Origin of the sequence: Methanofollis ethanolicus (genome assembly GCF_001571385.1) — an archaeon.
Classification (GTDB): Archaea; Halobacteriota; Methanomicrobia; order Methanomicrobiales; family Methanofollaceae; genus Methanofollis; species Methanofollis ethanolicus.
In genome coordinates this window covers 497,633-609,349 of the sequence record NZ_BCNW01000001.1, presented here as the reverse complement: position 1 = coordinate 609,349, position 111,717 = coordinate 497,633, and the positions used below count along the sequence as shown (strand labels likewise).

The following is a 111,717-nucleotide window of genomic DNA, read 5'->3' as shown; positions in this document are numbered from 1 at the left end:
GTGTTCCAGGTGTAGTCCCAGGTGTCGTCGGACTCGACGGCTTCCTCAACAAAGCCGGCGATACCGGCGCTGGACTTCTTGCTGACGTCAATAAGGTTCACACCATTGCCGTCGCCCAGGTTGGGGCCGACGAGGAAGAGGTAGACCTTCTTGCCTTCGGTGTTGGTACCGGAGAGCTTGATCTCCTCACCGAAGTAGTAGGAGCCCGCACCCTCGGCGGTAATGGTGACTGCACCCTTCTCGACCTTCACCTTGACGTCGTCGTCCTTGGCGTTGGTCGTCTTGTTCTCCATCACCTTGAAGGTGTAGGTCTTGTCTTCAGTGCTGGCGGTGGTCCTGAACTCGACAGTCCGGGTGCCGTCAGCCTTGGTCGTGACAGACGCGTTGGTGCCCGGAGCGCTGGCCTTTTCAGTGGTCAGGGCAAGCATCGGAGCGCTAGCAGCGCCGACACCGGGCTGGTTAGCGGCGAGGAGCGGGTACTTGTTGTCCGCAACGCCGGCGTCCTTGATGTACAGGAAGTATTCCTTCTTGCTGTCACCGGTGACGGTCACGGTGAAGGACTTGCCCCTGACAACGCTTTCCTTGCTGGCAGCGAGGGAGAGCTTGTCGGTCGTGATGGTGAAGCTGACAGCCTTGGAGTCTTCTGCAAAGTTGTCAAAGCCGGTCGGCTTGGCCCACTTTGCCACTGCCGTGTAGGTACCGGACTCAAGGTCCTCTGCACCGAGATCGATAGCGCCGGTGTACTGGTTGGACGAGGTGAGGTTGATACCGGAGAGCTTAACACCGCCGAGCGTCTTGACGATACCGCCGCTCGGGGTGGTGATCTCGATGTTAACCGTGGCGTAGGTAGAGGGAGAGTTCACCAGGTTCCCACCGACATCGGGGGCAATCAGCTGGAAGGCGATCTTCGAGTTCGAGGTCACGGTCTTGCCCGCGATCGAGTCGGAGTGAGAGTCGGCAAGGACGGGCTTCAGCTCGACTGCCGGCTTCTCAATGTAGACGTACTTCCCGCTGTCCACATCGCTCACGAAGTAGCGACCGGTCTTGGTGCCGACCTTCGCCGCGACGTCCTCCATGAGACTGAAGGCACTCGAATTGGCGACGTTAAGGGTCACGTCGATACCGGTCGTGGTGTCGTCGTTCGTATAGTGAACAAGCTTCGAGAACGCTGTGCCATTAACTGGCGTCAGGTTCAGGCTTTCTTCATAGAGAAAGATGGTGTCACCGCTGTTGATCTGGTCCGCAGTCCTCGCGGCGGCCGGCATGACAAACATGGCGGCGGCTACAAGGAAGACGGCGGCAACGACCATCATCTTAGATGTACTCTTCATGCATTTCCTCCTTTAACGTAAACGTGGTGGGCACAACAAACCAGGTTCGACACATGTCGAATACGGGTTCACCATGTCCAATACTCCGATTGCCGGAATATACGACATTATTAGTGTAACACTTAATATATCCTTTGTGGTTGCACGGGACGGGTGACGCCTGTCAGACGCCTCAAGCAGGCCGTAATTTCAAATTCTTTGCGAATCCTCAGGAATCACATCATCGGGCCCGCAAAAGCCAACCGCTCCACACGCAATGCAGGCAGGTCAGGGAGCAAAGACACAATCTTCAGTAACCCTGCCTGCCTACTCTTCTCCATGAGAGTGATCAGGGCCCCCACCCTGGGGCGGGCGCATGAACTCGTAGTGAAGATGATCCTGGAAAAAGGGTACGTGCTTGAGACCGAGGACGGTGAGGCGACGGTGGAGTTCGAGGAGACGGCGGTCACCGTCGAGGACCCCTTCGCCGAACCGATGGCGAGCGGGCACTCGCGTTTTCAGCGCCGGTTCCTGGACTCCTATGCCGACGCCCTCCTCCATGGTTCGGACGCGGTCTTCGAGTACGACTACCACAGCAGACTCTGCGACTGGGGGCAGGGCCTCGCGAAGGAAGGTGCCGGCGTCCATGCCGACCAGGTCGGCTACATCATACGGAAACTGAAGGAGGCCCCGCAGAGCAGGCGTGCCGTCGCCGTCACCTGGAACCCGCCGGTGGACGAGGACTTGCACGACTGCCCCTGCCTCCAGCTGGTCCAGTGCGTGGTGCGGGACGGAAAACTCCTGATGAAGGTGGTCTTCAGGAGCAACGACATGCTCTCCGCGGCCGGGGCGAACATGTTCGCGCTCGCACACCTCCAGAAGATGATCGCGGACGCACTCGGCCTCCCCTGCGGGGCCTACACCCACATCTCCCTGGTGCCGCATATCTACTTTGTCAGGGACAGCAACGACATCACTCCGTTCTGCAATAAAGGCACGGAAATATCTCCGATACCCGAGGTCTGCCGGGCCTGCGGGAAGTGCCCGCGGGCACGGTCGGTCTGAACCGGACCGTCACCTTTTTCTATCCCGAAGAAAAACAGAATAAGGCGCATAGCCCGGTAGTGTAGCGGTCAATCATGGGGGACTCTGGATCCCCCGACAGCAGTTCGAATCTGCTCCGGGCTACTCCTTTTTCAAAACACTCATCCCTGAGCGGATGCCATGATCAGGCATGAAAAGGCTGTACCGCATCGGCGCCGGGGTACGCTCCGACGATCTAAAGACATTCTCCGCGCTTGCCGCGATGCATCGGGAGGGGCAGATCGACCATGTGCAGGTCCAGGTGATCCCGGCGGAGAGGGCGGCGTTCAGGCGCGACATGGAGAGGATCGCAGATGCCGGCGTCCCCATCGTCATCCACGCCCCCCACCACGGCCACGGGGTGAACCCCTGTGCACCGACGGCCTACGACGACCGCCCTCCCGCGGAGATCGAGAGGTGGACGGAGGAGGCCCTGGCCCTGACGGCGGAGGCGGCGGACGTCACCGGCGCCAGACAGATCGTCCTCCACGCGGGGCGGCACCTGCCCGGCCGGAGGGAGGAGGCGGAGGAGACCTTCGCCGCCTTTCTGGACGGCCACTTCGACCCGCGCTTCATCCTCGAAAACCTCCCCGCGGTCTATGCGGGCTACCCCCTCCTCGGGAACACGGCGGAGGAACTCCTCACCCTTGCCGGCGGCAGGGTGAGAGGGTTCTGCCTGGACTTCGCCCACCTCTTCTGCACGGCAAATTATCTCGGCATACCCTATGCCAACCTCCTCGCCCCCTTCGACGACCTCCCCCTCGGCCTCTTCCACCTCTCGAACAGCAGGAGGGGGTCGGTCACCGACGAGCACCTCCCCATCAACCACCCCGAAGGCGGACTGGACTTCGCCACCGTCATCCCCTTCATCTCGGCGCACCCGGCGGTCGAGACAAGTCTCGAATACAAGGAGAACGACCCGCGGCTCTATGCGGAGCAGGTGCCTGTCTTCGACGCACTGTTCCAGACGTACCGGCCGTGAAATATCGATCAGAAAAAAGGCTCTGGAGAGATCCCCATGCTCGGGCCGATGTACTCCCCTATCCGGAACGCAAAGTTCAGTGGCTGCGAACGAAGTGAGGTCAGGAAGGCCGTTAGGTCTTCGCTGTAGTCCCCCGGCACAGGCACTGCAGACCAGAGAATCTCCAGAGTTCTCTTCGTGAAGTGATCACTCAACGCGAGGGTTTCTAAAAAGCCAGAAAATAGAAAAAACCAATCCTCCTCATGCCAGGAAGGCCGCGAGCACTCCCGAGAGGAAGACGCCGTCGAAGGTGCCGGCGCCGCCGATGCTCACCATCGGTGCGCCCAGTTCGCCGAGGCGGCCGAGGTTGAGGAGGTCGGCGCCGAGGAGGGTGCCGAGGGTACCCGAGATATAGGCGATGACCGGGGCGGCGATCACCGCCGCCTCGGGACTCCCGGCAAAACCGGCAAGGACGAGGGCCGTCACGAGCGCGGCAAGGGGCGGGACGAAGAAGGGAGTGGCGATACCAAGGCCGGGGACGGGGCGAGCCACATGGTGCGTGACGGCAGTGACGACCGCAACCCCGATCAGGGCGAGGATGAGGACCGTGTAGCCCCCTGAGACGACCACCGACTCGTACATGAGATACAACGAGATCAGGAGGGGGATCAGGGCCCCGCCGACATTGATGGCGACGACCGTCTCCGGCGCCACCTCGGGGATGCGGTAGACCCAGCCGTAGAAGGGGCTGAACTCCTTCTCCATCCGCACCGGCCCGCCCTGCACCTTCGTCACCGGGATATTGACGAGGCTCCCGACAAGGGTGAGCAGGAGGAGCAGGATGACCGTTCCCGGCGGAAAACCGAGTTTTGCAAATGCCGAGCCGATGAGGCTCAGGAAGAGGAGGGGGATCAGCACCAGCAGGGCGACGAAGAGAAACGCCACCATGAGGATGCTGAAGGGGTTGAAGAGGTATCTGCCCATGAAGAAGAGAGGGGGAATATCTTATTTGATGGCTTCGCAGACGATAGCCGCGTGGTCGCGGTGATAGGGTTCGAGCCAGAGCACTTCGGCCACGCGCATCCCGCCCTCTTCAAGGGCCCTGACCGCCTCGTCGGCAACGTCCTGCGGGCTCAACCTCACGTCCACGCTCCGCGTCTTGAGCATCAGCATCAGAGTGCCGCCCGGCCTGAGCAGGGGGACATTCCGCAGGGCGATCGCCACCTGGTCGGGCTGGGCGACGTCCTGGTACAGGAGGTCGGCCTCCTCGACGATGCCGGCATAGAGTTCTGGCCGACCGGCGTCGGCCATGATCGGCACGATGTTTCGCCGGTGGCGGCAGACCTCGATGAGGTCCTGCATCGGCCGCGGCGCGAACTCCACCGCATAGACCACCTCGACATAGTCGGCGACATGGGAGACGGTGGTGCCGTTCGCCGCACCGAGATAGAGCACCCGCATCTCCGGGGCGAGGTCTCTCTCCCCGCCGAGGAGAGCATAGGCCGCAAACTTAGAACGGTACGGGTCCCAGACGCGGTAACCGTCGATCATCCTCTCGCCATAGACCCCGCCCTCGCCGGGCGAGACAAGGACGCCGCCGATCCGGATCATGCACTCACCCCTGCGGCGTCGATCCGCGTCTGCGCCCCTTCGACAAAAGCCGTATCGAGTTCGCCCCTGAAGTAGTCGATGCGTGCGGCAATGGCAAGTTTCGCCGCAAGCACCCGCGCCACCCGACCCCGCACCTCTTTCGGCGCATTGTGCACACGACGGTGCTGGAAGATGACGCCGTGCTTCGGGGAAGGGGCGTTGCCGCGGATATGGGAGAAGATGGCGGTCCGCGCCCCCAGCACCTGGATGGTCGCCGCGGGCATCCGGGCAAGAGGGGAGAGGCCGCCGGCCTCGGCCATGAGCCGCGCCGCCACGAGGCCGCCGACGAGGGCGCTCGTGTTCGGGAGGACGGCGTCGGCACGCCGGGAGACCTCGCGCATCAGGCGGTTCCGCAGTTCGCCGAGGTTCTCGATCTCACCCCCGACCGCCCTCAGGGCAGGCGAGGGACTCCTCTGTATCCGCCCGGCAAGGGCCTTGCCGCCCCTTTTGTACTTCCGGGTAAAGGCCGGGTCGAGAACGGCCTGCCAGTCGACGGCCCGCTCAAGCAGGAGGTTTGCGACATGATCGATCTCGTCGAGGGTCCGGACCATCTGGAGGAGTTCGACATCCTTGCCGGAGAGTTCGGCCGCCACCCGCGCCTGCGCCCTTTCCATGCATCCTGCCTGCAGGACGGCGATATACTCGGCACGGTCCCTGACCGCGCCGCAGGCCTGCGCCTGTCTCCAGTCGGGCCTCCCGAGTTCTGACCCGAACGTCTCTATTCGCCGGGCAAGGGCTGCAGGGCCGGTCTCAGCAGGGCGACAGACCCCTCCTTCGACGTCCCCAAACCAGTAGCGCTCCATCAGATATGGATGGGGATGCAGGGAGCATTAACATATGGCGCACCGCCCAGATCATACAGGCTGAATTCACCATGATCATAGAAGGTATCCTCTTTCTCGTCGGCATCGTCCTCCTTGTCAAGGGCGCGGACTTCTTTGTCGGCGGGGGGAGTGGGCTTGCAGCGCGTTTCGGGGTCTCGGCGGCGACGGTCGGGTTTACGGTCATCGCCTTCGGCACCTCTCTCCCCGAATTTGTGGTGAGCGTGAACGCCGTCGCGGCTGACGACGCCGGGATCGCCCTCGGGAATGTCCTCGGGAGCAACATCGCCAATATCGCCCTTGTCCTTGCACTCTGCGCATTTATAAGGCCCCAACTTGTCGGCAGAAACGGCGACGGCCACGACTCCACCCTCTGGGAGACCGGGCTGATGCTCGCGGCGACGGGGGTCTTCGTCCTCTTCGCCCTGCGGGGCACACTCGACCTTCTCGCCGGCGCCGGGATGCTGACCGCATTCGCCATCATCCTCGCCCTCCTCTGGAGGCACGGGAAGGGAGAGGAGGCGTCCGGGGTCGAGAGCCACGGGAACAGGGACGTGCTCCTCACCATCGCAGGACTTGCCGCCGTCATCATCGGCGCCCAGTTCGTCGTCGACGGGGCGGTGGCGATCGCCGGCGCGCTCGGCGTCCCGACCCTCGTGATCGGGCTCTCGATCGTGGCGGTGGGCACCTCCCTGCCCGAACTCGCGACCTCCCTCATGGCGATCGTCAGGGGCGAGGGCGGCATCTCGGTCGGGAACATCCTGGGGAGCAACATCTTCAACCTCCTCTTCGTGATGGGCATCGGCGCCCTCATCAGGCCGGTGCCGATCGGCAACCTCTCCAACACCCTGATCACCGCCGCATTCGCCCTCGCCGTCGTCCCCCTCTTCATGGGCGGCGACCGGTTCACGCGGGCGTGGTCGCTCCTCCTCATCGCTGCGTATGCGGGCTATATGGCCCTGATCTTCGGGATCGTGTGAGGAGGACAATTGGGACAGAGAAGATCAAAGATTTTCAAACAACGGCACCTGAATGGAGAGAAAAACCTTCCCCCCCCCCACATCGCTCCTCCAATGGGGCTTCACCCCACAAAACTCGAAAAATTTCGGTCTGTGACTCATTAAGGAGAGGCACACACAGGAAAATCTTCGATATTCTGGCTTTGTTGAATCGTGCATGAACTCCCGGGCTCAAGCATACCCCATGAAAATTGTTCTGGGGCGTTTTCTGATCGATGCGCCTTCCCGCACGCTCGCGCCGGGGGCGCTGCCCCCGGACCCCCGGGATTGCGATAGGGGCGGGAAGGCAGAATGCGGACCTCCCATCTCGAAAAGGGGATGCTCGATGAGAGTCAGAGTCTCGTGCAAACCAAAAGAACCGTTCTCCGGGATACATGGTAAATCCTCAGGTTCAGGTTGATGTCTCTCTCTTCCATGAGAGCAGACGCAGGTGCCTGCCGGGGGTTTCACTTCCGGACCCCCGGTTGCGATTGGCTTCGGGAAGAGGGAACAGGATATTTTGAGGAGGGAGATTGCCGTACCCCTGCCAATCCTGAGCGGGGAACGAGTGTCAGCGAGTTCGAGAAAATCGGCTCTGTAGAATTCCTCCTCCATAGGTTGATAGTGAGGTCATCCCAAAACTGATCTACTGTCTGTCCTGTCGATGGAATGATCGGTATGTGGTTCTGAAAAATCCTGTTCTCGTGTCTGTTCGGGGGGTTTCACCCCCCGGTCCCCCCCCTCATTGCGATCGGGGGCGGAGGGCAATTTCCTTCATCAGGACCTCTCTTCCCCGACCCTATCCTGTTTCGGGGGTCCGGGGGCGTCAGTCCCCCGGTAGAGAGGCGGGGGAAGGCGGTGGTTTCGCACGATTCTTCAGGGAATTCGGGAAGACATCGACCCGATCATGAAATTTTCTCCCGAGCCCCCATACAGAGATGGGGAGAGTGAACGAGAGTTTTGGGATATGCTCAGTGCGTGCTGATCCTCTGCCTTCCCGTTCTCCGGGGGACTTTTGCCCCCGGACCCCCGCGCGAGGATTGGTCCCAGGAAGAAAGGGTCGGAGTCCTGGAGGAGGAGGTCATCCCTGCCCCTATCGTAATGGCAGGGGGTATGAGGGGCGGCAGACCCCCGGACCAGGCACTTTTGAACAGAATTTTTTCCCCTATCACTTCAGGAAGTACTTTCCCGCAAGGGTTTCTACAGAGCCAGAAAATCTTTGATTTTCGAGGGCCGGGGGCGTAGTCCCCCTGAACAGGCACCAGATCAGGATTTTTACAGCGTTGGTTGCATGCGGGTTATTCCATCGACATGGAAAACGTCCTCAGGAGTTCTGGGATAGCCTCCTGATTTTTTGGGACGACCGAAGTGGGGTCGAGATGACCGCTACAAGACCGCCACGCCGAGGGACGAGAGGATCACCGGGACCATCACCGCCCCCATGCAGAAGACCCGGCGGACCTCGACAAGGGTCGGCACCCTCCCGACAAGGGTGGCGGCGAGGAGGACGAAGAGGCCGAAGGGGCCGCAGAGGAGGAAGGAGAGGAAGGCGACGAAGAGGATCACGGCGGCGTTCAGGGGGCGCAGGGGGACGCGGGAAAAAACGCCCGCCGTACCCGAGAGGAGGACGGTGGCGGCATATGCGAGGGCGGCAGCGAGTGCGGCGACGGAGATGAGGGCGGTGAAAGGCGGGATGTCGAGGGTGCCGAGGGCCACCATGACACCGTTTCTCGTCCGGCCAACCGCGTAGAGGGCGGCGAGGCCGAGAAAGGCGTTCGCCGTGTTGGCGGCGCTTGTGGCGACGATGTAGCCCCGCCGGTCCTCGCCGTAGTCGATCGCCGAGGCGAGGACGGCATTTGCGGTGGCATTCGAGAGGCCGGGAAGCCATCCGACGACGGCACCGGCCAGCGACCCGGCGCACGAGCACCTGAAGAGTTCTCTTCCGTCAGGATAGGTGACCGCAGCCGACTGCGGCGGCATCCTGCCGCCGGAGGCGGAGATGAGGACCGCAACCCCGAAAAGGCCGGAGAGGAGGGGCATCAGGACGCCGGTGCCGCCGTTCCAGGCAAGGAAGGAGTACCTGAAGGTGAAGAGGCCGAGGAAACCGGAGACGAGAAAGACCCCTGCCGCCCACTCGGGAGACTCGGAGAAGACGACGAGGTAACAGGCGACCGCAAGGAGCAGGACGCCGATCCAGAGGTCGATGAAGGACTGGAAAGCGGTGAGGAGAGTGAGAAAAAGGAAGGAGAAGGGCAGGGCCCAGACGACGGCGGCAGCGCTCCCGAGGGCCGAGAGGCGCACCGCCTCGCCACCTCTCCCCTCCAGGCAGAGGGCGTGGGCGGGGAGGACCATCACCGCAGTGTCGGCATCGGGCACGCCGAGAAAGGTGGATGGGACACAGTCCAGGAAGGTGTGGGTGACGAGGGCGGCGACAAGGGCCGCGGCCAGCACGGGAGTGCCGAGGCTCGCCACGAGGATCGGGGAGAGGGAGAGGAGAAGCCCTGCCATCGTGTTGACGTGCACGCCCGGCACCAGGCCGCTGACCGTGCCGAGGGCGACGCCGAGGAGGGTGCCGGCGACGAGGGCCACTATCACACCCGAGATTCTGAAACCGCCCCATATATATCATCCGGCCGGGTGGGGAAACCGTCATATCCCACCCGCACCGAACAATTGCACAATGTTGATTGCGATCACCCGCCTTGCTGAGAAGGCGGGAAGGGACGCCGCCCTCTGCGCCCAATACGGGCATACCTGCTACACGGTCTCGCCCCTGCGGGCCGAACTCCTGGAGGAGAACATCGACCGCTTCGTGGCCGAGGCGAATGCCGGAAACTTCGACGCCATCTTCTTCACGAGCGCCTTGCCCGCCGAGGTCATCGCCCCGCGGCTGCGCCCCGACACCGGCGCACGTATCGTCGCCATCGGCCCCCAGACGGCACGGACGCTGACGGCCTGCGGCCTCCAGCCCGAGACCCTCCCCTCCTATTACTCGGCAGACTTCGCACCCTATATGGGTGAGTGGCTGAAGGGCAGGAAGGTCGGCATCCCGCGGGCGGCGGTGCCGAACCCCGGCCTCCTCCAGGCGGTCAGGGACCGGGGCGCTGAGGTCTGCGAGTACCCCACCTATACCCTCGTCCCGACCGGGGAGGACCTCGACACGGTGCGTGCCGACGTCGTCCTCTTCACGAGCGCGTCGTCCTTTACCGAGGCGCACTGGACGCGGCGGGCAGGGCAGATCGTCGCCGCCATCGGCACGGTGACAGCGGCCGCAATGGAACGGGCCGGCGTCGCGCCCGAGGTCGTCGGGGACGGGTCCCTTGCCGGGACTCTCGACGCACTGAACAGCAGGGAGGAGAGGACCGGGGCCGATCGCCGGGTGCCGGGCGTCCCGCAGGCCGGCCTCATCGCCGTGGACAAACCAAGGGGGCCGTCGAGCCACCAGGTCGCCGCATGGGTCGGGGAGATGCTCGGTATGCCTATCGGGCATGCCGGCACCCTCGACCCCATGGTCACGGGTGTGCTCGTCATCATGATCGGCCCCGCGGTGCGTCTCGCCCCCGTCCTGCTGAAGGAAAGAAAAGAGTATGTCTGCCTGATGCGCCTCCACGGGGACGTCAGCAGAGAGGAGATCGAAGAGACGGCCAGGGAGTTCGCCGGCCGGATCTACCAGAGGCCGCCCCGCCGGAGCGCGGTGAAGCGGAACCTGCGGATCAGGCGCATCTACGACCTGGAGATACTGGACGTGGACGGGCGCCTCGTCCTCTTCAGGGCTGTCTGCGACGCGGGCACCTATATCAGGTCGCTCTGCCACCACCTCGGCCTCGCCCTCGGCGTCGGGGCCCACATGCAGGAACTCCGCCGGACCCGCTCGGGCGCTATCGGCGAGAACGACACTCACACCCTCCACGAGGTCAGGGACGCCGTCGTCGCCGCACGGGCGGGCGACACCGCGCCCCTCGCAGCCATCATCCTTCCGCCGGTCCAGGGCATCGGCGACCTCCCGCGGATCGTCGTGCGGGACACAGCGATCGACGCCCTCTGCCACGGCGCAGCGCTCGCGGGGGTCGGGGCCCTCTCGCGGACGAAGTACCAGAAAGGCGACCTTGTGGCCGTGCTCTCAGAAAAAGACGAACTCATCTGCCTCGGCGAAGCGCTCACCGATTCCTCGGCCTATGAGCCCGGGAAGACCGGACTTGTGCTCGCCCCGCGGGCGGTGATGATGGCCGCCGGGACCTATCCTCGGGTCTGGACGACGCACCCCCGCAGGCCGACCGAATAGATAGGATTAAAAAACGGGGGGGCCTATAGTATAAGGCGAGTGCTGAGGTAGTCTAGCGGTAGGGCGCGGGCCTGGAAAGCCCGTGAGGCGCAAGTCTCTCGGGAGTTCAAATCTCCCCCTCAGCGTTTTGAAATCAAGTTCGATTCTTCTACCCAATAGTTAAATACCGCCTTTCTGACCCCTCATCATGGGTTCAACTACCGCACCAACCCAAGAAGACCGGGCTTTCCATCTTGTCAAGCCTGTCTATGCGCACCGCTCCGTCGACCGCGCCCTCGCCGAGGGCCGTCTCACCGAAGACGACGCCACTCTCATCGCGGCCTTCATCACCGAACAACAGGCATCGTGCAGCCTCACCACCATCCGGGTGAACAAACTCGTCTACCTCCTCGTCAACTGGCGGCGCTTCGTCGGGCCGTACCGCACCAACGCCATCTTCGACCTCTACACCGGCATCAACAACCTGAAGGGAGGCACCAACCAGCGCGGCAAACCCTTCAAGCAGAACACCCTGCACGACCACATCATCCTCCTCAAACGCTTCTACCTCTGGCTCATCGAGAACGACATCTCCACGGTCCCGTCCAAGAAAGTGAAGGCCATCAAGGCCCCGAGCATGGACCGGAACACCAAACTCCCCGAGCAGATGCTCACCTCCGAGGAAATTCGCGCCCTCATCGCCGCAGGCGGAAACTCGCGGGACCGCGCCTTCGTCGCCGTGCTCTACGAGTCCGGGTGCAGGATCGGTGAGATCGGGCGGCTCAGTTGGGAGAGAGTCAGTTTTGACAAACACGGCGCCGTCCTCACCGTCGAGGACACCAAGTGCCACAAAAGCCGGCACGTCCGCTTGGTCATGTCACTTCCCTACCTCGTCGCGTGGCGCAACGACTACCCCTTCGAGCCAACAGGCCGGGCCCTCGTCTTCATCACCACTCGCAAGACCCCGCTCCAGTACGCAACCGCCGCCAAGATCCTCACCACCCTTGCCGAGCGGGCCGGTGTCAAAAAACGCGTCACGCCCCACCTCTTCCGCCACTCGCGCATCACCCACCTCATCACCCAGGGCGTCACCGAGTCGGTGATCAAACTCATGATGTGGGGCAACCTGAGCACCGATATGTTCCAGACGTACGCCCACCTGGCGGGGGCGGACATCGACCGCGAGATCCTCGGCCACTACGGCGTCACCGTCGCCGCCGAGGCGGCCGATCAGGGGCTCGAACCCCGCGAGTGTCCCGAGTGCCACACCATCAACGCCCCGACAGCCCGCTACTGCACCACCTGTTACCGCTCCCTCACCGGCGAGAGCACCGCAACCATCGCGGGAATGGAGGCCGACATCGTGGCCCACCCGCAGGCCATCAGGGCCATCGTCGAGGAGATGATCAACGAGAAGAAAAAAAGAGGTGAAATCTGAAAAAACACATTCAAAAACTCTACTTTTCTTTTATATCCCGCTGTCTGTCATCTCTTCTCCGAGGGTCGCCGGGCCGACGTCCCCCCGTCACCTGCCCCATTTAGGCGGCAGCATTTTTTTCCAGCGTTCCCGGTTCCGGCACCCCGCAGAGGAGGTAGACCTCCATGAACAAGGAACCGCGAAAAGTCACACAGGAAGACATCGACGCCTTTGAAGAGCGATCGCCGTTCTATCGGGGCATCGGGAAGAGGATGGTCGAATACGGTATCTGGGAGATCGTAGAAGAGGGGGAGAGGACATGCAGGGCGTAGATGGCAGCCAGGACGTACATGGTTACCGCACCAACCGCCGGGCCGCCATCACAGAGTCGGAGGAACTGGGACATAAGCATAGCGATGTGATCGAGCCGGTACCCTTCTACCTGGTGCCGCAGGCGATCGCTACGGAGATGCGGCGCTTGGGCGGCGGGGTCAGCGAGATCCACGCCCGCCGGACGGGCGGGCACAAGTATGCGATCACGATAGTGATGGAGGAGGAAGAGGAATGACCGAGGAAAACATCGGCATCCTCCGCCTGGGTTCGCACGGAGGCCTCCACCTCCTCGTCGGGAGGGAGCACTACCGGATCGCCGCGGAGGACCTGCGGCCCCTCCTCCTCCACGGCCACGCGGTGCCGGTGACGGCCTCCGTGACCGGGGAGAGGGAGGACGGGACCGTCGTCACCGAGACGGCAATCGTCGGCCACGCCGCGGTGAATGTCCCGGGGCGGGCGGTGAAGGTCTTCACGGTCTCCGGCCACTTCATCGTCCCGATCGTCAGCGTGCAGCGGGTGGCCCGCGGCGAGGCGGTCTCGGCGCCGCTGTTTCCCCTGGTGCCGGAGGGGTGGGGATGATCAAGGAGGCCCTCGCCGCCCTGTTCTCCGGCGGTGTGGTGGAGGTGCGGGCCCTCGGCGACTACGCCACGCACTCGGGCTACTTCGACGACTTCACGAAACTCGCCGCGTGTGCGGAGGCCCTGGACGCCGACCCTGAGGTCCGCGGGATCTATGTCACCCTGAACGAGGTGGACCCGGCCCTCCTCGCCCGCCGGGCGAACAGGGTGAAGATGCGCCTCTCGCGGAGCGACGCGACCACGAGCGACGCCGACATCGTGCGGCGCCGCTGGTTGCCCATCGACCTCGACCCTGTCCGGCCGAGCGGGGTGTCGTCGACGGAGGAGGAGCACGCCGCCGCTCTCAGGCGTGCGGACGCGATCGCCCTCTGGCTCGACGAACAGGGGTTTTCAAAACCAATCCGCGCCGACTCGGGGAACGGGGCGCACCTCCTCTACGCGATCGACCTCGCGAACGACGACGACGCGACGGCCCTCGTGAAGGGCGTGCTCGCCACCCTCGACGCCCTTTTCTCCGACGACGCCGTCACCGTGGACACGGCGAACTTCAACGCCGCCCGGATCTGGAAACTCTACGGGACGTGCTCGCGGAAGGGGGACAACACCCCCGAGCGGCCGCACAGGAGGGCGAAGGTCCTCTCGGTGCCTGAGGAGAGGACGGTCGTCACGGCAGAACGCATCCAGGCGATTGCTGCTCTCCTCCCGACCGAGGCCCCGGTGACGCCGGCGCTGGCCGGGTCGAAGATCGACCTTGCGGCCTGGCTTTCAGAGCACGGCCTCGCCGTCCGGAGCAAGCGGCCCTGGCAGGGCGGCACCCTCCACGTCCTCGAGGACTGTCCCTTCTCGACCGCCCACCATGACGGCGCCTTCGCCGTCCAGTTCCCGAGCGGCGCGGTCTATGCAGGGTGCCACCACGCCTCCTGCGGCGGCGGCGTGCAGCGCTGGCCAGAACTCAGGGACCGGTACGAGCCGCGGGAGAAGAGGGCGCAGAGGCGGAGGAGAGAGGAGGTGCCGCCACCTCCCCCGAAACCTCCTGCCCCCGATCCGGCGTACCGCGAGAAAGCCCTCGACATCCTCACCCGCGGCGACCCGCTCGCCTTCCTCCTCGATGCCTTCAACAGGGAGCACGTAGGCGACAGGACCGTTGCCGAGTGCCTTGTCATGTCCCTCGCCTCGCAGTCGGTCGAGAACACGAACGGGTTGCACGTCTCTGTCTCCGGCAACTCGGGCAAGGGCAAGAGCCACGCCTGCACCACCATGCTCCAACAGGTCCCCGAGGCGTACCGCCTCGCGGGGACCGTCTCGAACAAGGCCCTCTACTACCACGACGACCTCCGGCCGAGCACCGTCTTCCTCTTCGATGACGTCACCCTCTCCGAGGATCTCCAGGAGGTCCTCAAGGCCGCCACCGCGAACTTCAGGGAGAGGATCGAGCACCACACCGTCTCGCCAGACCGCAAAATCCAGGTCTGCCGGATACCAGAGAGGTGCGTCTGGTGGCTCGCCCGCGTCGAGGACCCGGGCGACGATCAGGTGATGAACCGCATGCTCACCGTCTGGATCGACGACTCGGCCGAGCAGGACGAGCGTGTCCTCAGGCACATGAAAGAGCAGGAGGCGTGGGAGGACGACGGCGACGACGAGGACCCGGACCTCCCGGTCTGCCGGGTCGTCTGGGAGGTGTTGAAGGAAGAAAGGCTCCACGTCTCCATCCCGTACGCCGAGAAGGTCCACTTCTCCGCCACGACGAACCGCCGGAACCCCGGCATGCTCTTCGACCTGATCAAGTGCCACGCCCTCCTCCACCGCTTCCAGAGGGAGGCATACGACGGCGGCATCAGGGCAAACCGCGACGACTTCGCCGCCGCCGCCAGGATCTACGCCGCCATCAACGGCGAGTCGGGCGGGCAGGAGACGAAACTCACGAAGAACGAGGCCGCCGCCATGGAAACCGTCGCCGCAATGGGGTGGGAACAGTTCACCGTCAAGACACTCCAGGACGCACTCGGGCTTTCGTACCAGCAGACCTATCGCATTCTCCACGGCTACGCAAGCCGGGGGATGACCTACTCCGGCCTTCTGGAGAAGTGTCCCGCGATCAGTTATCTCGACACCACGGTCACCGAGGACTGCGAGGGCTATGCGGTCCGCCGCCGCGAGCACCTCTTTCTCTTCGACCGCGAAACCTACCGGCGCTGGGCACGCGGCGGCGAGGTGTGGATCGATGACAGTGGCGGGGATACGGACCGGGACGACGGTCCTGGCCCCGACCGCGATGATACTTTCAGCATTTCAGCACGTTTTCAGCAGAATTTCAGCACCTGCCGCGAAGATCAAAGGACGAGGGACGGCCCGGAAACTGACAGTACTAGTACAGATAGAGAGACGCGTCTCTCTCTCAGTACTACCTTACAGCAAAACACACACCCACACAGTGCCCTCTCTCCTCCGGCGTCCGGGTGTGCGGGTGGGTGTGATATTCGCAATGCTGAAAACGATCCCGCGATGTTGCCGCATCGGGGCGATAATCCTGATCGGCCATCATCAACCCCACCGCTGAATTCCAGCACCTTCCGAAAGTTGCTGAAAACTGCTGAAAGAAAAGGACCGACGACACTCCCTGGCGTCTTGGACCACCGGGAGTTCACGCGGACGAAGACCGACCTCGGGCGGTGCAGTGTGTGCGACGAGGGGAGGGCGGTGTACCGCTCAGGCGACGGGCGGGCGAGACTCTGCGAGAGGTGTTATGGTCGGTTGGTGCAGGCGTGGAATGAGAGGAGGGGGATTGCGTGATCCCGCTCGACCCATACTATCCAATGTTAATATCTTCCTCAAATAAATCAGATATAAGACGGAACAGGTATATTCCGCAAAAAAGAGACATTATATCCAAAACAAACCCATAGAAATTATCACAAAGGAGTGTTCATGAGTATAGATCCACAAAAAATGAAGACAATTCTACAATCGCTCTTGTCATATGATTGGAACTTCCCAGATGCAGCAAATGGGAATGGTATTTTTAACTTACACCCATATCCTGCAAAGTTTATCCCCCAGATCCCTCGGGCGTTGATAAAAGAGCTAGGGGTACCAGAAGGTACTCTCGTGTGTGATCCGTTTTGTGGATCTGGCACTTCTCTGATCGAAGCACAGAACCAGGGATATCAGGCAATAGGCATCGACTTAAATCCCATTGCCTGTATGATATCACACGTTGCAACACACCCCTGTTCAGATGATTTACTGACTCACGCTCAGCGTTGTATCAGACAGGCAAAGTTAGAACAGGGCACCCATCCAGTCCCACCGATTCAAAATATTGATCATTGGTTTAAAAAACCCATACAGTTGGCGATCACCAGCATCTTAGTTCAAATTAATAATATCCAAGAAGACGATCTTCGCAAAGTTCTGCAGTTGGCCCTCTCAAGCATCATAGTTCGTGTTTCGAATCAAGATAGCGATACCCGATACGCCGCTGTTGAAAAAAATGTAACGGATCATGACGTATACACACTTTTCGAAAGGGCATGCATACGATATAGCCAAGTCCTTCGACACGCAGATACTCCAATACCTCAGGCAACGATACTTAACAAAGATATTCTCAGTGTTACACCAGATGATTTCCCCGCTCCGGTTGGCCTTGTAGTATGCTCTCCTCCATACCCAAATGCATATGAGTATTGGTTATACCACAAATATCGTATGTTTTGGCTTGGTTTCAACCCTCAGATCGTCAAAACACATGAAATAGGGGCTCGCCCACATTTCTTCAAAAAAAACCCACAAGGCCCAATGGACTTCAAAGAGCAAATGACACAAGTATTCAATCTACTCGCTCAGGTCTGTGTTCCAGAGGCGTTTGTGTGTTTCGTTCTAGGCGACTCTAAGATACGCGGTCAAATTATTGATAACTCAAAACTTCTATTGGATGCTGCATCCACTTGTGGGTTCGGGGTCCGTGCGGTTATCCCAAGATCGATACCCAACTCAAAAAAATCATTCAATCTATCACATGCAAGAATCCAGAATGAAAATATCATAATTCTCCAAAAAAAAAGTCAAATAGACGAGACTGTACCAATCAATTTAGACTGGCACAAGTATCACTACCTTCCCTATGAAAAAAAATTCGCTTTACGTGAGGTCGCCGCTTTACCTAGCCTTTCATCGATCGTACTCAACGACGATCATGTGACAGTAGGTTTGACAAATCCCACAGAGAAGGATCTCAAACAACTTGTATATTTCAAAACATATGATGCGCCAGGCCTGTATAAAGGGGAAACATACCAATCAACCCTAGAGAGAGGTATTAAAAGAAATGAGAATGGAAAAAAACAATCGACTCGGTATAGCGTTCATGGTTTACATGAATATAAAGGGAAATTCAATCCACAAGTAGTTAGGGGAATACTAAACTGGTTTAATCTACCCGAAAAAGCACAAATAATCGATCCTTTCTGTGGCAGCGGCACAACATTGGTCGAGGCCAGTTTTGCAGGATATCAAGCATACGGGTGGGATTTGAATCCTTTCGCTGTTTATCTCACAAACACAAAGTTGCTTGCATTAAAATCTCAGCCAGAATATTTAGAAAAAATAGCTGAAAAAATAATCAAAGGATCTCAAAATTCCATAAATAATCTACAAATAGAGGACGAAAGGGCAATATACCTAAAAAAGTGGTTCCCGTTAGATGTATTAAATCAGATAGAAAAATTGCGACTCACTATTGATTGTACGGCGGGAGAATATTCGCCAATTTTCAAAGTCGTTCTTAGTGATCTACTCCGCGATTACTCCTTTCAAGAACCTTCAGATTTACGTATCCGACGGCGCACAACCACCCCATTCCCAACAACACCAATACTTTCAGCATATAAAAAATCCCTATATCTATTTATCGAGGATTTGAAGCAAACTTTTTCGGTTTTCCCAGAACTAAATCCTGTTGCAAAGGCATTTGTTGCGGATGGGCGTTCAATAGAAAGCATCAAAGGTAAATCACCAGTAAAATTGAATGCAGATTTTGCTATCACAAGCCCCCCATATGCAACAGCCCTTCCATACATCGATACCCAGCGTCTTAGTCTGGTCTGGCTTGACCTAATACACCCAAAAGAGATCCTCAGCACGGAGAAGAGCCTTATTGGGAGCAGAGACATATCAAAAGGGGAGCAGGATATACTTAAAAATGAAATTAAATGCAATACAATGAATCTTCCACCATCTGCTCTTGACATATGTTCCCACCTCCAGCAATCACTAGCAAAGACAGATGGTTTCAGACGACAAGCAGTTCCTAGCTTGCTCTACCGTTATTTTGTTGATATGAAGTGTTCTTTTGCAAATGTGCTCAATTTAATGAAGCCAAACAGTTATTATACCCTAATTGTCGGCACAAACCGAACCGTTTTAGGAGGAGAAAAAGAAACCATAAACACACCTGAATTGCTTGTTGACATTGCGATATCAACGGGATGGCATCAGGTTGAGCAAATTAAAATGGACACATACAAACGCTATGGTTTGCACGCTACGAATGCTGTTCAAGACGAAGTATTACTGGTTCTTAAAAAATGAGTGAATTTCTTATTCAACCGGAAGTATATTCTACGGGCAGACATCAGAGTCTCATTGGTCTATTAGAGGACATATGGATCAAAAATAATGATTTAGGCAAAGGAACATATTACGTTTTATCGGGCTATGGAAATTATAATGGAGGAGTGAGATTTTTCTCTACCTTCCAGCGGCATATTGATGAGGGAGGCAGAGTAGTCAGCATCTTTGGTGCAAGTACTTCACAAAGACAGACGAGTAAACAACTCGTCGAACGCTTATTAGAATGTGGCTGTATAGTATATCTCGTCAATAGAAAGAATATTTTTCATTCAAAATGTTATGGATATGCATCTGAAAATGAAGACAAACTTATTGTAACCTCGGGTAATTTTACAAGCCGAGGGATATCCAATAATGTAGAAGCTGCAGTTTATCTTGATACCAACTTCACGCATCAGATCAAATTCCAATGGAACAATCTTGAAACTGCAGTTTTGACACAAAATTGGGACATATACACTCCTACGTTGACTGATCCAGAAAATCCAGCATGGCAACTCCTTTATGATGAACACGAATCGGGCATTGGCATAGAAGAGTCACAGACTGTAACAATGGTTATGACCCTGGGTCATGCTGACACTGTTAGAATAAATGCAGATCCTGGAACAAAAGAAGCAAGAGGATCACAATACTTTTGGTTAAGCAAAAACTGCTATGATTTCTTTCCACCCCTCACTATATTGAATTCAAGGGGATACAAAACCACCAATCAATGTTTAATCAACCTATATTATGTTGATTTGAAATATGTGGATAAAAAGACTCGTGTTACATTTGAAGCAGGAAACAATGTAGATTTCCGATTAGGCACGGCAAGATATAGAAACACAAAACTTGCTCAAGAAAACGACCTCATGGTTTTGAGTAGAATTTCAGAAAATAATTACGAAATTCGAATTATTCGAAAAAATTCCCCGAAATATAATGTTTTAAGACAACATGCAGTTGATTTTATAGGTCATCGAGGAAAGCGTATAGGGTACATACAGAATAAAAGACTCGAAGAAATCCTTGAAATCCAGCTGCTAAAAAAGAACGAATTTGAAAGATTATTGTCGAATCAAGAGCATTAAATACCACTAAAAAACAGAAATTAGCCAGTAACAACCTTCCTCCCACCACTAATTGACTCTGCATGGGGCATAGTTGAATAGACCCGTCACCCCCTAACACGGGGGCACCCCTCAAGGTGATCGCGATCGGCTTCCCGGTCTCGACCCCGCCAAATTCCTTCGAGAGATCGACCATGATCTCCATTCTGTCCCCTCCACCTTTCTTACCTACGTTTTTCATCATCCGCAACGCCGACAGGAGGAGCGATCACCTCCCCCACGCCGTCCCTCACCTCGATCACCCGCGTCCTCCCCTTCCCCTGCCGCACCGCGAGGTCCACGAGGCGCAGGTGCTCCAACTTCTTCAGCCTCTCGTGGAAGGTCGTGTAACTCGTCCGCCCGCCGGCGCAGACCCGTTCGTACGCCATCCCCGCCGTCACCGGCCCGCTTCCCTCCCGCTCCAGGGCGAGGACCGCGTCGAGCACCGCCCTCTCCCCCGCCGCGAGGGACCGCACCGCAATCGCCACATGCAGGTGCCGGGAGAGGGAGTACGCCGCGAGCACGTCCTCGACCGTCACCTCGGTCCTCGCCTCCTTCTCCGCAGCAAGCACCGCCCTCTTCACCAGGTCCAGACCGATCCGCAGGTCGCCGCAGGCCATCGTCCTCTCGACGACAAGGTCCATCGCCACCGGCGGCAGCACGCCCGGATACAGGCCGACAAGCACGCGCTCGCCGATGATGCCCCGCACCTCGTCGGCGGTGTAGGGCGGGAAGAGAACTTCGTTCGGGCAGAGCACGGAGAACGTCGGGCGGTCGAGGTCGCGGAGGAGGTCGAGGGCCGGGCACGAGACGGTCATCCACACCCCGGTCCGTGCGCCCGGATAACTCTCGTGGAGGCGGAGGATGGCGGCGAGTACCTCGTTCAACACGCCGTCGAGGAGGAGTGCGTCGGCGTCGTCGAGGCAGACGACGAGGACCGCGTCGCGGGTGGCCAGGAGGTGTCCCACCTCGTCGACGATCTTGGTGTAGGGCACGCCGACCGCCGGGGGTTTGTGGCCCGCGATCCCCTCGTAGATGCGGGCGAAGACCGCCGGCCTCGTCCGGTCCTTCTGGCAGGAGACGAGGACCGGCACCACCCGCTGCGTCGTCTCCTCAACCTCGGCGAAGATCCGGCGGACCGCCGTGGTCTTCCCGGTGCCGGGCGGTCCCCGGAGGACGGTGTTCAAGGGCCGGACGCCGCGGAGGGCGGGCCGCAGGGCGAAGGCGAGGTCCTTGATCTGGGTGTCGCGGTAATGGAACTGTTCGGGGAGGCGGTCGAACTCGAAGAGGTCGGGGTCGCGGAAGAGCGTCTGGTCGCTCATGAGGGGGCGGTGCGTCATGGGTGAGGGGTGGCGGCCCAGGTATATAGGGGTGGGCCGTGCGCGGTCTGGAAGTGAACAGGGTCACCCCCACCCGATCACCTTCACCACCACGGCGACGATCCCGCCGACGACCCCGCCCGCCCCGGCGGCGATCTGCCTCTCCTTCTTCTCCTCGCCGGCCGCCTCGCTCCGCCAGTTCTCGAGGGCGCGGAGGCGGCCCTCCATCTCCGCGTCCCTCTCCTCCATCCTCTGCAGGGTCCGGCAGATCCACTTCACGTCCCGATTCGTCTCGACGATCTTCTCCCGCAGGTTCTCGGCCATCGCCATCTCCTGATGACCGAATGGAAGTTAAGGCAGATTAATATTACTTATGGTAATACTATCTCTCAGCCTGCGATGGACCCGGGACCTCCAGGCAGGAGAAAAGAAACATGGCAGACTTTACCCTGTCTACCACGAACAAGACGTCGGTGCGGAAGCTGACCGTGCCGATCGCCGATGCTGCCACCTTCAACGGCATCATCGAGAATGTCCTGACGAACAACCCCTGGGGCTGCACGTCCTGGGAGGGAGCGGGCGTCTCTCACGACCCGGTCGAGAAGGCCAGCGAGGCCTACACGGCGCGGGTCATGTACGAGAACACCCTCGGCCGCGTCGTCGGCACGGCTGCGGCACGCGCCCCGAACCTCGCCGGTTTCAACGCGGCGAAGACCGAGATCCTCGGCAACGCCGCACTCGAGACCGCCATCGGCGGCTCCGCGGTCGCGGACCCGGACAGCGAGACCTATGCCTGCCGCCTCAAGTGCCACGCGGCGAACGGCGAGGTGTACTCCGTCGCCTTCACCCGCACCTCCGTGCGGGTCTCGTCCTATGAGGACGACAGCGTCCTCGCCACCATCGAGACCTGGGCCGACGGCGTCCCCGCCCTCGCCTGAGGGGAAAACACCGGGAGGGGGGACCACCCCCTCCCTGATCTCGCCGTTCTGACCTCCGTTTCGTCTCTTCTGCCCCAGAAAAAAGGCGGTATGGCCGCCTTTCGGGGGGACACCCTTTTTGAAGGTATTTTGTATATTCGACGGGAAATGGCGCCATTTCTGGAGGGCTGGAATGGTGGTTCGTGGGGAATGAGGGCCTGAGGGGGGATCGTGGCCGGGATCGAGGGGGAGAAGGGCGGGAAAAAGGGCGGAAATCGGTGCGAATTAGGGCGGTCGGGTGACGGGTGGGAAGAATGACTATTTCAAATAAAATCGGCGGATATATATGCCAAATCAATAAATTGAGGTATAAAGCGGTCGGAATGGAGGATTAGACGATAATGGGCAAGAGTGCAAAAAAATGGCATCGGGAAAGAAATGCATTACGTGATGAAAATCAGTATGAGAAAGCCATAGAGTGCTATGACCGGGTGATTGCGATCGACCCAAACGACTCTGAGGCATGGTTCGGCAAAGGAAACACCTTCAAGAAACTCGGACGATATGACGACGCTATTGAGTGTTATGACCATGTGATTGCAATCGATCCAGACGACTCGATGACATGGTACACCAAAGGATTCGTCCTCGGGAAACTCAGACAGTATGAGGGTGCCATTGAGTGCTATGACCGGGCGATCGCGATCGATCCAGACGACTCGGCAGCATGGCTCAGCAAAGGAGGCGCCCACCATGATCTCAGGCAGTATGAAAATGCCATTGAGTGCTATGATCGGGCGATTGAAATCGATCCAGATGACTCCGTCGCATGGTTCTGCAAAGGATTCGCCCTCCAGGAACTCAGACAATATGAGGATGCCATTGAGTGCTATGACCGGGCGATTGAAATCGATCCAGACAGCAGGGCGGTATGGCACAACAAAGGATTCGTCCTCAACGAACTCGGACAGTGTGCAGACGCCGTAGAGTGTTATGACCGAGCGATTGCGATCGATCCAGGCATCGGTGCGACATGGCACAGCAAAGGATTCGCTCTCAAGGAACTCGGACAGTATGAGGAGGCCATTATGTGTTATGATCTGGCGATTGCAATCGATCCCGACGACCAGGTGACATGGTACAACAAAGGGGGCGTTCTCCAGGTACTCAGGCAGTATGAGGGCGCTATAGAGTGCTATGACCGGGCGATTGAAATCGATCCGGACGACTCGATAGCATGGGTCAGCAAAGGATTCGCGCTCACGAAACTCGGGCGGTGGGAGGACGCCAGCGAATGCTATGACCGGGCGATTACGATCGATCCGAACGACTCTTTTTCATGGCTCATCAAAGGATTCGCCCATCAGGAACTCAGGCAGTATGAGAGTGCCAGAGAGTGTTATGAAAAGGTGATTGCACTCGATCCGGACAACCCTATGGCATGGTTCAGCAAAGGATTCGCCCTCCAGGAACTCGGACAGTATGAGGGCGCCATAGAGTGTTATGACCGGGCGATTGAAATCAATCCAGGCATCAGTGTGGCATGGCACAACAAAGGAGACACCCTTCGTGAACTCGGTCGATACGAGGACGCCGTTGAGTGTTATGACCGGACGATTGAAATCGATCCAAACATCAGTGTGGCATGGCACGGCAAAGGGATCGCTCTCAAGGAATGTGGGCAGTATGAGGATGCCCTCGCCTGCGTGGAGGAAGCCCTGACACTCAATCCCGACTTTCTTGAGGCCGTGGAGACAAAAAAGGATATTGTACACAAACAGGCGCTGTAGATCGCTCACACTTTGGACACCTCCGATCCCTCTGTGAGGAGGGATTTACCGCCTTTCCTCTTATCGAGCCTCGCGATCGCCATCGAAAGGCCGACGCACACGATGAACGTTCTCTACGCGTGCGGCTTTTCCGGGATCGTCGCGGCGGTGATGGGCTTTGCGGTCTTCCTCGTCGTCACCGCCCTTGCCACGATGTGCCGGGAGAGACGGGAGGAGGGCGAGGGGTGTGCGTGGCTGTACGGTGTTGGGATGGTCGCCTCCCTCGTTCCCCTCGCGCTCTGGGTTCTGCTTGCGGGATGGGATGTTCTGCCGGTGGCCATTCACTTCGGGGGGGTAATTCTTCGGGATGGTCGTGCCGCTCGTCCTCCTGTGGCTGGGCGGGACGACCGAGGGATGAACTGTTTCCCGGTTTCACTGACGGCCCGCCGTGTTTGCTCGCCCTGCTCGCCGCACACCGCGGGCCTCCTTCTGTACATTGTCCTGGTGCAGGAGGACGCGTGTGGCTGGTTTTTGGTGTCTGGGTGATCGTGAACCTCTTCAGGGTGGCGTACGGGATCGTGACGGGAACCCGTACGTCGTCTGATGTTTGCGTTCTACTGGGCGGCGGCGATCGTGGAGGATAAATGCAGGCTTGAGCAGATTAAAAAATAGATTCGGTTTAATTTTAGATGAAAGGGACTTTTTGAGAGCACTTCAAAAAATAGAATCCAATCTAACGAGTGCTCATAAAAGATCCACTAGGGCGAGGGATCTAAGATATTTCTAACATAGATCGACAAATGTCAAAAAGGAAATAATATCCTGCACGAGATCCAAAAATAAAGAAAAAAAGCGCTGGGATAAATAATGAAAACATTATGGAACAAGGAAACTGAGACAGAATTTTTCACAGAGTCGTTAAAGGAAATAGATCCTACAAGTCTTTTTTATACTTCTGATGACGGAAAGATGTACGCTTATTGGCCAAAAACCTACACGGGAAAAAAATCTACTTTACAAAGCCGGAATACGCACGTCGGGAATTTCACAGAAATGTGGACTAAACTCCTACTTGAGGGATATGCCCAATCAAAAGGATATTTTGCTGTTCAAGGGGCCATATGTAAAGAAATAGGATTACCTCGGGAATCTGCTGCCGATGTAGCGATTTGCAAATCTCCCTCCAAAGAACAGAATCCAAAAGATATTGTTGCAATTTTTGAAGTAAAAATGTCAATAGTATGGAATTGGGAACTAAAAAATGGGGAGATAATCGAACTCGGAGATTATTCTACGCATAAGGGTGAGCCCGGTTTACTACGATCAGATTCGATGCTAAAAGCGATCGGGAAAGGGATCAATGTTCGGATTTCGAGTCCAGACTCCAAAGATATCCCTATAATCATCCTGGGAAATACGCCAATTACACAGAGTTACGAAAGTAAAGTCGATAATTTGAAAACATCGGGGGTGGTCCAGGGATTCTGGTCTCTCAATCCAAATCCAAGGAATAATCAGAGTACACTAAAAAATACCCCCAAATATGGGTTTATACGGATGGATAACTACCAAGAACTCGTCAAAAATCTTGACAATCTACTATCAGAGGATCTAAATTATTTCTCCTCGATGAAATCACATTCGGAACTCGGCCGAATAATTGATATTTCCAGTCGTGAAAATATAATTGAGGACAAAGCGCTCAAGTTTTTGGAACTCATCGGGGATTGATATGCAGAAAAAAGAGAAAACAAAAACAAGCAGTTTTGGAATTTCAGGGAGATATAATCATGACTCCTCTGAATTTTATTCAAAAGCAATATACTCAAACCTTAACCATGATGAGCCTAAGAAAAGGTATTGCGAAAACACAGTTCCTGAAAATACCCTTAATAAGATTATTTGTTCATCCAGCGAAAATATGAAAGAACTTCCAGATTGTAGTGTGCATCTGATGGTAACATCGCCGCCCTACAATGTTGGAAAGGCATACGATGACGATCTTTCTTTGGAGGAATATTTTGGCCTCTTGAGGAACATATTCAAGGAAACATATCGTGTTTTAGTGCCAGGGGGTAGAGTAGCGATAAATATTGCAAATGTAGGAAGAAAACCATATATCCCCTTGAATTCAGCAGTTACATACATAATGCAAGATCTTGGTTTTTTAATGCGTGGGGAAATCATATGGCAGAAAGGGGCGAGTTCTGGGGGTTCTTGCGCTTGGGGAAGCTGGCAATCTGCATCAAACCCCGTCTTGAGAGATACTCATGAGTACATTACAATTTATTGCAAAGATATGTTTAAAAGAGAAAATCCAGCAAAAAAGAAGAGTACGATCTCAAGAGACGAGTTCCTTGAATATACCAAAAGTGTTTGGGAATTCAATACCGAATCTGCGAAGAAAGTAAAACATCCAGCACCTTTCCCCGTAGAACTTCCAAGAAGATTGATCCAACTCTACACGTTTGAAGGGGATATTGTTCTCGATCCGTTTATGGGATCGGGCAGTACCGCCATCGCAGCGATAATTTCAGATAGAAAATATGTTGGATATGATATCTCAGATGAATATTGCGCAGTTGCTAACGAGAGAATAGAAAAATGTATGCAACAAAGAAATCAACAAAAATTAGTGAATGATACGACTTTGTAAAAATCTCCAATATCCGATTATCTTCTTTTCTTTGGGAATTACCTCGCAATAGAAGAGGCAGATACACCCCCCCAGATCCGAACTACAGAACGCGTTCAACACGTCGTAATGGAGGAGAGTGTTGATATCATCCCAGCAGACGGCCCACCGTGCTCCCTCGCCTTGCTCGCGACGCACCGCGGGCTTCCTCCCAGATCTTTTCTTGGTGCAGGAGGACGCCCCCGCCTTCGTCGCTCCTACTCCTCGCCGGCGGCTGTGCCGATCTTCGCTCCGCACCGTGCTGATGCACCGTGCTCCGCTCAGGCCGACGTTCCCCCTCAGGGGACCGGCGAGGGTCCCCTTCGGGTGAAGTCGGCAAACCCGCCCGGCACCTGTCGGTGCCTCCTCCCCTCCGGGGCAGTCTGTTGCGATAGGGGAGGGTCCGGCGGTCGGTGCATCAGCACGGGCCGCCGGCGGGGGCGGGTGGCGGGATAGAGCATAACCGGGGCCGAAGCGCCCCGGTCATGGTGAGCACAGCGCAGGCGTCCCCTCATCGCCCGGCCCCGCTCAACACCTCCCGGCCGGCAGGACACCAGGACCAGAGGCCGGCGTCCCGAGGGAGGAGGCCGGGGCCGGTCCCCCGGTGATCCAGTCCGCCGCCTTCTGTGCATCGCTCGCCGCCCGCACCACGTCGGCGGCCGTCCCCTCCCTGATGTGCCGGAGCCACCCGGCGACATAGGCCGCCTGGTTCTCGGCCACCGGCGGCGTGTCGGTTCCGGTCGTCGCACACAGGAAGGCCGCGCCCATCTCCGCCGTCAACTCCTCCCGGCTGTACCGCTCGCTCCCGAACCGCACCGCTCCCGTGATCCCCTCGCGGTCCAGGCGGTGCGCCGCCCCGGTCCAGTGCGTCAACTCATGGAAGAAGGCGGCATAGTACGCCGCCATGCTCTCGAAGCGCGCCGGCGCCGGCATCGTGATCACATCCCGCGCCGGGTAGTAGGCAGGTTCGCCCGCCCTGACCCGCGGGGCGTTCCGCCTGATGATCTCGTCGCACGAGGCCACCGGCGCGGGGGCGGCGAGGTCCTCAGGCTCGATGCCGTCGCACTGGCCGAGGTGGAAGACCCGGTAGTACCGGACGATCGGCCGGTCCCTGAGGGCGACGACCCGCCGCACCTCGCCCGTCGCCGGGTCCCTCTCCTTCCTCTCCTCGTCGTACTTCCAGAGGACCACCAGGCCCGCCGCCTTCTCCCCCCGGCGGACCTGGCCGCCCGCCTGCTGGATCTGCCGGTACGTCCCCCACCAGGTAGCGCCGGCGAGGAGGACGCGGTTGATGCCCCGGTACGGCCGCTTGCTTGCGATGTTGCACGGCGTCATGCCCTGCCAGGTCTGCCGCCACGGCACCGTACCGGACTCCAGAGAGGAGATGATGCGGTCCCGCACCATCTCATACACCGACACCATCAGGGCACCTCGATGATCTCGGTCCTTGCACCGCGCCGGACATGGGCGACGCACTCCTTCAGGCCGAAGACCGCCGTCATCTGTTCATAGTACCGGCGGATACGCTGCGCCTCCTTCCAGCAGGCCCGCGCCTCGGCGATGAAGGGTGCTGCCTCTCGTTCACAGGCGGCGGCCCGCCTCTCCGGGTCGGCGAGCCTGTCGCGGTCCGCCGGCCGCATGGCGTCGAAAAGGGTGAGGGGCATCCTCACCACCCCCACCGGACGAGGTCGCCCTCGGCCGGGCAGCGGTAGTAGTCCACGCCCTCGATCCGGTCGGACGAACTGAACGAGAGGACCGCACCGCACACCGGGCACCGCGGCAGACGCCCGGCCCGACTCAGGTCGGCGAGGGTCCGGCACCCGGCGTTGAAGTCCGCCGCCGCCATCACTCGCACCTCCGCGGGACCACCGCGTACGCGGGGCCGGTCTCGTACGGCGAAGGCACGGTAACAAAAGAATGATAGAGGGGGAGGGTAAACTCTCCCTGCTCTTCACGAGCATTCGGGGTGGCGGTTGTGTCGCCAAACATCTCATGCCACCTCGAAGACTGCCGCTTTTCCGCCGTTCTGAACAATTCGCACGAGGTCGGCCCACACCGCCGTGAACATCCGCCCGTCGAGGCGCAGGTTCACCGCCCGCCCGCTCTTTGACTTCGCGACCTCGCCGACCATGCACCCGTCCTTCATGGACCGCAGCGCCTGGCCCTCGAAGTGGAACCCGCCGACGCCGTCGAGGACGCAGATCATCCGCCCATCGAACAGACCTATCCGGCCGATTTTTTGGAATCCCATTGTCTATACCTCCCGGAGCGGTTCCCCGCTCCTTACCCCCGTATAGGTGCCGATATTATTTAAATGTTGCTACAATGTATCAACATTACAAAAGTATAATGCGGTTTATGTGCAACATTGTATCAATGGAACCCTTCGACATGACGATCAAAAACTGCTATGAAGTAACGGAGAAAGTCGTCACTCCACACGGGAACGGTGCAAAGGTGCTCGTCCCCCGCGGATGGATCGGGAAGAAGGTGAAGGTGATCCTGATCGAGGCACCCGACGAGTGATCCTGATCAACTCCTGGGTTTCGATCACGATCGCTGTTCATATCATGGGGACGCTGGCGCTGTGCTCATCGTGACCGGGCGCTCCGCTCACGCTCCGGCCCGGTGACGATCTTCCCCGCCGCCCGCCCCCGCCGGCGGTCCGTGCTTGCTCGCCCTGCTCGCGGCGCACCGACCGCCGGGGCCCTCCGTCTCTCCCTATCCTACGTGACTGCCCCGGAGGGGAGGAGGCACCGATAGGTGCCGGGCGGGTTCGCCGACTTCACCCTCAGGGGATGCTCGCCCATCCCCTGAGGGTGAACGTCGGCCTGAGCGGAGCACGGTGCATCAGCACGGTGCGGAGCGAAGTTTTCAACAGCCGGCATGGACCGCACCTGAGTGCGGACCATGCGGGCGTCCTCCTGCACCGGAACAGCGTACGAAAGGAGGCCCGCGGTGCGTCGCGAGCAAGGCGAGGGAGCACGGCGGGCCGATCACCATGCACGCGATCTCTCGCGCGAGGCGCGCAGAAAATTAATGCCATAGAAGAGAGATCGGGATCTGAGGGGTCAGAGAGCAAAGGGGAAATTTTTCAAAGGGACCAATAATTCAACTCCGATTAGAAATTCTCCCCCTCAGCGTTTTTGTTTTCGGTGTTTTTCTCATCTTCAGGCATCAGGAGACGGCTCCGTCTCCCGTGCCAGGGCCGCCCCGATGACCCGGGCCGCCGCCTCCAGGGCTTCACGTTCATATCGGGACCACTCCGCTTCCGGGAAGGATGCTTCAAGGCCAAGAGAGCAGGAACGCCCATCACCCACCTGAAGAGGCAGAAGGATGCACGACCGTCTTTGACCGTCAGACCCACGGAACCTGGGGACACCGCCGTCGTCTGTGCCTTCAGGCACTATAACCGGGTGACACGGCAGGGAAAATCCGTTGTCCGCCCAGGCATGCATCACCTCCCACGCATCACTCTCCCCACCCTGCCTCTCCAGGACATAGACCCCTTCTGCTCCTGCCGACATTCCGATCTCCGCAAGGGCGGCGCGGATCCCACCGGCAGCACCGCGGTCCCGGAGGAGGAGGACGGCGGCGCTGACCACGGCGTCGAGGATGACGTCGCGACGCCTGAGGGCCGCCGCCATCTGTTTGCTCAGACTGATGTCGCGCACAATGGCCTGCCCTATACCCCGCTCCGGACAGGTGCTCTGAGATGTGATCTCGACATCGATCACCTGCCCATCGGACCGGACAAACTGCGTCCTGAAGGTCACATCGCCTTTCTCGACGACAGCCTTCATGGCTTCTCTACCCTTTTCCTTCTCTGTATCGACAGCAAAATCTCCTATTATCCTCCCGACAAGATCGTCGGGGGGATAACCGAGCAACTCGCACGTTGCGCTGTTGACCTTCAGGATCACCCCTTCGTTCGTCCTGACGATGATCGCGTCCTTCGAATGCTCGAAGAGGTGCCTGTACTGTCTTTCGCTCTCCTGAAGGGCGGCGACGGCTTCCTCTCTCCCGGTGACGTCCCGCAGGATGGCGATACTGTGCCACATGCCGCGGTATCGCACAGGGGAGAGGGTGCACTCGGCAACAAAGACCTCTCCCCCTTTCTTGACGACCTGCCCGGTGAACCGGCGCCCGGAGAGGATCCGCCTGATCACGCCCGTCATCCTGAACTCGCCCAGAGAGTCATGGACATGCTGGCGGGTCTTTTCGGGCAGGAGATAGTGGTAAAAGGGCCTTCCCAGGACCTCGTCGGGGCGGTACCCGAAGATCTCCTCCGCGGCCTTGTTCCAGAGGACGACATGGCACTCGTCGTCCGTCATCATGATCCCCTCGCTGGCATTCTCGACGACACTCCGGAAACGCTCGTCACTCTCCCTGAGGGCGACCTCGGCACGCCTGCGCCCGACGGCATGACGGATCTTGGAGACCAGTTCGGTGAACTGAGCGACTGCGGCACCTCCTTTCTGGATGTAGAAATCGGCGCCGCAGTTCAGCGCCTCGATGACGACGCTCTCCCGGCCCCTGCCTGTAAAGAGGATGAAGGGGAGGTCGGGATGCCCTGCCCTGACCGCCCGCAGAAGTTCGATGCCATTCATCGTGGGCATCTGGTAGTCAGAGATCACCACGTCATAGGGAGAGACACCAAGCAGGCCCAGTGCTTCTTCTGCCGATGCTACCGGCGTCACGGTGAAGTCTTTCTCCTCTTCGAGAAAGGCACAGGCCAGGTTCAGGAGGAGGGGTTCGTCGTCGACAAGGAGGATACGGATCATGGGGGTATGGAAGGATAGAGTGGCAAGCCCCTATAAAAATATGACCATATGAGTGGAGCGCCGGCAGACGCCAATCTCTTTGCCTCCCAGAGAGACACACGAGGCATGGGCATCAGGGTCAGACTGCCCGGGGGAGCGGGGGTACATGAAATCGCCCGCACCATCGCGGCCCTTGCAAACAGCGGCGGGGGAGAGGTAGCGCTCCGTGGCGACAAAGGGACGGACGATGTGTCCGGGGCCGTCGCAGCGGTCGTGCCGGTACCGGTCATGCGGACAGGACCGGAAGACGCGGCCGCAGAGAGATCGGTCAGGCAGAGTCTTGTCATCAGGCCGCCTGAAGTTGCGGTCAGGACAGGAGAGGGGGGCGTGGTCCTCGCGGTCACACCCGGCGACTCCCTCTGCACCGTCGGGGGAACAGTCTATGCCTTCGAAGAGGGGGAGGTCAGGCCCCTTTCGATCGCGGAGGTAGTAAAAAGGCTTGGTTCGGGGGGGTGACGGCCGGCGATATGCATAATAGGCGAGGAATCAGAGGAGGATATGTGTCTACACGATCCGGAACCACATGCAGGGAGCGCATCCTCGCCCTGACAGACAGGGAGGCCCCCGACCTCCTCGGCCTGTACAGGGCATTCCACGCCTCCCCCGAACTCTCCGGAACGGAGGAGGAGACGGCCGGGAGGCTTGCCGGTGCGCTGGAAGAGGCGGGGTGCACCGTCACCCGCGGCATCGGAGGCCACGGCCTCGTCGGCACCCTTGAAAACGGCGACGGGCCGGTGGTGATGCTCAGGGCAGACATGGACGCCCTGCCCATCCGCGAGGAGACCGGCCTCCCGTACGCAAGCCTGCGGCCGGGCGTCATGCATGCCTGCGGCCACGACCTGCACATGACATCTCTCGTCGGGGCGGCCCGCGTCCTTGCGGCCTCGCGGGAGTGCTGGCAGGGCACCGTCCTCTTCGTCGGCCAGCCCGCCGAGGAGATCGTCGCCGGGGCGAAAAGAATGATCGCCGACGGCCTTTTCGAGAGGTTCCCGAAACCCGACTGTGCGGTCGCCGTCCATGCAGGCCCTGACATCGGTGTCGGTCATGTCGGGACGCGGGCAGGCATCCTCTCGGCCGGCGGGGAGTCGGTAGACCTCCTTGTCCGGGGCGTCGGGGGCCATGCCGCCCATCCCGACCGGACCCGCGACCCTATCGTCCTCACGGCGGAGACGGTCCTCGCCCTCCAGACCATACGGAGCCGCGAGATCGACCCGAACGACTTCTTCGTCCTCTCTATCGGTGCTGTCCACGGAGGGATAAAGCACAACGCGATCCCTGACGAGGTGGCCTTGAAGGTGAACCTCAGGTACCACCGCCGTCGGGTGCGCGACCAGGGCCTGGCCGCGGTCAGGAGGATCGCGGCGGGGACGGCGCTGGCCGCCGGCGTGCCGACGGAGAGGATGCCGGTTGTCACGGTGATCGACGAGTCGGTCCCTCCCCTCATCACCGACGCCGCCCTCACTGAAAAGTGCAGTGCCGGTATAGAGGAGTGCCTCGGCACCGGTGCTGTCATCGAGATCCCGCCCCTCTCGGGGAGCGAGGACTTCGCCGTCTTCGGGGAGGTCGGCATTCCCCTCGCCTACTACAGGATAGGGACGAAGAGCGATGAGAGCGGGGACGCGTACCTCCATTCCTCGCACTTCGCCCCTGACCCTGCGCCCGCAATACGGACCGGGACCGTCGTCCTTGCCGCGTCGGTCATCGCCTGTGCACGGCACCCCTGATCCCCACCCCCCAACCCCGAGGAGACGATGCCTGTGTTCGAGATTGACCCCTGGATTTTTTCCACCGTTCTGCTGCCCGTCCTCATCTTCTTTGCGAGGATCGCCGACGTCACCCTCGGGACGATGCGGATCATCTTCGTCGCCCGCGGCATGAAGATCGTCGCCCCGGTCCTCGGCTTCTTCGAGATCCTCATCTGGCTCACGGCCATCGGGCAGATCTTCTCAAACATCACCAACTATGTCAACTACATCGCCTATGCCGCGGGTTTTGCTGCGGGCAACTACATCGGGATTCTTGTAGAGGAGAAGATCGCGATGGGGCTTGCGGTCATCAGGATCATCACCCAGAGGGATGCCACCGCCCTCATCGGCACCCTGCGGTCCGCGGGGTACGGGGTGACCGTGATGGAGGCGCAGGGGAAAGCCGGGCCGGGGAAGGTCATCTTCACCGTAGTGCGGCGGCGGAACATCCCGGACGTGATCGCAAAGGTGAGTGCGTATTCGCCGAAGGCCTTCTACTCGGTCGAAGACGTGCGGTACGCGGCGGAGGGGACTTTCCCGCAGGTGCGGGACAGGAAGGCCGAACTCAGGCTCTTCAAGTACTTCCGCAAAGGGAAGTGAGAAAGACTCTTCTGGATGCGGGCCCACCCGTGCCCATGCCATCGGTGACATGGTTCGAGATCCCTGCCGACGACACGGGCAGGGCAAAAGCATTTTATCGCGACCTCTTCGGCTGGGAGACCACGCCTTTCCCTGTTCCCTTCAAGGACGATTTCTGGATGGTCTCGACAGGCGGGGGGATCGGGGGCGACCTCTTCGGCCGCGAGTACGCGGGACAGCAGATGATGCTCTACATCGATGTCCCTTCCATCGAGGAATGCCTTGAACGGGTGACGGCGCTTGGTGGCCTGGTAGTCGCCGGGAAGACGCCGGTGCCGGGGATGGGGTACCTCGCGGTCTGCGAGGACACGGAGAAGAACCGCTTCGGCCTCTGGGAGAACGCACCGTGATCAGAGGCAGGACGCAAGGGCGGCAAGGTTCCTTCCGGCCGCGGCCACGACGGCGGCACGGTCCGGGGGGGTCTGAGGCAGGCAATCGCCGCTGCCGCAACGGGAAGGAGCGAGGCGAGGCCGATGCCGGGGACAGGGAAGAGAGGGAAGAGGAGGACAGAGACGATGGCGAGAAGGAGGGACGACCCGATGAGGACGAGGGCGATCCGCCGCGCCGCCGGTGCGAGGTCGGGCCTCTCCAGGAGGACGCCAAAAATAGAGAGGGAGGTCATCCCAAAACTGATCTGAACCCTCATGCACGCCGATGAAAGGACGCACATTCGGTTCTGAAAAATCCTGTTCTGGCGTCTTGTCCTGGGGGTTTCGCCCCCCGATCCCCCCATCATTGCGATAGGGGGCGGATGGCAATCTCCTTCATCGGGACCTCAGGTCTCTCTTCCCCGACCCCATCCTGTTTCGGGGGTCCGGGGGCGTCTGTCCCCCGGCAGAGAGGTCGGGGAAGGCGGTGGTTTCGCACTATGCTTCGGGGAATTCAGGAAGATATCGACCCGATCATGATATTCTCTCCCGATCCCTGCATGCAGAGATGGGGGGAATGAACGAGAGTTTTGGGATATGCTCAGGAAGAAGCCGCCAAGGAGAAAGCGGAAGCGGCCGAGGCGTACGAGTGCGAGGAGCGTCCCTGCCATGCACGAGCAGGTGCCGGGAGGGAGATAAGGATGGCGGTCCATCCCGCGGCGGCGTTCGAGGGGCTCAGGCAGGATCTATCTTGGGGAAGGCAGGGGATGACTATCTCCCTCCTCTGGATTCACCGGTTCGTGGTTCCTCACGAGTGCATGCAATACAGCATGCCGTCGGAGAGAAACCTCTATGTGGGGTGGCGTGCTCTTCATGGATCGGAGAGAGACGTGAGAGCTTTTGCACGGCCGCGGGTGGTTGTCAGCAGGTGCCTTGGCTTCGACCACTGCCGCTGGAACGGGGACATGATCACGAGCGAGGTCGTCCAGATGATCACGCCCCGTGTGGACTTTCTCCCGGTCTGCGCGGAGGTCGAGATCGGGCTTGGCGTGCCGAGAAAGCCGGTGCGGTTTGTCGAGGGGGAGAACGGCATCCGCCTTGTCCAGCACGAGACAGGGCTCGATGTCACCGGCAGGATGGAGAGGTTCGCCGCGTCTTTTGCCGGCACCCTCCGCGAGATCGACGGTTTTCTCCTCAAGTCCCGCTCCCCCTCCTGCGGGATCAGGGACGTGAAGGTCTACCGGGCAGGCGGGACAGGGGACACGGTGGGGAAGACGGCAGGGGCCTTTGCCGCTGCCATGGCCGCCCGCTTCCCCAACCTTCCTGCCGAGGACGAAGGAAGGTTGCGGAACAGGCGGATCAGGGAGCACTTCCTCACGCGCCTCTTCACCTTCGCCGCATTCAGGGAAGTGCGGGCAGGCGGCGACCTGCGGGAACTTGCCGCGTTCCACACCCGGAACAAACTTCTCCTGATGGCATACAGCCAGAAAGAAATGCGAGAGCTGGGGAGGATCGCCGCAAACCCCGACAAAAAAACATTTCCCGGGGTCGCGGGGGAGTACGGCGACCACCTGAACGCGGCCCTGTCGCGAGCGCCCCGTTACACCGCACACATCAACGTCCTCCTCCATGCCCTGGGCCGCTTCAAGGCCGGGATCTCCCCTGCGGAGAAGACCTTCTTCCTCGACACCCTGGAGCAGTACCGCCAGGATCGGGTCACCATCTGCCCGAACCTGATGATCCTCAGGGGCTGGATCGTGCGGTTCGGAGACGACTACCTGCGGGAGCAGACCTTCTTCTCCCCCTTTCCCGCCGAACTGATGGGGGTATCACAGGACCTCTCCCACAGTCAGAGGGACTACTGGGTAAAATGACGAGAACGTGGATCGCACTGGCCTGCCTGATCGTCCTTGGCATAGCCACGACCGCCGCCTGCTGTCTCGGCACGCCGGACGGCAATCTCCCGGAACCGATGACGTTCAGGGCCGAGGCGGCCCATACGGGGGGGACGCCCGACGAGGTCGTCTTCCTCTACTATCCCGACAGCGCCGAACCCGCCCCCTACTTCGTCACCTTCGAGATCAGGCAGGGCGAGACGGTGGCCGTCGCCGTGGCCGGGAGAGTCTACGACGATATCTCCGCGGACCGCCCCATCGAACTCCCGGCCGTGCCGGCAGAACCCGGCGTTACGGCGGTCGCGAAGACCGACATCATCGACAGGTACGGGAGGACCGTCCACAGCAGCGAGACCGCCCTCACCCCCGGACTCGTTCATACCACCGGATAGCCCGCCTCTCTCCACGCCGTGATCCCGCCCTCCATGGTGTAGACATCCGCGAAACCGTCCTTCGCCATCATCTCCGCGGTCCGGGCGCTCCTGTTGCCGAGACGGCAGTAGACAAGATAGGTCTTCCCGCGGTCGAGGGCCGATATCTCGCGGGGAAACGAGTCGTTGCGATAGTTGATCGTCACCGCACCCTCGATATACCCGGCCGCAACTTCACCGGGCGTCCTGACGTCGAGGACGACAAAGGCGGGGTCGCCTTCATGATCGGCGATCAGGGCGCGGGCCTCCTCCACATTCACATTCTTCACCCCAGATCCCTCGCCGGCGAGGGCCACCAGAGGGAGGTCCCCCATCACCAGTCTCCCGCTGCCTGCGAGTCCAGCGACCAGCGCCACGAGGAGAAGGGCGCAGCAGACGGCGGCCAGCATCATCTTCGCCATGCACAGATCTCGTCCCTCCAGAAAAAGATGGTGCCTGATCAGGCAGACTCTGTCCTTTCGAAGAACCAGGCGCCGAGGGCGAGGAGGACCAGAACAAAGGCAAAAAGGGCGGCGGCGTCAAAGAGAGGTGAAAAAGACGAGACGCCGGTCAGCACGCCCCGCAGACCGTCCACCCCGTAGGTGAGGGGGTCGGCATAGGCGAGGGGCAGAAGCCAGGCAGGGAGGTTTTCGATAGGGAAGAGGGCGCCCGAGAGGAAGAAGATCGGGAAGACGACGAAGTTCATGATGAGGGAGAAGCCGTGGATGTCCTTCATGTTCGAGGCGAAGATCAGGCCGAGGGAGATGAAGGCGGCGGCGATGAGGAGCATGAAGGCGACCGCCGCAAGGAAGGGGAGGACGCCGGGAAAGGGAAAACCCATCGGGACTGCAAGGAGGAGGATGAGCACACCCTGAATGAGGGAGGTCGTCGCCCCGCCCGCGATCCGCCCCAGAACGATAGCCGTCCTGCTGACAGGCGCCACCATGATCTCCTTGAGGAACCCGAACTCCCTGTCCCAGAGGACCGAGATCCCGGCAAAAGTCGAGGAGAAGAGGATCGTCATGCCAAGGATGCCGGGCACGAGATAGGTGACGTAGTCGATGCCCGGCGGTATGCCGGGGACGCTGCTTGTCCGGAATCCGAACCCGAGGAAGGCAAGGAAGAAGATGGGCATGCCGAGAGTCCCGACGACCCGCGACTTCGCCCTGAAGAAGCGGATCATCTCCCTGTGCCAGAGGACGGCGATCGCTGTGAGGTCTCTCATGCACCCTCCCGGATCGACCGCCCTGTCACCTGGATGAAGACGTCCTCCAGACTCGGTTTTCTCAGGTTCACCGCGGTGACCACGACCCCGGCCGCCTCGGCGGCGGCGATGAGGGCAGGGATATGCCGCTCGCCCTGCTCGACAGTGAGGGTGATGGCGCCGCCCGTCACTCCTGTCTGGCTGACCCAGGGAAGGCCGGCAAGGGATCTCAGGAGAGGTTCGGCGTCCCCTTCGATCGAGAGGGCGATCGCATCGCCGCCGAGTGATTCCTTCAGTCTCTCCGGCGTATCGAGGACAGCGATGCGGCCGCGGTCGATGATCGCCACCCTGTCGCAGAGGTGGTCGGCCTCCTCCATGTAATGGGTCGTCAGGATCACGGTCACGCCCCGGTCATGGTTGAGGGCCCTGATATACTCCCAGATGTGCCGCCGTGTCTGGGCGTCGAGACCGAGGGTCGGTTCGTCCAGGAAGAGGATGCGGGGGTGCTGGATGAGGCCGCGGGCGATCTCCAGGCGGCGTTTCATCCCGCCCGAGTATTCGGCGACGAGTGCGTCGGCCCGGTCGGAGAGTTCCACCAGGTCGAGGACCGCCCGGATCCGCTCCTCCCTCTCGGCGCGGCCGATCCCGTACATCCGGGCATGGAAGTCGAGGTTCTCCCGGCCGGTGAGGTTCGTGTCCAGCGCCGGTTCCTGGAAGACGACGCCGATCTGCTCCCTGACCCGGTCCCTCTCCCTGACGATGTCGGCGCCCGCGACCTCCGCAGTGCCCTCTGTCGGGGTGAGGAGGGTGGTGAGCATGCTGATCGTCGTGGTCTTCCCCGCACCGTTCGGCCCGAGGAGCCCGAATATCTCCCCGTCAGCCACCTCAAATGAGATATGGTCCACGGCGACGAGGCTGCCGAAGACTTTTGTCAGCCCTTCGACCCTGATAGCAGGCATGAGTGAGATCTCGTCCTCACGCATTCAAAACCTTTGGGATGGGGAAGGGGTTTTATGGCTTGACCGGAGAGTAGGCGCGAGGATCATGGCCGCAGTTCCTGCAAGTGTCTTTGTCCCCTTTCTCTCGACAGAGACCCTCATCCTCCTTGTTGTCCTGATGGTCCCGGTCCTCCTGCTGTACCTGTTCATCGTCGTCAGCGAGGAGGCGTTCGAACTCGCGGGGATGAAGGCGTCGCGGGCCCTGGTCATGACGGTCGGGGCGCTGATCGGGAGCCTGATCGACATCCCCTTCGCGGTCACCAACGGCGTGGTCCTTGCCGTGAATGTCGGCGGGTGCATCATCCCCCTCCTCCTCTCGGCCGAGGTGATCGCACGGCAGAGGGTGCGGGCCGGGCCGGCGGCCCTCGCCGTGATCTTCGTCGCCCTTGTCTCCTATTATTTTGCGACGCCGGTGCAGGGGGAAGGGATCCTGATGCCCTTTTATATCGCTCCTCTTGCCGGGGCCTTTGCCGGCATCCTCCTCACCGGGGCGGACATCACCTCGCCGGGCACGGCGTATGTGGGCGGTGCGGTGGGCACCCTCCTCGGCGCCGACATTTTCCTCCTTGCGACGCCGGGGACGATCGAGACGATCTCGGGCGGCGAACCGACCGTCCTCTCCATCGGCGGGGCCGGGGTCTTCGACGGTATCTTCCTCACCGGCATCCTCGCGGTCTTCCTTGCGGCCCTGGTCGCCCGGCGGATCAGGCGGGTGAACTCGGGGCTGTAGCGGGATCGCAACCGCCCTCCGCCGTGCGTTCCTTAGACCGAGAAGAGCGGCCAGGCCTCCCTGATAGGGATTGCCTGCATGCCGAGGCGCCGCGCCGGGATGATATCGTTCGTCATCGAGTCGCCGATGAAGAGGGCCTCCTCGGGTTCGACGCCGATACGCCTGAGGGCGACCTGAAAGATCCGGTTGTCGGGTTTCTTGCATCCGACATCGGAGGAGAAGACGACGGTCCTGAAGAAGGGGGAGAGGCCGAACATCCGGAGTTCGACCTCGGAAAAGACCCGTTGCCCGTTGGAGACGATACCCAGGGGATAGCCATACAGGGCGGAGAGGAGTCTCCGGCTCCGCGGGAAGGCACCCAGCCTCCTGACCGTCGAGGCCCGGAAGGACCGGGCGAAGAGAACCCCGAGGATGGTCTCGTCCAGCGGCCAGGCGGCGTAGTCCCGGCAGATCCCGGCAAAGATCTCCTCGACCCTCACCTCGGGATGGGCCTCCGTGCTCTGTGCCATCATCCCGGCGATCCGCTGCCGGTATTCGTCCCTCAGGTCTTCGGGGGCGATCCGCACCCCCTGGTAGGCCGCCCACGTGCTGAGGGTCTGGTAACCGCAGAGGCCCCTCTCGTCCGTGCTGATATCGAGCAGGGTGTCATAACAGTCGAAGAGTACGGCGCGGACCCGCGTGAAATCTACCGGTGCCTGAGACATGCAAACGCCTCCTTTTTCAGCCATTCCTTTTCATGGTTTCCGATCGAAAGGCGCGCCATACGGAGATAGCCGAGGGCCATGAAGAAGGGGACGCACCCGGTAACGTACCTGAACGCATCGTCCGAACCCGCATAGTGCCAGAGAAAGTGGCCGAGATAGGGTTCGGCCCTCCCGGCGTCGCCGTACCGCCGCCTGAAGGCGTACCTGATCTCGGCGCAGAGGATGCCGGGGTCGTGCGCCGGGTGGGCACCGGTCCAGGCGCTCTCGAAATCGACCGCTACGACCCCGTCCTCCCCGAAGAGATAGTTTGACGGCGTGGCGTCGCGGTGGATCATGCAGCCGCGGCGGCGTTCCAGGGTGCCCGCTGCCTGCCACCTGTCGAGGCGGCGGGTGAAACGATCCCTCTCCCCGGACGAAAGATCAACCTGGCCGAGGACGCCCTGAAAGGTGGCAAACTCTCTCTCCAGGTCGTACGCCGACACACCCCTGCCGTGGAGACGACGCAGGAGGCCGGCGACGTCTGTCAGGCGGCCGAAGAGGGAGGGGTCGTCCCTGAGGAAGTCGAGGAGCGGCCGTCCTCTCACGTATCCGGTGACGAGGGCGCAGTGATAGTCGGCACGGACGGCGATCGGTTCGGGGACCGCGATCCTCCGCCGCGCTTTCTTCAGCATCCTGTATTCGGTTTCCATCGCCTTCTCCGGGTCGAAGCGGTGGTTTGTCCCGGTCGGTTCGGCAAAGAACTTGCTGACGACGCTGACCCCCTCGCCGCGAAAGGCGTACCGGCAGACGGTGTGCGACGCCGGCCTGATCAGGTAGACCTCGGCCGGGGCGTCGGCGTGCCTGATCCGCCCATCGAGGACGGAGACCAGCCAGTCACGGAAGGGGTCGCCGGGGGAGAGGGTGTCGACATGCTGTTCACGCGTCATGGCGCACTCCCCCGCAGCACCTCGGCAACGCTCCACGCCTGCGCGATGCAGCCGCCTGGCCGGTGCGGCGGGTCGCCGTCGAAGCATTCGGAGACCGTGCCGAGGCCGGCGTCGGCGAGGTGGGCGCGGAGGGGGAGGATGAGAGGGCCGGGGTCGACGCCGGGTTCGTAGGCCCTGAGGGCGTCGATGAAGAATCCGAGGAGCCAGGGCCAGACAGTCCCGTTGTGGTACGCGGCGTCTCCGGTGAACCTGCCCGCATACCCGGCCTCGCGGGGCGAGAGGGTGCGCAGGCCGAAGGGCGTCAGCAGTTCGGACCTGACCACTGCGAGTGCCCTCGTCGCCCGGTCGGCCGGCGGGATGCCGAGGGCGAGGGCGACGACCTGGTTCGGCCTGACCGCGGGGTCGGGCGGGTCGATGAGGTCGAAGAAGCAGCCCCTCTCCCCGTTCCAGAAACTGCCGAAGGCCTCTCCGGCCTCGCGGGCCGTCACCGGGCCGTCGATGCCGAGGGACTCGGCGAACCTGAGGGCAGACACCCAGAGGGCATTAACCTCGACCGGTTTTCCGCCGCGGGGCGTGAAAGGGGTGTCCATCCAGGTGCTCCGCGGGGCGACCGAGATGAGGGCGCCGTCGAGGTGCGTCACCGCGCTGTCCTGATAGCCGTCGAGGACGGCCGTAACCGCGGGGCGCATGGAGCGGACGAAGGAGGTGTCGCCCGTTGCGGCCGCATACCGCGCCAGCGCGAGGACGAACCAGAGGGCAGCGTCGGACGACGAATAATCGTCGGGAGGTCTGTTCGGGAGGAGGCCTCCCCGGATCAACCCGGCCCAGCGGGTGAAGATGCGGCGGGCACGGGCGTACTCCCCGCGGGAGAGGAGGAGGCCGGGCAGGGAGACGAAGGTGTCCCGCCCCCACTCCTCCGCGAACCAGTGGTAGCCCGCGAGGATGCCGTCGCCGGCAAGGAAGGTGTCGGCGGCGCGGGAGAGCCAGTCACCCGACTTTTTTGGGGGAGACCATCCTCCGCCCGCGTCGGCAGTCAGCCAGAATGTCCGGTTCTCGCCCTCTCCCTCGAAGACGCCGGGGCAGAAGAGGTCCTCCTTGTGGGCATAGCCCCGCTCTCTGTCCACCTCGTAGAGGACGTCGCGGTAGACGGCCGGGGCCGGGGTGAAGGGGAGGTCAGACCTGACCGCGAGGGTACCGACCTGCACGCCGTCGGGGAGGGATGCGGCCAGAAGGCCGTCGCAGGTTGTCCTCACCTCATGGACGCCGCGGCAGGCGACGAGGGGCGCGATCCTGAGTGTCCCCTCGCCGACGAGGTCGTACCTGACCGAGAGAGCGCCGTCGAAGGAGAGCGTCTTCCGCAGGACCGCACCCCCGGCATGGTAGACGAAGACGGGTTCCGGCGAGAGGGAGACGGCGGCGAGGGCGGAAAGCCCGCGGTCGTCGTTCCTGCCCGCATACGCCGCCGGGGTGAGGGCGGTGCCGTTCAGGTACTCGTCGAGGCCGGAGAGGAGGACGCGGCCGTCCCTGACAAGGAGACCATGATACTTCCGGGTGTTCCCGGCGAGGGAGGAGGAAGCATAGGCGCCGTCCGCGACAAGGAGGTACTCCTTTGTCCGGGCGAACGCCCGGTCCTGAAGGCCGGCGGAGAAGGCGATCACGATCGTTTCCCTCCCCTGACGGCCTCCTCGTAGACCGCCGCCGTCTCCCGCGCCGCCCGATTCCAGGAGAAGAGGGAGACGGCCCGCGCCCTCCCGTTCCTCCCCATCTGGTCGCGCAGGGCGGGATCGCGGAGGACGAGAGAGAGGTAGGTGGCGATGTCGGCCGGGTCATGGGGGTTGATATGAAAACCGCAGATGCCCTCGCCCGCCGGCACGACCTGCTCCCGCATCCCGGAGGTGCCCCGCGCCCCGACGACGACAGGTTTTCCCATCGCCATCGCCTCGGTGCAGACGATGCCGAAGGGCTCGTAGGTCGAGGGGAAGACGCAGACGTCGGCCGCGGCATAGCGGAGGATACGCTCCTTTTCCGGGAGAAAAGAGAACTCCAGGTGGACCCGCCCCTCCCCGACCTCGTCGGCGAGACGCCTGATCTCCCCGTCCATCTCGCCGACGCCGAGGACGAGGAGATGCGCCGCGGGTACCTCCTGCAGGAGCATGCCGAAGGCCCGCAGAAGGATGTCGACCCCCTTCACCCGCGTCAGCCGGCCGATGAAGAGGACGAGGGGGTCGCACCCGATGCCGAGGCGGTCCCTGAAGGCCCGCACCTCCGGCGGGGGGATACGGGCGGGATCGTACTTCGCCGTATCGACGCCATTGTGGACGACCCGGATCTTTTCCGCGGGGACGCCGAGGGCGAGGAGTTCGTCCTCCATCGCATGGCTGACCGTGATGACGGCGGCGGCCTTTTCCAGGGCGCGGGCTTCGAGGGCCCGGACAGTCGGCGACCCTCCGCCCTCTGACCGTCCCCCTTCGGTCGAGTGGACATGGAAGACGAAGGGGATGCCGAGGGACGCGGCCGTCACCATCGCGGCCGGGGCGGCGAGCCAGTCGTGCGCCACCGCGAGGTCGGTCCCCTCGCCGCGGGCAAGGAGGTCGCCGGCGGAGACGATGTTGTAGAAGAGGTAGTCGGCGAAGAAGTGGGCGGCGTCGGGGGGCCAGGCCGCAACCTCGGAGGGCAGGACCACCGGGAGGAGAGGAGCGGGTTCGGGGAGGGGGAGGCGGCGGACACGGGCCCCGGCCCACTCCTCCTCCACGGCCGCGTCCCCCATTCTGAAGGCATAGACGGTGAGGTCGTGGCCTGCCGCCGCAAGGCGCGGGGCCATCTCCAGTGCATATGTCCCCAGGCCGCCCCGGAGAAAGGGAGGGAACTCGTCGAGAAAATAGGCGACCCGCATCAGAGCACCTTCTCGTAGACCTGTTCCATCGCCCGCGCCACCGCCTCCCACCGAAACTCCCTCTCCACCTTCTCCCGGCCGTGCAGGCCGAGGGTGGAGCAGAGTCTGCGGTCGCCGATGACCGTGTTGATCCCGCCCGCGATCCCCTCGGCCGAAACCGGCACCTTGACGCCGTTCACCAGGTGCTCGATGTTCTCGCCGAGGCCCCCGACGTCCGAGGCGACGACGCACCGGCTCGCACTCCAGGCCTCGGTGAGGATCAGGCCGAAAGGCTCGTTCCTGCTCGGGATGGCGACGATGTCCGCGGCATTGAGGAGGCTGACGAAGTCGGGTTCATTGAGATAGCCGAGCACCTGCGCCGGCACCCCCCGGGTATGGCGGGCGACCCAGTCCTGCATGTCGCCCTTGCCCGCGAAGATGAAGTTCGCGTCCCAGCGGTGCCGCAGTACGGACGGGATCGCCTTCACGAGGATGTCCGGCCCTTTCTGGTAGACGAGACGGCCGCCGAAGAAGACGAGAGGCGCATAGGGGTGGATGCCGTACCGGCGCTTCACCGCGCCCTGGTCGACCTGCATCGCAAAGGTTTCCGGGTCGATCCCGTTTGGGACGGCGTCGATCTTCCAGTCCGGGACAGCGTACAGGTCGATCACCTCCGCCCTCAGGGTCTTCGAGACGGCGACCACCCTCTTCGCGATATAGGCGCCGTACCACTCCTTCCCGGAGATCTCGCCGAACTCCCACCACCCGCCTTTCTGGTTGCCGTTCCGCCCGTACTCGGTGGAGTGGAAGGAGAGCACCGTCCGCCTCTCCCGCAGGCGGTGCATCGCCTCGACGAAGTGCCAGTCGTGGAAGTGGAGGACGTCGAAGGGCGGCGAGTCCTCCTCGCTGAACTGGTTGCAGGCCTTCAGGGCGAGGTCTTTGCAGAACTCGACGATGTTGCCGCCGTGCGGGTCGCAGTAGTGGTAGACGACGCCGTTTTTCTCGGGCGGCCCGGAACCGCGGGTGAAAAAGTGGACCTCGTGGTCGCGGGCGAGGGCCTCGGCGAGGCAGGTCGCCGCCGGGGCGAGGCCGCCGACCCTGATGCCATGGAGCGACTCCCAGCAGAAGAACGCGATTTTCAGTCTCCGCAGAGCAAACACCTCCGTGCACGCACCGCCTCCCGCACGTCGTCAGGGGTCGCGCAGGCCGAGACGGCCCGCGCCAGTCTCCGGTCGCCGACCGCACCCCCGATCCACCGTGAGTAGTCGCCGCGGTCGAGGTGCCACCAGACCGACTCGCGGGGCGCTCTTTCCAGGGCTTCCTCGAACTCCCGGAGGCTGTGCGCGGAGACGCCCGCGTACTGCCCGCCGGGGAAGCAGAAGTGGAAGGCGCGGTCGGGCGGAAGAGACGCAACCGCCCGTCTCCCCCTGCCGAGACACCTGCTCTCCAGGTGGGAGAGCACCCGCATGTAGGCGTCATGGGAACCGTCGTTCCCCTCGGGACAGAAGTAGCGGTGCACCTCGCCGCAGGACCCGTCCTTTCGTGCGAGGTAGTAGAAGTGGTCGCTCGTCCCGAGATAGCGCCAGAGGTCCGGGCGGGCCGACCTCGCGGGGGAGTGTTCGAGGGCGAAGAAGGCGCTCTGCTGAACGGGGTTCCCGAGCCATGCAGACGCGTCTTTCTCAAGGTCGGCCCAGGAGACCACGTCTTCGAGGGCTAACTCCCCGGCGGAGGGGGAGGCGGCCGCCTCCGAGGGGAGGAGGGTGGCGACGCCGGCGTCGGCGAAGGCCCCAGGTAGTGCGTCGAGGAAGTCCAGGATGCCGCTCTCCTCACGGTGGTGCTCGCCGAAGGTCTCGTAGTCGATGAAGACATGGGCGCACCTCCCCGGCGATCGGGCGACCCAGGAGGCATAGGTCTCCGCCGTCAGCGGGTGCTTGTCCCACCCGGCCCAGGAGAAGCGGAAGGCAATGTCGTCGGAGAGAGGGCAGTTGCGGAGGAGGAGGGGGAGGCCGTCGCAGGTGTAGGTCTCGTTCGGGTCCCGCCCGCCGAGCAGGCGGTCGGCCCCCTCGGTATAGACCGCGGAGAAACCGAGGTCCCGCACGACGGCGGCGATCCGGTCGTCCAGCGCGAACTCGGTGTTCTCGGCGACCGTCGGCACTCTCCCGAAGAGGTCGTGCATCAGGTCGGCGTGCATTCTCATCTGCAGGTTGAGTTCCTCCGTGTCGGCGAAGAAACCGGCAAGGCTGTGGTAGTAGGTCTGGGCGAGGAACTCGGCGTTTTTGTGGGCCGCCACCTCCGCAAAGAGGGCGAGGGCGTCCGGGCGCCACCTTTCGAGTTGCTCGACGAGCACACCGGAGAGGGAGAAGGCGCACTTCATCCCGCCGTCGAGGGCGTCGAGGACGATCTCCGTCGCCGGGATATAGCACCGGGCGGCGACGCGGTCCAGGATCTCCCGGTTCGACGGATCGAAGTAACACCCCTTCAGGTCACGCCGGCCTCTCGCCATCGCCGGTACAAAATCCCTGTTGAGCCTGAAGGGCTGATGCACTTCAAAGCCCATGCATAGTGATGCCATACATGTCCCCCCCACCTCGACGCGGCCTGACGCCTGTCACCCCTCCTATCCCCGGACGGAATATTAAATGGTATCTTCGGGGAGAGGCGGGGGGAGAGGGGTCTCTCTGAGGGAGGAACCGACACCCTGCCTTCCCCACTCTCTAGACCGGGGGTTTCTCGAAAATCAAAGATTTTCTCGACTCATTTCGGTCGCAGTTCTCTCCTGACTAGCCCCAGGAAGACAGAATGGAAAATCAGAAGGGGAGATTGCCATATCCCTGCCTATCTTAATGAAGGGGGGACCGGGGGGCGCCCCCCGGAGGAGGACGCCAATCAAACGCCTTCCCCACACTCTGGACCGGGGGTAAGCCCCCAGACCTCGAAAATCAAAGATTTTCTCGAATCCCTTCGGTCGTTCCATCTCAGGATAGGTCAGGGAAGGACAGAATAGATTATCCAGAAGGGAAGAGTGCCGGTCCCGTCCCAATCCGGACCTGAGACACACAACCAAAAAAAGCACGGAAAAAAAGGAGGAGCCCCCCGGCGCCTCACTCCGTTTTTCCGGAGTCCCCGTTCGTCCCCTGGATGTCGCAGGAGATGCAGGGCTCGGAGGCCTGCTCCTCGTCCATCACGCGATAGGCGTCGGCAAGGACGGAAGCGTTTGAAGCCAGGCCGGCGATGAGGATCGCCTCCAGGATCTCGTCGCGGGTGGCGCCCTTCGCCTTCGCCGACGCCATATGGTACTCCACGCAGTGGCGGCACTTGAGGGCGGCGCCGACGGCAAGGCTGATCAGCTCGATACACTTCGGGTCGAGATGACTGGTCTCGAAGACCGAGGACTTGTACAGCAGGTGGGAGATGAGCACCTCGGGCCGCTCGCCCATCCGCTTCAGGATCAGCGGCGCCCGCCCGTACTCCTCCTCGATCTCGGCAAGCCAGCGTGATGCGACCTCTGCCTTCCCGCCCTCCAGGACCGCGGCGAGTTTCTCTTCAAACTCCATCTTTACACCATGGTGTTCGTTTCGGAGAAGGGTTTTATCCGGATCCAGATGTAGTTTCTCATTTTCGACGGGAGGACGTCGGCGACATCGCCGACGGTGACGCCTTCCTCGATCTCCAGGGCACGGAGAGCCTTCGCGTAGGACTCATAGGGGAGTTTCACACGCAGACCCGCCATCTGGACGGTGACGGGCGTCGGGTGGGTGACGGCATGGACCTCGGGGACTTTCTCCAGGATCACGTCCATCAGGCGTGCCGGGGAGACGGAGAGGGGATCCTTCGCGATCGCCGCCCGCCTCTCGTCCAGGACGCGGGCCACCTCCTCGACCATCTCGTCCAGGACGGAGAGTTCTTCGGGCCTCTTCGTCCTGTGCATCAGGCGGCCCATCTCGCCGACATAGCCCTCCACGGGCGGGTCGATGACCGCCTTCAGGCGGTCTGTCGGCGGGGCGCCGGTGAGGACGATCGGCACGTGGATGCCCCGGCGGAGGTGGGGGAACTTCTCCTCGATACAGACCTCGAAGTTGCCGAGGACATAGATCGCAAGGTCGTGCTCGTTGATCGTGTCCCTCTCCTCCACATTGAGGTTCGCGATCCTCTTGCCGAAACCGCGGGCGAGGCCGACCATGTTCGTCTTCGCCCCGGCCCGCCGGAGGTACTCGGCGACGTCGCAGGACGAGTGGGGGAGGTGGTGGATCTCCAGGGACGGGGAGACGACGGCGATCTCCGTGCCGACGAGGGGCGCGACCGTCACCTCGCCGCCGAGAGGCCTGCCGACCGTCCGGATCAGGTCCACGTCCTCCTTCGGCACCAGGCACTGGAGGACGACCTCCTGGGCGATCATGTGCTTCTGCACGATGTAGCCGCCGAGGTCCTCGATGAGGTCGACGACCTCGTCGTGCCTGAAGACCCCCCCTTTGTAGGTGATGGGCACAAAGATCACAGACTCACCCCGATCAGTTTCATCTTCTCCGCGACCAGAGTCTCGACAATCTCCGGGTCGAGGGTGTTCTCGCTCGCCACATAGTAAAAGACCCCTTCTCTATGGTGCTCCCGGCGCACCTTGAACCCTTCCGGGGCGATGATCTGGAGGGCGTACACGAGGTCCTTATAGAGACCGTCCTCCGGGTGAGCGACGACGATCTCCTCGATCGCCCGCGGGTCCTCCCCTTCGGGCACCGTCACCACGACGGAGAAACGGTCGGGCTGCTCAACAAAGTCCTTGCCGAAACGGCTCCAGAGAGCCTGGAGCATCGGCGCAAGATAGGTCTCGTCCCCGATCGAGAGGACGGCCCGCCCTTCCTCGTCCACGTTCACGTCGGCGAAGTCACGCACCCGCACAGGGCCGCCGAGGGGGTGGGTCGCCCCGACCGCAACAAAGACCGGCACGTGCGGGTCGATGAAGATGTGGAGTTTCGAGACGACCCTGACAAGGTCGAGATCGAGGAGGACGTCGTTTGCGATCCTCTCGTACGCCTCCCTCCCCTTCTCCTCGGCGCATTCGACGACGAAGTATTCAAGCGCGGCCATTCTCCTACTCTCCCTTCACGAAACCCGAAGCCAGCAGGGCGCACCCCACCGCACCGATATACTGGGAATGGTGCGGGACGACGACCTCGGTCTGGAGGAGTTGGCCCATCGCGTACACCAGCCCCTGGATCAGGGAGGTGCCGCCGACCATGATCACCGGCTCCTTGATGTCCACCTCCTGGAGCTGCTGCTCGAAGACCTGCTCGGCCACCGAGTGGCAGGCCGCCGCGGCGACGTCCTCGCGGGCGCTCCCCTCGGCAAGGGCGTTCACCAGGCTCTGCGTCCCGAAGACGATACAGTACGAGTTCATCGGCACCTTATCGCCCATCCCCTTCATCGCGAGGGGGCCGAGTTCGGTGATGTCGATGCCGAGACGCTTCGCGGTCATCTCCAGGAACCGACCGCTCGCCCCGGCGCAGATCCCGCCCATCGTGAACATGCCGGGTATCCCGTCCTGGACCGTGATCGCCTTGTTGTCCATGCCGCCGATGTCGATGACCGTCGCGGGGCCGTGCTGCCTGTCGGCAAGGTAGACCGCACCCTTCGAGTTGACGGTCAGTTCCTCCTGGACGAGCTGCGCATTGAAGTGTTTGCCGACGAGGTACCGACCGTACCCGGTCGTCCCGATCGCCTGGATGTCGTTCAAGGCGAGGCCGGCCTCGGCCAGGGCGAGGTCGACAACCCCTTCGGCGCTCTTCAGCACCTCCGTCGTCGGGAGCCACCCGGTGCCGACGATCTCGTTGTCCTTCATGACCACCGCCTTCGTCGTCGACGAACCCGAGTCGATGCCCATGGTGATCCCTTCCTGCTCCTCCCGGGCAAGGAGGGCGCGACGCCGGGCGATGGTGGTCAGGGCCTCCATCCTGGTGAGGAGGGTGCCCGCGGTCGTCCTCTCGGTGAAGGAGTACGAGACGACCGGGAGGCTGGAGTTCTCGTGGATGTACCGGCGGAGTTCGTTTCTCACGATCGCCGCCTCGGCACACCTGAAGCAGGTGGCGATGAAGACGGCGTCGGCGTCGATCTTCCCGTCGACGAGGGCCTTCGCCCGCCCGATCGCAAGTTTCAGGTCAGGACTCCTGACGTCGAGGCCGAAGCTCTCGAAGCCCTCCCGCACGTCGTCGAGCATGATGTCGGGGAAGAAGACCTCGGCGTCGACCATCGCCGCGGCATCGTTGATCTCCTTCTGGACGCCCGAGTACTCGGGCCCGCAGGAGAGTTGCGCGATCCGCACCTTCTCAGTCATGGCGATCCCTCCTTCGGAAGACCGCCAAGGAACTCCCTGATCGCGGCGACGAAGGCGACGCCCTCGTTGTCCGAAGTGGGATAATCGAGTTCGAGGACAGGGAAACCCTTGTTCCGCAGGTGGAAGAGGATCAGTTCGTTCGTCCGGGCGCACCCCATGCACCCGAAGGCGAACTCCGGGTCCCTGACGATGACCGCGGCCTCTGCCGCCTCGATCAGGGGGCCGTACACGGCCATCCTCCCCCTGACCCCTGACGGCACCTCGACAGCCGCCCATTTCAGCCCCTTCTTCGGTTCCTCGGGGGTGATCTGGAGGGGCGGGCTCTCGAAGCCCGGAGTCTGGATACGTTCGCGTATGCCGATCGCCGATCCGAGAGGTTCGTGCCCGAACCTGGCGACCATATCTGAGAGGATGAGGCTCGTCGCCGGATAAATAAATACCTTCGCCATTTTTTACGGCTCCTCTGCGTCCATCATTTCTTTCAGTCTCCGTGCGTCCAGGGGTTTCGGTTTTTCAGGCAGGGGCGGGACCGTCGCCGCGGCCGCCTCCAGGCCCTTCGAGATGTACCGGACCTTCTTCATCTCGAACTCGTGGCCGAGGTAGCCGGGCCTCGCCCCGCCGAGGTTCGCCCGGCAGCGGCGTTCGTCGCCGGGGGGAAAGCCCCGGTCCTTCACGAAGATGTGGGACGGGTCGAACTCCCTGACCTTCGCCACCAGGGCCTCGACCTCGTCGGGCGTGCCTGTCACCTGGAGGCCGAAACAGGTCTCCTTGATCATGACGCCGCCCGAGATCTCGTAGGCCCTGACAGCAAGGTCCTTCGGAGTGAGGAGGGGCGACTCGACGAAGACGTACTTCGTCACGGTGCCGACATATTTCGGGACATACTCAGCCACGGCGCTTCACCTCCCGCACATAGACGGTCTCCCCTTCCTTGAAGCGGGCGACCTTCTCCAGGTCGAGCACCGTGCCGATGAGGTTCGTGCTCTCGAAGGGTTCCGACGTCGGGCCGAACTCGGAGTTGTCGGTCGCCCGGACGCCGACCATGCCGGCGCCGCGGCGCGACTCGTTCGTCATCGCGAGGGAGGCCGCGGGCACGTGGTCTTTCGGGACATTCTCAGGGAGGATGTTGACGCTCTTCTTGATCTTCGGCTGGAAGAGGGTGACGTCCTCGAAGGTGAAGAGGACAGGCATCGACCCGACCGCATGGGTCTTGAGGCCGGTCGCTCGCCTGAAGATGTCGCAGGTGGCCGGGGCGTGGGCGTCGTCGAGAGTGATGCCGACGACCTTCTCCGCCGGGAGGACGGAGAGGACGACCGACCCCTTCGCAAGGGCTTCGAGGGTCGTGCCCGGCGCCTGGCCGACGACGATGAGGTCGTCGCCCTCGCCCTTCAGTTCGACCCCGATGCCCCTCTCCTCCGCGATCGCCTGCGCCCCGGAGAGGGGGAGGCCCACCAGGTCGAACCTGGGCGGGTCGACAGAGACCCTGAAGCGCTGCCCGCTCTCCGCAAGTTTCACGACCTCGATGCCGTGGGCGACATGCCCGACGAGAGTGTGTGCCGGGTGGCTCGGGATCTCCTCGCGGTAGATATAGATCCCGCCGCGGGACCCTCCTGCCGCCCTGACCGTGACCGCGCCCTCTCGCCGCGGCTTTTTGAGGTCCATCGAGACGTCCATCGGGACCATGGACTCGTCCCTGATGAAAGTGGAGGCCGCCCTGCCGACCGAGAAGAACCCGTCCTCCAGGGAGAGGAGGAGGTGCTCGACGCTCCTCGCAGTCTTCGTCCCGACAATGTCGCCGCCGTAGCCCTCGGCCGTCACCTCGACGCGGGTGACGACCTCGCACCCCTCTTCGAGGGGCGTCGCCGGGTCGGCGGTCGTGAACGACGTGGACCTGTCGGCCCAGGAGACGACCCTCTCGACCGCGGTGACCGCGTCGCCCGCCGTCCAGCGGTCGATGACGCCCCGGCCGCTGACGATCGTTCCGACGACCCCGCCGTCCGCGCCGGCGCCGAAGTCGGCGCGGTGGTCGGCGCGGGCGAAGAGCAGGACGGAGCGTGCCGGGTCATAGCCCGCACACCCGAGAACGACGTCGCCGCGGCCATACCGGTGCGGCCTCCTGTCGGGCGAGACGCCCGAGGGGAAGGGCCCGAACGCGGCGGCGTACCGGTCGCTCCAGCGGAGGGTGAGAGTGTCGGGGATGGTTTCGTTGCCAAAATACGTCGAAAAGAGAGGTGTGGTCTCGATCACGACCTCGCCCGCCGTGGTCACAAGGCGGATATGTCCGGTCTGCGCCGCCTCCATCGCCTGCGGGCGGATCACCGCCACGACATACGACCCGTCCAGGTCGGGGAGGAGGTCGCCGAGAGTCGCCCCGGCACCGGCCTCCACAGGTTTCCCGTCAAGGAGGACGTGCATGACTCCACCTAGTCCTGGGCCTTCCCCATGATCTCGCGTTCTTCGTCGGTCAACCTGGCGAGGACCTCTTTCGGTTCGCCAAGGGCGATGATCTTCCCGCCCCGCATCAGGGCGATCCGGTCGCAGATGTCGCGCACGAATGCCATGTCATGGGAGACGACGATAAAGGTCTCGTCCATCTGCTCGCGGGCGTGCATGATCGAGTGCTTCACGTCGATCTTCGTGATCGGGTCCATCGTACCCGTCGGTTCGTCCAGGATCACGAGCCGCGGCTCCCTGATGAGCACCTGCGCAAGGGCGACCCGGTGCTTCTCGCCTTCGGAGAGTTCGCTCGGTTTGCGGTTGAGGATCTCGCGGCTCTTCTCCTCGGAGAAACCCGCCATCTTCAGGGTGATGACCGCTTTCCTGATCGCCAGTTCCTTCGGGAACTCGAGGCCGATCGCGTCGGTGAGGTTGTCGAGGACGGAACGGTGCGGGTAGAGGTCGTACTCCTGGTGGAGGAGGCCGATATAGCCCTTCGCACGGCCACGGTACTCGATGCCGGGCTTGGTCATGTCCACCCACTCGTCGCCGATCCTGATGTTCATCTCGCCGCTCGTCGGTTCGATGATCCCGGAGATCATGCGGGAGAGAGTCGTCTTGCCGGCGCCGCTCTTCCCGATGATCCCGAAGATCTCCTTCTCCTTCACCTCGAAAGAGACGCCGTCGACCGCCTTGACCATGCCCCTGTCCACGGAGAGGTACCTCTTGATCACGTCGCGCGCCTGGAGGACATCTGCACCGAGTTCTGCCCTCTCGTAGACCTCGGTATCGGTGTAGCCCTCCATGAAGTGGTGGATCACCTCTTCCGGCGAACCGATCAGGTCGATCTCGCCGTCCTTCAGCATGATCGCACGGTCAGCGACGTCCTCGATCACCTGGGAGAAGTGGGAGGTGACCATCATGCCCATGTCGTTCGTCTCCGCGGCGGCCTTGAGCATCTCGTGGACCAGGGTCGCAGTACCCGGGTCGAGGGTGCCGGTCGGTTCGTCGGCGAAGAGGAGACAGGGCTCCTTTGCCAGTTGCCGGGCCAGGACAACGCGCTGCTTCTCGCCGCCAGAGAGGTCGCGGGCGATGTGCATCATCCTGTGGGAGAGGCGGACCTCGTCCAGGAGGTCGGCCGCCCGGGTGACCGCCTTCGTCGAGGGGTACCCGATGTCCTCGAGGGCGTGGAGGACGTTCTCGATGACACGGTCGTTCCCGTACAGGGCGAAGGTCCGCTGGAACATGATCGCGGACCTGGCCATGACCCGGCGCTTCATCGGCTCTTCGGCCGGGTTCCAGAGGTCGACGTCGACGGCCTGGAGAGTATGGCCGCACTTCGGGCAGGTCTTCCCCGCGGCACCAGGCACGTCCACCCAGTCGCAGCCGTCGCAGGCGGCGACATGGTAGACCACCTTTCCACTCGTCGGTGGTTGGTCGACCCCCCGGACCAGGTGGAGGAGGACCGTCTTGCCGGCGCCGCTCCTGCCGATGATGCCGACGATCTCACCCTCCCCAACCTCGAAATTGATATTGTTGAGGGCCCTCTTGCCGTTGAAATCCATGCAGAGGTTCTCGATTGTGATCAATGCGGTCATACCTTACTCCTTTGATTCCTCAGGGGTACTGTAGAGGTCAGATCATATTATCCTTTATATCGAGACAATTCCGTCCCCGCAGAGGTCCCTGACAATGGGCACGACATCGCTCACGTTACCGATGATGAAGTCGGCCGCATCGCAGAGTTTTTTCGGTTTCTGCCGCGACTGTTGCTCGGAAAGGATGGCGACATCGGCCTTCTCGAAGGCCTGGAGGTCGTTGATGCCGTCGCCCACCATGACGACGGTGTCGTAGCAAGCTTTCAGGTCGGCGACGATCTGGGCCTTGATCGAGGGCGTGGCGATGCCGTGGACCTGGTCACGCGGGATGCCCAGGTGGTCGGCGATCTTTTCGAGTTTGGCAGCCCTGTCACCGGAGGCGATGTAGGTGGCGACGCCCATCGCGTGGAGGTCGGCCATCGTCTCCTTCGCCCCCTCGAAGGGTCGGCCCCCCGCGGTCACGGTGAACTCGATGCCGGGTCTGGAGAGGTTGAGGATGGCGCCCGAGTCCATCACGACGAGGGACTCCTCCTTCAGGATCCTCCAGACGTCCCTGATGCATGTCTGGAGGTCCTCGACCTGAGCGGTGTCGTCCTGGTACAGGATGCGGGCGAGGTGTTCCTGCGGGACGACCTGGCGGAGGCAGGAGACACCGAAGCCGACGTTCCTGTCGCAGAGATAGGCGGAGAGGAGTTGGTCGGGCGACGCCGCGATGACGTCCCGCGAGTGGGCGTTGAGGGCGATGAGCACCCGCGACCGGTCGAGGCAGGTGAGCACCGTCGTCTCGACGTCGGGGAGGAGTTCGCCGGTGACGACGTCCCGCGCTGTCCGGTAACTCCGCAAAAGTGTGCCCGCACTGTCGAATACTACTGCAACGGTCATGGATACTCACCGGTAATGCTTATGTGATGGAGTATTCATCTACTCCATTAAAGTATGTTGCTGAATCAGACCGCAGAAAAAATCCGGTCCATGGAGATCAGGGGTGCGGGCCGGATCGCGAGGGCGGCGGCCGAGGCCCTGAAGGACCGTGCCGGGCGCGTGGAGACGGACGACATCGACCTCTTCAGGCGGGAGATGGGGAGGGCGGCGGAGACGCTCGTCTCGACGAGACCGACGGCGGTCTCCCTGCCAAACGCGGTGAGGTTTGTGATGAGGGGGATGGACGGGGCGACGACGGTGCGCGAAGCGCGGGACGGGTTGACAGACGCGGCGGACTCTTTCGTCCTCGCATCCGAACACGCGGTCGAGAGGATCGGGGAGATCGGCGCCCGCCACATCGCGGACGGCGACGTGGTCCTCACCCACTGTAACTCGGAGGCGGCGCTCGCCTGCATCCTCGCCGCCCACCGGGAGGGGAAGGAGATCGAGGTCTTCGCCACCGAGGTGCGGCCGCGGAACCAGGGTCTCCTCACGATCCGGACGCTGAACGATGCCGGGATAAAGACGAACTTCATCGTGGACTCGGCGGTCAGGTCTTTCATCAACGACGTCGACCTGGTCGTCACCGGGGCCGACGCGGTCACGGTGAACGGGGCGGTGGTGAACAAGATCGGCACGGCCCAGATCGCCCTCGCGGCCCACGAGGCGCGGACGAATCTTGTGGTGGCCGCGGAGACGTACAAGTTCGCACCCCGCACAATTCTCGGGGAGAGGATCGCGATCGAGGAGAGGGACATAGCGGAGGTGCTCGACCCGGCGGTCGCGGCGTCTCTCCCCAACGTCCGGGTGCGGAATCCGGCCTTCGACGTGACGCCGGCGAAGTACGTAGACCTGATCGTGACGGAAATGGGGGCGATCCCGCCGCAGATGGCCTATTGCATCATCAGGGACTATCTGGGCTGGGATCTTACCGAGTTCCAGAAGGCATTTTGAGAGGGACGAGATAAAACAGGAGTGAACAGTATAGATCTGCTGATTGATCACCCGATTCCATGAGGGGAAGCGCGAAACCGCCGCCTTCCCCTTAGAGGTACCGGGGGACTACATCGAAGGTCTTCGACCTTCTCGTTGCCCCCGGACCCCCGACATTAGGATAGAACGGGGGAAGAACGAACAGGAGGTCCTGACGGGGATATTCCATCCCACCCCAATCCTGAGCGGGGTGTGAGAGGAGCGAACTCGAGACGGTCGAAGACCTTCGAAGTCCGGGGGTGTAGTCCCCCGGCGCAGGTACTCCAGAAAAGGAATTATCATGAATACGCAAGAAGTGGTTTTCAAAGAACCGCTTGAAACTTCGTTTTATGAGCGATTCTACAGAAACCAGGAGTGAAAAGATGACAGACGTTACGGCAACCTATTATTTCCGCCCGCGGGCCGACACGACGCCCGAAGCGGCGGCGCAGGCGATCGTCGAAGAGGAGACGACCGGCACCTGGACCGACATCACGACGACGACCGAGTATGTCCGCCGTCTGGACGGCGAGGTGCTCTCGGTGGAGGCGCACGGCAGCGGGTATGTGACGCGGGTGCGCTACCCGGCCGAGATCTTCGAGGCCGGGAACATCCCGCAGTACCTCTCCGTCGTGGCCGGGAACCTCTTCGGCCTCGGACGCCTGGAGGCGGTCCGCCTCCTGGACGTCGACTTCCCGGACGAACTCGTGCCCTTCAGGGGCCCGAAGTTCGGGATGGAAGGGGTGCGGCGGTTGATCGGGACGACGGACCGCCCCCATGTCGGCACGATCATCAAGCCGAAGGTGGGCCTGACCCCGAAGGACACGGCCGAGGTCGCCTACCACGCGGCTATCGGCGGGGTTGACCTGATCAAGGACGACGAGACCCTGACAGACCAGACATTCTGCCCGATGGACGAGCGTCTCCAGGCGGTGATGGCACGCCTGGACGATGCGAAGAGCGAGACCGGACGGCAGGTCCTGTACGCGGTGAACATCTCCGCCCGTGCCGACGAGATCGTGGAGAGGGCCGAGCACGCGATCGACCTCGGGGCGAACATGGTGATGATCGACGTGATCACCTGCGGTTTCACCGCGCTCCAGGCCCTGGGCGAGGCGTCGTCGGTGAAGGTGCCGGTCCACGTTCATCGGACGATGCACGGTGCGATCACGCGGAACCCCGAGCACGGGATCGCGATGCGGCCGATCGCACGGATCGTCCGGATGCTCGGCGGCGACCAGCTCCACACGGGCACGGTCTCCGGGAAGATGAGCCACGACGTCTCCGAACTGAAGGGGGACAACGCCGCCCTGACAGACCCGTACTTCGGCCTGAAGCCGACCTTCCCGGTGACGAGCGGCGGCCTCCACCCCGGCAAGGTGGCGGCTGAGTTGAAGAACCTGGGCACGAACATCGTCCTCCAGGCCGGCGGCGGCATCCACGGCCACCCTGACGGCACCGAAGCCGGGGCGAGGGCGATGCGCCAGGCGGTCGACGCCTTCATGGCCGGCGTCTCGGCGGAGGAGTACGCGAAGGACCACTACGAACTGGCGAAGGCGCTGGAGACGTGGGGGAACAGGTAAGGATCAGATTTTTTCTTTTTTTGTGAGGGCAGACCCCTTTTACAGGATCTCATAGGAATAAAGAGCACAATAATAACCCGAAAGATAAAAACCGGTGCCCTTCGCTCGAGATCGTCAGAGGAGGAACGGCGGCGGCCCTGCTCGTCTGGACTTTCCTGACCCGGAAAAATGATCGAGCGGCATCAGGGGAGTGAAGGGCGAAGGAGGCAAGAGACCATGCAGGCGCAGGCCGACGCGAAAATAGATGATTCAATCAGAACAGGGATATAAAAGAACGAAGACATTCAAGCGTTTGAAGATCGGTTTTACCGGCCCTCAGACAACTCAGGTGGTACTATCCCCATTCCTACGATCGGAAGGAATGCCCCGCACGACAGGGACACGGCCGCCCCCTACCATTGTAAGAGGAGAAGTATGCCAGACATCACATCACTCATACTCACCGACCCCCGCCATCTCTTCGAGCACCTGAAAGAGACGTCACTGAAGGAAGACCTCCGGGTCTACTTCACCCTGGTCCTCGCCACGTCGGTCCTCTTCCTGCTGCCGATGTACTTTCTCGGGTCGGAACCGGGGACGGAGTACTCCGTCATGGGCCTGCCCTACGTCGTCGGCATCGCCCTTGCCACCGTCGTCCAGCTGGCGTGGAGTCTGATAAACGGGGCGGTCATCCTCCTGGTCGTCAGCCTCGTCGAGCATTTTTTCCTCCTCTTCGTCGACGAGAACCGGGGGTTCGAGAGGACGATGAAGTCGGTGGTCTATGCCCTCGTGCCCGTCATCCTCTTCGGGTGGGCGGTCGCTGCCGTCCCGCACGCGGGCCTGCTCCTCCTCGCCTGCTTCAGCCTGATCACCTACGTCGGCACACGCGTCTTCCATGAAAAGTCGCGGGACAGGGCCGCATTCGTCGCCCTCGCAACAGGCGCGGCCCTCCTCGCACTCTGCGCCAGGTGGGTTCTATAAACGAGGGACGACATTGTGACGATTTCCCTCCTGCCAAAGCACATATCCCCCTCAAGAGAGCACCATCTACTATGACCCTCCACCCCGCCCCTCCCTTCGACCTCTTCAACGTCTATTTCGAGCGCATCTACGACCCGACAATGCACCTCCTCTTCGCGTTCGACGGCGAGGTCGACGAAGAGAGGCTGAAGGAGGCAACGCTCCGCCTCGTCGCCGCGAACCCCTATCTCGGGTGCCGGTTCACGGACCGGGACGGCATGCCCTGCTGGGAAGAGACCGCGAAGAGTGATCAGGCCTTCGTCGTCCTCCCGCGAGGAACAGAGATGCCGCCCGCACCCCTCGACGTCCGCACGGGGCCGCAGGTGCGGGTGAGTCTGCTGCGGGAGGACGGCGGCGACCGCGTCGTCGTCACCTGCCACCACGGTTTTTCCGACGCCCGCGGCCTGGTGGACCTGGCGCGAGACCTCTTCGCGACCTACAGGGGGACCGCACCGGCACCCGTCGGGTGGTACGACCGGGGGACAGACCAGGTCCTCGCACGCTTCTCCGCAGCGGAGATCGAACGGGCGCGTGAGGAGGAGGAAACCTTCGTCGACAGGTGGCGCTTCCCCGTCGAGAGAGAGGGACGGGGAACGCCCCGCGTCGCATACAGGACTCTCCCTCCCGACTACCTCCGGCGGGCGAAGGAGTTCGGCAGGAAACACGGCGCGACCGTGAACGACATCATGATCGCCGCCTTCTTCCTCGCGGTCCTGAAGAGCAGGGACGACCCCGCCGACCGCGGCGCACCCCGCTCCATTCTCACTTCGGCAGACCTCCGCCGCCACCTCGACCGCCCTGTCCCGCCCATGAACCTCTCCGTCGCCTACGACATCACCCTCACCGCAGGCGAGGGGGCGGGCCTGGAAGACGTCATCGACCAGGTCACCGCGGCGACGAGACGGCGCAAGGCGAACGGCCTTGGCCTCGGCTGCATCCTCTTCTACGACGAGATCTACGCGGGCGGCGTCCCAGCGGTCGACGGGTTCTTCGACGGCATGATACAGAGGTACGGGGAGGCAGGCCTCAAGAACCCGGTCTTCTCCAATATCGGGGTGCTCGACGAGGGGATCGTCCTCCCCCTCGAAGGGAGGGACGGGAGACCCCTCGACCTCCGCCGTGCCTGCATCCTTCCCTGCGTCTGCTGGCCGTACGGGTTTCTCATGTCCCTCTCCACCTTCCGCGAGTCCATGACGATCGTCTCGGCCTACGAGGAAGGGCCGTACTCGCGGGAGACCGTCGAAGAGTTCCTCGATTTTGTGGTGGAATATCTCCCCTGACCGGAAACCGGAAGGGAGATCTAACCCCGCGGCCGCCCCATATCTCCCCCTCCGGATCGTCCGCCTCCCGCGGAAACGGTATATAGCGCCGCGGGCATTCTAGAGATACACAGGAGAAATATGGACCCGTCATCAAAGGCACCGGCATTTCTTGTCGCGGCGCTCGCCGTGATACTGGTATCCATCGGCGCTGCATCGATCTATGCCGACCTGAACTCCGGCCGGGAGGGGGGAGAGGCCGGGGCGGCGATCAGAGAGGTGATCCCCGACATCGGCGACGCCGACCTGGAGAGGTTCCTCGCGTGCGATATCTGCGCCGCCTACGGGAGGGTTGGTGAGGGGCAGGACCTTCTCGCCGTCCTCCAGGCGGCCGGGCCGGAACTTGAGCCGTACCTCTACCCCAAAGGCCCGGTCTACTCTTACGGCATCACCTACCCGGGCTGCATCCAGATTTTTCTGGACGGAAAAACCCCGACCAACCACGCGACCACGGACACGATCTACCAGGTCATCGAACGCCACGGGAGAGGGGTGGGGGTGAAGAGCACGCCGGTGATCTTCGCCCGCACTCCCTTCGCAAACAGGACGGCGACTGAAGAGATGATGTCACCGCCCTGGATGAAAGGGAAGGAGGCATGACGTTCCGGGACAGGACCACGCACACAAAAAGTTCCTTGCGGCCAGAGAGAGATCGCCGCCGACAGGAATACCTGACCGGCAATGACAGATAGACGATCTGCACAGAAATGATATTATTCAAAGAAGGCACCATTTCCCATCACGGGTCTCTGAAAGAGGCTCTGCAGGACTTCACCCATTGCCAGGTGGGGGGATGGAACACCCAATTGCCGTCCTCCCCAATCCTGCATACCCATCACGCGGGTGTCCCGAGCACCCGCACCATCGTCTCCGCTCTTTTGTTCCCTTCGAGCAGACTAACCAGCGAAGTGATATAGCGTGGACAGGGAAAACATAGAGGTATGGAGATCCGGTTCACCAAACTGCACGGCAATGGCAACGACTTCGTCCTGATCGACGAGATGGAGGGCACGGTCATCCCCGACGAGATGAAGGGGGGTTTTGCCGCCCTGTACTGCGACCGCCGCTTCGGCATCGGCGCGGACGGCGTGCTCTTCATCTCTCCATCGGAAAGGGCGGACGTGAAGATGCGGCTCTTCCAGCCGGACGAGAGCGAGGCCGAGATGTGCGGGAACGGCATCAGGTGTCTGGCGAAGTACGCCCTCGACGCGGGCCTCGCCGCCGGTACCTGCACGGTCGAGACCCTCGCGGGCGTCATGCCGGTCGAGATGGACTATGACGACGACGGCGAGTTCTGGGCGACGATCCGGATGGTCGACCCGGCCTTCGAGCGCTCCGCGATCCCGGCGACCGGCGAGGGGGAGTATGAGGAGGAGATCGACGGCTTCACCGTCTACGCGGCGAACACCGGCGTCCCCCACGCCGTGATCTTCGTCGACGACGTCGCCGCCGTCGACGTCCTGGCCGCCGCACCCCGCATCCGCCACCACCCCTCCTTCCCGAAGGGGGCGAACGTGAACTTCGTGCAGGTGACGGGCGAGGACGGGATCAGGGTCCGCACCTTCGAGCGGGGCGTCGAGGGCGAGACCGAGTCCTGCGGCACAGGCGCCACGGCGTCGGCGGTCGTCGCCCACCGTCTCGGCCGCGTCGGTTCGGAAGTGCATGTCGAGACGAACGGCGGCCCCCTCGTCATCGAGTGCGGGGAGACGACGACGATGCAGGGCCCCGCGGTGACGGTGTTTACCGGCGTCATCGAGGGGTGAGATAGCCCTCCTCTTTTTTGAAACGCGACACGTCTTCCCGGATCTTTCGACGCCTGCAGGCGGGTCGGTGCAGCGCCCGACCAGATCGATCTTATATTCCTCGGCGAGCATACGGACCGTCGTCAGACAAACGCCGAGACGGTGATCCGCATGGCCGGGACGAAGAGCGACCGCACAGCCGGTCCGGAGAGCATCATCAGGATCGAGCACCTCTCCAAGGTCTTCAGGGACGGGAGCCGCACGGTGAAGGCGGTGGACGACGTCTCCTTCGAGGTGCATAAGGGAGAGATCTTCGGCCTTCTCGGCCCGAACGGGGCCGGAAAAAGCACGATCATCCGCATCCTCACCACCCTCCTCCGGCCCAGCTCGGGGAAGGTGTTCATCGGCCCCTACGACGTCGCCCGCCAGCAAGAGGAGATCCGCCGGATGATCGGGGTCTGCCCCCAGACCAGCACGCTCGACCTTGAACTCACCGCCTACGACAACCTGGACTTCCACGGCAATCTGCAGGAGGTCGATCCCTGCATTCTCGACGACAGGATCAGGGAACTCCTCGACATGGCCGACCTCGCCGACCGCGCCCACGTGCCGGTGCAGACGTTCTCCGGTGGGATGAGGCGAAAACTGGAGATCGTGCGGGCTTTCATCCACAGACCCCTCATCCTCTTCCTGGACGAACCGACGATCGGCCTCGACCCTGAGTCCAGGCGGGAGGTCTGGCGGCAGGTGACGGCCCTGAACAGGGAGGAGACGACGATCATCCTGACCACGCACTACATGGACGAGGCGGAGAAACTCTGCGACCGCATCGCCTTCGTGGACAGGGGGCGTCTCCTCAGCCTCGACACCACTGAGAACCTCAAACATTCCCTTCCCTCAGGGGACGTCATCGAGATCGGGGTCGATACGGTGGACGAGGAGACACTCGCGGATCTGCGGGGGGACAGTCGCCTCACCTCGGTGGAGGCGAGGGAGCACACGCTCATCATCTCGGCCGAGAACGGGAGCCGCGTCCTGCCCTCCATCGTCGAGGTGTTCGAGAAGCACGACCTCCCCATGACCTCGATCGCCATCCGCTCCCCCTCGATCGAGGACGTCTTCATCTACCTCACCGGAACGCGGCTGGACGGGGGGAGGGGTCGTCCATGATGCGGGGAGCCGTCGCGATCTTCAGGCGGGACTTCAAGAAGTTCCTGGGGAACCCGGCCATCATCGTGATGACCCTCTTCATGCCCATCATGTACCTGATCATCTTCGGGAACGCCATGGGCGGGACGATCACCCACATCCCCATCGGGGTGGCGCAGGAGGTGCCCTTCGAGAACGAGACGCCCCTCTATCTCTCGGCCGTCGACGGCCTCGGCCACTTCCACAGCGGGGACAACCCGCCGATCTTCGACGTCACGGTCTTTTCCGGGGAAGAGACGGCAAAAGCGGCTTTTGACGATGGGAAGGTTATGGCCGTGGCGATCTTCCCCTCAGGGGTCGCGACCGACCGCCCAGTCCGCCTCTATCTCGACAGTTCCGAGTATATGATCCCCGACCTGATCCAGTCGGGGGTGAGCAGCGTTATAGCGCAGTCAGGGGCGAACAACCCGTTGCTGGTCTCGAAGATCTACGGCGACATCAAGTATATCCAGTTCTTCGGGGTCGGGGTCATCGTCATGGCCATCTTCATGACCACGATGATGGGCGGGGGGATCGGCCTGATCCGCGACAGGGAGAACGGGATCATCGAGGGCTATCTGGTCACGCCGGTGAAGCGTTCGAGCATCATTCTCGGGATCATCGCGAGCGGGACGGTCAAGGCGTTCATGGCCGGCTTCATCATCTTCCTGGTCGACATCGTCGTGGCTGGCGTCGTGGTCGACGGCATGGAGACCTTTCTCATGGTCCTGGTCGTCCTCTTCATCATCAGCATCGGGATCACGAGCCTGGTGGTCTCGTTCAGTTCGCGGTTCTCATCCCAGCAGGAGTACGCCTCGGTCGTGGCCTTCCTGAACCTCATCCTGTTCATGACCAGCGGGGCGTTCTACCCGGTGCTCGGCATGCCGTCCTGGCTCCGCTGGATTGCCGTGATCAATCCTGAGTACTATGCGATCCACGCCCTGCGGAGCCTGATCCTGCGGGGGCGGGTGAACCTCATCGGCATGGACCTGCTGGCGCTCATCGTCTTCTCCGGGATCGCCATCGCCCTCGGGATCACGACCTACCGCCGGACGCTGGAGTGAGGGGAATGCCTGCGTCTGCGGGTGCCGGGTCAGGACGCAGAGGATGCCGTCGAACGGTTGGCAGGGGTCGCACCGGGGGATGAATGGTATCCGGCCCGCACCTGATCTGGGGCGGGCTCCTCACATCCCGATACGCCCGGTCCGGGGGGATGGGGAGAGATCCCCATACCTACAGAGCGTTAGAATCTGACGCGGGGCGCCTCGGCCTCCCGCATGTTGTACTCCATCGTCCAGAGATATGCATCGCCGTGGGCGACGCGGAAGACGGCAAGCCTGGGATCATCCGCACCCGAGATGCCGATCTGGAGAAGCCACGGGCGCTCTCTGACGAGCCGCCCTTTCAGGGCCGCATCTTCGAGGAACTCGGCCTCTCCTGCGACCCGCATCATCGTTCCCGCACCCTCGGCGGGAGCATAGAAGCAGAGTTCGATCTTCGGGTTCGTCATAAGTTGCTGCCAGATCTTTTTCGGCGTGCCGGTGTGATAGTAAAACCCGCTCTCATCGGCAAACCACATGGCAAACGCCCGGACCCTGGGCTGGTCGCCGTCCATGGTCGCAATATACGTCACCGGATTTTCGTTTGCAAATTTCACGCAGTCGGAAAAGTCCATTCTTCTCCCTCGTACAGCCATACGGAGGGGCCGGCAAAAAATGTTTGCAGATATTATCTCTGCCGGTTGAGATCATCTCAGATTAACTCCAGGACAGGGTCAAAAGAAAGCAGGCAGAGCGTGCGCACGAAAAAGGAGGGGAGAGTGTATCAACGGATATTTTCGATCTATTTTCAGAAATAGTATGGTGTCAATCAATAGTCCTCTCTGAGAGCGATCTGATCGGCATGTCCGAGAACATAGGGATAGGATTTTTCCATACACGTACGATCAGTCCAACTCGAATCGTTGCTTTCTAAGCGATACCCCCACGTACCCGCCGGAGCACTGTACGGATACCACCCATATTCACCGGTATCATATTCGTCCCATTTGAAGATCACATCCGTTTTATACACATCATCGTGAGCGTCATAGTCCAGAATTACCTCTGCAACGTTTGAATCCTGCTCATAAGAGATCACATCCCCTATCGCGTACGCAGGTTCCTGCAAAGGTGCGGAAGTAGCGGTGGGTGTCGTTGTAGACGGTGTGGTGGGTGTCGTTGTAGACGGCGTACTACCCTGCAGAACTCCTGGAGACGAAGATGGCTCTGGTTCGGAGTACACCACTTCGGCGTTATCCGCAAAAGCAACCCTCAAAACGTCCCACCCATCAGATAGGTCATCGGGATTCACAGAAAGATGAATCTTAATGGTTTCTCCAGGCCCTAACGCATCGACAAAATCCCGGTCCAGCATTAAATCCTCATTCTGAGAGTCATTCCGCGCCACAATCTTTAAAATCTCAGTACTCTCCAGGATAGAAGAGACATCAGATTCTGGCAGAATTATCACAGCAACGACAATGTTATGTGCCGTGGTAGGTCCGGTGTTCTTGACGGTCATGTACGTGTCAAGGGAAGAAATGCTTTGATTTTCAGCACCAACATCGAGTATTTCCAGGTGCGTGTCACGTATGTCGGGAGATGAATCGGTGCACCCTCCCGTTACAACAACCGCGATGACAGAAAAAAATACCAGAACCAGAGGATTTATTTTCATATCCATTTTAAAAGGCCTCGTTATCTAAAAAGACACAAAAACGTGCGATATTCTGATGGATAAGGATTTTGATATGGGATTCGTGAAATGTTGGCATTGAAGAGTACCGCAGAAAATTGTGCGTGATAAAAGACCTATTTTTAAGATACAATCTTTTTCAAACACGGCTTCAAGATTTCAACGATTAAAAGATCGGCCATGAAATTTTGATTGGGGATAACCCTGCATAAATATCGGATTTGCCAGTAAAAGAACCAATAAAAAATTGTTTTTCCACCGTCCCGGGATCATAGCGATTTGCAGACACAGTAACGGCAGAGCGAAGAAGGATCGCGAATGAACCGTTTCTTTCCACTGCAATAGTACGACTCCCCCTTCTGTATGACATGGAGGTCCCCAAAAAATGGCGTTCCCGGTGGATGAAGAGGTCTCTTTACGATAAAAGTCAGATACAGAGAAATGCTCAACACGTAGCGTTTCAGATCTGTTTTTCCGGGAGCGTATGTATCAAGATACTGGTTCAGCGTGCGCTCGAACGATTCCACGATCGCGGAATCGATCTTAAAATCCGGGGAAACGCCGTCACGATGGCAGATTTCGGTGTACGTGGCGTAATTGTAGTCCCCGAGACGGGTGAGCATGCCGGGAGGGTCTTCTGTCCGGGCCTGCCGTTCCTGCTCAATTCGGGATGTGTAATCAGATAAACCCTCCAGATCGCGGCGGAGGCGGGACAATAGATCGGAGGCGTTCAGAGTACACACCCCCGGGCATAAGAGACGACTTCTCCCCTTTGCACAAGAAAACGTGCAGAAGGATGATCTTCGACACCAGATGACGGATTCATGCGGTTTCCTCACCATGCTTCAACTGCAACCCCGGTCCCGGGACAGTGCCGTTATCTTTTATTGTCCTGGCGGTGACACTCCGGTGCTCCACAGAATCACACTCCTGCTCTCTGATGAGCCGGGCAGAAGTTACAGATCGAAAACGGAACTTCTTTTTCATGGTCACGGATAAGGCAGTAGAATGCACCGTCGTGTTCCTCGACCTTGAACCCTCCCGGAAATGGTGTCCCCACCGGGTGGCCCGGACGGTCGAGCACAAAGATCGTGAAGGCCGACACCAGGTAATAGAAGAGCCGATGCCGCGGCGAGTAACGGAATGGCGTCCTTTCCGTATCTTCATCCCCCCGGAAACTCCCGTCCGGGATCATCTCACAGAATCGGAGAAACGTTTCTCTATCTGTGATAGGTTCAGTCATGGACCGGAATCTACCTGAACGATACATCACGAGAAGCCTATGGTGGGCGCCGAATAACTGCTCGGTCATATACGGGTGAAGCTGGTCGCGGTAGGGGCGGGGCAGCCGGATCATCTCCGCGTACATCCTGCCCCCGATGGTCTGGAGATCAGGGAGGGAGTACCTGCTGATTTCGTCGGCAAGAATCAGTCCCAGTTCTCCTGTGGTAACAGCAGCAGCCATTCGGCGGGCAGTCTGATCGATCGCATCTGCTTCGTCCTCCACGGCACGGTCCGGGGATATCGCCGTACTCTCGATCGGCATGGTCAACCTCAAAGATTCTGGATTTCCAGGAGGAAACGCTCAACAGGAACAGGTATTGTCGCACCACATTCGAGGTACAGAGATTCTGGAGAGGCGGGGGACAGCACCCTGAAAATGATCGACAGCATCCATATTCAGTATACAAATAATACCACTTTAACCAGACAGAGACGAAATGTATACCATGCCAAGATCCCGGTTAACAGGTGAACAGCCCCTGGTTCCGACGACTGAATTTAAGATCTGTCCCATTCATATCGCAGTCAATATCCTCGGAAAGAAATGGACGCTTCTCATCCTCCGGGACATCGCACTCCTGAACATCAACAGGTTCAACCGGATCCGGCGATCCCTCCCGGGTCTAACGCCGCGGGTCCTCACACTGCGGCTGAGGGAACTTGAAGAAGCGGGCCTTATTCATGCATCGATAATCCGTGAAAGCCCCAGGGTTGTCGAGTGGATGCTTACTGAGAAAGGAAAGGATACAATCCCGATCCTCATGAGTATCCTCGCTTTCGGTGCAAAATGGTACGCTGATGAAATCTTCGAGGACCATCGGCCGCGCACTCTTGAAGATCTCTATCCCGGGAGGGTGCACGAGGGTACGGACTGAACCCCTTCTCCACGATCACGTAATCGATCGCGGGGTCGGCGCCCGGTTCATCGATCAGGTTGCGGATCGTCCGTTACAGCGGGGCGGTCATGCCCGAACGCCTGACGCCGGTGTCGAAGTCTCTGCCGCTCCACCAGGGGCCGAGGGCGTCCGGGATAATTCACAAGAGTGATCCGAAGAGAACCTCTCCCTCCAGACCTGAACGGGGACGGCGTTTCCCGACCGGCGAGTTCTCTCTTGATTTTCACTTTTTCGACTGTTTTCGACAGGTTTTCACCACTCGTCGAAAAGATCCGGCGGGAGCGTGACGACGGCAGATTGGAATTTACACGGAGATCTAAGGATCAATATACGCGTATATATACATATTTTCACCAGAAAGAGGGAGCACAGAAGGGGGGCGACGGTGAGGGTGAAGGATGTGTGTGGCTGTGATCCCCGGGGTGGTGAAAACGATTTTTCAAATCTCTGGAAAGGATGTGAAATCATGATTTGAGATACGAATGAACCGGAAAACATTTTCGACGCGGTCGAAAGGTGTCGAAAGTGGGTGAAACCGGTGAAAGGGCGTGCACCGGATCAAGAGGGGAAAATTTTGTGAGACACCGGGAACAGGCAGACCTCATCGGCATGGACCTGTCGGCGATCTCCATCATCTTGGGGGTTCGCCACCGCCCTCGGGATCACGACCTACCGCCGGACGCCGGAGTGAGGGGGTGGGTGGACCGACAGCGCAACGATTATGTCAGGTCTCCCATATCTCCTCCGGGGGGCGAGGGGGACGGGACTGCAGCGGGCACTGACAGAGTTCGACCTGACCAACATCATCGTCGGGTCGATCGTGGGCGCCGACATCTACATCGCGTCGGCGCTCACCGCTCACCGCGGGACTTGTCGGGCTGTTCGCGATCGTCGTGTGGGTCGTCGCCGGCATCTGCGCAACGACCATCGCGATCGTCTTCGCCTACTGCAGTTATTATGTCCCGCGGGCAGGCGACCCCTTCGCCTATGTCTCAGAGGCGTTCGACGACTTTTACGAAGAAAACAGGCAGAAGGCCCCCACTTTAGTGGGGGGATGAATGCCGTCCTCCCGCAACCATATTACGCATCACGACGTATGACCCATTATGCGTAAGGCGTACCGGTATCGACTCTATCCGACAAAATCTCAGGTGACTCTTCTTGAGCAGACGCTTGAGATCTGTCAGTGGGTCTATAACGATACGCTCGCATTGCGAAAGAACGCGTGGGAACAGGATCAGCATTCCATCTCTCTCTACGAAACTAACACGATCCTGACCCAATGGAAAAAGGAACGTTCTGAACTTTCTACGGTCTGTTCTCAGGTTCTTCAGAATGTTCAGATGCGCGTTGATCTTGCCTTCAAAGCATTTTTCCAACGGGCGAAAGCAGGCGAGAAAGAACCTGGATTCCCACGGTTCAAGGGGAAGGGGCGATATGACAGTTTCACATACAAACAGTCCGGGTTCAAGTTGACTGAGGATCGTCTCCATCTCTCAAAGATCGGAGACGTGAAGGTCGTCCTCCACCGACCTATCGAAGGGACGATCAAGACCCTCGCGATCCGGCGGTCTTCGACCGGGAAATGGTATGCCTGCTTCTCGGTCGAGTATGATCCTTCCCCTCTCCCACAGAAGGAGACGGCAGTCGGGATCGACGTTGGTCTCAAATCCTTCGCTACCCTCTCAAACGGAGAGAAGATCGAGAACCCGCGGTTCTTCCGTACCGACGAGAAAACTCTTGCGAAGGCGCAGAGAAGACTCTCGAAAGCGGAGAAAGGAACACCTGAACGGAAGAAGGCCAGGATGATCATCGCACACGTCCACGAACGGATCGCCAACAGACGGCTCAATTTTGCTCACCAGACCTCCCGGAAGGTGGTGGACCGGTTCGGTACGATTGTGTTCGAGGATCTGAATATCATAAAAATGGAAAAAACCATTATCTGGCAAAAAGCATTGCAGATGTTGCCTGGAATATGTTCATCTCGATCACAGAGGGCAAAGCGGAAGAGGCTGGCTCACGCGTGATCCGGGTGAACCCCAGAAACACATCTCAGATGTGCTCCAGATGTGGCATGATCGTCGCCAGGACACTCTCTGATCGAGTCCACTCCTGCCCGCATTGTGGGCTGGTGATGGACCGTGACCAGAACGCGGCGATCAATAGTATGAGATTGGGACTGCAATCTCAGGGGTAACACCCCGGGATGCCCCCGACGAGAGGAGGGGGAGCAGTCACAACTATATTCCTTGTTATAAAGCGGAAGAAATACCATTATTAAAACAGGAGGAGATTACATGGATTTTAAGTTATTACCTCTGTGTTCAGAGGATTTGCCCGACTATAAGAAAGATCTGCAGGAAGCCTTTCAGCTGGGGGCTGTAAAAGAGTTTAGCGACTTAGATGTTGAGATATTGCCGGAAGATGACATAGATAAAACTCTTGCCTCAAAAGGGGCGGTGACATATAAGGCGGTCGTTGACGGCGAAATGGTTGGCGGAGCAATCGTTGTGATTGATGAAGCCACGCAGCATAACCATCTCGATTTTCTGTATGTAAAAAACGGTGTGCAAAGCAGCGGCATCGGACAGAGGATATGGAACGCGATAGAGAAACTGTACCCCGAAACGAAAGTATGGGAAACCATAACACCGTATTTTGAAAAGCGAAATATCCATTTTTACATCAATCGATGCGGGTTCTCCGCGGTAGAGTTTTTCAATCCCCATCACAAAGACCCGACTACGCCGGACGATATGGTGGGAGGAGATTATTTCTTCCGCTTTGAAAAGGTGATGAAGTGAACTACCCCGCGCCTGTTGGGCGTGGCTTCCTGCTTCATCCTCCCTCTACTGAGGTGAGTCCACAGGCTCAACGGTGCGTTCCGCACCTGATACCCCGACAAGGTTCTGCTCTTGCAGGGCAAACTTCTTGATATTGATCGCCGCGTTGATGTCGCGGTCATGATGAGTACCACAGTCAGGGCAGACCCATTCCCTATCCGAAAGAGCGAGATCCTGTTTGAGATACCCGCATTTGCTACATATTTTTGAGGAGGGATCGAATCTCCCGATCTTCAGGAGAGTCTTCCCGTACGTCCGGCACGTGTACTCCAGCATCGTGAAGAACGCGTACCACGAAACATCCCCGATCCCCTGCGCCAGATGATGATTCTTCATCATCCCGTCGATGTTCAACGATTCCACTGCAATGGCTTGGTTCTCGCTCACGATTCGATTGGAGATTTTGTGCAGGAAATCGTTGCGCTGGTTGGCAATCTTTTCATGGCACCGGGCAAGTCTCTGGATCGCTTTCTCCCGGTTCTTCGACCCTTTGACCTTCCGGGACACCCGTCGTTGCAACACCTTCAACCGCTGGAGAGAGGTCTTCAGGTATCGGGGGTTCTCGACCTTCTCTCCCGTGGAGAGAGTCGCAAAGTCCTTCAACCCGACATCGATCCCAAGAGTAGTGTCCAGAGAGAAGGGTGCGGGTTCAGGTTCGGGTTTCCCGTCATCGACAAGGATGTTAACGAACCATTTTCCGGTCGATGTCACGGAAACAGTAGCGTACTTCATCTTTCCGGTGAAGATCCGGTGGAAGATGGTTCTAATCTTGCTGATCTTTGGGAGTTTGATCCATCTCTGGTCGAAGTCCACGGAGTAACTCTGAGGCACCTGAAAGGACTGTACGGGATTCTTCTTTGACTTGAACCGGGGGAAGCCTTTCTTCTCCCGGAAAAACCGGGTGAAGGCGTTGTCGAGATTCTTGTTTGCACTCTGGAGAGACTGAGAGTTCACGTCCTTGAGCCACGGGTGTTCTTCCTTGAGAGCGGGAAGACGGTTGTTCAGGTCGAAACAAGAGAGTTTTCGACCTTCCTGCTCATATGCCCGGATCTTCTGCTCCAAGGAATTGTTGTAGAGGTCATCCCAAAACTGATCCTCCCCTCTGTCCTGTTGATGGAATGATCGGTATGTGGTTCTGAAAAATCCTGTTCTGGCGTCTGTTCCGGGGGGTTTCACCCCCCGACCCCCATCATTGCGATAAGGGTGGAGGGCAATCTCCTTCATCAGGATCTCTGGTCTCTCTTCCCCGGCCCTATCCTGTTTCGGGGGTCTGGGGGCGTCAGTCCCCCGGCAGAGAGGTAGGGGAAGGCGGTGGTTTCGCACGATTTTTCATGGAATTCGGGAAGACATCAACCCGATCATGAAATTTTCTCCCGATCCCTGCATGCAGAGATGGGGGGAATGAATGAGAGTTTTGGGATGACCTCTCTATCAATTCGGGAATGGGGGCAGAAGTTATCCCGCGAGGAACGCACAGAGCGCAACCACCGTTTATGTTCGAGGGGCAGCTTTATTGAAAGCGTTGTGCCAGAGCGTATCACCATGCCGAACGAGGACGCAAAAGCCTTTTTGCGCCTTGCCTTGACGAGCGAGGAAGCGCGGGAGTTTTTGAGAAAACGCGCACATGCACACACCATGACCTGTCCGCGGGTGTGCGGGTGGGGGAGTGGGTGCGAAACCCGCGATGCTGAGAGCGGTCGTGAGATACCGATGTGGGGGATGGGGAATGATTATCAAACTGATTTAAATCGTTTTTTGAGTGACGGGGGCCGTTGTAACGCGCTGGAAACGGATGGAATGGAGGGGGCGGTGCTGGAATTGTTCCTCACGCGGTACCCGGCGGCCGTCCCCCGCCTTCCTCCTCGATGATCCGGCAGATCTCCTTCCGGAGTTCGGGCACGCGGCTGATGACCGTCCTCCAGACAAGCATCGTGTCGACACCAAAATAGGTATGGATCAGTCTGTCCCGCATCCCGGCCATTTCTCGCCAGGGAACGACAGGGTGCCTCTCCCTGACGGAGAGAGGGATCTTTTTCGCTGCCTCCCCGATGACCTCGAACTTCCTGATGACGGCACTCTGGGTCCTGTCGTCACGGAGGAACTCTTCGTAGGTCATGCCCGCTGTGAACTCCTCGATCTTCTGCAGGGCACCGGCGACGTCCGAGAGGTAGAGGAGAGAGGACCTCATGCAAAGAGGAGATCCCGCGTCACCTGGCTGCGGATCTCCGGGCGGAGCGCCGTCTCCGGCACAACATCCACGTTACGGCCAAGTTTTTCTTCGAGGTACTGCGACAGTCCGACAAAATCAAAGAGGTCGGCGTCGGAGTCGAACGAGACGAGTACATCGATGTCGCTGCCCTCCTCCTGTTCCTCGCGGGCGTACGACCCGAAGAGGGCGATGCTCTCGACATGATACCGATCTCTGAGTTCATCTTTCAGGGATCGGAGGACGCCGAGGACTTCAGTGCGGGTTTTCACGGGGGTCATGTCTCTGCGGTACGTCCTCCTGTGCCGCCGGGGTGCTTTAAGGTATTGATCGTCAGGTCCAGGAGTCGGATCTCGCCATTCTTGACTCCATTCCCCATTCCCGCCTCTTCGATCTCGATGATATGGGCCGCAATTCTGGGGGCGCTAATTTAGAGGTGTTTTCAGTTTTGAGAGGAAAAGACACTGATTCTCCGGGGTCTGGGGAGTGTGATCAGGAGAGGGAGGGGAAAAGGGTGGACTGTGCCCGGAGGGGAGACGAAAAGAGTGGGAAATTGAGTAAAAATCAGCGCAAATTGAGAAAAATATGTAGGATACCAGCAGACATTACACAATCAGGTTATGCCTGATAGTAGACGTAAAAAAGGATTAGGGGGTAAGAGCAGTAAATTTATCCACTGCTTCGTAGGTTTTTCCATCAGGGGTGTGGATCGTGGCGTATGTCCACCCATACGCTTCATCAGAAGGAACATTCATGCTGCTGAACGGAACTTTTATTCCGCCTTTCATGAACATATTCCCATCTTTCCACGTTGTTATGGTGCCAGATCCCTTGTAGACAAGTTTGTCTTTTTGTTCTTTGAAGTTATTATCGAATTTTGTTGTCCAGATCTGAATGTCAACGGGAATACTGGCATCTGAATATTTCACCGTCTCGTCATATTGATCAAGCAGGTCTGGATGAACAGTAACCCCATCGTCTTCGGCATCGGCATCCCAATTTTCCTTGATTGTGTCCACACTTGCATGCGTCACCTGGGAAAAGTCATTCACTACCGCCGTAGGTTTTTGGACTGTCTTTTCGGGGGTCGGGTATGGAGTGCTTGTTTGCTGATTGCTTAGTTGCTGGGTGGGAGATGTAAGTTCATTCGGCGATGCTTGATGATCTGTGTGTGCAGTTGTACAACCTGATACACAAACACAGCAGATTGCAATACAAACCAGAAGTAAAGAGTATAGCCTCATATTTTCTCCAAAGATAATAAAATTTTTCGGCATATATGTATTTCGTTTTTTTCAGAATTTTATTTTTTAAAGCACTAAAGAGTGATGACCACGATTAACCCAATTTATTATGTGGTTTTTCGGCGATAACTATTTGAGAGGATGGTTTTTTAAAAAATATGTTTTGAATACAGGTTAAAAAACGTGTTTTGGGAGAGAAGAGGGAGACATTATCATTCAATCCTGATTTTTATATTTGATCAGACCTCCAATCAGGAAGAGGATAAGGGTCGGAACACCGAAGAGGGAGACTGATATGAGGACCAGAATGCCTGAGATGATCATCAGAGCAGCCCCAAGGGTATTGTTCTTCAGCACACCCCCAACGATGCCGGTGAACGAGAAGAGTAATGCCGAGGCCCCAAGCCCCATGATAAAATCGTACCCAGCAGAGGGATCAAATGCCAAAGCAAATGCTCCGATGAAGAACGCAAAGAACGCAGCGGCGATTCCAAGAAGACCACCGATAAGCCCAAGCCAGAATGGGCGACTGTCCGATTGTGACATATTTCCCAATAGGAACAGTTAATGTTATCACATATCAAATTCATCTTCTTGTTAGTCATATAACAGACATTTAAAGCCAAAATAAAGTCAAGCGCAAGAGGGAGGTCCGGCGGCCTGTGCGTCCGCGCGGGCCGCCGGTGGGAGTAGATGGTAGGAGAGAGCATAATCGGGGTTGGGGGCGTGAGCAGAGTACCGACCATGGTGAGCACATGACGCGGGTTGGAAACCGGCCCTCTCGCGAGAGAACACAGCGACTCGGAGCAATTCTAAAATCCAGATCCCAAAAAAAGACTATACCCGCCTGATCCCCTCGTTCACAATAACATAATCGAACGAGATATCGGTCGGGCGGGAGCGGTGCTTCTCCAGCACGACCCGCCTCTTGCTCTCCCTCTTCTCGATCCGCAGGATCGCCTTGGAGAGGTGGCCAAGGGCCGTGCCGCCGAGGCCAAAGAAGGCGTCGGTGTCGATGTCCATGTACACCTGGTTCGTGATCAAAACCGGCACCTCGTACTTCTTCGCATACCCGAGGAGGCGGACCATGTGCTGCGAGAGGACGCGGAGTGCGTCCTTCGTCGTCCCGAGTTCGGAGCGGTAGAGGGCCGTCGCCGAGTCCATCACGATCAGGCCGACGTTCTTCGACCTGAGGAGGGCCTCGCACTCGTTAACCATGATCCCCTCCTGCACGAAGTCGACGGGTTCGTAGAGGTACAGCCGGTCGGCAAGGGCCGTCGCCTCCTCCCCGGCGATCTGCTCGAAACGCTCGGCCGAGAAACCCTCCGTGTCGATGTAGATGACAGACTCCCCGCTCTTCAGGCAGGAGACCGCCGTCATGACAGATATCGTGCTCTTCCCGCAGCCGGGCTCGCCGTAGATCTGGGTGATCGTCCGCCTCTCCAACCCGCCGCCGAGGAGGGTGTCGAGGGGCTCGGAACCCGTGCTCAGGCGGGACAACTTCATTCCTTCCCCTCCAGGTCCTTCCATGCGGCGTCCTCGACAATCCGTGCCACCGTCCGCACCGGCACGCCGGACTCCGCGGCCCAGGCCCGCACCTCGTCCGACTCCGCCTTCACCGAGGAGACGACGTCGCCGATATACCCGACCTTCACCGTCACCTCGCGCCTCTCGCCCCCGACCCCGGCCGTCACCCGCACGAGCCTCCTCTCCAGCACGCTCCGGTGGACCGCGGGGATGCACCGCACCCCGAGAGTGCCGAGTTCCCTCGCCAGGATCAGAGTGAGGGGGGCCGCGTCCGCGGGGCGGCAGACGACCCGCACCAGGTGGCCCGCCCGCCCCTTCTTCATCACCGCCGGCACGACGCAGACGTCCCTCGCCCCCGCCGCAAAGAGGAGGTCCATGCAGTGGCCGAGCACCTCGCCGGTGACATCGTCCACATTCGTCTCAAGGATGTCCACCTCGTCGGCGCCTGCGACTCCCTCGCGCTCCAGGAGCACCGCCCGCAGCACGTTCGGCGCCCCCGCAGGGTCGCGGCTGCCGGCACCGTAGCCGATGCCGGCGACCCGTGCCGCCCCGATCTCCTCGGGCCGGAGGGTCGTGAACGTGGCCAGGAGGGCGGCGCCCGTCGGCGTGCAGAGTTCGCCCTCGCCACCGCCCATCCTCGTCGTCAGGGGCGAGGCACGGAGGACGGCAAGGGTCGCCGGGGCCGGCACCGGCATCGTACCGTGGGCCGCCACGACCGTCCCGCTCCCCAGGGCGACCGGGAGCACGGCGACGCCGTCGACACCGAGAGTCTCCAGGGCCGTGCACGCCCCGATCACGTCGGCGATCGCGTCGTCGGCTCCGACCTCGTGGAAGTGCGGCGCATGCCCGTGGACGCTCTCCTCTGCCGCCGCGATCCGGCAAAAGACCCGTTTCGCCCGCTCGACCGCCGCGGCCGGGGCATCGGCCGTCTCCACCCGTGCAATAACATCGGCAAGGTCCCGGTGGGCCGGGCCTGCATGAGTGACGACCCGCACCGCCCCGACGCCGCACCTCTTCACGCGGGAGAAGACCGGGTCGGCCACCACCGAGGCCATCGCCGCCCTCACCTGCGCCTCGTCTGCGCCGAGGTCTAAGAGGGCCCCGATAGTCATGTCGCCGGCTGCGCCGTGAAAAGGATCGAGAAGAAGAATCCGCATACTGAAGCAGTACTTATAAATCCGGGCGTATATGATTGTAACGAATGCCGGAAATGTACCTAAAAGTGGACAGGGCATATCCTGAGGACCAGGGCGGGGGGAAGGCGCGCCTGGATCCCGACACCATGCTCCAGATGAGGCTCTCGCCCGGCGACCTCGTCGAGATCATCGGCAAACGCCGGACCGTCGCCAAGGTCTGGCGGGCAATGGTCTCCGACTGGCAGCAGGGGAAGATCAGGGTCGACAAGTTCACCAGGGAGAACGCCGGGATCGCGGTCGGCGACCGAATCCTTGTGCGAAAGGCAGAGCAGGAGACCGAGGCGCAGAGGGTCGTCCTCGCGCCTCCCGAGGACATGCCGCGGCAGGTCCCCATCAACTTCCAGAGCGTGGTCAACCACCTCATCGACTTCCCGGTGGTCAAGAACGACACCGTCCCGATCCAGGCCGGGCTGCCCTTCATGCAGCCGCAGATCGTCGCCTTCAAGGCGGTGACGGTCGAACCCGAGGAAGCGATCATCATCACCAAGAACACGAAGGTCGAGTTCTCGGAGAAACCGGTCGCGGGCTTCGACGGCGTGAGGAGGATCTCGTACGAGGACATCGGCGGCCTCAAAGACGAACTCCAGCGGGTGCGGGAGACGATCGAACTGCCGATGCGCCACCCCGAACTCTTCAGGAAACTCGGGATCGACCCGCCGAAGGGCGTGCTCCTGTACGGCCCGCCGGGGACGGGGAAGACTCTCATCGCCAAGGCCGTCGCCTCGGAGTCGGGGGCGCACTTCATCTCCATCGCGGGGCCCGAGGTGATCTCGAAGTACTACGGCGAGTCTGAACAGCGCCTGCGCGAGGTCTTCGAGGACGCACGGCAGAACGCCCCGTCGATCATCTTCATCGACGAACTCGACTCCATCGCCCCGAAGAGGGAGGACGTCACCGGAGAGGTGGAGAGACGGGTCGTCGCCCAGCTCCTCACCATGATGGACGGCCTCGAAGAGAGGGGACAGGTCGTCGTCATCGGCGCCACGAACAGACTCGACGCCATCGACCCGGCCCTGCGGCGGCCGGGCCGCTTCGACAGGGAGATCGAGATCGGCGGGCCGAACGAGCATGACCGGACGGAGATCTTCAGGATCCATACGCGGGGCATGCCTCTCGCCGACGACGTCTCCATCACCGACCTCGCCAGGCAGACCCACGGTTTCGTGGGGGCCGACCTTGCGGCGCTCGCACGGGAAGGCGCGATCAGGGCGCTCAGGCGGTACATGCCGGAGATCGACCTGGAAGAAGAGGAGATCCCGCCCGAGATCCTGGAAAAGATGGAGGTGACGGCCTCGGACTTCAGGGAGGCGCTGCGCGACGTCTCCCCGAGCGCCATGCGCGAGGTGCTCCTCGAAGTCCCGCACATCACCTGGAACGACGTCGGCGGCCTCGAGTCGGAGAAAGAAGAGGTCCGCGAGGCGGTCGAGTACCCGCTCACGAGCAGGGAGCGGTTCGACGACCTCGGCATCCAGCCGCCGCGGGGCGTCCTGCTGTACGGGCCGCCGGGGACGGGGAAGACCCTCATCGCGAGGGCCGTCGCCTCAGAGTCAGGAGCGAACTTCATCCCGGTGCGGGGCCCGCAACTCCTCTCGAAGTGGGTCGGCGAGTCAGAACGCGCCGTGCGGGAGATCTTCAAGAAGGCCAGGCAGGTGGCGCCGTCGATCATCTTCTTCGACGAACTCGACGCCCTTGCCCCGGCACGGGGCGGCGGCGCCGAGACGCATGTCGTCGAGAGCGTCCTGAACCAGATCCTCACCGAGATGGACGGTCTGACAGGCCGGGGCGACGTCGTCGTGATGGGAGCGACGAACAGGCCGGACATCGTGGACCCGGCCCTCCTGCGGCCCGGCCGCTTCGACCGCCTCGTCTATATCGGGGCGCCCGACCGGAAGAGTCGGGCCAAGATCATGGACATCCACACCCGCACCATGCCGATCGAAGGCTCGGCCATGAACGAAGCGGTGGCGGCGACCGAAGGACTCGACGGCGCCGGGATCGAGGACATCCTCGCGTCTTTCACGTCAGGGGCCCCGATCGGCATCGACACCTTCAGGGACGCGGCCGCGAAGGCACAGAAGGGCCAGGGCGACCCGCTCGGACCGGGCGCACGGCGGCGGATGATCGTCGACCTCCTCGGGCTCAGGCGGATCACCCTGGAGGACCCTGGCAGGACCGCCCTCATCGACGCGATTGCCGGGACGACGGACGGGTACGTGGGCTCTGACCTGGAGTCGCTCTGCCGCGAGGCCGGGATGTTTGCGATGCGGGAGAAGACCGGCATCGTCACGAAAAAACACCTGGAGACGGCGGCGAAGAAGGTGCACCCGACGATGAACGAGCGCCTCGTCGATTACTACCAGAGGATCCGCGGCTTCTTCAAAGGCGGCCTGCCCGAGAAGGTCCAGCCGCCCGAGTACCAGTAGGGAAACCTACACCACCTTTTTTCCGGCGACGGCCCCCAATGGGCCCGCATATATAGGAGAATGCACATACATATTCATCGAAGCAATTATATGGATATCAGGTGCCATGAATGCCGAATATCACCACATTTCTTGATGTAAACGCCCGGTACTGTTCCGGCCCCGCCTTTATCTTTGCGAAGGACGGCCGGACGTACACCTTCAGGGAGATGCGGGAGGCCGCCTGCCGCCTTGCCGGCGGCCTCTCCTCTCTCGGCATAAAAAAAGGCGACCGTGTCTGTATCTACCTCGACACTTCGCCCGAATATCTCCTCTCGTACCTTGCAATCTGGCGGATCGGCGCCGTCGCCGTCCCGACAAACGCCGTCTATCATGCAGACGAGGTGAGGTACGCCCTCGCCGACTCCGGGGCCGCGGCCGTGATCACCGACACCGCCGGCGCTCCTACCGTGCGGGCGGTCAGGGCCGACTGCCCTGACCTCGGCCACGTCTGCATCGTCGGCGCCGCGGGAGAGGACGAGACGGCATGGGACGACCTCCTCCGCGCCGACCCCCTCGAAAGGGCGACAGACTGCTCCTTCGACGACCTCTGCCAGCTCCAGTACACCTCGGGGACGACCGGCCGCCCGAAAGGGGCGATGCTCACCCAGGGCAACTGGATGTCAGCCCTTGCAACAGAGCGCGAGGTCCTCGACCTCCGTGAAGGGGACGTCTACCTCGGCATCTACCCGATGGGCCATGTCGGCCTCTCCTGGGGGCTCTCCGTCCTGAAGGCCGGAGGCACGTGTGTCTGCATGGACCGCTACGACCCGGAGGCGTACGTGCGCCTCGCGGCCGAACACCGGGTGACGGTGCTCTCGGCAATGCCGCCGGTGATCCACACCCTCATCCGCTCGAAGCCCGGGACAGAGGAGGCGCTGAAGCAGGTCAGGTGCATCATCTCCGGCGGAGGGCCCCTCCTGCCGGTGATATGGGCCGAGTTCGACAGGCGTTTCGGCATCCCGGTCGTGAACGCCTACGGCCTCTCCGAGACGATCGTCGTCGGGTCGGCGACCGCGGTCGTCCCGGCCCATTACTCCCTCCACAAGGGGTACCTGAGCGTCGGGGCGCCTGTCGGCTATGCCGAGGCGAGGATCGTCGCCGAGGACGACCCCGGCCGCGACCTCCCTGCCGGCGAGGTCGGCGAGATCGCCCTGCGGGGGCCGGCGGTCGCGAAGGGCTACTGGGGGATGCCCGAAGCGACGGAACGGGCCTTCCTCCCCGAAGGCTGGTTCCTGACCGGAGACCTCGGCTACCTTGACGAAGACGGCGTCCTCTTCGTCACCGACCGGAAGAAGGACATGATCATCATGTCGGGCTGGAAGGTCTACCCGACAGAGGTGGAGAACGTCATCGTCGAGCACCCGAAGGTCGCCGACGTCGCCATCTTCGCGAGGCCCGACGAGAGGCGGGGCGAGGTCCCGGTGGCGGCCGTCGTCTTCAACCCCGGCGAGGAGATGACGCTCGACGACCTGACCGCCTACTGCCGGGAGAGACTTGCCGGCTACAAGGTGCCCCGCGAGATGGTCGTCCTCGACCACCTCCCCCGGGTGAGCGGCTGGAAACTCCTCAGGCGGACTCTCAGGGAAATGTATCCCGTATCATCGGGGAACTGACCCCGGGGACCCCTTATTGTCGTCCCGTTTATATCAAGGATGTCAATTTGAACCTTTGGGAAGGTATATGTACGCACGCGTCCATGTGATCTGCCGGAGAGTACATTGGACAGGGAGAAACAGCGTTCAACCGGTCTTGTCGGTCTCGACCTGGTTCTGGAGGGGGGGATACCGAAGGGGACGGTGATCATCGTCGCAGGCACGCCCACAAACGGACTCGACCATTTTGCCCGCCAGTTCTGGAAGGGAGACCCTGACAACCCCGAAGACGGGACATACCTGATGCTCGACGGGAAGGTCGAGGAGGGGATGACCGACGCGCGGGAGATACCGCCCGACCAGTACCCCGCACATATGCACGGCCAGCGGATTGTCATCGACTCTCTCTCAAGCATCATCCTCAGGCACGGCATCGACGATGCCGTCGACCTCGTGACCCGCGGCCTGCGGGAGAAGGTGGCGGAGGGGGCGAACGTGGCGCTCATCATGTACCTCGGCATCCACCGGAAGGCAGACGAGATCAAATTGATCAGGCTGGTTGACGGCTACGTCGAACTCAAACAGGGAATCGAGGGCTCCGAGGTGGAAAGGATGCTCGGCGTCTTCAAGATGGTCGGGGTAGAACTCCCCAGACAACTCGTCCCATACAATATCACCGCCGAGGGACTCGAACTCTCGACGACAAAGAGAGTCGTCTGAGCGACCGTCCCGGCTCCACTACTTTTTTTCAGAGAAATTTTGGTGCAGGCGACCGGGAGGTGTTCGAGGGGCGGCAATCTACCGGCGCGAGACACCGATCAACCGCCTTCCCCCGATCGAAACCGGGGGACCACGCCCCCTGACCCCCACGTGCGATTGGTCCCGGGAAGAAAGAGCCGGATTCCTGGAGGAGTATGCTACCCCCGCCCCCACCTTAATGACAGGCGGTATGGGGGGCGGCAGTCCCCCGAACCAGGTACTTCTGAACAGAATCTCCTATCGCTTCAGGAAGTACTTTCCCGCGAGGGTTACCATGAGCATATCCCAAAACTCTCATTCATTCCCCCTATCTCTGCATGCAGGGATCGGGAGAGAATATCATGTTCGGGTCGGTATCTTCCTGAATTCCCTGAAGAATCGTGCGAAACCACCGCCTTCCCCCAGACCTCTGCCGGGGGACTTTTGCCCCCTGACCCCCGAAACAGGATAGGGTCGGGGAAGAGAGACCAGAGATCCTGATGAAGGAGGTTGCCATCCACCCCCTATCGCAATGATGGGGGGACCGGGGGGTGAAACCCCCTGGACAAGACACCAGAACAGAATTCAGAACAGAATTTTTCAGAACCGAATGTGAGTCCTTTCATCGGCGTGCATGAAGGTTCGGATCCGTTCTGGAATGACCTCCATGAAAATGATCCCGGAAAATGTCTCTCCGGGTTTGCACGGGACTCTGACTCTCATCAAGCATCCCCTTTCAGAGATGGAAGGTCCGCATTCTGCCTTCCCGGCCCTATCGCAATCCCGGGGATCCGGGGGCAGCGCCCCCGGCGCGAGCGTGCGGGAAGGCACGTCGGTCAGCAAATTCCCAGGAACAATTTTCATGGGGTATGCTTGAGCAAGAGGTTCATGCCCAATTCTACAGAGCCTCACGAACCGGGGGGAAAAAAGTGAATCAGTATTCGGCCCTGAGGACCGCGGCGGCCTTCACCATCGCGGAGAGTTTCTCGTAGGCCACATCTCTCTCAAGCATCCGGAGGCCGCAGTCCGGGTCGACGAGCATGTTCTCGGCGCCGAAGACCTCGATCCCCCGTTCGATCCTCTTCTCGATCGCTTCCATGCTCTCGACGCCGGGATCGGCGGAGGCGACGCAGCCGTAGCCGACCGGCCTCCCTTTCAGGTCCTTCGTCGAGAGGATTTCGAGGTTCTCCCTGTTCTCGGAGAACTCGAAGTCGAGGACAGAGACCTGGATCTTCAGGATGTCGTCGATCGCACTCTCGAGGTTCCCGCAGACATGGAGGCAGGAAGGGATGCGGAGCACCGAGGTGATCAGGTCCACCGCCTGCCTGCCGACGCCAAGGTCGGCGGCGCCGGTGGAAAAGATCGGTTCGTCGATCTGGATCATCGTCACGCCGGCGGCCTGGAGGGCCCGCGCCTCCGTGGCAAGGGCCTGCGCAAGGTCCAGAACCACCTCGTCCCGCCCCCTGTACGCCGGCGTCTCGATCCGCAGGCCATGGGCCAGTGTCGAGGGGCCGGTGATGATCCCCTTCACCTTCGGGTGCTTCGAGAGGGCATACTTCGTGTCCGCGACGGTGAGGGGTTTGTCAGGGGGCTCGATCCTGCCGATGACGCTCTGTCCCCTGATGCCGGGCAGACGGGAGACGAACGCCGTGATCATGTCGCCCCGCACCTGGCCGTCCGAGATGATATCGACGCCGGCGCGGACCTGGTCGGCAACCGCTGTCTCGACAGCCCCGTGCAGGGGGTCGAGGAGAGAGCGGAGCCCCCCGGCCTTGACGACCGGGTAACTCCCGACGACCGTGGTCGGCAGGACCTTCGAGATAAAGTTCATGGGACGACTCTGTGCCTGTCACGCGGGAAGAGAACGGCCTCCCTGATGTTCTGGAGACCGAGCATCGTCATGATCAGCCGCTCCATGCCCATGCCCCAGCCCGCGTGGGGTGGCATGCCGTACCTGAAGGGCTGGAGATAGAACTCGAAGCTCTCCGGGCTTAATCCTTTCGCCTTGATCTGCTCGACCAGGAGGTCGTACTGGTGGACGCGCTGGGCGCCCGAAGAGAGTTCCATACGCGGGTGCATCATGTCGAAGGCCTTGCAGATGGACGGGTCGTCCTCGTACGGCATCGCGTAGTACGGCCTGATCGCACTCGGCCAGTCCACGATGAAGTAGTGCTCGCCCATCTCCTCGCCGATCGCCCTCTCAGACGGTGTGGAGAGGTCGTCGCCGTAGGCGATCGGTTCGTCGATCTTCTTTGCCGCGATATCGATCGCATCGGCGTACGGGATGCGGGGGAAGGGCGCCTTCGGGACCTCGAACTCGACGCCGAGATCGGCGAGAGCGTCGGAGCAGGTCTCCGCAACGGTGGCGTACTGGTGGGAGACGAGGTCTTCGAGGACCTTCATGACGTCGTTGTGGTCGGCGAACGAGACCTCGACATCGATGGACGTCGCCTCGTTGAGGTGCCTGACCGTGTTGTGCTCCTCGGCCCGGAAGATCGGCCCGACTTCGAAGACCTTCTCGAAACCGGCGGCCATCATCATCTGCTTGTAGAGCTGCGGGCTCTGGTTGAGGAAGGCCTCCTTCTCGAAGTAGGCGATCGGGAAGAGTTCTGTGCCGCCCTCGGTCGCCGCGGCGACGACCTTCGGGGAGGTGATATTGTAATAGCCACGCTTCGAGAAGAACTCGTAGGTGGCGGCGGTGACCGCGCTCCTGATCTTGAAGATCGCGGCGACCCTGGGCTTCCGCACGTCGAGGAACCGGGCGTCGAGCCTGGTGTCGAGGTCGGCCGGCACCTTCTCGACGACGTCGAGGGGCAGGGGGCTCTCGCAGGGGGAGACGATCTCAAAGGTCTCGGGGGTGAGCTCGCGGCCGCCCGGCGCCTTATCGATCGGTTTCACGGCCCCGCTGATGCGGACGACGGACTCGCGGGAGACGGCCTTTGCCGCCTGGAGAACAGCTTCGGATGCCTTCTTCTTGACGACAGTGACCTGGATGATCCCGGTCCGGTCGCGGATCAGGAAGAAGGTGAGCCCGCCAAGGTCCCGGATCTCGTGGACCCAGCCGGCAACCTCGGCACGCCCTGTTTCGGGAGTTACCTCGTTGATGGGAGTACGCATGTACAATCCTGTACCTATGGGGGGGGAAGGGATATGGGCTTTATGATAGGAGAAACGCGAACGACCGGCACCGGCCGGGAGATCGATCCCCTCCCGCCTCCGGAGATATTGCCGCACATTTTCCGACATCACCCAGCCCCGGTCGAGTTCGGTGATGATGCCATTGACCCGGGTGCATTGCTCCACGATCTTCGCGGCGACAGGGTCGTCGATCATGCAGGCAAGACCGACGATCACCTGGAGAGGGTTTCTTATATGGTCGCCGAGAATGGCAAACTGCTCGATGTTCTGTTCGAGTTGTTCATAGGCCCGGCGCTTCATCTCCTCCATCGCCTTCAGGCCGGTGATGTCCTGGCAAATGAACATCAGGCAGATGGGCCTGCCGTCGTCGTCGGGCACCAGAGATCCGGAGATCCGGATGTCGAAGACCGTCCCGTCCCTTCTCCGCGCCCTCGTCTCCGTCCGGACCGCATGGTTCCGTCGGAGGTCCTCCACCATCACCGGCTCTTCGTCAATCCTCTCAAGGAAACCCTCGATCCTGGTGCCCTTCAGGCCGGCGGCATCGGGGCATCCGAACATCTGTCCGAAGGCGTCGTTCGCATAGATCACCTTCCCGTCCAGACCTTCAATGAGGATGCCGTCTGAGGAGGACCTGATCGCACTCTCCTTGACCCGGAGTTCCCGCTCGGCCTCCCTCCGTGCGGTGATGTCACGGGCAACGGCGACGAGGTAGAGCAATCTGCTGAAATGGACGGCGTGGAGTGTCACCTCCACCGGCACGGCCCCGCCTATCGCCTTCCTGAGGGAGAGCACGAGGGTATGCGGGTCATCCCGATCGTCCCGCGACCCGTCGATAAAGGGAAGGAAACGAGGGCGCTCGGAGGGGACGATCAGGTTGACGAACGGTCTGCCGACGACGCCGGCCTGAAGGTACCCGAGGGAGTCCCAGGCCGCACGGTTCGCGTCGACGACAAGACCGGACCGCACGTCGATGAGATAGACCGCGTCACGGCTTTCGTCGAGAAGGGCCCGGAAACGCTCAAGGTCGGCCATCTGCTTCTGGAGTTCGGGATAGTAACTCTTGTGAAGGGACTTCTCGCCAAACCCGATGATCCGGTTTCTCAGGTCGTCCCAGTCGTCAGGTTCAGAATGCTGCTTCATAGACCTCCGCGATCTCGTCTTCCGTCGGCCGCCGCGGGTTGGTCACCATGCAGGGGTCAGCCATCGCTCTCCTGACCAGAAGAGGGATCTCGGCGGGCGCGGCCCCCGTCTCGCGGAGGGTGCCGTGGATGTCGAGCGAACACCTGAACTCGTGGAGGTGTTCGGGAAGGGAGTGTGTGTCGCCGTCTCCGCAAGGTCCCATGATCCTCTCGATGTCGCCGTACCGCTCTGCTGCTGCGGGATAGTTGTAGGTGACGACATGCTCAAGGAGGAGAGCGTTGGCAAGGCCGTGGGAGAGGCCGTGAAGGCCGCCGACGGCATGCGCCATGGCGTGGACCGCCCCGAGGCTTGCATTGGAGAAAGCGAGTCCGGCATGAAGGGATGCGAGCATCGTCATGGAGCGTGCGTCGAGGTCGGCGGGGCGACTGGCCGCGAGAGGGAGGGACCGGACGGCGAGGTCGATCGCGGTGCGGGCATGGAGGTCTGTCATGGCAGAACTCGCGTTCGAGACATAGGCCTCGATCGCGTGGCTCAGGGCGTCCATACCCGAGGCGACCGTCACCTCCCGCGGCAGGGTGACGAGAGGGAGGGGGTCGAGAAGAGAGATGTCGGGGACAAGGGCCTTGCTGATGATGGCCGCTTTCCGCCGCGCACGCTCGTCTGTGATGATCGCAAACTGGGAGACGTCGGCGGCACTCCCCGCCGTTGTCGGGACGCAGATGAGGGGCGGCCCCGGCAGAGGCACGCGGTCCACGCCCTCGAATGTCAGGATATGGTCCTGGTTGGAGGAGACGACTCCGATCCCTTTGGCACAGTCTATTGCGCTTCCCCCGCCCACGGCCAGGATCCCCCGGCACCCGGCGTCGGCATAGACCCCGGCACCGGCCATCACCTCGCCCGACCGCGGGTTCGGGGAGACGGCGGAGTAGAGGGTCCAGGCGACCCCCGCATCGTCGAGACCCGTACATATCTCCTCGAACCACGGCATGGTGCGGATACCCGGATCGGTGACGAGCAGGACATTCCGTGTCCCGAAGTTCAGGACGTACTGGCCGGCAAGGCGCATCGCCCCTTCTCCAAAAACAAACTCGGGAGCAAAGAACTTTCTCAACACACGGCAGTCGTCCACTGTATCGCACACCTACAGGACAGAGAGATGATGGATGATACTGGTCCAGGAAGTACAAAAACATGCTCATTTCGGTAAGGGGGAGATGGGGCTTCAGATTTCTCCCTGCCTCTCCGGCGGGTATCGGTCGGGAAACGGCTTAATAAAAGCGGAGACGATAGATGGATATGCAGAGGAGAGATCTTCTCGCCTGTTGTGTCCTCGTCCTGTCGCTTCTCGCCTGCGGGTGCACAGGACCGGGCGGCGACGAGGCGCAACCGACCCCGGCACCGACCCCCACGCCGGCGCTTCCCCTTCAGGGGGGGTCCGGTACCCCCCAGCCGGTGCCGACGCCGCCGGGGGAGTGGGACGGGAAAAAGCCCTATGATGTGAAGTTCGTCGACCCGGCCACGTACCACATCACCCCCACCGTGACGGCGACCACCACCATGGTGAAACAGCCGAACGACCTGCAGGTCGACAAGACGGCCCTGAAGGAGTACGCGAAGATCTCGTCCAGAGACGCAGGGAAGGTGATGACCACCGAGATCTATCACATCCCCTTCCCGTACTGGGAGCTCGACTACACGGCCGACGCAAAAATCAAGGAGCTTGCACGGTTCGGCGTCGAGGTCAGGGACGCTGAGGACCCGAACCGCCTTGTCGCCGAGGTCAACATGAATAGAGCAAATTTCTTGCAGCCCAAAAACAGCACACTGGAGAATACGGCGAACTCAGGCACAATTCTCCTGCGAGAGGGGTTCAAGGACTATTATTTCGTGATCCAGAAGGATCAGATCAGTTCCTTCTCTCTCGTGATCAAGGTGCCGGAAAAATATCTGGTGTAGATCAGGCTCTGTAGAAATCCTATTCTGGAGTGTCTCGTCCGGGGGGCTGCCACCCCCCTCTTCAAGATGCACGTTTGCCCTTTTGAGGTCCAATCCTCGCGCGGGGAACGAGCGTTAGCGAGTTCGAGAAAATCTTTGATTTTCGAGGTCCGGGGGCAAAAGTCCCCCGGTGCGAAGATGGAGGAAGGCGGTTGGGTCACGTTCATACACGGAAAAGGTGAGGGTTTACCATGAAAATGATCTCGAAGAACGACTCTGCAGGTTCGCACGGGACTCTGACTCTCATTGAGCATCCCTTTTCAGAGATGGAATCTCCGTATCTGCCTTCCCGGCCCTATCGCAATGTCGGGGGTCCGGGGGCAACGAGAAGACCGAAGGTCTTCAAGGTAGTCCCCCGGTGCAAGCGTAGAGGAAGGCACGTTGACCAGCAGACCCCAAAGAACAATTTTCATCGCGTATGCCTGAGTCCTCAGGGACTCATGCCCGATTCTACAGAGCCGTAGGTCAGGACCCTTCTCTTTTTTCCTGGCTGAGAATGATTTCCCGGTTATAGTCGTTGATGGCCAGTTCATATGCCTGCCATTCCCGGTCAGCCTCTCCAATCTGTTTTTCCGCCTCGCCATAGTGCCTGAGGTCGTAGGCCGTCGCCGACGCGGACCAGAGTGTGTAGGCACGGTTCAGGTGGTCGAGGGCCTGCAGATATGCTTCCCTGACGCCTTCGTGGGCTTCGGGGACGGCAATCCCCTCGATCGCCTGCAGGTGCCGGGCGGTTGTGGCGACGCCCCGGTCGGCCAGGTCCTTGAATGTCGCCATATAGGTATCGGATTCCTTGAGAGACGGGGCTCTGCCGACAGAACCGATGAGGGCGGAGACTTCCCTGTCCAGGCCGGCAAGATCGGCTTCAGACGACGCAATGGCATCCCCGAGCACCCTGACCTCGTGGTGCTGTTCAGCCGCGTGGAACAGATTCCACCCGACGAAGGCGACGACCAGCACCGCCACCGCGATCCCGCAGGTGGTCAGCGCCTTCCGCATCTTCGGCGTCAGCGCCGGTTTCTTCAGTGCGGGCACCTTCGACCCGAGTGCCTTCAGGTCCGAGACCTGCAGACCGGAGAGCTTTGCCTTCAGTTCACCGACCTTCAGGGCGATCTCCTCAGGGCCCGGCATCTTCAGGTTCACCACCAGCCCTCACCTCCGGGAAGAGGATCGGCCGGGCGGACCGTGTGGCGCGCGGGCCTGACGATATAATGGAGGGGGATCACGGTCGGGGTCTCCGATTTCACGCTCTTGATCGAACCGTCGGTCGTATCGCCGACAGGGAACGGCTTCCCCCAGCGGTCAACATTCCCCGGCCGGGTCCTCGGGAGCTGGATATAGTTGGTCGTCTCGACGTAGTAGTAGCGCTTGCCGCCGAAATCATAGTATTTCGGTGTATAGCCGGCATAGTACGGGCCGAACCCCGTCATCTGCACACCGACGGCCATGTGGTCGGAGTACCCCAGGAGGACCACGTCATAGTCCATGAGGCTGAGGAGGGCGGCGGCGAGGATAGACGAGTCCTCGCAGTCCCCTTTCCCGTCGACAAGGGTCTCGACAGGATATTTCGGATACTCGACGCCGTCGGCAACATGCAGGGCATGCGCCGGGACCGCGCCTCCGGTGTAACTCGCAGGTGTGTCGTCGGAGGAGTACGGGAGTTGCTGGACGAAGAAGAGGACGTCCATCACCCGCCAGTAGTCCCCGTCGGGGGTGTTGAAACGGGGGGAAGCGATCTGACCGACAAGGTCCTCGAGGTACGGGCGTTCGTCGTCCGAGAGGGCGTACCTCCCCCAGGACGCGTGGTCGGGAAGACGCGGCGTCTCCCTCTCCCGATCAAAGAGGGAAGACGGTATTTCCAGTGTGGCTGTCTGGACGCCGCCGTCGATGGCGGTCCACCTGAACTCCCTGACAATCTCCTTCCCGGCAGGGAGAAGGGTCGGGTCGGGGTCTGTCACCGCAGGTGCGGGCGTGGGGAGAGCGCCCGGCGTATCGCCGCCGCCAGGCCCCCCGTAGAGTGCCGGTTTGACGACAAGGGCGATGACGAGTACGATGACGACCCCGGTGAGAATCGATAGTATGTCCTGGCGATCCATATGCAAATTCCAGATACATCGGGAGGATGCTGAATATACACATATAATTGAACAAAATATTTAAATCATGTCAAATAGGTGAAACTTAAAAATCAAATGATTGATATAACATCATAATATTATGCTGCAACAGCCGGTCCGGGGACGTGTCCTCATCCTTCCCCTCGCCCTCATGGCCCTCACGCCCTTCATCGCCGCCGCGGCCTCCCGCACCCCCCTGCAGGAGAGCCTGCTCTGGGCCGCCGCCGGAGTCATCGCTCTCCTGGTCGTCCCGGCCATCGGCCCGCGCCTCGCGGCCGGAGGAAAAACATATATCCCGGCCGTCTGCTCGGCGGTGATGCCGGGACTCGGCCAGGTCGTCAACGGCAATCCGGGAAAAGGATTTCTTGTCTGTGTCCTCTGCGCCTTCGGGCTGAAAGAGGTGTCGGCGATCGGCGGCCTCATCGCCGCGGGCGCATGGCTCTGCGGCATCGCCGACGCACTTGTCACCGCACACCGCATGAGTACGGGCAGCGTCCCCCTGCTGCCTGTCCCGCGGGCGATCTTCATCGAGTATGTCGTCCTCGGGCTTGCGGCGGTCTATGCCCTCCCCTGACCGGCACGGATGGCGGCAAACGTCTCGCCCTCTACGGTGAGGGAGTAGATGATCCCGTTCCTGCGAGATTCTCCTGCAATAAGGCCGGCTTTTTTGAGCACGCTGAGGGGGTACGAGAGGCGCGAGTCGGCGACCGCGACCACCTCCCTGATCACGCAGACGCAGAGGGGCTGGACGGCAAGGAGGAGGAGGATCTTCAGGCGCACGGTATCGGAGAGGGCGTGGAACTGCTGCGACCGCACGGCGAGCGTCTCCCCGTCGGGGAGCAGGCGCGTGAGGCCCCCGGGACCTTCGCCCCGTACTTCGGGGACACCTCGAACGGGGCGACCCTGCTCGCGGCAATCGTCGGGGGCATCCTGTACCTGCCGACCCTCCTGGAGGTGCCGGTCAATCGGCACGACCTTCGGCTACAGCTCGGGCGGGATGGCCGGCGGGCCCGCGCTCGCCCTGCTCCTTGCCGGGCCGAGCGTGAGCCTGCCCTCCCTCCCGGTCATCTCGCGGGTGATGGGGGCGAGGAAGACAGCGGTGTACGCCGTGCTCGTCATCCTCTTCTCGGCCCTCGCCGGGTTCGTGTACGGAAACATCGTGGGGTGAAAAAAATCATGCACGAAGACAGACCATGCTGTGCGGCAGAGGCGTTGCGGCGCATCAGGCAGGTGGACGTCGGCGGTGTCGTCGTCGGGCTCTCGATGCTTGATAAAGTCATCGCGGATGTGGAGGCACTCGGGCTCGCCTCCGAGGTCCGCCTCTCCGATGAACTGGTGAAGAGAACAAAGGTCTACAATTATATCCCGAAGAGCGCGGAAAAGATGTACGGAGAGGCGCTCCTCGCGGTCTACCAGACTGAGGTGAAAAACCATGACAGAGATTGAGATATTCGGCACAGGTTGTGCAAAGTGCATGAGAACGGCAAAGAACGTCGAAGCAGCGGTGAAAGAACTCGGGGCAGAGGTCGAGGTCGTCAAGGTCGAGGAGATCGACGCGATCACCGACCAGGGCGTCATGCTCACCCCGGCGCTCGCGGTGAACGGCGAGGTCGTGGTCGAGGGCCGCGTCCCGACCGTCGACGAGGTCAAGGAACTCCTCTCTGAGGTGGCCTGATGGGTGAATGTGGCTGTGGCTGCACCTGCGGCGGCGACTGCGGAGAGGGCGACGGGAAGAAGAGAATCATCTTCGCCTGCGCCGGCGCCTCCAATGTCGGGCAGATCACGAACATCGCCGCGATCCAGCTCCTTGTCGAGGGCTTCGGCAGTCCAGCCTGCACGGCGCAACTTGCCACGGGCGCCGGCACGGTGAAGGGGAAGTGCGCGGAGGCCGACGAGGTCGTCGTCCTGGACGGGTGCCCTGTCGCCTGCGCCTCGAAGATCGCGGAGGCCCAGGGGATCACACCCACCCAGGTGATCGTCGCCACGGAACAGGGGATCACAAAGACCCACGACTTCGAGATCTCCGAAGAGGAGATCGAGAAGGTCGTCTGCGCCGCCTGGGAAGGGAAGGGAAAGGCAAAGAGGTGCCGCGACCTCCCCGAGGGCGGCTGCGGGTGCGGGTGCGGCGGGGAGTGAGCCCGTGGCCGGATGGGTGCTGGTGACCTGTTCGGGTGTCTCGAACACCGGGAGGCTGACGACGCAGGCGGCGTCGGCCTTCAGGCAGCGCCACCCCTCGGCCCTCGACGACGCCGTCCCGGCCGGACGCCTGGATGCAGGCGCCGTCCCGGCAGGCTGCCGGGTGATCGCCCTCGACGGCTGCACCGACGCCTGCGGGAGAAAGAAACTCGAAGGCCTCGGGATCGTGCCGGACGCCCATATCGTGGCAACCGACCTCGGCATCGTCAAGAACGGCATGGCAGAGGTGCGGTACGACGAGATCGCGCGGGTCGTCTCTGCCCTGCGGGAGGCGGTCTGAGATGGCCGTCGCCGGATTTTCTCTTTTCTCGGCTTCGTTGAAATCCTCATACTAGGATCGATGGATCCCCTGATCCCAGGAAGATATACGCGGATCCACTGCTTCCCTCAGGATCTAGCCGGGGGACTACGCCCCCGGACCCCCACTCGGGATTGGACCTTGAAGGGGTAAATCCTGCATTTTGAAGAGGAGACTACCCTCCATCCCCTATCCTAATGGTAGGGGGTCTGGGGGGCGGCAGCCCCCTAGAACCAGCACACAAGAACAGGATGTCTCCAGTTATCTCTCCAAGAAGTACTCTCACGCGGGGGTTTCTAGGGAGCCCTTTTCTCCATATTTTGATCTCCCGGGCGCCGGCGGGGAGGGGGCCTGCGACCATGCGAGACCATTATAACCGACCGGGCCAAGAGGAGAGCATGAAAGAGACGGTGCTCTTCATCTGCACGCACAATGCCGCCCGATCCCAGATGGCCGAGGGCTACATGCGGGCGCACTACGGCGACCGCTACGAGGCCCACTCCGCCGGCATGCAGCCCGACGCCCTCGACCCGCGGGCCGTGGCGGTGATGGCCGAGATCGGGGTCGACATCTCGGCCCAGCGGGCGAAGCCCCTCACCGAATATTTCGGGCAGCAGATGGACGTCGTCGTGACCGTCTGCGAGGGCGGCGTCTGCCCGATGTTCCCCTGGGCGACGACGACCATCCACGAGGCCTTCGACGACCCCCGCGCCCTCGACGGCCCGGAGGACGCGGTGCTCGACGGGTTCCGCAGGGTGAGGGACGAGATCTGCCGGTGGATCGATCTGCGGTTCGGGACGGAGAGCGCGTAGGGGGGCGTCAGGACTCCAGGGTCAGAATGTTAGACTCTGGAGAGATCCTCGGGCTGATATATCCCGATTATCCTATGACGGGAAGTGCGGACCCGCTGCCTTCCCCCCAGAGTCCCCTGATCAATTAATGGCTCTTTCGTCCCGCGTCGGGGGACTACGCCCCCGAACCCCCGCTCAGGATTGGGGTGGGATGGATTCTCCCCGTCAAGACCTCCAGTTCGTTCTTCCCCGGTCCTATCCTAATGTCGGGGGTCCGGGGGCGGCGACCGAAGGGAGCATGAGAAAGCCGCCAGGCTTTCGAGCAGTCCCCCGGCGTAGAATGGGGGGAAGGCGGTTGGTTCACGCCGCATACCATGGAATCGAGGAGAGACATCCGACTACACCTCGATCCTCGAAACCACGTCCGCCCCGGCGCAGGGCTCGGTCTCGAACTCCAGGGTGCTGTAGCCGACCTCGAAGCGTGCGAGCCTCTCCCTGATCTCCTCTTTTACCGCCTCCAGACCGGCGAGGTCGGGGACGCAGGTGACGACGTGCGCGTCCAGGATATTGATGTGCGAGCAGAGGGTCCAGAGATGGACGTTGTGGACGCCGTCCACGCCCTCCACCGCCTCCATCGCCCGCACCACCTCGTCGAGATCGATGCCGGGCGGGGCGTACTGGAGGAGGATGCCCGCCGTCTCCCGCAGGAGGAGAGCGGCGTTCCCGAGTATCAGGAGGGCGATCGCCCCGGAGAGGAGGGGGTCGACAAGGGTCTGGCCGGTGAGGGCGATCCAGACGGCGGCGACGATGACCGCCACCGAGGTGAGGGTGTCGGAGAGGACATGGAGGTAGGCGCTCCGCACCGTCAGGTTGACTCTTCCCGAGAGGGTCCAGGCGACATAGAGATTGACGGCAAGGCCGAGGCCGCCGATCACCCCCATCGTCGCCCCCTCGATCGGCACCGGGGAGAGGAACCTGAGCACCGCCTCCCTCAGGATCCCGGCGGAGAGGAGGACGAGGACGAGGCCGTTGATGAAGGCGACGAAGATCTCGACCCTGTGGTAGCCGAAAGTCTTCTCCTTCGTCGGCAGGCGCTCCGCGATCATGAGGGCGCCGAGGGCGAGGAGGAGGGCGACGACGTCGCTGAACATGTGGCCGGCGTCGCCGAGGAGGGCGAGTGAACCGGTGACGATCCCGCCTGCCACCTCGACCAGGAGATACCCGGCGGTCAGGAGGACCGCCACCTTCAGGGCAGACCGGTCGTCTCCGGGACGGTGTGCCATGGGCCCCCCTCCCCCGCAGAGGAGATGAACCTGTTCCCGGCAGGGTTATGCTCCCCCACCGCGAAGGATCGGGCATGGAGATCACCATTCTCGTCGACAACACCGTCCTCCCCGGCAGGGGCCTCCTGGGGGAGCACGGTTTCTCGGCGTACGTCAGGGACGGCACGGAGTCGGTCCTCTTCGACACCGGGCAGTCGGGCATCGCCCTCCGGAACGCCGCCGCCCTCGGCATCGACCCCCTTGAGGCCGGACACATCGTCCTCTCCCACTGCCACCTCGACCACACCTGGGGACTCGTCGCCTGCCTGCGGGCAATCAACGCCGCCGGCAGGGGGGGACGGCCGCGGCCGCACCCGACCTTCCTCGCCCACCCCGCGATCTTCCGGCATGTCGAGGCCGACGGCGAACCCGAGATCGGCATGATCCTCTCCAAGGAAAACCTCGCCCGCCACGGCGAGGTACGCCTCTCCCACGCCCCCGTCAGGATCACCGACGACCTCGTCTTCCTCGGCGAGGTCCCCCGCATCTTCCCCTTCGAGGGGAGGACGGCAGTCGGGACGTCGGGCGGGAAGCCCGACCTCGTCCCCGACGACACCGCTCTCGCCTGCCGCACCGACGAGGGGATCGTCGTCGTCACCGGCTGCGCCCATGCCGGCATCTGCTCGGTGGTCGAGCATGCAAAAGATGTTCTGGATGAGGAGAGGGTCGCCGACGTCATCGGCGGCTTCCACCTCGGCAACGCCCCGACAGAGCAGGTCGAGGCGACCTGCCGGTATGTCCGCGACCTCGGCGCCGCACGCCTCCACCCCTGCCACTGCACCGGATTTGCGGCGGCGGCCGCCCTCGCAAGGGCGGCGCGGGTCGACCCGACCGGCGCCGGGCTCAGGCTCTCCTTCGGGTCGCGCTCCTGACGATGGACATCAGTTCCCAGGCAAGGGCCTCGGCCCGCCTCTCGTCCTTCATCAGGGTGTCCAGGCGGAGGGCGCCCGGCACCTCGGCGTTGTCCCGCACGTCCTGGACGAAGACGTCGACAAAGTCCTTATAGAGGGCGTACGTCCCCGCCGAGGACGCCTCCATCCCCCACGCCTCCATCAGGGCGGCCGCGGGGCCGGAGACAGGTCTGTCGCCGATGAAGGGGGAGACCGCAATGACGAATTTTTCCTGCAACGCCTCCCGCACACCCTCGCATTCCAGTATCGGGGAGATGCTCGTCACCGGGTTCGAGGGCCCGAGGATGACGGCGTCGGCATCCCTGATCGCGGCAAGAACCTCGGGCGTCGCCTTCCTGTGCTCCTCGCCTTTCCGCATGACGCCCCTGATCTCCACCTCGCCGCGGTACCCGACCCAGTACTCCTGGAAGTGCATGGGTCCGGCGTCAGTCTCGACATAGGTCGTCACCTCGGCGTCGGTCATGGGAAGGACGCGGGCGCGGACGCCGAGGGCCCGTGCCAGGGAGAGGGTCGCCTCGGTGAGAGTCGCCCCGTTCCAGAGGAGACGTGCCCGCGCGATGTGGACGGCCCTGTCCTTGTCGCCGACCGCGATGAACTCCTCGCCGGTGAACTGTTCGAGAAATTTATGCGTCGAGAAGGTGTCGCCCCTGATCCCCCACCAGGTGTCGGTGTTCAGGAGACCGGCAAAGAGATACAGCACGGTGTCGATGTCAGGGGACATGTGGTTGCCCGAGATCCACATATCCTCCGCGGTGTTGACGATGACGGCGATCTGGTCGTCGTTGACCAGGTTGCGCATCCCCCGCAGGAGTTTCGGCGTCCCGGTCCCGCCGGAAAGGAATGTAATCATAGAGAATAGTTTAACTGTCCATACATGAAGATTTTTAACTGACAGCCCGATGAAAATCATCAAGGACCCGGTGCACGGCGACGTCGAGGTGGGAGAGACGGCCCTCGCGCTCCTCGACTCACCCGCCCTCCAGCGCCTCCGCCATATCAGGCAACTCGGCTTCGCCCACCTGGTCTATCCTGGCGCCAACCACACCAGGTTCGAGCACTCCCTCGGGACGATGCACCTTGCGGCCGTGGTCTGCCGTCACCTCGGCCTCGACGCGGCCGAGAGCGACCTGGTCACCGCCTCGGCCCTCCTCCACGACGTCGGCCACGGCCCCTTCTCCCATGTCACCGAGGCCTTCATGGTCGAGATGATGGGGAAGGGCCACCAGGACGCGGGCGACCTCCTCGGGGAGGGCGAGACGGCCGGAATCCTTGAAGACCGCGGCCTCGACCCGGCCGAGGTCGCCGCCATGATCAACGGCACCCATCGCTACGCAGGCGTGATCCACGGCGACCTGGACGTGGACAGGATGGACTACCTCCTCCGCGACGCCCACTACACCGGCGTGCCGTACGGCCTCGTCGACGCCGGGCGGTTGATCAGGGCGACGGTCAGGACGGAGAACGGCGTCGCTCTCGACGCCTCGGGGATCAATGCCGCGGAGTCCCTGCTCATCGCACGGACCCTGATGCGGCCGGTGGTCTACTACCACCATGTCTCCCGGATCGCCACCTCCATGTTCCACCTCGCCCTCCTCGCCCACCTGGAGGAGAGCGGGGACGAGGTCGGGGTGCTGATGCGGATGGACGACGCCGCCCTCTTCACCCGTCTCCTCGCCTCTCCCGATGAGACGGCACGCGACCTCGCCCGAAGACTCTATGAGAGGAGACTGTACAAGAGGGCCGTCTATGTCGGCCGCGGCCAGGTGAACGCCGCCGCCGTGCAGGCCAGAACATCCCTCGCGGAGAGCAGGCAGATCGCCCGGGAGGTCGCGGAGGCGGCAGGCGTCAGGGAGGAGACGGTGCTCGTCGACATCCCGCCCTTCCCGACTGACATGTCGATGGAGGTGCGGGTGCGGGAGAGAAACGCCCTTGTCGGCCTCGAACAGGTCTCCCCCCTCCTGACGACCCTGAACGAGACGCGGCGGGAACAGTGGCGCCTCGGCGTCTACACCCTCCCCGACCAGAGGGAGACGGTGGAAGCGGCGGCCGTCGAGGTGCTCCACATCAAAAAACCGACGCAGCAGGACAGGCTGCCGGTGTGAGGACGACGATGGAGAAGGAATATGTTATCGGCGTGACCGGCGCGAGCGGGATCGTCTACGCGAGGCGCCTCCTGGAGGTGCTCTCGGGGAAGGCGCGGGTGCACCTGATCGTCTCCGGGACGGCGCGGGAGATCGCGGTCCACGAAGGCGTGAGCCTCGACGGGTTCCCGGTGATCGAGGAGGACAACAGGAACCTGGCCGCGGAGATCGCGAGCGGGTCTTTCCGGTACGACGGGATGGCGGTCGTCCCCTGCTCGATGAAGACCCTGGCCTCGGTCTCGGCCGGGTTCTCCGACACCCTTATCGCACGGGCCGCAGACGTCTGTCTGAAGGAAAGGCGGCGGTGCATCCTTGTCCTGCGGGAGATGCCCCTCTCGCGCATCCACCTGAAAAACATGCTCGCCGCGGACGAGGCCGGGGCGACGGTGATGGTCGCAAGCCCGCCCTTCTACGGGCGGCCGCAGACGATCGACGACCTGGTGGACATGGTGGTCGCCCGGATCCTCGACCACCTCGGGGTGGAGCACGATATCGGAAAAAGATGGAGCGGATATGATGACGATGCGACAGTTCATTGACGAGATGCGGGAGAGGGGCCTGGTCGACGAGATCGAAAGACCGGTCTCCGACCGCTTCGAAGCGGCACAGATGGCGAGCACGACCGACAGGGTCCTCCTCTTCCACGACATCGGCGGGAAGAAGGCGGTGATGAACCTCACCGCGAACAGGAGCACCCTGGCGGCGGCCCTCGGGAGCACGGAGGCCGACCTGGTGAAGAGACTGGCCGGGGCGTCGTACAGCGGCACGCTGACGCCGATGGGCAAACTCGACATGCGCCCGGCCGACCTCACCGCGTTCCCGGTCATGACCTTCTTCCCGAAGGACGGCGGCCCGTACATCACCGCGGGGATCGTCTTCTCCCGCCTGGATGGCGTGGAGAACGCCTCCATCCACCGCATGATGGTGATAGGCAAGGACCGCCTGGCCGCACGCCTCGTCGAGGGCCGGCACACCGACGTCCTCCACCGCGAGGCGCTGAAGAGGGGCGAGAAACTGCCGATCGCCATCGCCCTCGGCGTCCACCCGGCGGTCACCTTCGCCTCCTGCACCCGCGTCCCCGAGGGGAAGGAACTCGCCTTCGCGGCCGAACTGATGGGCGGGGACCTCCCTGTCTATGAATGCTCGAACGGGGTCCTGGTCCCCGAGGCCGAGATCGTCCTCGAAGGGTATATCGGGGCGGAGAAGTCCGAGGAAGGGCCTTTCGTCGACATCACCGGCACCTACGACTTCGAGAGGGTCCAGCCCGTCATGGAACTCACCGGCATGTGGACGAAGGAAGACCCCATCTACCACTCCATCCTCCCGGGCGGGAGCGAACACCGTCTCCTGATGGGCGTGCCGTACGAGCCGAAGATCTACCGGGCCGTGGCCGGGGTGACGACGGTCAGGAACGTCGTGCTCACGACAGGCGGCTGCGGCTACCTCCATGCGGTCGTGCAGGTCAGGAAGAACACGCAGGGCGACGGGAAGAACGCGATCATGGCGGCCTTCGCGGCTCACACCTCCCTGAAACACGTCGTCGTCGTGGACGAGGACATCGACCCCTTCTCCATGGAGGACGTGGAGTACGCGATCGCAACACGGGTGCGGGGCGACCGCGACCTGATGGTGATTACCGGGGTGCGGGGCTCGTCCCTCGACCCCTGCCGGGACGGCGACGGCACGAACGTGAAAATCGGCCTCGACGCCACGATGGTGATGGGTGAGGAGGAGAAGTTTGTGCGTGCAGGATGGAATGACTGATGTATCTGGAACCTGAAGAAGAAAAAATGCAGAACGGCGAGTACGGCGAGACGATGCAGCAGATGCTGGAGATCCTCGTCGGACTCGGCAAGGTCTTCGGCGCCGAGAAACTCATCCCGATCGCGAGCGCCCAGGTCTCGGGGGCGTCGTACAAGACGATCGGGAAGTGGGGCCTCGAATGGTTGCAGGGCCTGGACGCCCATGTGGCGGTGCCGACTGTCCTGAACCCGATCGGCATGGCCCGCGACCGCTGGAAGGAGATGGGGGTCCCCGAGGTGTTCGCACAGCAGCAGGAGGCGGTGGTCGCGGCCTACGGGCGTCTCGGCATCAAACTCGAGTGCACCTGCACGCCGTATTACATCTCCCAGACGCAGTACGGCGAGCACCTGGCCTGGGCCGAGTCGTCGGCCGTCGTCTATGCGAACTCGGTCATCGGCGCGAGGACGAACCGCGAGGGAGGGCCGGGCGCCCTTGCCGCGGCGATCGTCGGCAAGACGCCGTACTACGGCCTGCACCTCTTCAAGAACCGCCTGCCGAACATCGGGATCACGGTGGACGACCCGGCGGCGCTGAAGGACGCGGCCGAATACGGGGCCCTGGGCTATGTGGCCGGGAAGATTGTCGGGAACAGGATCCCTCTCTTCTCCGGGATCAGGCCGCCCCGCGACCACCTCAAGGCGCTGGGCGCGGCGATGGCGGCGACCGGCGCGGTGGCCCTCTTCCACGTGGACAGGATCACCCCCGAGGCCCGCCTGCCGACCTTCAAGCGCGATGTCCCGGAGACTGTCGAGATCAGGATGGACGAGGTGCGGGAGGTCTTCTCCTCGATCGAGGTGGACGCGATCGCGGTCGGGTGCCCCCATCTCTCTCCGGCCGAACTCGACACCCTCGCCGGTCTCCTCGCCGGGAAAAAGGTGAAAAAGCCCTTCTTCGTCTTCGCCGCACAGGGCGTCATCGCGGAGAACCGCGACGCCGTGGCGGCGATCGAGAAGAGCGGGGCGCGGGTCTATGCAGACACCTGCGTCGTCGTCTCCCCGGCCCTGGACAGGTACGACGCGATCATGGTGAACTCGGGCAAGGCCCTCGCGTATGTGCCGACGATGTGCGGGGCGGTGGCACGGATCGGGACGATGGAGGAGTGCGTGGCCGTCGCCACGATGTGAGGTCTATGACAACCGCACCTTTCGAGAGTCTGCCGGGGAAGGACACGAGAGAGCGTTTCGCATCTCTCGGCATCACGGAAGGAGGGGAGGCCGACCTCCTCGCCCTCCGCACGATCGCCCGCGACCACGACGTCGAGGTCTGGGTCTACTTCGACGAGGAGGTGGCCCGCACGTCCACTATCGAGGCCGACCTCGCGGCCTTCGAGATGGTCCCCGAGGCCGACCGCCCGTTCATGGAACTCCGCAGATTTTTCGCCTTCATGGAAAGCATCGAACCGGGCTTTGCCGCGGCGGTGGAGACGGACCCGGTCACAGCAGTGGTCGTCGCCGTCGGCGTCAGGGAGGCCTTCTGCGCCTGCGTCCTCGTGCCGCGGCCGTACGTGAAGGTGATCCTGGGGTAGAGAGGGTGGGGGATCCACGGATCACCACCTTCACCCAGAGAGAGACCAGAGGACTAAACCCCCACCTAACTCGAAAGCCAGATATTTTCTCGACTCTTTTCAGTCATACCTGAGCCTAAGGAGAAGAGAGAACCGAAGGTGTTGCCAGAGGAGACTGCGTCCATCCCCAATCCAGAACGGGGGTCCGGGGGCGTAGTCCCCCGGTACAGGCACGGAAGAATAAGAATTCTTCAGTGAGCACCCCAAGAAGTACTTTCAGGTAAGGAATTCTACTGAGTCAAATATTGAGAGAAATTATTTGTTAAAAGATATTGCTCCCCTATTTACAGATGAATTTAATGGAACATACAATTATAGGGGCATAGACATCGAATCGAAACCTATAACCTATATGAGAGATAATCCCCAACAAAAAGGATCCGGTTTGACAAAAGAGGGCCAAAAAATGGATTATTCTGAGATTGAAGACAATGATAACGATTTCACCAGTGAAGAAGTGAAATATCATACAAGACAGAAGCACAAATTTATTGAGTGTTACCTAAATATCTGGACAGAAAATGTTGATAGTGAAGAAAATAGGCAAAATAAAAGAGTACCTTCACTTGACATTATAGATCTCTATGCAGCAAGCGGACTGGTAACCTGTGACGATGCAAAGGAATATCATGCCGGAGACTATCAGTGGCCGGGGTCAGCGCTATTAGCTGCACAGTGCTTGGAGAACTATTCATTTCCTGGGAAGTTACTCTTAAATTCATATCACAAGAACCCTGAAAAGTGCCGCAGACAATATGATGCACTAAATACAAATATCGAAAAATTCAGAAAAATAAGGAATAAAATAGAAATAACATCTCAAACAATAGAACCAGCAGCAGAGTGGGCTCTGCGCCAAATAAACCCTAAATATCCCAATATCTGGATCTTAGATCCTTATGCTGTTAGTGAATTACCTTGGTCGGTTGTTGAGAAGATAGGAACAAATTGGGGACAATATAAATCCAAAGGCAAAAATATAGTCCGAAAGCCAGAATTAATTATTACGTTTATGACCCCAGACCTTCAAAGAAATATTACCAAAAATCCCCATATTATTTCAGATGCCATAGGTATTTCTGAATCAGAATGGCTTCCACCATATTTAGAGAAGATAAATAGAGGTGAGAAAATCAATGCAAGACAATATATTCTCGATCTTTATGCTCAAAAATTATCTGCCATGTATGAAAAACCACCAATTATCGCTGAAATAAAAAGTACGGGTCAAACAAACATTGTATACTGTATGCTATTTTTAACAGACAATAATGCTGGACATTACATGATGAAACTTCATGGATTAAAAGAATTGGAACAGTGGAAAATATACCAATGGAATCATGATGCCAAGATAATAACAACGAAGAAAAACAATGATAAAATCGGTCAAAAAGATCTAAGTGAATGGTTTTAATATTGCAATAAATCATTTTTGATATAATACGATTTTTTGTAATGCTCTAGTTTTTTAATGGCATTTTCACGAAATTCCTTCCAGTCAATTTCCTGCTGTCGGGAATTATAATTTAATTTTCCCACTTTGTAGTGATCAACAAATTCGTGAGTTAGATCAATCAATTGCAAACTCTGTTCAGGATCCCAGACAGGTTCTAAGGAGATGTATGTATAGATTCCTCGATCATGAGCATTTTTTAAAGCTTGAATTCTTTCGCTGGTGGGGGCCGCATTTGGTTCAATAACTTTTCTTTGCTCTTCGTTAGTAAAAACAAGTGTTGCTCCATACTTAGTCATATGAGGATGAGATTCTAAAAGGTCAAAATCCCTTTCCGAACGACGTCCTCCCTTTGTCAGAATGGTCACTTTTAGATTGTGACTGAGTAGGATCTGAATTGCCTTTCGGGTAAGTTGATACTTTTCATCAAGATGTAAATATGGATCTGTCGTAAAACAAAGTAAAATATATCGCTCTTCCTTCTTTTTTTCTAATTCTTCTGCGTCATTAAATAACTTATTGATAACCCCTTCTCTTACAGCGGGTTTAAGAAATACTTCCCTGCTTTTCCTTGTTGCAAGAGGTGCGTAGCAATAAATACAGCCATGATCGCAACCGCGATATAGATTAGCTGCCAATTCAGAATACTCACGTGCTCTTCCTTTGCTTTCATAAATTATAGTAGACATCTATCTTACCCTATATGACACCTAGTTTGTTCGCATCTGTTATTGACCTTGTGTACTTACTCTATGTTTAATTGAAGCCATGCGTGTTGTGAAAGTGTATTTGATAGAAAAATCAAATTGTCGAGATTGAAGACATTCCAAAATATTCGTTCATTCCATTTATTGTCGAATACAAATCATTCCAGAAACTTGACGACAAACATTCTCGCCCACGACCAGATCGCCACCTTCATCCCGGAAAACGTCAAGAGAAAAAGTATGGATCTCCCCCATGAAGGTTTCGCAGACGTTCCCAGCGGAAAGATAGTGTATCATGTCGCCGGCGCGGAGGAGAGCGGCACCCCTCTCCTCGTCCTCCACGGCGGCCCTGGTTGCACGTCCGACTACCTCGAACCTCTCGCCGCCCTCGGGGGGAGGCCGATTGTCTTCTACGACCAGCTCGGCTGCGGCGACTCCGACCGCCCGGCCGACCCCTCCCTCCGGACGCTGGAACGTGCCGTGGACGAACTCGCCGCGGTGCGGAAGGCCCTCGGCCTCGACCGCGTCCACATCCTCGGCCAGTCCTGGGGGACGATGCTCGCCGTCGAATACATGCTCACGCACCGGCCCGACGGGGTGGAAAGCCTCGTCCTCTCCGCACCCTGCCTCTCGGCATCGCACTGGGCCGCGGACGGGCGGAGATATCTCCTGGCCCTCCCCGACGACCACAGGGAGGCGGTCCTCCGCGCCGAAGAGGCGGGCAGCTACGACGGTCCCGCCTACCAGGAGGCGATGACGGCCTACTACCGCCTTCATGTCTGCCGCACAGACCCCTGGCCCGACTGCCTGATGAAAACATTCGAGCGCCTGAACGCCGACATCTACCTCCAGATGTGGGGGCCGAGCGAGTTCACCATCACCGGAAGCCTCGGCGACTTCGAGCGCGCCGAACGCCTCCATGAGATCCGGGTCCCCACCCTCTTCACCTGCGGGGAGTTCGACGAGGCGACCCCGGAGACGACGGCATACTACCACAGCATGATGCCGGGGTCGGAGGTCGCCGTCTTCGACGGGGCGTCCCACGAGCACCACCTTGAGGCGACGGTCGCCTACCTCGCGACGGTGCGGGAGTTCCTCGCCAGAGTCGAAGGCTGAACGAGAGGACAGAATGGACGCACACGATAGTAGCATCGGTCCTGACCGGATCCGTTTTTACACCGCACCGGCGGTGGTCCGCCTCCTGGTGGCACTCTCGGGCGGCGGACAACGCGCCCACCACCTTGCCGCCGTCACGGGGTGCCGGTGGGACGAGACCGAGGAGGCCCTCCGCGGCCTCCAGCACCGCGGGATGATCAGCCGCGAAGCAGGGGGGTATCGGCTCACACAGAGCGGGCACGTCCTTGCAGGCAGGCTCCTTTCCTGCGCGTCCGGGCTGTACAGGGCCCTCTACAGCAGACCGGGATTTTCTCTCCCGCCGTTGCCCCTCGTGGTCGAGGGCGTGCTCGACGATATCGGCCATCTGTCTGTGCCCTCCTATCAGGACGCTTTCCGGCACCCGGAATGTGCGGAGGGCGAGATGAGAGAGTGGATGCTCTCCCGCGGATATCTCTCCGATGCAGACGGCGCCCTCCGCCTGACGCCGAGAGGCGAGGCATATCTCACCTTCCTCGACCGCTGCAGCAGGACGATCGCGACCATCGAACAGTTCAACAGTTTTTTCGAGAGCCACTCCCTCGACGACATCCCGGAGTTCGCCGTACAGCGTATCGGGGATCTGATGGGCGGCGTACATTTCATGTACCTCCCGGCAAACTTGGAGGAGGGGTTAGAGAATTTCCTGGAGATCCTCAAGGAGGCCGGATCCATCCACGGCGTCTCGACATGGTCCCTGCCCTTCGTCGCCGAGGCCATCTGGAAAAGGGTGACCGCGGGGGCGGAGGTGGAACTCGTCATCACGCCCGACCTTGCCGGACCGCTCTGGCAGGAGGAGTTCGTCGGCAGGGAAAGAGACGTCGCCGACGTCCCCAATTTCAGGCTCTTCGTCTCGACGGTCCCCATCACGGTCGGGCTCACGGTCACCGACAGGGCGCTCTCCCTCGGCCTGTGCCGTGAGGACGGCACCTACGATACCGTGCACGACCTGGTCAGCAGGGCGCCCGAAGCGCTGGCATGGGGCGAGCGGCTCTTCGAGTATTATAAAGACCACGCAGTGCCGATAGAGGATTTTTTCCGGGAACGGGAGAAGACAACATAATCTGCCTGAATTCAACAGGGACGCACAGGAATATCCCCTCCGACAAACTCCTCGGCAGAAGATACCATCAAAACCGTCCTCATCACATCGGCCCGTCGCGCTCTCTGAAGAGGACTGTGAAAAGATCATCACGGGGTGAGAGGCAGATCATCACGGGATGAGGACTCTCGACCCCACCATTTTCTCCGAAACCTTAAATGAAATGGCGCCGACTGTTCAGCGGTCACGATGAAAGTCCACTTCAGCGACGAGCAGTTCTCCTTCCAGTACCTCCGTATCCTCGGGACGTGCGCCGTCGGAGGCGCGGACATCGGGGAATGCCTGATGACCGCGGCACGGATCCGGGAAGCCGACTTCGAGAGCTGGCATGCAGAATGGCGGCGGACGGCCGAACAGGTGGAGGGCTATGCCCGCGAGGCCGGGGCCAGCCGCGTCAGTGCCGGAGAGGCATATATGCGGGCATTCTCCTATTACCGGGCGTCGGAGTTCTTCCTCCACGGCGACCCGGCCGACCCGCGGATCGTCGAGACCTGGGGGAAATCGCGCACCTGCTTCAGAGAGGCCCTCGCCCTCCTCGACATCGAGCACGAGGTCGTCGCCATCCCGTACGATGGGACAGCCATGCCCGGCTACTTCTTCCCGGCAGGCGGGGAGGGGCGACCGACCGCGGTCCTCACCACCGGCTTCGACGGCACCGCGGAGGAACTCTACCTGGACTACGGGATCTCGGCCCTGAAAAGAGGATACAATGTCCTCGCCTTCGAGGGGCCGGGACAGGGCGCGGTGATACGCGAGCAGGGCCTTGCCTTCAGGCCCGACTGGGAGACGGTGATGACCCCGGCCGTCGACTGGCTCCTCGCACGGCCGGAGGTCGACCAGGGGCGTGTCGCCCTGATCGGCGCCTCGATGGGAGGGTACCTCGCGCCGCGGGCGGCAGCCTGCGATCACCGGATCGCCGCGCTCGTCGCCAACGGCGGGGTCTTCGACGCCGACTACACGAAATTGACCGTGATGGCCGGCGATGTGATCGAGACCCTCCACACCGACCCCGGCGCCTTCGACGCCGCCGTGCGGGAGGTGATGAAGACCGACCCCGCGATCCGCTGGGCCTTCCAGCACGGCATGTACGTCTACGGCGCAGCCTCGCCGCACGAGTGGCTCCTCATGTCGCAGGCCTACACCCTGGAGGGCATGGCCGGCGAGATCGCCTGCCCCACACTCGTCATCGAGGCCGGGAACGAGCGGTCTTTCCCGGGCAGGGCACGCCTCCTGTACAACGCCCTCGCCTGCGAGAAGGAGTGGATGCCCTTCCCGGCCGCGGAGGGTATCGAGGAGCACTGCGGCACAGGTGGGACGATGCGGCGGAACCAGCGGATCTTCGACTGGCTCGACAGGGTGCTCGGTGCGGGGGAAGAGGGAGGATGAAAATTCCGCGACACGAAGATGATCGTACCATAACCGGGATATAGTACGCCGGAGATATTTCACGCCGTGGAGACCGCGAGGATGGCAGCGTCACTCTCTCAAACGGTGCGCCGGCATACGAAACTCATCATTCTCCTTATCGTGCTGGTACTCCTCCCCCTGATCTGCATCGCCGTCTTTCCCTATCTCCTGTCCCTGACCGTTCCGCCTGACCGCCTCCAGGTCTTCGAGATTACCGAACAGAAGGCCGGGGAAGGCATCATCATTCATCTCGACGAGCAGACCATCAGGGACTATCCGGCCCTCGAAAAAGTGCTTGTGGAGGGCGAAGCGAACCGGACAGGGCAGGGATATAACGAAGGAGACATCCGCCTCGCGGGCGAGGTGGAATATCCCGAAAAGATAACGCAGGCGACCATCGACCTCTATCTCATCGACCCGACGACAGGCACGAGAAAATATTTCGCGTATGCAGGGCGGCACTACAGGGTCGGGACCGTCCATCAGGATTGACCCATGCCACGCAGAGATGATCCAGACAGAAAAAATCTCATTCTCCTATTTTACGTCGCCGCTTTTGCTCTCCTCGCCGCCGCCCTGTATTTTTTCAGGGGTGAAGGCGGGTCCGCCCACGGCGTGGTTGAAATTTTCGTGATACTCCTGTTTCCCCTCGGCGCCCTCGCCTACGGATACCTGACCGGCGACAGGGCGCGATCGGCCCTCGCCGCCACACTCTCGTACGTTCCCCTCGTCCTGGCGGCCGCGCTCGCCACCGGCATCCAGACCATCTTCGAAGACCCGAAATTCGCCGGATATCACCTGGCCCTCCTGCTCGTTCTCGGGTTGACCGGCTATTGCGCGTCCAGCAAACAGACACTCATCAGGACCTTCGCACTCATACTCTCCGCCCTGTGGATTCTGGTATTTTTCACCGGCACCGCCTGACAATAAAAGACGGGTAAAATCGACGCAACGCAGAGACGATCGTCACAGAAACGATATATATGGAACCGGAAATATTTCGCATCATTGAGATTTATACGCAAAGGAGGAAAACCGTGATCAAAAAGGCCCTCATCTGCACGTCTCTCCTTTTTTTCTACCCATGGATCCTCCATATCGCAGGTATCATTGCCCCTCGGACTCTCTCCGCACTTCTGGCAGTTCTTCCCGTTCTTCTGGGAAGCGTCTCCCTCGCCGGAGCAACTCTGACTCTCACGCACTCCGCCGGGAAACGACACCTCCTCGGCATACCTCTCATTCTCGCTATCGGCGCGATCGTCGCCACAAGTTTTCTCTCCCTGCCCCTGGGGATCAGACCCCTTATCGGCAGTTCTGGCCTCCTCCCGGCCGTCTGGACGGTTTCATTTCTCTTGTTGGCCCCGTGCTCATCCCTCTTTTTCCTGTCCCTTCCCGGGAACACGGGGGCACCGGGAACCGCGTCATCTCTCTCAGCAATAGTCAGCCTCTTTGCTCTCCTGATTCTTCTCCTGATCTGGCCGGGCCTGCTTTCCGGGCAATCAGTTCTCCACCTTCTCGCTCTTCTCTGGTTGTACGGAACCATCGGACTCCCGATCATCGGCACCCTCTATGTCATCGTAGCGCTGTATAGCAGGGAGGAAGGAGCGTCGGGTGGAGACGTGTAACGTCTGAAAAGGTCCGGGTCGGCAGGAGATCCATCCGTGCAATCGGCACACCCCTCGCGACGGGGACGCCCCGTCGAGGGCGAACGAAACCCACACGACAGATAGACGATCTGCACAGAAATGAGATATAGCATGATAGAGATAGTGCGCGCGGTGGAGCGGGATACATGGATCACATCGTGACAGGACGCCTGATCGCCGCAGGAGCACTCATCCTCTTTTTTGTACTCGTAGCCGGGTGCGTGGAGAATGGCGACGGACCTGTGGCCCCCTCCGCCCTCACGGAAGACCAGAAGGCAAAGGCCGTCAGGACCGCCCTTGCGAACGCCACCGTGCAGGACTACCTCCATGGAGACTACGAGATCACGGACGTGGACTATACCACCATAACACACGCCTTCAGGGGCGTGGAGCGGTCGGAAACAGTGCCGACCGTCGCAATAGAAACAAAAGACGCACAACTCTGGGTATTCGTGGACCTGGAGACGGAGACCGTGGTCGCAATCACAAAGAACTACAAACGGACGCCGGTCATCATGCCTTCGGTAACGCAGCCGACATCGACGCCGCCGGGAGGCGAAACACCCACGGTGCCCCTTCCCACACCCACCGATACGCACCGATAGAACGCAGGGACCCGGTCGCACCCATCCTTTTCTTCAGAGGAGATCGTCAAGCCCCGAAGATCCAACAGCAGGAGATTCATGCCATCGACGACCCTCTCAGTCGGCGCAGGCGACAGGGAAAGTTCAGGGCGATCCGACCGGAGACACGACCGGGCGCGGGGCGTGAAAAAGAATGCTATCGCGTCGAAAGGCGGCGGAGAGCCCCATAAAAAGATAGGCACATTTTTCGCGCCACGCGGATCTGCTTGGGCAAGTAAGAACCACGTGACAGTTAAACGATCCGCTCAGAAACGATGTATAATACACCAGAGATATTTATCGCCGTGAAGATCGAAAAGGTCTCCCGACGGTGCCCCGCCATGTTGTCGAGACGCTGACGGGGCCCCGCACTGCCCGGAGGTATGACACTATACTCCCTTCTGATACTTGAAGATGTGGATCTCGCCTCCGGGATAAAGCGGAGGTAAATGGAATGAATGAACAAAGGAAAATGTTGGCTATTTCCATACCTGCGGCACTATTGCTGCTGAGCGTGGTAATCCTGAGTTCGAAGGAGAGATCCCGGAGGTCAAGTAATCAGCCAACCTTTCTCCTTTTTTGAGGTGACCTGATGAAAAAAACCTATCTCTATGTCATTGCCGCCGGTATTGCGGCCGTGCTTGTCGTCGTGCTCCTGCTCGCCGTTTTTCTCCCCGCCGCAACGCTGGAAGGTCAGGAGAACACGACCGTCTTCCCGACGGCGCAACCGACCCCGCTGAATGACACGGCCTATCTCGACATCCACCCAGCGGGGGGTCGGAGCGTCCTGCTCTACCCCGAGGACGAACGCTATCCTGCCATCGATGCGGAATGCCAGGAGTTGATCAGGTGCATCAATGCGCAGCTCAAGACTGGGTTCTCTCAGGAAGAACTGGCAGCGATGAAACGAAACAGCACCTATGTCGCCCTCCGCTTCTCTCAGCCCACGACATTCGAGACGAGGTATATCGTCGATGGTTCTCCGCGGAACATCACCATCATCGAAGCACTCTTCTTCTTAGATCTGGATGAATACCACCAGAACACGATCTTCACGCCGGGTTCATCAGGCGCCATCGGTGTCTGGACGACATCACGCGATCGCGGGACGCTCAGAGACCTCGTCGCCCCTGTTCTTGCAGAGGGGAAGAATGAGTCATGATGATAATACCTGAATCGAACGCGATCGAGCAGGTGCGAGGTGCGGAATCGGGCGTTTTCCCAGGAAAAATGGCAGAAAATATTTGAAACGAGATATCTGCTTTTTTCTAATCGATGCGTCCTTTCGGGGGGATGAAAGTCCCGCGACGCGTAAACGATTCGCACAGAAATGACATATATTGTTACAGAGATATCGCACTGCGGGGATCAAAAGGATCGCCGGGGAGGAACGAAACCGTGGAAGCAGACAGGCAGGACGCAACAGAGCGATCGCGTGCAGTCGGAAGAGGCCTTGTGCCCGGACTTCTCATTCTCTTCTTCCTTCTTGCCGCGGCGCCGGCGGACGCGGCGACCCCGGACACCGAGGCCGACACGCTCCTCCTCTCTGCCGGGAACTATTCTCCCGCCCGGGTGACGGAGTGGCGCGACCAGATGCCCGCACCGTCGTACGCTATCCCGGACAATGCCAGATGCTTCAGATATGTCGGCGTCTTCCTACCTGAAGAGTCGGAGAACACGAGCGTCGACGGCTATTACGCCCGCATCCTCCCGGACGGGAGGACGATCTCCTATGCCGAGGTGAGAGATGCCAACGCGTCTCCAGCCGATCCGATCGCCTTCCGTGCACGGGCCGGGGCATGCCCGTACAGCGGCAGCGAGGAGATAGAGGAGTGCTTCAGGCCCATGATCACCTTCTTCGACGGCTACACGGAACTGGCGCGGCACACCACCGTCAGGGACTACCCGGGGATCGGGGAGGTAGCCGCCACGACGGTTCTGTACCAGTACCCGAACGACGGCGACCCTGACAACGAATATTTCTGCACCTGCTCATGCATCGTCGAGACTCCGGAGGACGCATCTTCGGGAGGGGAGGGATGGAGGAACAGGGGAGTGAACGCGCATTATCTTTTCAACACCACCTATGGTGATATCCGGAAATTTCCGATCCTGGGGACCCATTTTAACCCGCAGACCTCCAGGAACTACCCGAGTGCCCTGGATATCTCCGGCGTCCTCTTCGGTCGATCGGTCATCGCCCACGTCAGACACGTCCCAGAAGACGAGATATTCTGGAACGTGAAGGTGGGGTACTTCGACGAC

118 protein-coding genes, 2 tRNA genes and 1 pseudogene (2 of these 121 only partly in view) are annotated in these 111,717 nt (G+C 60.8%); 67 read left to right on the top strand and 54 right to left on the bottom strand.

Going from position 1 to position 111,717, the window contains the following annotated elements:
• Positions 1-1,331: the 5' portion of an MEMAR_RS02690 family S-layer glycoprotein gene (locus MEFOE_RS03130; RefSeq protein ID WP_083523306.1), read on the bottom strand. It extends 1,045 nt beyond the left edge of the window; only the first 1,331 of its 2,376 coding nucleotides appear in the window; it begins with the start codon at positions 1,329-1,331; its stop codon lies off the left edge, out of view.
• A 318-nt stretch (positions 1,332-1,649) separates the two neighbouring features.
• On the opposite strand from MEFOE_RS03130, the gene MEFOE_RS03125 reads away from it, so the two are divergent.
• The 3 genes from MEFOE_RS03125 to MEFOE_RS03115 all read left to right on the top strand — a co-directional run bounded on the left by MEFOE_RS03125 (position 1,650) and on the right by MEFOE_RS03115 (position 3,375).
• Positions 1,650-2,375: a thymidylate synthase gene (locus MEFOE_RS03125; RefSeq protein WP_067048147.1), complete on the top strand. Its 726-nt coding sequence runs from the start codon at positions 1,650-1,652 to the stop codon at positions 2,373-2,375.
• 50 nt (positions 2,376-2,425) lie between these two features.
• Positions 2,426-2,498: transfer RNA gene (locus MEFOE_RS03120), tRNA-Gln, on the top strand.
• A 46-nt stretch (positions 2,499-2,544) separates the two neighbouring features.
• Entirely contained in the window at positions 2,545-3,375 is an 831-nt protein-coding gene (locus tag MEFOE_RS03115) for a TIM barrel protein (protein WP_067048144.1), read from the top strand.
• A gap of 240 nt (positions 3,376-3,615) precedes the next feature.
• On the opposite strand, the gene MEFOE_RS03105 is transcribed toward MEFOE_RS03115, so the two are convergent.
• The 3 genes from MEFOE_RS03105 to MEFOE_RS03095 are packed head-to-tail and all read right to left on the bottom strand — an operon-like array spanning position 3,616 to position 5,807.
• On the bottom strand, positions 3,616-4,338 hold the full coding sequence (locus tag MEFOE_RS03105) for a DUF1614 domain-containing protein (RefSeq protein ID WP_067048138.1): 723 nt from the start codon (positions 4,336-4,338) through the stop codon (positions 3,616-3,618).
• A 21-nt stretch (positions 4,339-4,359) separates the two neighbouring features.
• Entirely contained in the window at positions 4,360-4,965 is a 606-nt protein-coding gene (locus tag MEFOE_RS03100; protein WP_067048131.1) for a fibrillarin-like rRNA/tRNA 2'-O-methyltransferase, read from the bottom strand.
• On the bottom strand, positions 4,962-5,807 hold the full coding sequence (locus tag MEFOE_RS03095; protein WP_067048128.1) for an NOP5/NOP56 family protein: 846 nt from the start codon (positions 5,805-5,807) through the stop codon (positions 4,962-4,964). The genes MEFOE_RS03100 and MEFOE_RS03095 overlap by 4 nt, the downstream gene beginning before the upstream one ends.
• Positions 5,808-5,878: 71 nt before the next feature.
• Between MEFOE_RS03095 and MEFOE_RS03090 the strand changes: the two genes are divergently transcribed.
• Entirely contained in the window at positions 5,879-6,805 is a 927-nt protein-coding gene (locus MEFOE_RS03090) for a calcium/sodium antiporter (RefSeq protein WP_067048126.1), read from the top strand.
• Positions 6,806-8,209: 1,404 nt separating this feature from the next.
• Here MEFOE_RS03090 and MEFOE_RS03080 read toward each other — a convergent pair.
• Positions 8,210-9,418, bottom strand: a complete 1,209-nt coding sequence (locus MEFOE_RS03080) for a tripartite tricarboxylate transporter permease (protein ID WP_067048121.1) — start codon at positions 9,416-9,418, stop codon at positions 8,210-8,212.
• 85 nt (positions 9,419-9,503) lie between these two features.
• On the opposite strand from MEFOE_RS03080, the gene MEFOE_RS14670 reads away from it, so the two are divergent.
• From MEFOE_RS14670 to MEFOE_RS13275, 9 genes are all read left to right on the top strand, one after another.
• Positions 9,504-11,105, top strand: coding sequence for an RNA-guided pseudouridylation complex pseudouridine synthase subunit Cbf5 (locus MEFOE_RS14670; protein ID WP_167835994.1), 1,602 nt, complete (start codon positions 9,504-9,506; stop codon positions 11,103-11,105).
• Positions 11,106-11,146: 41 nt separating this feature from the next.
• Positions 11,147-11,230 (top strand) — tRNA-Ser (locus MEFOE_RS03070).
• A gap of 62 nt (positions 11,231-11,292) precedes the next feature.
• Positions 11,293-12,522 carry a site-specific integrase gene (locus MEFOE_RS03065; RefSeq protein ID WP_067048118.1) on the top strand — a complete coding sequence of 410 codons (1,230 nt, stop codon included), beginning with the start codon at positions 11,293-11,295 and terminating at the stop codon, positions 12,520-12,522.
• A 164-nt stretch (positions 12,523-12,686) separates the two neighbouring features.
• Positions 12,687-12,833 (top strand): hypothetical protein, encoded by a 147-nt coding sequence (locus tag MEFOE_RS14095; protein WP_162839747.1) that lies wholly within the window; start codon positions 12,687-12,689, stop codon positions 12,831-12,833.
• Positions 12,821-13,069, top strand: coding sequence for a hypothetical protein (locus MEFOE_RS03060; protein WP_067048115.1), 249 nt, complete (start codon positions 12,821-12,823; stop codon positions 13,067-13,069). The genes MEFOE_RS14095 and MEFOE_RS03060 overlap by 13 nt, the downstream gene beginning before the upstream one ends.
• Entirely contained in the window at positions 13,066-13,413 is a 348-nt protein-coding gene (locus MEFOE_RS03055; protein ID WP_067048109.1) for a hypothetical protein, read from the top strand. Before MEFOE_RS03060 ends, MEFOE_RS03055 begins: the two co-directional genes overlap by 4 nt.
• Positions 13,410-16,205 (top strand): hypothetical protein, encoded by a 2,796-nt coding sequence (locus tag MEFOE_RS03050; RefSeq protein WP_067048105.1) that lies wholly within the window; start codon positions 13,410-13,412, stop codon positions 16,203-16,205. Before MEFOE_RS03055 ends, MEFOE_RS03050 begins: the two co-directional genes overlap by 4 nt.
• A gap of 135 nt (positions 16,206-16,340) precedes the next feature.
• Positions 16,341-19,004 (top strand): DNA methyltransferase, encoded by a 2,664-nt coding sequence (locus tag MEFOE_RS13280; RefSeq protein ID WP_153015857.1) that lies wholly within the window; start codon positions 16,341-16,343, stop codon positions 19,002-19,004.
• Positions 19,001-20,122 (top strand): restriction endonuclease, encoded by a 1,122-nt coding sequence (locus tag MEFOE_RS13275; protein WP_083523304.1) that lies wholly within the window; start codon positions 19,001-19,003, stop codon positions 20,120-20,122. Before MEFOE_RS13280 ends, MEFOE_RS13275 begins: the two co-directional genes overlap by 4 nt.
• 203 nt (positions 20,123-20,325) lie before the next feature.
• Here the strand turns inward: MEFOE_RS13275 and MEFOE_RS03040 are convergent, their stop codons facing one another.
• Together MEFOE_RS03040 and MEFOE_RS03035 are read right to left on the bottom strand one after the other, a co-directional pair.
• On the bottom strand, positions 20,326-21,480 hold the full coding sequence (locus MEFOE_RS03040; RefSeq protein ID WP_067048099.1) for an ORC1-type DNA replication protein: 1,155 nt from the start codon (positions 21,478-21,480) through the stop codon (positions 20,326-20,328).
• 63 nt (positions 21,481-21,543) lie between these two features.
• The gene (locus tag MEFOE_RS03035; RefSeq protein WP_067048090.1) at positions 21,544-21,789 is read right to left on the bottom strand and encodes a hypothetical protein; all 246 of its coding nucleotides are present in this window, start codon (positions 21,787-21,789) and stop codon (positions 21,544-21,546) included.
• Between the two features lie 104 nt (positions 21,790-21,893).
• On the opposite strand from MEFOE_RS03035, the gene MEFOE_RS03030 reads away from it, so the two are divergent.
• The 5 genes from MEFOE_RS03030 (at position 21,894) to MEFOE_RS13270 (ending at position 26,801) form a co-directional block, all read left to right on the top strand.
• On the top strand, positions 21,894-22,397 hold the full coding sequence (locus MEFOE_RS03030; RefSeq protein ID WP_067048080.1) for a hypothetical protein: 504 nt from the start codon (positions 21,894-21,896) through the stop codon (positions 22,395-22,397).
• 380 nt (positions 22,398-22,777) lie between these two features.
• Entirely contained in the window at positions 22,778-24,166 is a 1,389-nt protein-coding gene (locus MEFOE_RS03025) for a tetratricopeptide repeat protein (protein ID WP_067048077.1), read from the top strand.
• A gap of 33 nt (positions 24,167-24,199) precedes the next feature.
• The gene (locus MEFOE_RS03020; protein WP_067048073.1) at positions 24,200-24,691 is read left to right on the top strand and encodes a hypothetical protein; all 492 of its coding nucleotides are present in this window, start codon (positions 24,200-24,202) and stop codon (positions 24,689-24,691) included.
• 321 nt (positions 24,692-25,012) lie between these two features.
• On the top strand, positions 25,013-25,876 hold the full coding sequence (locus MEFOE_RS03015; protein WP_067048070.1) for a hypothetical protein: 864 nt from the start codon (positions 25,013-25,015) through the stop codon (positions 25,874-25,876).
• Position 25,877: 1 nt separating this feature from the next.
• Positions 25,878-26,801 (top strand): DNA-methyltransferase, encoded by a 924-nt coding sequence (locus tag MEFOE_RS13270; protein ID WP_083523303.1) that lies wholly within the window; start codon positions 25,878-25,880, stop codon positions 26,799-26,801.
• Between the two features lie 546 nt (positions 26,802-27,347).
• On the opposite strand, the gene MEFOE_RS03010 is transcribed toward MEFOE_RS13270, so the two are convergent.
• Genes MEFOE_RS03010 through MEFOE_RS02995 form a run of 5 tightly spaced genes read right to left on the bottom strand, consistent with a single transcriptional unit; the run spans position 27,348 to position 29,070 of the window.
• Positions 27,348-28,241, bottom strand: a complete 894-nt coding sequence (locus tag MEFOE_RS03010) for an ArdC family protein (protein ID WP_067048058.1) — start codon at positions 28,239-28,241, stop codon at positions 27,348-27,350.
• Positions 28,241-28,483 carry a hypothetical protein gene (locus MEFOE_RS03005; RefSeq protein ID WP_067048042.1) on the bottom strand — a complete coding sequence of 81 codons (243 nt, stop codon included), beginning with the start codon at positions 28,481-28,483 and terminating at the stop codon, positions 28,241-28,243. The genes MEFOE_RS03010 and MEFOE_RS03005 overlap by 1 nt, the downstream gene beginning before the upstream one ends.
• Before the next feature lie 2 nt (positions 28,484-28,485).
• The gene (locus tag MEFOE_RS03000; RefSeq protein WP_067048037.1) at positions 28,486-28,665 is read right to left on the bottom strand and encodes a hypothetical protein; all 180 of its coding nucleotides are present in this window, start codon (positions 28,663-28,665) and stop codon (positions 28,486-28,488) included.
• Positions 28,665-28,808, bottom strand: coding sequence for a hypothetical protein (locus MEFOE_RS13945; RefSeq protein ID WP_160329477.1), 144 nt, complete (start codon positions 28,806-28,808; stop codon positions 28,665-28,667). The genes MEFOE_RS03000 and MEFOE_RS13945 overlap by 1 nt, the downstream gene beginning before the upstream one ends.
• 1 nt (position 28,809) lies before the next feature.
• Positions 28,810-29,070 (bottom strand): hypothetical protein, encoded by a 261-nt coding sequence (locus MEFOE_RS02995; RefSeq protein WP_153015855.1) that lies wholly within the window; start codon positions 29,068-29,070, stop codon positions 28,810-28,812.
• Between the two features lie 125 nt (positions 29,071-29,195).
• Between MEFOE_RS02995 and MEFOE_RS13265 the strand changes: the two genes are divergently transcribed.
• Positions 29,196-29,345 (top strand): DUF2080 family transposase-associated protein, encoded by a 150-nt coding sequence (locus tag MEFOE_RS13265; RefSeq protein ID WP_201785173.1) that lies wholly within the window; start codon positions 29,196-29,198, stop codon positions 29,343-29,345.
• A 200-nt stretch (positions 29,346-29,545) separates the two neighbouring features.
• Here MEFOE_RS13265 and MEFOE_RS13615 read toward each other — a convergent pair whose 3' ends face one another.
• Complete coding sequence (locus MEFOE_RS13615; RefSeq protein WP_153015854.1) at positions 29,546-29,731, bottom strand: hypothetical protein; 186 nt, start codon at positions 29,729-29,731, stop codon at positions 29,546-29,548.
• 258 nt (positions 29,732-29,989) lie between these two features.
• A complete protein-coding gene (locus MEFOE_RS02990; RefSeq protein ID WP_067048033.1) occupies positions 29,990-31,603 on the bottom strand; it encodes a PAS domain S-box protein in 1,614 nt (537 codons plus the stop codon).
• Positions 31,604-31,651: 48 nt separating this feature from the next.
• On the opposite strand from MEFOE_RS02990, the gene MEFOE_RS02985 reads away from it, so the two are divergent.
• The 7 genes from MEFOE_RS02985 (at position 31,652) to MEFOE_RS02960 (ending at position 36,681) form a co-directional block, all read left to right on the top strand.
• Positions 31,652-32,098 (top strand): hypothetical protein, encoded by a 447-nt coding sequence (locus MEFOE_RS02985; RefSeq protein ID WP_153015853.1) that lies wholly within the window; start codon positions 31,652-31,654, stop codon positions 32,096-32,098.
• Between the two features lie 44 nt (positions 32,099-32,142).
• Positions 32,143-33,366 (top strand): M20 metallopeptidase family protein, encoded by a 1,224-nt coding sequence (locus MEFOE_RS02980; protein WP_067048028.1) that lies wholly within the window; start codon positions 32,143-32,145, stop codon positions 33,364-33,366.
• Between the two features lie 33 nt (positions 33,367-33,399).
• Positions 33,400-33,987: a DUF2179 domain-containing protein gene (locus MEFOE_RS02975; RefSeq protein ID WP_328585433.1), complete on the top strand. Its 588-nt coding sequence runs from the start codon at positions 33,400-33,402 to the stop codon at positions 33,985-33,987.
• Positions 33,988-34,022: 35 nt separating this feature from the next.
• Positions 34,023-34,376 (top strand): VOC family protein, encoded by a 354-nt coding sequence (locus MEFOE_RS02970; RefSeq protein WP_067048022.1) that lies wholly within the window; start codon positions 34,023-34,025, stop codon positions 34,374-34,376.
• 165 nt (positions 34,377-34,541) lie between these two features.
• Complete coding sequence (locus MEFOE_RS14600) at positions 34,542-34,664, top strand: hypothetical protein (protein WP_268872603.1); 123 nt, start codon at positions 34,542-34,544, stop codon at positions 34,662-34,664.
• A 320-nt stretch (positions 34,665-34,984) separates the two neighbouring features.
• Complete coding sequence (locus MEFOE_RS02965) at positions 34,985-36,268, top strand: YbgA family protein (RefSeq protein WP_235809549.1); 1,284 nt, start codon at positions 34,985-34,987, stop codon at positions 36,266-36,268.
• Positions 36,265-36,681 carry a hypothetical protein gene (locus tag MEFOE_RS02960; protein WP_067048019.1) on the top strand — a complete coding sequence of 139 codons (417 nt, stop codon included), beginning with the start codon at positions 36,265-36,267 and terminating at the stop codon, positions 36,679-36,681. Before MEFOE_RS02965 ends, MEFOE_RS02960 begins: the two co-directional genes overlap by 4 nt.
• Here the strand turns inward: MEFOE_RS02960 and MEFOE_RS02955 are convergent.
• Genes MEFOE_RS02955 through MEFOE_RS02945 form a run of 3 tightly spaced genes read right to left on the bottom strand, consistent with a single transcriptional unit; the run spans position 36,666 to position 38,862 of the window.
• Positions 36,666-37,121, bottom strand: coding sequence for a rhodanese-like domain-containing protein (locus tag MEFOE_RS02955; RefSeq protein ID WP_067048016.1), 456 nt, complete (start codon positions 37,119-37,121; stop codon positions 36,666-36,668). The genes MEFOE_RS02960 and MEFOE_RS02955 overlap by 16 nt on opposite strands.
• Positions 37,122-37,159: 38 nt before the next feature.
• Positions 37,160-37,924: an ABC transporter permease gene (locus MEFOE_RS02950; protein WP_067048014.1), complete on the bottom strand. Its 765-nt coding sequence runs from the start codon at positions 37,922-37,924 to the stop codon at positions 37,160-37,162.
• Positions 37,921-38,862 (bottom strand): ATP-binding cassette domain-containing protein, encoded by a 942-nt coding sequence (locus tag MEFOE_RS02945; RefSeq protein ID WP_067052880.1) that lies wholly within the window; start codon positions 38,860-38,862, stop codon positions 37,921-37,923. Before MEFOE_RS02945 ends, MEFOE_RS02950 begins: the two co-directional genes overlap by 4 nt.
• An 85-nt stretch (positions 38,863-38,947) precedes the next feature.
• Here MEFOE_RS02945 and MEFOE_RS02940 point away from each other — a divergent pair, with 85 nt between their 5' ends.
• A complete protein-coding gene (locus MEFOE_RS02940) occupies positions 38,948-39,631 on the top strand; it encodes a DUF1614 domain-containing protein (protein ID WP_067048012.1) in 684 nt (227 codons plus the stop codon).
• A 32-nt stretch (positions 39,632-39,663) separates the two neighbouring features.
• On the opposite strand, the gene MEFOE_RS02935 is transcribed toward MEFOE_RS02940, so the two are convergent.
• From MEFOE_RS02935 to MEFOE_RS02865, 15 genes are all read right to left on the bottom strand, one after another.
• The gene (locus MEFOE_RS02935; protein ID WP_067048010.1) at positions 39,664-40,335 is read right to left on the bottom strand and encodes an HAD family hydrolase; all 672 of its coding nucleotides are present in this window, start codon (positions 40,333-40,335) and stop codon (positions 39,664-39,666) included.
• The gene (locus MEFOE_RS02930; RefSeq protein ID WP_067048007.1) at positions 40,317-41,261 is read right to left on the bottom strand and encodes a phosphotransferase family protein; all 945 of its coding nucleotides are present in this window, start codon (positions 41,259-41,261) and stop codon (positions 40,317-40,319) included. Before MEFOE_RS02930 ends, MEFOE_RS02935 begins: the two co-directional genes overlap by 19 nt.
• The gene (locus tag MEFOE_RS02925) at positions 41,258-42,919 is read right to left on the bottom strand and encodes an amylo-alpha-1,6-glucosidase (RefSeq protein ID WP_067048004.1); all 1,662 of its coding nucleotides are present in this window, start codon (positions 42,917-42,919) and stop codon (positions 41,258-41,260) included. Before MEFOE_RS02925 ends, MEFOE_RS02930 begins: the two co-directional genes overlap by 4 nt.
• Positions 42,916-44,154, bottom strand: coding sequence for a glycosyltransferase family 4 protein (locus MEFOE_RS02920; RefSeq protein WP_067048001.1), 1,239 nt, complete (start codon positions 44,152-44,154; stop codon positions 42,916-42,918). Before MEFOE_RS02920 ends, MEFOE_RS02925 begins: the two co-directional genes overlap by 4 nt.
• Positions 44,154-45,293, bottom strand: coding sequence for a glycosyltransferase family 4 protein (locus MEFOE_RS02915; RefSeq protein WP_328585432.1), 1,140 nt, complete (start codon positions 45,291-45,293; stop codon positions 44,154-44,156). The genes MEFOE_RS02920 and MEFOE_RS02915 overlap by 1 nt, the downstream gene beginning before the upstream one ends.
• Positions 45,272-46,705, bottom strand: a complete 1,434-nt coding sequence (locus MEFOE_RS02910) for a glycoside hydrolase family 57 protein (protein WP_067047998.1) — start codon at positions 46,703-46,705, stop codon at positions 45,272-45,274. Before MEFOE_RS02910 ends, MEFOE_RS02915 begins: the two co-directional genes overlap by 22 nt.
• A gap of 529 nt (positions 46,706-47,234) precedes the next feature.
• Positions 47,235-47,687 carry a carboxymuconolactone decarboxylase family protein gene (locus MEFOE_RS02905; RefSeq protein ID WP_067047996.1) on the bottom strand — a complete coding sequence of 151 codons (453 nt, stop codon included), beginning with the start codon at positions 47,685-47,687 and terminating at the stop codon, positions 47,235-47,237.
• A gap of 2 nt (positions 47,688-47,689) precedes the next feature.
• Positions 47,690-48,628, bottom strand: a complete 939-nt coding sequence (locus MEFOE_RS02900) for a methanogenesis marker 7 protein (protein WP_067047995.1) — start codon at positions 48,626-48,628, stop codon at positions 47,690-47,692.
• Positions 48,625-49,215 (bottom strand): methanogenesis marker 17 protein, encoded by a 591-nt coding sequence (locus MEFOE_RS02895; RefSeq protein WP_067047993.1) that lies wholly within the window; start codon positions 49,213-49,215, stop codon positions 48,625-48,627. Before MEFOE_RS02895 ends, MEFOE_RS02900 begins: the two co-directional genes overlap by 4 nt.
• A gap of 4 nt (positions 49,216-49,219) precedes the next feature.
• Positions 49,220-50,458 (bottom strand): methanogenesis marker 15 protein, encoded by a 1,239-nt coding sequence (locus tag MEFOE_RS02890; RefSeq protein ID WP_067047991.1) that lies wholly within the window; start codon positions 50,456-50,458, stop codon positions 49,220-49,222.
• Entirely contained in the window at positions 50,455-50,907 is a 453-nt protein-coding gene (locus MEFOE_RS02885) for a methanogenesis marker 5 protein (protein ID WP_067047990.1), read from the bottom strand. The genes MEFOE_RS02890 and MEFOE_RS02885 overlap by 4 nt, the downstream gene beginning before the upstream one ends.
• 3 nt (positions 50,908-50,910) lie before the next feature.
• Positions 50,911-51,351, bottom strand: a complete 441-nt coding sequence (locus MEFOE_RS02880) for a methanogenesis marker 6 protein (protein WP_067047989.1) — start codon at positions 51,349-51,351, stop codon at positions 50,911-50,913.
• Entirely contained in the window at positions 51,344-52,873 is a 1,530-nt protein-coding gene (gene mmp3, locus MEFOE_RS02875; RefSeq protein WP_067047987.1) for a methyl-coenzyme M reductase-associated protein Mmp3, read from the bottom strand. The genes MEFOE_RS02880 and mmp3 overlap by 8 nt, the downstream gene beginning before the upstream one ends.
• Before the next feature lie 8 nt (positions 52,874-52,881).
• Positions 52,882-54,492, bottom strand: coding sequence for a methyl coenzyme M reductase system, component A2 (gene atwA / locus MEFOE_RS02870; protein ID WP_067047985.1), 1,611 nt, complete (start codon positions 54,490-54,492; stop codon positions 52,882-52,884).
• 54 nt (positions 54,493-54,546) lie between these two features.
• The gene (locus tag MEFOE_RS02865) at positions 54,547-55,374 is read right to left on the bottom strand and encodes an HAD family hydrolase (protein WP_067047983.1); all 828 of its coding nucleotides are present in this window, start codon (positions 55,372-55,374) and stop codon (positions 54,547-54,549) included.
• A 54-nt stretch (positions 55,375-55,428) separates the two neighbouring features.
• On the opposite strand from MEFOE_RS02865, the gene MEFOE_RS02860 reads away from it, so the two are divergent.
• The 8 genes from MEFOE_RS02860 (at position 55,429) to MEFOE_RS02825 (ending at position 64,280) form a co-directional block, all read left to right on the top strand.
• Positions 55,429-56,367, top strand: coding sequence for a ribose 1,5-bisphosphate isomerase (locus tag MEFOE_RS02860; RefSeq protein WP_067047982.1), 939 nt, complete (start codon positions 55,429-55,431; stop codon positions 56,365-56,367).
• Positions 56,368-56,768: 401 nt separating this feature from the next.
• Positions 56,769-57,968, top strand: coding sequence for a RuBisCO large subunit C-terminal-like domain-containing protein (locus tag MEFOE_RS02855; protein ID WP_067047979.1), 1,200 nt, complete (start codon positions 56,769-56,771; stop codon positions 57,966-57,968).
• Positions 57,969-58,382: 414 nt separating this feature from the next.
• Positions 58,383-58,928, top strand: a complete 546-nt coding sequence (locus MEFOE_RS02850; protein WP_067047977.1) for a YIP1 family protein — start codon at positions 58,383-58,385, stop codon at positions 58,926-58,928.
• Positions 58,929-58,999: 71 nt separating this feature from the next.
• The gene (locus MEFOE_RS02845) at positions 59,000-60,247 is read left to right on the top strand and encodes a condensation protein (protein WP_067047976.1); all 1,248 of its coding nucleotides are present in this window, start codon (positions 59,000-59,002) and stop codon (positions 60,245-60,247) included.
• A 120-nt stretch (positions 60,248-60,367) separates the two neighbouring features.
• A complete protein-coding gene (locus MEFOE_RS02840; RefSeq protein WP_067047975.1) occupies positions 60,368-60,886 on the top strand; it encodes a hypothetical protein in 519 nt (172 codons plus the stop codon).
• Positions 60,887-61,227: 341 nt separating this feature from the next.
• Positions 61,228-62,049 carry a diaminopimelate epimerase gene (dapF, locus tag MEFOE_RS02835; protein ID WP_067047974.1) on the top strand — a complete coding sequence of 274 codons (822 nt, stop codon included), beginning with the start codon at positions 61,228-61,230 and terminating at the stop codon, positions 62,047-62,049.
• Positions 62,050-62,199: 150 nt separating this feature from the next.
• Positions 62,200-63,198 carry an ABC transporter ATP-binding protein gene (locus MEFOE_RS02830; protein ID WP_067047973.1) on the top strand — a complete coding sequence of 333 codons (999 nt, stop codon included), beginning with the start codon at positions 62,200-62,202 and terminating at the stop codon, positions 63,196-63,198.
• Complete coding sequence (locus MEFOE_RS02825; protein WP_067047971.1) at positions 63,195-64,280, top strand: ABC transporter permease; 1,086 nt, start codon at positions 63,195-63,197, stop codon at positions 64,278-64,280. The genes MEFOE_RS02830 and MEFOE_RS02825 overlap by 4 nt, the downstream gene beginning before the upstream one ends.
• A gap of 179 nt (positions 64,281-64,459) precedes the next feature.
• Here the strand turns inward: MEFOE_RS02825 and MEFOE_RS02820 are convergent, their stop codons facing one another.
• The 4 genes from MEFOE_RS02820 to MEFOE_RS02805 form a co-directional block, all read right to left on the bottom strand.
• Positions 64,460-64,891 (bottom strand): pyridoxamine 5'-phosphate oxidase family protein, encoded by a 432-nt coding sequence (locus MEFOE_RS02820; protein ID WP_067047964.1) that lies wholly within the window; start codon positions 64,889-64,891, stop codon positions 64,460-64,462.
• A 194-nt stretch (positions 64,892-65,085) separates the two neighbouring features.
• Positions 65,086-65,940 (bottom strand): hypothetical protein, encoded by an 855-nt coding sequence (locus MEFOE_RS02815; protein ID WP_067047955.1) that lies wholly within the window; start codon positions 65,938-65,940, stop codon positions 65,086-65,088.
• A gap of 281 nt (positions 65,941-66,221) precedes the next feature.
• On the bottom strand, positions 66,222-66,575 hold the full coding sequence (locus MEFOE_RS14745) for a DUF2115 family protein (protein ID WP_160329476.1): 354 nt from the start codon (positions 66,573-66,575) through the stop codon (positions 66,222-66,224).
• Positions 66,576-66,874: 299 nt separating this feature from the next.
• The gene (locus MEFOE_RS02805; protein WP_067047940.1) at positions 66,875-67,498 is read right to left on the bottom strand and encodes a DUF2115 domain-containing protein; all 624 of its coding nucleotides are present in this window, start codon (positions 67,496-67,498) and stop codon (positions 66,875-66,877) included.
• A 184-nt stretch (positions 67,499-67,682) separates the two neighbouring features.
• Between MEFOE_RS02805 and MEFOE_RS02800 the strand changes: the two genes are divergently transcribed.
• The 5 genes from MEFOE_RS02800 (at position 67,683) to MEFOE_RS02790 (ending at position 70,939) form a co-directional block, all read left to right on the top strand.
• The gene (locus tag MEFOE_RS02800; RefSeq protein ID WP_235809548.1) at positions 67,683-68,111 is read left to right on the top strand and encodes a winged helix-turn-helix transcriptional regulator; all 429 of its coding nucleotides are present in this window, start codon (positions 67,683-67,685) and stop codon (positions 68,109-68,111) included.
• 914 nt (positions 68,112-69,025) lie between these two features.
• The gene (locus MEFOE_RS14145; protein ID WP_201785172.1) at positions 69,026-69,190 is read left to right on the top strand and encodes an APC family permease; all 165 of its coding nucleotides are present in this window, start codon (positions 69,026-69,028) and stop codon (positions 69,188-69,190) included.
• Between the two features lie 48 nt (positions 69,191-69,238).
• Positions 69,239-70,162, top strand: coding sequence for an RNA-guided endonuclease InsQ/TnpB family protein (locus MEFOE_RS02795; protein ID WP_201785171.1), 924 nt, complete (start codon positions 69,239-69,241; stop codon positions 70,160-70,162).
• Positions 70,111-70,332: a zinc ribbon domain-containing protein gene (locus tag MEFOE_RS14740; RefSeq protein ID WP_201785170.1), complete on the top strand. Its 222-nt coding sequence runs from the start codon at positions 70,111-70,113 to the stop codon at positions 70,330-70,332. Before MEFOE_RS02795 ends, MEFOE_RS14740 begins: the two co-directional genes overlap by 52 nt.
• Positions 70,333-70,432: 100 nt before the next feature.
• Positions 70,433-70,939 (top strand): GNAT family N-acetyltransferase, encoded by a 507-nt coding sequence (locus tag MEFOE_RS02790; protein ID WP_067047930.1) that lies wholly within the window; start codon positions 70,433-70,435, stop codon positions 70,937-70,939.
• 45 nt (positions 70,940-70,984) lie between these two features.
• Here the strand turns inward: MEFOE_RS02790 and MEFOE_RS02785 are convergent, their stop codons facing one another.
• Complete coding sequence (locus MEFOE_RS02785) at positions 70,985-72,040, bottom strand: transposase (protein ID WP_235809546.1); 1,056 nt, start codon at positions 72,038-72,040, stop codon at positions 70,985-70,987.
• Between the two features lie 330 nt (positions 72,041-72,370).
• Between MEFOE_RS02785 and MEFOE_RS14735 the strand changes: the two genes are divergently transcribed.
• A complete protein-coding gene (locus MEFOE_RS14735; RefSeq protein ID WP_083523299.1) occupies positions 72,371-72,847 on the top strand; it encodes a DUF3847 domain-containing protein in 477 nt (158 codons plus the stop codon).
• On the opposite strand, the gene MEFOE_RS02780 is transcribed toward MEFOE_RS14735, so the two are convergent.
• The 6 genes from MEFOE_RS02780 to larC all read right to left on the bottom strand — a co-directional run bounded on the left by MEFOE_RS02780 (position 72,804) and on the right by larC (position 77,112).
• The gene (locus MEFOE_RS02780; RefSeq protein ID WP_067047927.1) at positions 72,804-73,166 is read right to left on the bottom strand and encodes a HepT-like ribonuclease domain-containing protein; all 363 of its coding nucleotides are present in this window, start codon (positions 73,164-73,166) and stop codon (positions 72,804-72,806) included. The two genes, MEFOE_RS14735 and MEFOE_RS02780, sit on opposite strands and share 44 nt — an antisense overlap.
• The gene (locus tag MEFOE_RS02775) at positions 73,163-73,465 is read right to left on the bottom strand and encodes a nucleotidyltransferase family protein (RefSeq protein ID WP_067047924.1); all 303 of its coding nucleotides are present in this window, start codon (positions 73,463-73,465) and stop codon (positions 73,163-73,165) included. Before MEFOE_RS02775 ends, MEFOE_RS02780 begins: the two co-directional genes overlap by 4 nt.
• Before the next feature lie 366 nt (positions 73,466-73,831).
• On the bottom strand, positions 73,832-74,203 hold the full coding sequence (locus MEFOE_RS02770; protein WP_067047922.1) for a hypothetical protein: 372 nt from the start codon (positions 74,201-74,203) through the stop codon (positions 73,832-73,834).
• Positions 74,204-74,644: 441 nt separating this feature from the next.
• A complete protein-coding gene (locus tag MEFOE_RS02765; protein WP_067047916.1) occupies positions 74,645-74,974 on the bottom strand; it encodes a hypothetical protein in 330 nt (109 codons plus the stop codon).
• Between the two features lie 291 nt (positions 74,975-75,265).
• Positions 75,266-75,934, bottom strand: coding sequence for a DNA repair and recombination protein RadB (gene radB / locus MEFOE_RS02760; RefSeq protein ID WP_067047914.1), 669 nt, complete (start codon positions 75,932-75,934; stop codon positions 75,266-75,268).
• The gene (gene larC / locus MEFOE_RS02755) at positions 75,931-77,112 is read right to left on the bottom strand and encodes a nickel pincer cofactor biosynthesis protein LarC (RefSeq protein WP_067047911.1); all 1,182 of its coding nucleotides are present in this window, start codon (positions 77,110-77,112) and stop codon (positions 75,931-75,933) included. The genes radB and larC overlap by 4 nt, the downstream gene beginning before the upstream one ends.
• A gap of 44 nt (positions 77,113-77,156) precedes the next feature.
• On the opposite strand from larC, the gene MEFOE_RS02750 reads away from it, so the two are divergent.
• From MEFOE_RS02750 to MEFOE_RS02740, 3 genes are all read left to right on the top strand, one after another.
• Positions 77,157-79,574, top strand: a complete 2,418-nt coding sequence (locus MEFOE_RS02750; protein WP_067047909.1) for a CDC48 family AAA ATPase — start codon at positions 77,157-77,159, stop codon at positions 79,572-79,574.
• 110 nt (positions 79,575-79,684) lie between these two features.
• On the top strand, positions 79,685-81,229 hold the full coding sequence (locus tag MEFOE_RS02745; RefSeq protein ID WP_067047906.1) for a class I adenylate-forming enzyme family protein: 1,545 nt from the start codon (positions 79,685-79,687) through the stop codon (positions 81,227-81,229).
• Between the two features lie 105 nt (positions 81,230-81,334).
• Entirely contained in the window at positions 81,335-81,928 is a 594-nt protein-coding gene (locus MEFOE_RS02740) for an RAD55 family ATPase (protein WP_235809545.1), read from the top strand.
• 952 nt (positions 81,929-82,880) lie between these two features.
• Here MEFOE_RS02740 and MEFOE_RS02735 read toward each other — a convergent pair.
• The 4 genes and pseudogenes from MEFOE_RS02735 to MEFOE_RS02725 form a co-directional block, all read right to left on the bottom strand.
• Positions 82,881-83,777, bottom strand: a complete 897-nt coding sequence (locus MEFOE_RS02735; protein WP_067047900.1) for a methionine synthase — start codon at positions 83,775-83,777, stop codon at positions 82,881-82,883.
• Complete coding sequence (gene aspS, locus MEFOE_RS14335) at positions 83,774-85,063, bottom strand: aspartate--tRNA(Asn) ligase (RefSeq protein ID WP_067052871.1); 1,290 nt, start codon at positions 85,061-85,063, stop codon at positions 83,774-83,776. The genes MEFOE_RS02735 and aspS overlap by 4 nt, the downstream gene beginning before the upstream one ends.
• Positions 85,064-85,396: 333 nt before the next feature.
• Positions 85,397-86,116, bottom strand: a pseudogene (locus tag MEFOE_RS14330) (PAS domain-containing protein); the annotation flags it as partial.
• A 91-nt stretch (positions 86,117-86,207) separates the two neighbouring features.
• On the bottom strand, positions 86,208-87,365 hold the full coding sequence (locus MEFOE_RS02725; RefSeq protein WP_235809544.1) for an iron-containing alcohol dehydrogenase: 1,158 nt from the start codon (positions 87,363-87,365) through the stop codon (positions 86,208-86,210).
• 149 nt (positions 87,366-87,514) lie between these two features.
• On the opposite strand from MEFOE_RS02725, the gene MEFOE_RS02720 reads away from it, so the two are divergent.
• A complete protein-coding gene (locus MEFOE_RS02720) occupies positions 87,515-88,180 on the top strand; it encodes a hypothetical protein (RefSeq protein ID WP_153015851.1) in 666 nt (221 codons plus the stop codon).
• 504 nt (positions 88,181-88,684) lie between these two features.
• Here the strand turns inward: MEFOE_RS02720 and MEFOE_RS02715 are convergent.
• Positions 88,685-89,362 (bottom strand): hypothetical protein, encoded by a 678-nt coding sequence (locus MEFOE_RS02715; RefSeq protein ID WP_067047895.1) that lies wholly within the window; start codon positions 89,360-89,362, stop codon positions 88,685-88,687.
• The gene (locus tag MEFOE_RS02710; protein ID WP_067047894.1) at positions 89,356-90,312 is read right to left on the bottom strand and encodes a hypothetical protein; all 957 of its coding nucleotides are present in this window, start codon (positions 90,310-90,312) and stop codon (positions 89,356-89,358) included. The genes MEFOE_RS02715 and MEFOE_RS02710 overlap by 7 nt, the downstream gene beginning before the upstream one ends.
• A 121-nt stretch (positions 90,313-90,433) precedes the next feature.
• On the opposite strand from MEFOE_RS02710, the gene MEFOE_RS13610 reads away from it, so the two are divergent.
• Entirely contained in the window at positions 90,434-90,907 is a 474-nt protein-coding gene (locus MEFOE_RS13610) for a hypothetical protein (RefSeq protein WP_067047893.1), read from the top strand.
• Here MEFOE_RS13610 and MEFOE_RS13605 read toward each other — a convergent pair.
• Positions 90,892-91,305 (bottom strand): ArsR/SmtB family transcription factor, encoded by a 414-nt coding sequence (locus tag MEFOE_RS13605; RefSeq protein WP_235809543.1) that lies wholly within the window; start codon positions 91,303-91,305, stop codon positions 90,892-90,894. The genes MEFOE_RS13610 and MEFOE_RS13605 overlap by 16 nt on opposite strands.
• Positions 91,306-91,330: 25 nt before the next feature.
• Here MEFOE_RS13605 and MEFOE_RS14325 point away from each other — a divergent pair, with 25 nt between their 5' ends.
• The 6 genes from MEFOE_RS14325 to MEFOE_RS02675 all read left to right on the top strand — a co-directional run bounded on the left by MEFOE_RS14325 (position 91,331) and on the right by MEFOE_RS02675 (position 93,639).
• Positions 91,331-91,501 carry a permease gene (locus tag MEFOE_RS14325; RefSeq protein ID WP_235809542.1) on the top strand — a complete coding sequence of 57 codons (171 nt, stop codon included), beginning with the start codon at positions 91,331-91,333 and terminating at the stop codon, positions 91,499-91,501.
• A gap of 8 nt (positions 91,502-91,509) precedes the next feature.
• Entirely contained in the window at positions 91,510-91,779 is a 270-nt protein-coding gene (locus MEFOE_RS02695) for a hypothetical protein (RefSeq protein ID WP_067052867.1), read from the top strand.
• On the top strand, positions 91,766-92,008 hold the full coding sequence (locus tag MEFOE_RS02690; protein ID WP_067047890.1) for a thioredoxin family protein: 243 nt from the start codon (positions 91,766-91,768) through the stop codon (positions 92,006-92,008). Before MEFOE_RS02695 ends, MEFOE_RS02690 begins: the two co-directional genes overlap by 14 nt.
• Positions 92,008-92,469, top strand: coding sequence for a putative zinc-binding protein (locus MEFOE_RS02685; RefSeq protein WP_067047887.1), 462 nt, complete (start codon positions 92,008-92,010; stop codon positions 92,467-92,469). Before MEFOE_RS02690 ends, MEFOE_RS02685 begins: the two co-directional genes overlap by 1 nt.
• 4 nt (positions 92,470-92,473) lie before the next feature.
• Entirely contained in the window at positions 92,474-92,809 is a 336-nt protein-coding gene (locus MEFOE_RS02680) for a putative zinc-binding protein (protein WP_067047885.1), read from the top strand.
• Between the two features lie 416 nt (positions 92,810-93,225).
• On the top strand, positions 93,226-93,639 hold the full coding sequence (locus tag MEFOE_RS02675; protein WP_067047884.1) for an arsenate reductase ArsC: 414 nt from the start codon (positions 93,226-93,228) through the stop codon (positions 93,637-93,639).
• Between the two features lie 377 nt (positions 93,640-94,016).
• Here the strand turns inward: MEFOE_RS02675 and MEFOE_RS02670 are convergent, their stop codons facing one another.
• Positions 94,017-94,901 carry a cation diffusion facilitator family transporter gene (locus tag MEFOE_RS02670; protein ID WP_067047882.1) on the bottom strand — a complete coding sequence of 295 codons (885 nt, stop codon included), beginning with the start codon at positions 94,899-94,901 and terminating at the stop codon, positions 94,017-94,019.
• A 74-nt stretch (positions 94,902-94,975) separates the two neighbouring features.
• Here MEFOE_RS02670 and MEFOE_RS02665 point away from each other — a divergent pair, with 74 nt between their 5' ends.
• The gene (locus MEFOE_RS02665; RefSeq protein ID WP_067047879.1) at positions 94,976-95,812 is read left to right on the top strand and encodes an MBL fold metallo-hydrolase; all 837 of its coding nucleotides are present in this window, start codon (positions 94,976-94,978) and stop codon (positions 95,810-95,812) included.
• Here MEFOE_RS02665 and cofD read toward each other — a convergent pair.
• Complete coding sequence (cofD, locus tag MEFOE_RS02660) at positions 95,784-96,701, bottom strand: 2-phospho-L-lactate transferase (RefSeq protein WP_067047877.1); 918 nt, start codon at positions 96,699-96,701, stop codon at positions 95,784-95,786. The two genes, MEFOE_RS02665 and cofD, sit on opposite strands and share 29 nt — an antisense overlap.
• Before the next feature lie 49 nt (positions 96,702-96,750).
• Here cofD and MEFOE_RS02655 point away from each other — a divergent pair, with 49 nt between their 5' ends.
• The 6 genes from MEFOE_RS02655 to tcmP all read left to right on the top strand — a co-directional run bounded on the left by MEFOE_RS02655 (position 96,751) and on the right by tcmP (position 102,776).
• The gene (locus MEFOE_RS02655) at positions 96,751-97,953 is read left to right on the top strand and encodes an HD domain-containing protein (protein WP_067047865.1); all 1,203 of its coding nucleotides are present in this window, start codon (positions 96,751-96,753) and stop codon (positions 97,951-97,953) included.
• A gap of 8 nt (positions 97,954-97,961) precedes the next feature.
• Positions 97,962-98,531, top strand: a complete 570-nt coding sequence (locus tag MEFOE_RS02650; RefSeq protein ID WP_067052860.1) for a UbiX family flavin prenyltransferase — start codon at positions 97,962-97,964, stop codon at positions 98,529-98,531.
• A complete protein-coding gene (locus tag MEFOE_RS02645; protein WP_067052864.1) occupies positions 98,515-99,756 on the top strand; it encodes a UbiD family decarboxylase in 1,242 nt (413 codons plus the stop codon). Before MEFOE_RS02650 ends, MEFOE_RS02645 begins: the two co-directional genes overlap by 17 nt.
• Positions 99,756-100,919 (top strand): aconitase X, encoded by a 1,164-nt coding sequence (locus MEFOE_RS02640; RefSeq protein ID WP_067047859.1) that lies wholly within the window; start codon positions 99,756-99,758, stop codon positions 100,917-100,919. The genes MEFOE_RS02645 and MEFOE_RS02640 overlap by 1 nt, the downstream gene beginning before the upstream one ends.
• Before the next feature lie 5 nt (positions 100,920-100,924).
• Complete coding sequence (locus MEFOE_RS02635) at positions 100,925-101,320, top strand: hypothetical protein (protein WP_067047856.1); 396 nt, start codon at positions 100,925-100,927, stop codon at positions 101,318-101,320.
• A gap of 298 nt (positions 101,321-101,618) precedes the next feature.
• Positions 101,619-102,776, top strand: coding sequence for a three-Cys-motif partner protein TcmP (gene tcmP, locus MEFOE_RS13235; protein WP_153015850.1), 1,158 nt, complete (start codon positions 101,619-101,621; stop codon positions 102,774-102,776).
• Here the strand turns inward: tcmP and MEFOE_RS13230 are convergent.
• Entirely contained in the window at positions 102,773-103,504 is a 732-nt protein-coding gene (locus MEFOE_RS13230; protein WP_083523294.1) for a radical SAM protein, read from the bottom strand. The genes tcmP and MEFOE_RS13230 overlap by 4 nt on opposite strands.
• Before the next feature lie 189 nt (positions 103,505-103,693).
• Here MEFOE_RS13230 and MEFOE_RS02620 point away from each other — a divergent pair, with 189 nt between their 5' ends.
• The 5 genes from MEFOE_RS02620 to MEFOE_RS02600 all read left to right on the top strand — a co-directional run bounded on the left by MEFOE_RS02620 (position 103,694) and on the right by MEFOE_RS02600 (position 108,107).
• Complete coding sequence (locus MEFOE_RS02620; protein ID WP_235809541.1) at positions 103,694-104,638, top strand: proline iminopeptidase-family hydrolase; 945 nt, start codon at positions 103,694-103,696, stop codon at positions 104,636-104,638.
• A gap of 13 nt (positions 104,639-104,651) precedes the next feature.
• Complete coding sequence (locus MEFOE_RS02615) at positions 104,652-105,737, top strand: helix-turn-helix transcriptional regulator (RefSeq protein ID WP_067047846.1); 1,086 nt, start codon at positions 104,652-104,654, stop codon at positions 105,735-105,737.
• Between the two features lie 228 nt (positions 105,738-105,965).
• Positions 105,966-107,162, top strand: a complete 1,197-nt coding sequence (locus tag MEFOE_RS02610; protein WP_067047843.1) for an alpha/beta hydrolase family protein — start codon at positions 105,966-105,968, stop codon at positions 107,160-107,162.
• A gap of 81 nt (positions 107,163-107,243) precedes the next feature.
• Positions 107,244-107,675, top strand: coding sequence for a hypothetical protein (locus tag MEFOE_RS02605; RefSeq protein ID WP_153015849.1), 432 nt, complete (start codon positions 107,244-107,246; stop codon positions 107,673-107,675).
• Positions 107,676-107,678: 3 nt separating this feature from the next.
• On the top strand, positions 107,679-108,107 hold the full coding sequence (locus MEFOE_RS02600; protein WP_067047838.1) for a hypothetical protein: 429 nt from the start codon (positions 107,679-107,681) through the stop codon (positions 108,105-108,107).
• A 154-nt stretch (positions 108,108-108,261) separates the two neighbouring features.
• Here MEFOE_RS02600 and MEFOE_RS13595 read toward each other — a convergent pair whose 3' ends face one another.
• Positions 108,262-108,741 (bottom strand): hypothetical protein, encoded by a 480-nt coding sequence (locus MEFOE_RS13595; protein WP_153015848.1) that lies wholly within the window; start codon positions 108,739-108,741, stop codon positions 108,262-108,264.
• A gap of 234 nt (positions 108,742-108,975) precedes the next feature.
• Here MEFOE_RS13595 and MEFOE_RS02590 point away from each other — a divergent pair, with 234 nt between their 5' ends.
• From MEFOE_RS02590 to MEFOE_RS02580, 3 genes are all read left to right on the top strand, one after another.
• Positions 108,976-109,434: a hypothetical protein gene (locus MEFOE_RS02590; RefSeq protein ID WP_067047833.1), complete on the top strand. Its 459-nt coding sequence runs from the start codon at positions 108,976-108,978 to the stop codon at positions 109,432-109,434.
• 610 nt (positions 109,435-110,044) lie between these two features.
• Positions 110,045-110,614 (top strand): hypothetical protein, encoded by a 570-nt coding sequence (locus MEFOE_RS02585; RefSeq protein WP_067047831.1) that lies wholly within the window; start codon positions 110,045-110,047, stop codon positions 110,612-110,614.
• Positions 110,615-110,850: 236 nt separating this feature from the next.
• A protein-coding gene (locus tag MEFOE_RS02580) for a hypothetical protein (protein ID WP_153015847.1) crosses the window boundary here: on the top strand, positions 110,851-111,717 show its 5' portion. 351 nt of this gene lie beyond the right edge of the window; 867 of the gene's 1,218 nt are visible here — the first part of the coding sequence; it begins with the start codon at positions 110,851-110,853; its stop codon lies beyond the right edge, outside the window.

Excerpts from the sequence above, each read along its gene's own strand:
- MEFOE_RS03125 (WP_067048147.1), top strand. The coding sequence starts at position 1,650 with ATGAGAGTGATCAGGGCCCCCACCCTGGGGCGGGCGCATGAACTCGTA.
- MEFOE_RS03115 (WP_067048144.1), top strand. The coding sequence starts at position 2,545 with ATGAAAAGGCTGTACCGCATCGGCGCCGGGGTACGCTCCGACGATCTA.
- MEFOE_RS03105 (WP_067048138.1), bottom strand. The coding sequence starts at position 4,338 with ATGGGCAGATACCTCTTCAACCCCTTCAGCATCCTCATGGTGGCGTTT.
- MEFOE_RS03100 (WP_067048131.1), bottom strand. The coding sequence starts at position 4,965 with ATGATCCGGATCGGCGGCGTCCTTGTCTCGCCCGGCGAGGGCGGGGTC.
- MEFOE_RS03095 (WP_067048128.1), bottom strand. The coding sequence starts at position 5,807 with ATGGAGCGCTACTGGTTTGGGGACGTCGAAGGAGGGGTCTGTCGCCCT.
- MEFOE_RS03090 (WP_067048126.1), top strand. The coding sequence starts at position 5,879 with ATGATCATAGAAGGTATCCTCTTTCTCGTCGGCATCGTCCTCCTTGTC.
- MEFOE_RS14670 (WP_167835994.1), top strand. The coding sequence starts at position 9,504 with ATGTTGATTGCGATCACCCGCCTTGCTGAGAAGGCGGGAAGGGACGCC.
- MEFOE_RS03065 (WP_067048118.1), top strand. The coding sequence starts at position 11,293 with ATGGGTTCAACTACCGCACCAACCCAAGAAGACCGGGCTTTCCATCTT.
- MEFOE_RS14095 (WP_162839747.1), top strand. The coding sequence starts at position 12,687 with ATGAACAAGGAACCGCGAAAAGTCACACAGGAAGACATCGACGCCTTT.
- MEFOE_RS03060 (WP_067048115.1), top strand. The coding sequence starts at position 12,821 with ATGCAGGGCGTAGATGGCAGCCAGGACGTACATGGTTACCGCACCAAC.
- MEFOE_RS03055 (WP_067048109.1), top strand. The coding sequence starts at position 13,066 with ATGACCGAGGAAAACATCGGCATCCTCCGCCTGGGTTCGCACGGAGGC.
- MEFOE_RS03050 (WP_067048105.1), top strand. The coding sequence starts at position 13,410 with ATGATCAAGGAGGCCCTCGCCGCCCTGTTCTCCGGCGGTGTGGTGGAG.
- MEFOE_RS13280 (WP_153015857.1), top strand. The coding sequence starts at position 16,341 with ATGAGTATAGATCCACAAAAAATGAAGACAATTCTACAATCGCTCTTG.
- MEFOE_RS13275 (WP_083523304.1), top strand. The coding sequence starts at position 19,001 with ATGAGTGAATTTCTTATTCAACCGGAAGTATATTCTACGGGCAGACAT.
- MEFOE_RS03040 (WP_067048099.1), bottom strand. The coding sequence starts at position 21,480 with ATGACGCACCGCCCCCTCATGAGCGACCAGACGCTCTTCCGCGACCCC.
- MEFOE_RS03035 (WP_067048090.1), bottom strand. The coding sequence starts at position 21,789 with ATGGCGATGGCCGAGAACCTGCGGGAGAAGATCGTCGAGACGAATCGG.
- MEFOE_RS03030 (WP_067048080.1), top strand. The coding sequence starts at position 21,894 with ATGGCAGACTTTACCCTGTCTACCACGAACAAGACGTCGGTGCGGAAG.
- MEFOE_RS03025 (WP_067048077.1), top strand. The coding sequence starts at position 22,778 with ATGGGCAAGAGTGCAAAAAAATGGCATCGGGAAAGAAATGCATTACGT.
- MEFOE_RS03015 (WP_067048070.1), top strand. The coding sequence starts at position 25,013 with ATGAAAACATTATGGAACAAGGAAACTGAGACAGAATTTTTCACAGAG.
- MEFOE_RS13270 (WP_083523303.1), top strand. The coding sequence starts at position 25,878 with ATGCAGAAAAAAGAGAAAACAAAAACAAGCAGTTTTGGAATTTCAGGG.
- MEFOE_RS03010 (WP_067048058.1), bottom strand. The coding sequence starts at position 28,241 with ATGGTGTCGGTGTATGAGATGGTGCGGGACCGCATCATCTCCTCTCTG.
- MEFOE_RS03005 (WP_067048042.1), bottom strand. The coding sequence starts at position 28,483 with ATGCCCCTCACCCTTTTCGACGCCATGCGGCCGGCGGACCGCGACAGG.
- MEFOE_RS03000 (WP_067048037.1), bottom strand. The coding sequence starts at position 28,665 with ATGGCGGCGGCGGACTTCAACGCCGGGTGCCGGACCCTCGCCGACCTG.
- MEFOE_RS13945 (WP_160329477.1), bottom strand. The coding sequence starts at position 28,808 with ATGTTTGGCGACACAACCGCCACCCCGAATGCTCGTGAAGAGCAGGGA.
- MEFOE_RS02995 (WP_153015855.1), bottom strand. The coding sequence starts at position 29,070 with ATGGGATTCCAAAAAATCGGCCGGATAGGTCTGTTCGATGGGCGGATG.
- MEFOE_RS13265 (WP_201785173.1), top strand. The coding sequence starts at position 29,196 with ATGGAACCCTTCGACATGACGATCAAAAACTGCTATGAAGTAACGGAG.
- MEFOE_RS13615 (WP_153015854.1), bottom strand. The coding sequence starts at position 29,731 with ATGGTCCGCACTCAGGTGCGGTCCATGCCGGCTGTTGAAAACTTCGCT.
- MEFOE_RS02990 (WP_067048033.1), bottom strand. The coding sequence starts at position 31,603 with ATGATCCGTATCCTCCTTGTCGACGACGAACCCCTCCTCCTGAACCTG.
- MEFOE_RS02985 (WP_153015853.1), top strand. The coding sequence starts at position 31,652 with ATGAGTGGAGCGCCGGCAGACGCCAATCTCTTTGCCTCCCAGAGAGAC.
- MEFOE_RS02970 (WP_067048022.1), top strand. The coding sequence starts at position 34,023 with ATGCCATCGGTGACATGGTTCGAGATCCCTGCCGACGACACGGGCAGG.
- MEFOE_RS14600 (WP_268872603.1), top strand. The coding sequence starts at position 34,542 with ATGGCGAGAAGGAGGGACGACCCGATGAGGACGAGGGCGATCCGCCGC.
- MEFOE_RS02960 (WP_067048019.1), top strand. The coding sequence starts at position 36,265 with ATGACGAGAACGTGGATCGCACTGGCCTGCCTGATCGTCCTTGGCATA.
- MEFOE_RS02955 (WP_067048016.1), bottom strand. The coding sequence starts at position 37,121 with ATGGCGAAGATGATGCTGGCCGCCGTCTGCTGCGCCCTTCTCCTCGTG.
- MEFOE_RS02950 (WP_067048014.1), bottom strand. The coding sequence starts at position 37,924 with ATGAGAGACCTCACAGCGATCGCCGTCCTCTGGCACAGGGAGATGATC.
- MEFOE_RS02945 (WP_067052880.1), bottom strand. The coding sequence starts at position 38,862 with ATGCCTGCTATCAGGGTCGAAGGGCTGACAAAAGTCTTCGGCAGCCTC.
- MEFOE_RS02940 (WP_067048012.1), top strand. The coding sequence starts at position 38,948 with ATGGCCGCAGTTCCTGCAAGTGTCTTTGTCCCCTTTCTCTCGACAGAG.
- MEFOE_RS02935 (WP_067048010.1), bottom strand. The coding sequence starts at position 40,335 with ATGTCTCAGGCACCGGTAGATTTCACGCGGGTCCGCGCCGTACTCTTC.
- MEFOE_RS02930 (WP_067048007.1), bottom strand. The coding sequence starts at position 41,261 with ATGACGCGTGAACAGCATGTCGACACCCTCTCCCCCGGCGACCCCTTC.
- MEFOE_RS02920 (WP_067048001.1), bottom strand. The coding sequence starts at position 44,154 with ATGCGGGTCGCCTATTTTCTCGACGAGTTCCCTCCCTTTCTCCGGGGC.
- MEFOE_RS02910 (WP_067047998.1), bottom strand. The coding sequence starts at position 46,705 with ATGGCATCACTATGCATGGGCTTTGAAGTGCATCAGCCCTTCAGGCTC.
- MEFOE_RS02905 (WP_067047996.1), bottom strand. The coding sequence starts at position 47,687 with ATGGAGTTTGAAGAGAAACTCGCCGCGGTCCTGGAGGGCGGGAAGGCA.
- MEFOE_RS02895 (WP_067047993.1), bottom strand. The coding sequence starts at position 49,215 with ATGGCCGCGCTTGAATACTTCGTCGTCGAATGCGCCGAGGAGAAGGGG.
- MEFOE_RS02890 (WP_067047991.1), bottom strand. The coding sequence starts at position 50,458 with ATGACTGAGAAGGTGCGGATCGCGCAACTCTCCTGCGGGCCCGAGTAC.
- MEFOE_RS02885 (WP_067047990.1), bottom strand. The coding sequence starts at position 50,907 with ATGGCGAAGGTATTTATTTATCCGGCGACGAGCCTCATCCTCTCAGAT.
- mmp3 (WP_067047987.1), bottom strand. The coding sequence starts at position 52,873 with ATGCACGTCCTCCTTGACGGGAAACCTGTGGAGGCCGGTGCCGGGGCG.
- atwA (WP_067047985.1), bottom strand. The coding sequence starts at position 54,492 with ATGACCGCATTGATCACAATCGAGAACCTCTGCATGGATTTCAACGGC.
- MEFOE_RS02865 (WP_067047983.1), bottom strand. The coding sequence starts at position 55,374 with ATGACCGTTGCAGTAGTATTCGACAGTGCGGGCACACTTTTGCGGAGT.
- MEFOE_RS02860 (WP_067047982.1), top strand. The coding sequence starts at position 55,429 with ATGTTGCTGAATCAGACCGCAGAAAAAATCCGGTCCATGGAGATCAGG.
- MEFOE_RS02855 (WP_067047979.1), top strand. The coding sequence starts at position 56,769 with ATGACAGACGTTACGGCAACCTATTATTTCCGCCCGCGGGCCGACACG.
- MEFOE_RS02850 (WP_067047977.1), top strand. The coding sequence starts at position 58,383 with ATGCCAGACATCACATCACTCATACTCACCGACCCCCGCCATCTCTTC.
- MEFOE_RS02845 (WP_067047976.1), top strand. The coding sequence starts at position 59,000 with ATGACCCTCCACCCCGCCCCTCCCTTCGACCTCTTCAACGTCTATTTC.
- MEFOE_RS02840 (WP_067047975.1), top strand. The coding sequence starts at position 60,368 with ATGGACCCGTCATCAAAGGCACCGGCATTTCTTGTCGCGGCGCTCGCC.
- dapF (WP_067047974.1), top strand. The coding sequence starts at position 61,228 with ATGGAGATCCGGTTCACCAAACTGCACGGCAATGGCAACGACTTCGTC.
- MEFOE_RS02830 (WP_067047973.1), top strand. The coding sequence starts at position 62,200 with ATGGCCGGGACGAAGAGCGACCGCACAGCCGGTCCGGAGAGCATCATC.
- MEFOE_RS02825 (WP_067047971.1), top strand. The coding sequence starts at position 63,195 with ATGATGCGGGGAGCCGTCGCGATCTTCAGGCGGGACTTCAAGAAGTTC.
- MEFOE_RS02820 (WP_067047964.1), bottom strand. The coding sequence starts at position 64,891 with ATGGACTTTTCCGACTGCGTGAAATTTGCAAACGAAAATCCGGTGACG.
- MEFOE_RS02815 (WP_067047955.1), bottom strand. The coding sequence starts at position 65,940 with ATGGATATGAAAATAAATCCTCTGGTTCTGGTATTTTTTTCTGTCATC.
- MEFOE_RS14745 (WP_160329476.1), bottom strand. The coding sequence starts at position 66,575 with ATGCTCACCCGTCTCGGGGACTACAATTACGCCACGTACACCGAAATC.
- MEFOE_RS02805 (WP_067047940.1), bottom strand. The coding sequence starts at position 67,498 with ATGCCGATCGAGAGTACGGCGATATCCCCGGACCGTGCCGTGGAGGAC.
- MEFOE_RS02800 (WP_235809548.1), top strand. The coding sequence starts at position 67,683 with ATGCCAAGATCCCGGTTAACAGGTGAACAGCCCCTGGTTCCGACGACT.
- MEFOE_RS02795 (WP_201785171.1), top strand. The coding sequence starts at position 69,239 with ATGCGTAAGGCGTACCGGTATCGACTCTATCCGACAAAATCTCAGGTG.
- MEFOE_RS14740 (WP_201785170.1), top strand. The coding sequence starts at position 70,111 with ATGTTCATCTCGATCACAGAGGGCAAAGCGGAAGAGGCTGGCTCACGC.
- MEFOE_RS02790 (WP_067047930.1), top strand. The coding sequence starts at position 70,433 with ATGGATTTTAAGTTATTACCTCTGTGTTCAGAGGATTTGCCCGACTAT.
- MEFOE_RS14735 (WP_083523299.1), top strand. The coding sequence starts at position 72,371 with ATGGGGGGAATGAATGAGAGTTTTGGGATGACCTCTCTATCAATTCGG.
- MEFOE_RS02780 (WP_067047927.1), bottom strand. The coding sequence starts at position 73,166 with ATGAGGTCCTCTCTCCTCTACCTCTCGGACGTCGCCGGTGCCCTGCAG.
- MEFOE_RS02775 (WP_067047924.1), bottom strand. The coding sequence starts at position 73,465 with ATGACCCCCGTGAAAACCCGCACTGAAGTCCTCGGCGTCCTCCGATCC.
- MEFOE_RS02765 (WP_067047916.1), bottom strand. The coding sequence starts at position 74,974 with ATGTCACAATCGGACAGTCGCCCATTCTGGCTTGGGCTTATCGGTGGT.
- radB (WP_067047914.1), bottom strand. The coding sequence starts at position 75,934 with ATGAAGTTGTCCCGCCTGAGCACGGGTTCCGAGCCCCTCGACACCCTC.
- larC (WP_067047911.1), bottom strand. The coding sequence starts at position 77,112 with ATGCGGATTCTTCTTCTCGATCCTTTTCACGGCGCAGCCGGCGACATG.
- MEFOE_RS02750 (WP_067047909.1), top strand. The coding sequence starts at position 77,157 with ATGCCGGAAATGTACCTAAAAGTGGACAGGGCATATCCTGAGGACCAG.
- MEFOE_RS02745 (WP_067047906.1), top strand. The coding sequence starts at position 79,685 with ATGCCGAATATCACCACATTTCTTGATGTAAACGCCCGGTACTGTTCC.
- MEFOE_RS02735 (WP_067047900.1), bottom strand. The coding sequence starts at position 83,777 with ATGAACTTTATCTCGAAGGTCCTGCCGACCACGGTCGTCGGGAGTTAC.
- aspS (WP_067052871.1), bottom strand. The coding sequence starts at position 85,063 with ATGCGTACTCCCATCAACGAGGTAACTCCCGAAACAGGGCGTGCCGAG.
- MEFOE_RS02720 (WP_153015851.1), top strand. The coding sequence starts at position 87,515 with ATGGATATGCAGAGGAGAGATCTTCTCGCCTGTTGTGTCCTCGTCCTG.
- MEFOE_RS02710 (WP_067047894.1), bottom strand. The coding sequence starts at position 90,312 with ATGGATCGCCAGGACATACTATCGATTCTCACCGGGGTCGTCATCGTA.
- MEFOE_RS13610 (WP_067047893.1), top strand. The coding sequence starts at position 90,434 with ATGCTGCAACAGCCGGTCCGGGGACGTGTCCTCATCCTTCCCCTCGCC.
- MEFOE_RS14325 (WP_235809542.1), top strand. The coding sequence starts at position 91,331 with ATGGCCGGCGGGCCCGCGCTCGCCCTGCTCCTTGCCGGGCCGAGCGTG.
- MEFOE_RS02695 (WP_067052867.1), top strand. The coding sequence starts at position 91,510 with ATGCACGAAGACAGACCATGCTGTGCGGCAGAGGCGTTGCGGCGCATC.
- MEFOE_RS02690 (WP_067047890.1), top strand. The coding sequence starts at position 91,766 with ATGACAGAGATTGAGATATTCGGCACAGGTTGTGCAAAGTGCATGAGA.
- MEFOE_RS02685 (WP_067047887.1), top strand. The coding sequence starts at position 92,008 with ATGGGTGAATGTGGCTGTGGCTGCACCTGCGGCGGCGACTGCGGAGAG.
- MEFOE_RS02675 (WP_067047884.1), top strand. The coding sequence starts at position 93,226 with ATGAAAGAGACGGTGCTCTTCATCTGCACGCACAATGCCGCCCGATCC.
- MEFOE_RS02670 (WP_067047882.1), bottom strand. The coding sequence starts at position 94,901 with ATGGCACACCGTCCCGGAGACGACCGGTCTGCCCTGAAGGTGGCGGTC.
- MEFOE_RS02665 (WP_067047879.1), top strand. The coding sequence starts at position 94,976 with ATGGAGATCACCATTCTCGTCGACAACACCGTCCTCCCCGGCAGGGGC.
- cofD (WP_067047877.1), bottom strand. The coding sequence starts at position 96,701 with ATGATTACATTCCTTTCCGGCGGGACCGGGACGCCGAAACTCCTGCGG.
- MEFOE_RS02655 (WP_067047865.1), top strand. The coding sequence starts at position 96,751 with ATGAAAATCATCAAGGACCCGGTGCACGGCGACGTCGAGGTGGGAGAG.
- MEFOE_RS02650 (WP_067052860.1), top strand. The coding sequence starts at position 97,962 with ATGGAGAAGGAATATGTTATCGGCGTGACCGGCGCGAGCGGGATCGTC.
- MEFOE_RS02645 (WP_067052864.1), top strand. The coding sequence starts at position 98,515 with ATGCGACAGTTCATTGACGAGATGCGGGAGAGGGGCCTGGTCGACGAG.
- MEFOE_RS02640 (WP_067047859.1), top strand. The coding sequence starts at position 99,756 with ATGTATCTGGAACCTGAAGAAGAAAAAATGCAGAACGGCGAGTACGGC.
- MEFOE_RS02635 (WP_067047856.1), top strand. The coding sequence starts at position 100,925 with ATGACAACCGCACCTTTCGAGAGTCTGCCGGGGAAGGACACGAGAGAG.
- MEFOE_RS13230 (WP_083523294.1), bottom strand. The coding sequence starts at position 103,504 with ATGTCTACTATAATTTATGAAAGCAAAGGAAGAGCACGTGAGTATTCT.
- MEFOE_RS02615 (WP_067047846.1), top strand. The coding sequence starts at position 104,652 with ATGGACGCACACGATAGTAGCATCGGTCCTGACCGGATCCGTTTTTAC.
- MEFOE_RS02610 (WP_067047843.1), top strand. The coding sequence starts at position 105,966 with ATGAAAGTCCACTTCAGCGACGAGCAGTTCTCCTTCCAGTACCTCCGT.
- MEFOE_RS02605 (WP_153015849.1), top strand. The coding sequence starts at position 107,244 with ATGGCAGCGTCACTCTCTCAAACGGTGCGCCGGCATACGAAACTCATC.
- MEFOE_RS02600 (WP_067047838.1), top strand. The coding sequence starts at position 107,679 with ATGCCACGCAGAGATGATCCAGACAGAAAAAATCTCATTCTCCTATTT.
- MEFOE_RS13595 (WP_153015848.1), bottom strand. The coding sequence starts at position 108,741 with ATGATCGGGAGTCCGATGGTTCCGTACAACCAGAGAAGAGCGAGAAGG.
- MEFOE_RS02590 (WP_067047833.1), top strand. The coding sequence starts at position 108,976 with ATGGATCACATCGTGACAGGACGCCTGATCGCCGCAGGAGCACTCATC.
- MEFOE_RS02585 (WP_067047831.1), top strand. The coding sequence starts at position 110,045 with ATGAAAAAAACCTATCTCTATGTCATTGCCGCCGGTATTGCGGCCGTG.